Source organism: Pseudomonas nitroreducens, from assembly GCF_014204515.1.
Taxonomy (GTDB): domain Bacteria; phylum Pseudomonadota; class Gammaproteobacteria; order Pseudomonadales; family Pseudomonadaceae; genus Pseudomonas; species Pseudomonas nitritireducens_A.
In genome coordinates this window covers 108,416-223,758 of the sequence record NZ_JACHLI010000001.1, presented here as the reverse complement: position 1 = coordinate 223,758, position 115,343 = coordinate 108,416, and the positions used below count along the sequence as shown (strand labels likewise).

The 115,343-nt window shown below is 56.8% G+C and carries 94 protein-coding genes and 2 pseudogenes (1 of these 96 cut by a window edge); 60 read left to right on the top strand and 36 right to left on the bottom strand.

Annotated elements, in window-relative coordinates:
- The 12 genes from HNP46_RS01175 to HNP46_RS01120 form a co-directional block, all read left to right on the top strand.
- Positions 1-736 carry the 3' portion of a type IV secretory system conjugative DNA transfer family protein gene (locus HNP46_RS01175; RefSeq protein ID WP_184585676.1) on the top strand. Its footprint begins 161 nt before the window's first position, so the window shows 736 of its 897 coding nt (coding positions 162-897); its start codon lies beyond the left edge, outside the window; it ends in the stop codon at positions 734-736.
- Positions 736-1,911 (top strand): type IV pilus twitching motility protein PilT, encoded by a 1,176-nt coding sequence (locus HNP46_RS01170; protein WP_184585675.1) that lies wholly within the window; start codon positions 736-738, stop codon positions 1,909-1,911. Before HNP46_RS01175 ends, HNP46_RS01170 begins: the two co-directional genes overlap by 1 nt.
- Before the next feature lie 242 nt (positions 1,912-2,153).
- A complete protein-coding gene (gene icmT / locus HNP46_RS01165) occupies positions 2,154-2,405 on the top strand; it encodes an IcmT/TraK family protein (protein ID WP_184585674.1) in 252 nt (83 codons plus the stop codon).
- 67 nt (positions 2,406-2,472) lie between these two features.
- A complete protein-coding gene (locus HNP46_RS01160; RefSeq protein WP_184585673.1) occupies positions 2,473-3,438 on the top strand; it encodes a TcpQ domain-containing protein in 966 nt (321 codons plus the stop codon).
- Positions 3,431-5,083: a secretin N-terminal domain-containing protein gene (locus tag HNP46_RS01155; protein WP_184585672.1), complete on the top strand. Its 1,653-nt coding sequence runs from the start codon at positions 3,431-3,433 to the stop codon at positions 5,081-5,083. The genes HNP46_RS01160 and HNP46_RS01155 overlap by 8 nt, the downstream gene beginning before the upstream one ends.
- Before the next feature lie 8 nt (positions 5,084-5,091).
- Complete coding sequence (gene pilO2, locus HNP46_RS01150) at positions 5,092-6,453, top strand: type 4b pilus protein PilO2 (RefSeq protein ID WP_184585671.1); 1,362 nt, start codon at positions 5,092-5,094, stop codon at positions 6,451-6,453.
- 7 nt (positions 6,454-6,460) lie between these two features.
- Complete coding sequence (locus tag HNP46_RS01145) at positions 6,461-7,213, top strand: hypothetical protein (protein ID WP_184585670.1); 753 nt, start codon at positions 6,461-6,463, stop codon at positions 7,211-7,213.
- Positions 7,214-7,385: 172 nt separating this feature from the next.
- Entirely contained in the window at positions 7,386-9,470 is a 2,085-nt protein-coding gene (locus tag HNP46_RS01140) for a GspE/PulE family protein (RefSeq protein WP_184585669.1), read from the top strand.
- Positions 9,470-10,531: a type II secretion system F family protein gene (locus HNP46_RS01135; protein WP_184585668.1), complete on the top strand. Its 1,062-nt coding sequence runs from the start codon at positions 9,470-9,472 to the stop codon at positions 10,529-10,531. The genes HNP46_RS01140 and HNP46_RS01135 overlap by 1 nt, the downstream gene beginning before the upstream one ends.
- Positions 10,531-11,052 (top strand): type 4 pilus major pilin, encoded by a 522-nt coding sequence (locus tag HNP46_RS01130; RefSeq protein WP_184585667.1) that lies wholly within the window; start codon positions 10,531-10,533, stop codon positions 11,050-11,052. The genes HNP46_RS01135 and HNP46_RS01130 overlap by 1 nt, the downstream gene beginning before the upstream one ends.
- A gap of 80 nt (positions 11,053-11,132) precedes the next feature.
- Positions 11,133-11,645 carry a type II secretion system protein gene (locus HNP46_RS01125; RefSeq protein ID WP_184585666.1) on the top strand — a complete coding sequence of 171 codons (513 nt, stop codon included), beginning with the start codon at positions 11,133-11,135 and terminating at the stop codon, positions 11,643-11,645.
- A 289-nt stretch (positions 11,646-11,934) separates the two neighbouring features.
- Positions 11,935-12,714 carry an ATPase, T2SS/T4P/T4SS family gene (locus HNP46_RS01120; protein ID WP_184585665.1) on the top strand — a complete coding sequence of 260 codons (780 nt, stop codon included), beginning with the start codon at positions 11,935-11,937 and terminating at the stop codon, positions 12,712-12,714.
- Here HNP46_RS01120 and HNP46_RS01115 read toward each other — a convergent pair.
- Positions 12,711-13,067 (bottom strand): hypothetical protein, encoded by a 357-nt coding sequence (locus HNP46_RS01115; protein WP_184585664.1) that lies wholly within the window; start codon positions 13,065-13,067, stop codon positions 12,711-12,713. The two genes, HNP46_RS01120 and HNP46_RS01115, sit on opposite strands and share 4 nt — an antisense overlap.
- 104 nt (positions 13,068-13,171) lie before the next feature.
- Between HNP46_RS01115 and sbcB the strand changes: the two genes are divergently transcribed.
- Positions 13,172-14,797 (top strand): exodeoxyribonuclease I, encoded by a 1,626-nt coding sequence (sbcB, locus tag HNP46_RS01110; RefSeq protein ID WP_184585663.1) that lies wholly within the window; start codon positions 13,172-13,174, stop codon positions 14,795-14,797.
- Positions 14,798-14,806: 9 nt separating this feature from the next.
- A complete protein-coding gene (gene thyA, locus HNP46_RS01105) occupies positions 14,807-15,778 on the top strand; it encodes a thymidylate synthase (RefSeq protein ID WP_184585662.1) in 972 nt (323 codons plus the stop codon).
- A gap of 58 nt (positions 15,779-15,836) precedes the next feature.
- Here the strand turns inward: thyA and HNP46_RS01100 are convergent, their stop codons facing one another.
- Positions 15,837-17,072 carry a hypothetical protein gene (locus tag HNP46_RS01100; RefSeq protein ID WP_184585661.1) on the bottom strand — a complete coding sequence of 412 codons (1,236 nt, stop codon included), beginning with the start codon at positions 17,070-17,072 and terminating at the stop codon, positions 15,837-15,839.
- Between the two features lie 171 nt (positions 17,073-17,243).
- Here HNP46_RS01100 and HNP46_RS01095 point away from each other — a divergent pair, with 171 nt between their 5' ends.
- Positions 17,244-17,618 carry a hypothetical protein gene (locus HNP46_RS01095; RefSeq protein ID WP_184585660.1) on the top strand — a complete coding sequence of 125 codons (375 nt, stop codon included), beginning with the start codon at positions 17,244-17,246 and terminating at the stop codon, positions 17,616-17,618.
- Between the two features lie 53 nt (positions 17,619-17,671).
- On the opposite strand, the gene HNP46_RS01090 is transcribed toward HNP46_RS01095, so the two are convergent.
- The 5 genes from HNP46_RS01090 to HNP46_RS01070 are packed head-to-tail and all read right to left on the bottom strand — an operon-like array spanning position 17,672 to position 22,601.
- The gene (locus HNP46_RS01090) at positions 17,672-20,143 is read right to left on the bottom strand and encodes a DotA/TraY family protein (RefSeq protein ID WP_184585659.1); all 2,472 of its coding nucleotides are present in this window, start codon (positions 20,141-20,143) and stop codon (positions 17,672-17,674) included.
- The gene (locus HNP46_RS01085) at positions 20,140-20,604 is read right to left on the bottom strand and encodes a hypothetical protein (protein WP_184585658.1); all 465 of its coding nucleotides are present in this window, start codon (positions 20,602-20,604) and stop codon (positions 20,140-20,142) included. The genes HNP46_RS01090 and HNP46_RS01085 overlap by 4 nt, the downstream gene beginning before the upstream one ends.
- Before the next feature lie 5 nt (positions 20,605-20,609).
- A complete protein-coding gene (locus HNP46_RS36020) occupies positions 20,610-21,260 on the bottom strand; it encodes a DUF308 domain-containing protein (RefSeq protein ID WP_184585657.1) in 651 nt (216 codons plus the stop codon).
- Positions 21,257-22,381 (bottom strand): hypothetical protein, encoded by a 1,125-nt coding sequence (locus HNP46_RS01075; RefSeq protein ID WP_184585656.1) that lies wholly within the window; start codon positions 22,379-22,381, stop codon positions 21,257-21,259. The genes HNP46_RS36020 and HNP46_RS01075 overlap by 4 nt, the downstream gene beginning before the upstream one ends.
- A gap of 10 nt (positions 22,382-22,391) precedes the next feature.
- Positions 22,392-22,601 (bottom strand): hypothetical protein, encoded by a 210-nt coding sequence (locus HNP46_RS01070; protein ID WP_184585655.1) that lies wholly within the window; start codon positions 22,599-22,601, stop codon positions 22,392-22,394.
- Positions 22,602-22,704: 103 nt separating this feature from the next.
- On the opposite strand from HNP46_RS01070, the gene HNP46_RS01065 reads away from it, so the two are divergent.
- From HNP46_RS01065 to HNP46_RS01050, 4 genes are all read left to right on the top strand, one after another.
- On the top strand, positions 22,705-23,181 hold the full coding sequence (locus HNP46_RS01065) for a hypothetical protein (RefSeq protein WP_184585654.1): 477 nt from the start codon (positions 22,705-22,707) through the stop codon (positions 23,179-23,181).
- A gap of 11 nt (positions 23,182-23,192) precedes the next feature.
- A complete protein-coding gene (locus tag HNP46_RS01060) occupies positions 23,193-23,675 on the top strand; it encodes a hypothetical protein (RefSeq protein WP_184585653.1) in 483 nt (160 codons plus the stop codon).
- A gap of 12 nt (positions 23,676-23,687) precedes the next feature.
- Positions 23,688-25,391: a DNA topoisomerase gene (locus HNP46_RS01055; RefSeq protein WP_184585652.1), complete on the top strand. Its 1,704-nt coding sequence runs from the start codon at positions 23,688-23,690 to the stop codon at positions 25,389-25,391.
- 170 nt (positions 25,392-25,561) lie between these two features.
- Positions 25,562-26,653 (top strand): hypothetical protein, encoded by a 1,092-nt coding sequence (locus tag HNP46_RS01050; protein ID WP_184585651.1) that lies wholly within the window; start codon positions 25,562-25,564, stop codon positions 26,651-26,653.
- A 72-nt stretch (positions 26,654-26,725) separates the two neighbouring features.
- Here HNP46_RS01050 and HNP46_RS01045 read toward each other — a convergent pair whose 3' ends face one another.
- Complete coding sequence (locus tag HNP46_RS01045) at positions 26,726-27,262, bottom strand: hypothetical protein (protein ID WP_260403055.1); 537 nt, start codon at positions 27,260-27,262, stop codon at positions 26,726-26,728.
- 27 nt (positions 27,263-27,289) lie between these two features.
- On the opposite strand from HNP46_RS01045, the gene HNP46_RS01040 reads away from it, so the two are divergent.
- From HNP46_RS01040 to HNP46_RS01025, 4 genes are read left to right on the top strand one after another with little or no spacing between them, the layout of a single operon-like run.
- On the top strand, positions 27,290-27,958 hold the full coding sequence (locus HNP46_RS01040) for a hypothetical protein (protein WP_184585650.1): 669 nt from the start codon (positions 27,290-27,292) through the stop codon (positions 27,956-27,958).
- Positions 27,959-27,973: 15 nt separating this feature from the next.
- Complete coding sequence (locus tag HNP46_RS01035) at positions 27,974-29,386, top strand: hypothetical protein (RefSeq protein WP_184585649.1); 1,413 nt, start codon at positions 27,974-27,976, stop codon at positions 29,384-29,386.
- On the top strand, positions 29,383-30,516 hold the full coding sequence (locus HNP46_RS01030) for a hypothetical protein (RefSeq protein WP_184585648.1): 1,134 nt from the start codon (positions 29,383-29,385) through the stop codon (positions 30,514-30,516). Before HNP46_RS01035 ends, HNP46_RS01030 begins: the two co-directional genes overlap by 4 nt.
- Positions 30,517-30,566: 50 nt before the next feature.
- Positions 30,567-33,125 (top strand): hypothetical protein, encoded by a 2,559-nt coding sequence (locus HNP46_RS01025; protein WP_184585647.1) that lies wholly within the window; start codon positions 30,567-30,569, stop codon positions 33,123-33,125.
- A gap of 46 nt (positions 33,126-33,171) precedes the next feature.
- On the opposite strand, the gene HNP46_RS01020 is transcribed toward HNP46_RS01025, so the two are convergent.
- From HNP46_RS01020 to HNP46_RS01005, 4 genes are all read right to left on the bottom strand, one after another.
- Positions 33,172-34,086, bottom strand: coding sequence for a hypothetical protein (locus HNP46_RS01020; protein ID WP_184585646.1), 915 nt, complete (start codon positions 34,084-34,086; stop codon positions 33,172-33,174).
- The gene (locus tag HNP46_RS01015; RefSeq protein WP_184585645.1) at positions 34,079-35,959 is read right to left on the bottom strand and encodes an AAA family ATPase; all 1,881 of its coding nucleotides are present in this window, start codon (positions 35,957-35,959) and stop codon (positions 34,079-34,081) included. The genes HNP46_RS01020 and HNP46_RS01015 overlap by 8 nt, the downstream gene beginning before the upstream one ends.
- A 14-nt stretch (positions 35,960-35,973) precedes the next feature.
- Positions 35,974-36,270, bottom strand: a complete 297-nt coding sequence (locus HNP46_RS01010; protein ID WP_184585644.1) for a hypothetical protein — start codon at positions 36,268-36,270, stop codon at positions 35,974-35,976.
- 100 nt (positions 36,271-36,370) lie between these two features.
- The gene (locus tag HNP46_RS01005; protein WP_184585643.1) at positions 36,371-38,512 is read right to left on the bottom strand and encodes an ATP-dependent helicase; all 2,142 of its coding nucleotides are present in this window, start codon (positions 38,510-38,512) and stop codon (positions 36,371-36,373) included.
- 197 nt (positions 38,513-38,709) lie between these two features.
- On the opposite strand from HNP46_RS01005, the gene HNP46_RS01000 reads away from it, so the two are divergent.
- Genes HNP46_RS01000 through HNP46_RS00980 form a run of 5 tightly spaced genes read left to right on the top strand, consistent with a single transcriptional unit; the run spans position 38,710 to position 43,240 of the window.
- Complete coding sequence (locus HNP46_RS01000; protein ID WP_184585642.1) at positions 38,710-38,949, top strand: hypothetical protein; 240 nt, start codon at positions 38,710-38,712, stop codon at positions 38,947-38,949.
- Positions 38,946-39,452: a DUF1064 domain-containing protein gene (locus HNP46_RS00995; RefSeq protein ID WP_311771786.1), complete on the top strand. Its 507-nt coding sequence runs from the start codon at positions 38,946-38,948 to the stop codon at positions 39,450-39,452. Before HNP46_RS01000 ends, HNP46_RS00995 begins: the two co-directional genes overlap by 4 nt.
- Positions 39,445-40,098, top strand: coding sequence for a lytic transglycosylase domain-containing protein (locus HNP46_RS00990; RefSeq protein WP_184585641.1), 654 nt, complete (start codon positions 39,445-39,447; stop codon positions 40,096-40,098). The genes HNP46_RS00995 and HNP46_RS00990 overlap by 8 nt, the downstream gene beginning before the upstream one ends.
- Entirely contained in the window at positions 40,099-42,777 is a 2,679-nt protein-coding gene (locus tag HNP46_RS00985; RefSeq protein ID WP_184585640.1) for a DNA topoisomerase, read from the top strand.
- 16 nt (positions 42,778-42,793) lie between these two features.
- On the top strand, positions 42,794-43,240 hold the full coding sequence (locus HNP46_RS00980; RefSeq protein WP_184585639.1) for a hypothetical protein: 447 nt from the start codon (positions 42,794-42,796) through the stop codon (positions 43,238-43,240).
- A 78-nt stretch (positions 43,241-43,318) separates the two neighbouring features.
- Here the strand turns inward: HNP46_RS00980 and HNP46_RS00975 are convergent, their stop codons facing one another.
- Positions 43,319-44,047 carry an EAL domain-containing protein gene (locus HNP46_RS00975; RefSeq protein ID WP_184585638.1) on the bottom strand — a complete coding sequence of 243 codons (729 nt, stop codon included), beginning with the start codon at positions 44,045-44,047 and terminating at the stop codon, positions 43,319-43,321.
- Between the two features lie 94 nt (positions 44,048-44,141).
- On the opposite strand from HNP46_RS00975, the gene HNP46_RS00970 reads away from it, so the two are divergent.
- Both HNP46_RS00970 and HNP46_RS00965 read left to right on the top strand, forming a co-directional pair.
- Positions 44,142-44,951, top strand: a complete 810-nt coding sequence (locus tag HNP46_RS00970; RefSeq protein WP_184585637.1) for a hypothetical protein — start codon at positions 44,142-44,144, stop codon at positions 44,949-44,951.
- A complete protein-coding gene (locus HNP46_RS00965) occupies positions 44,897-45,364 on the top strand; it encodes a hypothetical protein (RefSeq protein WP_184585636.1) in 468 nt (155 codons plus the stop codon). The genes HNP46_RS00970 and HNP46_RS00965 overlap by 55 nt, the downstream gene beginning before the upstream one ends.
- Positions 45,365-45,423: 59 nt before the next feature.
- Here HNP46_RS00965 and HNP46_RS00960 read toward each other — a convergent pair whose 3' ends face one another.
- The 3 genes from HNP46_RS00960 to dnaG form a co-directional block, all read right to left on the bottom strand.
- Positions 45,424-46,599: a hypothetical protein gene (locus tag HNP46_RS00960; RefSeq protein ID WP_184585635.1), complete on the bottom strand. Its 1,176-nt coding sequence runs from the start codon at positions 46,597-46,599 to the stop codon at positions 45,424-45,426.
- A 553-nt stretch (positions 46,600-47,152) separates the two neighbouring features.
- Positions 47,153-49,450 carry a DEAD/DEAH box helicase gene (locus HNP46_RS00955; protein ID WP_184585634.1) on the bottom strand — a complete coding sequence of 766 codons (2,298 nt, stop codon included), beginning with the start codon at positions 49,448-49,450 and terminating at the stop codon, positions 47,153-47,155.
- Between the two features lie 35 nt (positions 49,451-49,485).
- Positions 49,486-51,351, bottom strand: a complete 1,866-nt coding sequence (gene dnaG, locus HNP46_RS00950; protein WP_184585633.1) for a DNA primase — start codon at positions 51,349-51,351, stop codon at positions 49,486-49,488.
- A 133-nt stretch (positions 51,352-51,484) separates the two neighbouring features.
- Here dnaG and HNP46_RS00945 point away from each other — a divergent pair, with 133 nt between their 5' ends.
- Positions 51,485-51,970, top strand: a complete 486-nt coding sequence (locus tag HNP46_RS00945; RefSeq protein ID WP_184585632.1) for a hypothetical protein — start codon at positions 51,485-51,487, stop codon at positions 51,968-51,970.
- Positions 51,971-52,033: 63 nt separating this feature from the next.
- Here the strand turns inward: HNP46_RS00945 and HNP46_RS00940 are convergent, their stop codons facing one another.
- The 3 genes from HNP46_RS00940 to dnaE form a co-directional block, all read right to left on the bottom strand.
- On the bottom strand, positions 52,034-53,137 hold the full coding sequence (locus HNP46_RS00940) for a hypothetical protein (protein ID WP_260403054.1): 1,104 nt from the start codon (positions 53,135-53,137) through the stop codon (positions 52,034-52,036).
- A 116-nt stretch (positions 53,138-53,253) separates the two neighbouring features.
- Positions 53,254-53,859 carry a hypothetical protein gene (locus tag HNP46_RS00935; protein WP_184585630.1) on the bottom strand — a complete coding sequence of 202 codons (606 nt, stop codon included), beginning with the start codon at positions 53,857-53,859 and terminating at the stop codon, positions 53,254-53,256.
- Positions 53,860-53,907: 48 nt separating this feature from the next.
- Positions 53,908-57,540 carry a DNA polymerase III subunit alpha gene (dnaE, locus tag HNP46_RS00930; protein ID WP_184585629.1) on the bottom strand — a complete coding sequence of 1,211 codons (3,633 nt, stop codon included), beginning with the start codon at positions 57,538-57,540 and terminating at the stop codon, positions 53,908-53,910.
- A 116-nt stretch (positions 57,541-57,656) separates the two neighbouring features.
- Between dnaE and HNP46_RS00925 the strand changes: the two genes are divergently transcribed.
- Together HNP46_RS00925 and HNP46_RS00920 are read left to right on the top strand one after the other, a co-directional pair.
- Entirely contained in the window at positions 57,657-59,153 is a 1,497-nt protein-coding gene (locus tag HNP46_RS00925; RefSeq protein ID WP_184585628.1) for a replicative DNA helicase, read from the top strand.
- 47 nt (positions 59,154-59,200) lie between these two features.
- Positions 59,201-59,959, top strand: coding sequence for an exonuclease domain-containing protein (locus HNP46_RS00920; RefSeq protein WP_184585627.1), 759 nt, complete (start codon positions 59,201-59,203; stop codon positions 59,957-59,959).
- A 51-nt stretch (positions 59,960-60,010) separates the two neighbouring features.
- Here the strand turns inward: HNP46_RS00920 and HNP46_RS00915 are convergent, their stop codons facing one another.
- Both HNP46_RS00915 and HNP46_RS00910 read right to left on the bottom strand, forming a co-directional pair.
- Positions 60,011-61,129: a DsbC family protein gene (locus HNP46_RS00915; RefSeq protein ID WP_184585626.1), complete on the bottom strand. Its 1,119-nt coding sequence runs from the start codon at positions 61,127-61,129 to the stop codon at positions 60,011-60,013.
- Between the two features lie 126 nt (positions 61,130-61,255).
- A complete protein-coding gene (locus HNP46_RS00910) occupies positions 61,256-61,894 on the bottom strand; it encodes a 5' nucleotidase, NT5C type (RefSeq protein WP_184585625.1) in 639 nt (212 codons plus the stop codon).
- Between the two features lie 143 nt (positions 61,895-62,037).
- Here HNP46_RS00910 and HNP46_RS00905 point away from each other — a divergent pair, with 143 nt between their 5' ends.
- Entirely contained in the window at positions 62,038-63,567 is a 1,530-nt protein-coding gene (locus HNP46_RS00905) for a hypothetical protein (RefSeq protein ID WP_184585624.1), read from the top strand.
- A gap of 28 nt (positions 63,568-63,595) precedes the next feature.
- Here HNP46_RS00905 and HNP46_RS00900 read toward each other — a convergent pair whose 3' ends face one another.
- Positions 63,596-65,377: a hypothetical protein gene (locus HNP46_RS00900; protein WP_184585623.1), complete on the bottom strand. Its 1,782-nt coding sequence runs from the start codon at positions 65,375-65,377 to the stop codon at positions 63,596-63,598.
- Between the two features lie 3,550 nt (positions 65,378-68,927).
- On the opposite strand from HNP46_RS00900, the gene HNP46_RS00895 reads away from it, so the two are divergent.
- Positions 68,928-69,806 (top strand): ParA family protein, encoded by an 879-nt coding sequence (locus tag HNP46_RS00895; RefSeq protein WP_184585622.1) that lies wholly within the window; start codon positions 68,928-68,930, stop codon positions 69,804-69,806.
- On the top strand, positions 69,796-70,749 hold the full coding sequence (locus HNP46_RS00890; RefSeq protein WP_184585621.1) for a ParB/RepB/Spo0J family partition protein: 954 nt from the start codon (positions 69,796-69,798) through the stop codon (positions 70,747-70,749). Before HNP46_RS00895 ends, HNP46_RS00890 begins: the two co-directional genes overlap by 11 nt.
- A gap of 51 nt (positions 70,750-70,800) precedes the next feature.
- Here HNP46_RS00890 and HNP46_RS00885 read toward each other — a convergent pair whose 3' ends face one another.
- Both HNP46_RS00885 and HNP46_RS00880 read right to left on the bottom strand, forming a co-directional pair.
- Positions 70,801-71,475 (bottom strand): hypothetical protein, encoded by a 675-nt coding sequence (locus HNP46_RS00885; protein ID WP_184585620.1) that lies wholly within the window; start codon positions 71,473-71,475, stop codon positions 70,801-70,803.
- Positions 71,476-71,590: 115 nt separating this feature from the next.
- Positions 71,591-71,863, bottom strand: coding sequence for an HU family DNA-binding protein (locus HNP46_RS00880; RefSeq protein ID WP_184585619.1), 273 nt, complete (start codon positions 71,861-71,863; stop codon positions 71,591-71,593).
- Between the two features lie 199 nt (positions 71,864-72,062).
- On the opposite strand from HNP46_RS00880, the gene HNP46_RS00875 reads away from it, so the two are divergent.
- Positions 72,063-73,013: a hypothetical protein gene (locus tag HNP46_RS00875; protein ID WP_184585618.1), complete on the top strand. Its 951-nt coding sequence runs from the start codon at positions 72,063-72,065 to the stop codon at positions 73,011-73,013.
- Between the two features lie 12 nt (positions 73,014-73,025).
- Here HNP46_RS00875 and HNP46_RS00870 read toward each other — a convergent pair whose 3' ends face one another.
- On the bottom strand, positions 73,026-74,906 hold the full coding sequence (locus HNP46_RS00870) for a hypothetical protein (RefSeq protein WP_184585617.1): 1,881 nt from the start codon (positions 74,904-74,906) through the stop codon (positions 73,026-73,028).
- A gap of 103 nt (positions 74,907-75,009) precedes the next feature.
- Between HNP46_RS00870 and HNP46_RS00865 the strand changes: the two genes are divergently transcribed.
- Positions 75,010-75,723, top strand: coding sequence for a hypothetical protein (locus tag HNP46_RS00865; RefSeq protein WP_184585616.1), 714 nt, complete (start codon positions 75,010-75,012; stop codon positions 75,721-75,723).
- Between the two features lie 9 nt (positions 75,724-75,732).
- Complete coding sequence (locus HNP46_RS00860) at positions 75,733-76,569, top strand: hypothetical protein (protein ID WP_184585615.1); 837 nt, start codon at positions 75,733-75,735, stop codon at positions 76,567-76,569.
- A 9-nt stretch (positions 76,570-76,578) separates the two neighbouring features.
- On the opposite strand, the gene HNP46_RS00855 is transcribed toward HNP46_RS00860, so the two are convergent.
- Positions 76,579-77,331 carry a sigma-70 family RNA polymerase sigma factor gene (locus HNP46_RS00855; RefSeq protein ID WP_184585614.1) on the bottom strand — a complete coding sequence of 251 codons (753 nt, stop codon included), beginning with the start codon at positions 77,329-77,331 and terminating at the stop codon, positions 76,579-76,581.
- A gap of 98 nt (positions 77,332-77,429) precedes the next feature.
- Between HNP46_RS00855 and HNP46_RS00850 the strand changes: the two genes are divergently transcribed.
- The 4 genes from HNP46_RS00850 (at position 77,430) to HNP46_RS00835 (ending at position 79,992) form a co-directional block, all read left to right on the top strand.
- Complete coding sequence (locus tag HNP46_RS00850) at positions 77,430-78,314, top strand: recombination-associated protein RdgC (RefSeq protein WP_184585613.1); 885 nt, start codon at positions 77,430-77,432, stop codon at positions 78,312-78,314.
- 109 nt (positions 78,315-78,423) lie between these two features.
- Positions 78,424-78,897 (top strand): hypothetical protein, encoded by a 474-nt coding sequence (locus HNP46_RS00845; RefSeq protein WP_184585612.1) that lies wholly within the window; start codon positions 78,424-78,426, stop codon positions 78,895-78,897.
- Entirely contained in the window at positions 78,894-79,607 is a 714-nt protein-coding gene (locus tag HNP46_RS00840; protein WP_184585611.1) for a hypothetical protein, read from the top strand. Before HNP46_RS00845 ends, HNP46_RS00840 begins: the two co-directional genes overlap by 4 nt.
- A complete protein-coding gene (locus tag HNP46_RS00835) occupies positions 79,600-79,992 on the top strand; it encodes a hypothetical protein (RefSeq protein ID WP_184585610.1) in 393 nt (130 codons plus the stop codon). The genes HNP46_RS00840 and HNP46_RS00835 overlap by 8 nt, the downstream gene beginning before the upstream one ends.
- Here the strand turns inward: HNP46_RS00835 and HNP46_RS00830 are convergent.
- Together HNP46_RS00830 and HNP46_RS00825 are read right to left on the bottom strand one after the other, a co-directional pair.
- The gene (locus tag HNP46_RS00830) at positions 79,989-80,711 is read right to left on the bottom strand and encodes a hypothetical protein (protein WP_184585609.1); all 723 of its coding nucleotides are present in this window, start codon (positions 80,709-80,711) and stop codon (positions 79,989-79,991) included. The genes HNP46_RS00835 and HNP46_RS00830 overlap by 4 nt on opposite strands.
- Positions 80,698-82,803: a RecQ family ATP-dependent DNA helicase gene (locus HNP46_RS00825; protein WP_184585608.1), complete on the bottom strand. Its 2,106-nt coding sequence runs from the start codon at positions 82,801-82,803 to the stop codon at positions 80,698-80,700. The genes HNP46_RS00830 and HNP46_RS00825 overlap by 14 nt, the downstream gene beginning before the upstream one ends.
- 71 nt (positions 82,804-82,874) lie before the next feature.
- Between HNP46_RS00825 and HNP46_RS00820 the strand changes: the two genes are divergently transcribed.
- Positions 82,875-84,281 (top strand): hypothetical protein, encoded by a 1,407-nt coding sequence (locus tag HNP46_RS00820; protein ID WP_184585607.1) that lies wholly within the window; start codon positions 82,875-82,877, stop codon positions 84,279-84,281.
- Here the strand turns inward: HNP46_RS00820 and HNP46_RS00815 are convergent.
- Positions 84,278-84,760 (bottom strand): restriction endonuclease, encoded by a 483-nt coding sequence (locus HNP46_RS00815; RefSeq protein ID WP_184585606.1) that lies wholly within the window; start codon positions 84,758-84,760, stop codon positions 84,278-84,280. The genes HNP46_RS00820 and HNP46_RS00815 overlap by 4 nt on opposite strands.
- 4 nt (positions 84,761-84,764) lie before the next feature.
- A complete protein-coding gene (locus HNP46_RS00810; protein WP_184585605.1) occupies positions 84,765-87,134 on the bottom strand; it encodes an ATP-dependent DNA helicase in 2,370 nt (789 codons plus the stop codon).
- A 64-nt stretch (positions 87,135-87,198) separates the two neighbouring features.
- On the opposite strand from HNP46_RS00810, the gene HNP46_RS00805 reads away from it, so the two are divergent.
- The 12 genes and pseudogenes from HNP46_RS00805 to ftsZ all read left to right on the top strand — a co-directional run.
- On the top strand, positions 87,199-87,825 hold the full coding sequence (locus tag HNP46_RS00805; RefSeq protein ID WP_184585604.1) for a hypothetical protein: 627 nt from the start codon (positions 87,199-87,201) through the stop codon (positions 87,823-87,825).
- A gap of 126 nt (positions 87,826-87,951) precedes the next feature.
- Positions 87,952-90,597, top strand: a pseudogene (locus HNP46_RS00800) (ribonucleoside-diphosphate reductase subunit alpha); the annotation flags it as partial.
- Positions 90,598-90,768: 171 nt separating this feature from the next.
- Entirely contained in the window at positions 90,769-92,895 is a 2,127-nt protein-coding gene (locus tag HNP46_RS00795; protein WP_184585602.1) for a single-stranded-DNA-specific exonuclease RecJ, read from the top strand.
- Between the two features lie 17 nt (positions 92,896-92,912).
- Positions 92,913-93,686 (top strand): guanylate kinase, encoded by a 774-nt coding sequence (locus HNP46_RS00790; protein ID WP_184585601.1) that lies wholly within the window; start codon positions 92,913-92,915, stop codon positions 93,684-93,686.
- Between the two features lie 166 nt (positions 93,687-93,852).
- The gene (gene parM, locus HNP46_RS00785; protein WP_184585600.1) at positions 93,853-94,872 is read left to right on the top strand and encodes a ParM/StbA family protein; all 1,020 of its coding nucleotides are present in this window, start codon (positions 93,853-93,855) and stop codon (positions 94,870-94,872) included.
- Positions 94,869-95,420 (top strand): hypothetical protein, encoded by a 552-nt coding sequence (locus tag HNP46_RS00780; protein WP_184585599.1) that lies wholly within the window; start codon positions 94,869-94,871, stop codon positions 95,418-95,420. The genes parM and HNP46_RS00780 overlap by 4 nt, the downstream gene beginning before the upstream one ends.
- A gap of 4 nt (positions 95,421-95,424) precedes the next feature.
- Positions 95,425-96,768 carry an IcmP (DotM) gene (locus HNP46_RS00775; RefSeq protein ID WP_184585598.1) on the top strand — a complete coding sequence of 448 codons (1,344 nt, stop codon included), beginning with the start codon at positions 95,425-95,427 and terminating at the stop codon, positions 96,766-96,768.
- A gap of 110 nt (positions 96,769-96,878) precedes the next feature.
- On the top strand, positions 96,879-97,166 hold the full coding sequence (locus HNP46_RS00770; protein ID WP_184585597.1) for a hypothetical protein: 288 nt from the start codon (positions 96,879-96,881) through the stop codon (positions 97,164-97,166).
- Between the two features lie 38 nt (positions 97,167-97,204).
- A complete protein-coding gene (locus HNP46_RS00765; protein ID WP_184585596.1) occupies positions 97,205-99,733 on the top strand; it encodes a type IV secretory system conjugative DNA transfer family protein in 2,529 nt (842 codons plus the stop codon).
- Positions 99,734-99,962: 229 nt separating this feature from the next.
- Positions 99,963-101,276: a hypothetical protein gene (locus HNP46_RS00760; RefSeq protein ID WP_184585595.1), complete on the top strand. Its 1,314-nt coding sequence runs from the start codon at positions 99,963-99,965 to the stop codon at positions 101,274-101,276.
- Between the two features lie 37 nt (positions 101,277-101,313).
- Positions 101,314-101,829: a DUF2059 domain-containing protein gene (locus HNP46_RS00755; RefSeq protein ID WP_184585594.1), complete on the top strand. Its 516-nt coding sequence runs from the start codon at positions 101,314-101,316 to the stop codon at positions 101,827-101,829.
- Between the two features lie 154 nt (positions 101,830-101,983).
- Positions 101,984-103,042, top strand: a pseudogene (gene ftsZ / locus HNP46_RS00750) (cell division protein FtsZ); the annotation flags it as partial.
- Positions 103,043-103,561: 519 nt separating this feature from the next.
- Here ftsZ and HNP46_RS00745 read toward each other — a convergent pair.
- A complete protein-coding gene (locus tag HNP46_RS00745) occupies positions 103,562-106,030 on the bottom strand; it encodes a hypothetical protein (protein WP_184585592.1) in 2,469 nt (822 codons plus the stop codon).
- Positions 106,031-106,181: 151 nt separating this feature from the next.
- On the opposite strand from HNP46_RS00745, the gene HNP46_RS00740 reads away from it, so the two are divergent.
- A complete protein-coding gene (locus HNP46_RS00740) occupies positions 106,182-106,568 on the top strand; it encodes a hypothetical protein (RefSeq protein WP_184585591.1) in 387 nt (128 codons plus the stop codon).
- A 9-nt stretch (positions 106,569-106,577) separates the two neighbouring features.
- Positions 106,578-107,246 (top strand): dUTP diphosphatase, encoded by a 669-nt coding sequence (locus HNP46_RS00735; RefSeq protein ID WP_311771785.1) that lies wholly within the window; start codon positions 106,578-106,580, stop codon positions 107,244-107,246.
- A gap of 47 nt (positions 107,247-107,293) precedes the next feature.
- On the opposite strand, the gene HNP46_RS00730 is transcribed toward HNP46_RS00735, so the two are convergent.
- The 4 genes from HNP46_RS00730 to HNP46_RS00715 form a co-directional block, all read right to left on the bottom strand.
- Complete coding sequence (locus tag HNP46_RS00730) at positions 107,294-108,415, bottom strand: hypothetical protein (RefSeq protein WP_184585590.1); 1,122 nt, start codon at positions 108,413-108,415, stop codon at positions 107,294-107,296.
- Positions 108,416-108,548: 133 nt separating this feature from the next.
- A complete protein-coding gene (locus tag HNP46_RS00725) occupies positions 108,549-108,989 on the bottom strand; it encodes a hypothetical protein (RefSeq protein ID WP_184585589.1) in 441 nt (146 codons plus the stop codon).
- 20 nt (positions 108,990-109,009) lie between these two features.
- On the bottom strand, positions 109,010-109,897 hold the full coding sequence (locus HNP46_RS00720; protein ID WP_184585588.1) for a prepilin peptidase: 888 nt from the start codon (positions 109,895-109,897) through the stop codon (positions 109,010-109,012).
- On the bottom strand, positions 109,894-110,457 hold the full coding sequence (locus HNP46_RS00715) for a hypothetical protein (protein ID WP_184585587.1): 564 nt from the start codon (positions 110,455-110,457) through the stop codon (positions 109,894-109,896). The genes HNP46_RS00720 and HNP46_RS00715 overlap by 4 nt, the downstream gene beginning before the upstream one ends.
- A gap of 105 nt (positions 110,458-110,562) precedes the next feature.
- On the opposite strand from HNP46_RS00715, the gene HNP46_RS00710 reads away from it, so the two are divergent.
- A complete protein-coding gene (locus HNP46_RS00710) occupies positions 110,563-111,051 on the top strand; it encodes a hypothetical protein (protein ID WP_184585586.1) in 489 nt (162 codons plus the stop codon).
- 13 nt (positions 111,052-111,064) lie between these two features.
- Here the strand turns inward: HNP46_RS00710 and HNP46_RS00705 are convergent, their stop codons facing one another.
- A complete protein-coding gene (locus HNP46_RS00705) occupies positions 111,065-114,406 on the bottom strand; it encodes a DEAD/DEAH box helicase (protein WP_184585585.1) in 3,342 nt (1,113 codons plus the stop codon).
- Between the two features lie 421 nt (positions 114,407-114,827).
- Between HNP46_RS00705 and HNP46_RS00700 the strand changes: the two genes are divergently transcribed.
- A complete protein-coding gene (locus tag HNP46_RS00700; protein ID WP_184585584.1) occupies positions 114,828-115,343 on the top strand; it encodes a hypothetical protein in 516 nt (171 codons plus the stop codon).

The following is a 115,343-nucleotide window of genomic DNA, read 5'->3' as shown; positions in this document are numbered from 1 at the left end:
CAACAAGCGCTCTCGATCCATGCGTGACGCTGCGCTGTCAGTTGGTGCCCAGCACGGATACGTGGCGACCATGAACGAGCTGCGCAAGCAGCTTGATGCCGAGTCTGATACCTGGGAAGCGCTATTCCCGTTCAAGGATGTCATGCGGATCGCCTCAAAGGGCGACAAGTCGCTCTTCTACCTGCCTCCCGTGATCATCAAGACCGAAGGTCTGACGTCCACTGACGAAAACCACAAGGTCATCAAGATCTCGAACACCTACTACGAGATCTACAAGGAAGAACGCGTCGTCCTGAACGCCCCGGACTGGCGCGAGTATCTGCTCATCGACATCCCGGTCGACCTGTCCAAACCAGTTGGCGCCCTCCTCCCCAAGACACCTGCAGAGCAGCAACTCTGGTCTGATTCAGTAGCTGAAGGATGGCAAGCCGGGGTCAATATGGCCAACGAAGAGATGACGGCCAGAGTCAGGAACCTGGGCACAGACTTCACAGGGATGGTGCGCTACCTGCAGCTGGTCGAAGGCACCGGTCAGATGACCCCAACCTTCCTCGCAGAGCAGACGATCAACAGGGTCAAGTCTAAGAACGGCATGCACATCGGGCAGACCACCATCGCCATTACTGCGCCGGCCACTTTCAACGATAACGTCGGCGGCTGGGTTCCGCTTGATCTTGACCCTCGTGATGGCTATCGCTCCGCAGAAGAGCGTGCCGCAATCAACAGAGGTGAATGATGAAATCCGAGTTTATGATCGAGGTGCCGCCGCGCCTCCAGGGCAAGGAAGGCCTCGATAGTCTGCTCCACCAAATGGTGGTAAACGACGGGTCTGACCTTTTCCTGCCAGGCGGCCATCCTGCGATCATGGATCGGTACGGCCGCAAGGAGGCCCTGATGAACAGGGCCCTGAGCGACTCTGAGGCCAAAGACCTCATTTCTACTATCTACGGCCACAACGCACCTAGCCTGCTTGGTGGTGGTGAGCCGATCAACTGCTCCTACGAGTTCAAGCTGGATGTCCCCGGCACCGATGGTTTGAAGCAGCAGCGCTACCGTTTCCGCGTGAACGCGGTGCACTGCTTCAGATTCGGAAAGCCGAGCCTGACCGTAACGCTGCGTACCATCCCCTCCATCCCGCCGGATTGGCGCGTGCTTGGCGTAGAACCGCTCCTGATCGAGGAGACACTGGGCCTTAAGCAGGGGTTGATCGTCGTTGTGGGCGCTACCGGCGAGGGTAAGTCGACCCTCATGTCCTCGATGTTGCGGGCCCGGCTGGAGCACCCCACTGCCCACACCAACCTGGTCACCATCGAGGCGCCCATCGAGTTCGTGTACGACGAGGTAGTTTCCCCGACATCCTTCTCCACTCAAATCGAGATCGGCCGCTCGCTGCACTCTTTCAATGAGGCTGTAGAGAACGCCCTGCGTATGAAGCCGAACCTCATCCTGGTGGGTGAGAGCCGTGACTTCGCTACCACCAGGGCCTCCCTGCAGGCTGCACTGACCGGCCACGGTGTGTTCACCACCGTTCACTCGAACTCCGCGCCGGAAACCGTACAACGCCTGGTGTACACCTACCCTGAATCGCTGCAGTCCCAGGCGCGAGACGAAATCGTCCAGCCTCTGCGAATCGTGATCTCCCAGCGCCTGGTTCCGCGTGTAGACGGCAAGCGCATCGCGGTGCGCGAATACATGATCGTCGACCAGCAGGACAAGAACGCCTTGGCTTCGGCCAAGAACGTAACCGAGGCCGCATTCAAAGTTCTGGAAAACCATGGTCGTCCGCTGATCGAAGATGCGCACGACAAGTTCAAGGAAGGGTTGATCTCCGATGATACTTTCAAGTATCTCCAGAGGATCTACCAGAACAGTAAAAACGAGGAGATCCAGAAGAATGGAGCCCGTGTATAACACGAGGAAGAACCTCAGGATAAACATCCGAGAATTACTCGGTAGTTCATGGATATTACTGCTCAAGTTTTTCCAGTGAGACGTATTGTGAGGGGCTCCGTATTCTACATTCAGCCGTCGCCGGGTCTTCCTGGTGCGGCTCCGGAGGATGCGACAAGCCTCCATCAAACCCTGCCTGTAGCGCTGGCAATCCAGGATGACAAGCCCCTAGCCCCAGGCATTACAGGCTACGAGGTGCCTCAATGATCCTGCACTACATCACCCGCAATCCCCGCCTTGGCCCCATCGACGCCCAGATCGTCTACCCGATCCTTCTTTTCCTCATCTGGCCGAGGATGTGGACTCTAGTTCTGTTCTTCTTCTCGATCATTTTTCTCTGGTATTTGAACTCAAAAGGCATTCGTATACCGATGCTTGCCAGAATCGTCAGATCTAAGATGATTGGGAGAAAACGTCAAATTCGTCCTCCTTATAGGCAGGAATGGCGGCTCTAAAAAAGAACTTTGAGAATACCGAAAGAGCCTTTATCATTCAGCGAAAATATAAGAGGACATGATACAAATGGCCCGCAAATTGACACTTCTCGCTAGTGTCGTTTCCCTTCTCGCAGTAAGTCAGGCTTCTCAGGCTGAACTCTACATTATCCCGGTAATTCAGGCCCCGATGGCCGGCCAAGCAGGCGCTACGATGGGGATGATGCCCGTTCAACCCTCTGGCCTGGCCGTTACGCAGGCGCAGGGTGCAGTTGCTGGCCAGCCCTACAACGGCCCGATCTACCAGGTCGTCCAGGCGCCGGCACCCGTTGCCCCGCTCCCTGGCACAGTCAACTCGAAGACTTACGCGCCGCCGCCGGCCGCGCCTATTCAGGCCTACACCCAGGCGAATCCGGCCGCTGTGCCCACCTACGTTCAAGCGCCTGCACCGGTAGCCGCTCCTGTGGCCAAACCGATCATGTTCGGCCGCGATGTACCGGTGAAAGCAGCCGTCGAAAACCTGGCGAGCCCGCGCGGCGCCTGGTCGGTTGTTCTTGAGCCTGGCCTGGAATCCAAAAAGGTCTCCTGGAGCGATGCGGCCGATTGGCGCGCCGCCCTGGATCAGATTTCCTGGAGCAGTGGACTGGTCATCAAGATCAGCGACACCAGCAAGCGCATCGCGATCAGCCGCAGCGAGTCAATGGCTCAACAGCTGATCGGCAACCCCAATGCCAGCGTGTGGACGCTGAAATCGGGTGTATCCCTGCGCGAAAACCTGGTCGAGTGGGGCCGCATCGCCAAGTGGGACGTTCACTTCGTAGGCACGGACATCAACTACCCGGTCGACCATGCCGCTACCCTCGTTGGGCAATTTGAGGGTAAAGGAGGCGTTGTCGACCGCCTGATGATGGCCACGCAGGCTCGTGAAGTCCCCCTCAAGGCAGTGTTCTACAAGGGCAACCGCGTGGTTGTGATCAAAGAGGACGGCTTCAAGCCGACTGACGCGACGGTGCCGGCTTCCGTAGGCGAAGACAAGGGTGACCTGGATGAATAAGAAACTGGCCGTCGTTCCCCGTTTCCTGCCGCTTGCGCTCGCGCTGGCGATCTCGGGCTGCAACACGGTAGTCGATCAGGCCTACGACAACGTTCGTGGGAACATGGGCTCGGTGAAGGGCTCTCTCGACCACAACAGCAAGATGATCAAGCCTTCCGCCGTCCAGGAAGTTGACGACATCTGGCTGGGCGGGGACGCCTACAAGGTATCCCAGGCCGAGCTCTCCCCGCCTGTGCTGCAGAAGCAAGTTACCTTCAGCCAGCAGACTCCGATCTCCGTGGGCGAGCTGTTGACGCTGATCAGCTCGCAGCTCCACATGAAGGTAGTGATGTCTCAGGATGCCGTTGAGTATTCCTCTGGCACCACCAAGTCGAGCGCCGCCCCGGTTACACCTGCTGGTGCTCCTGGGCTTGAGCAGAACATTTTCTCGGAAATGGCGTCGACCGGCACAAGCGGGAACGAGATCAAGTTCGTACTGGCCAACTACAAGGGCAGCATTTCCAACCTGCTTGACCTGATCGCAGCGAAAGCCGGCCTGTTCTGGCGCTTCGAGAAAGGCGAGATCGTATTCAAGCGCAACGAGACCAAGACCTACGTCGTAGACCTGCCTTCGGGCTCCACCGACTACACCGCAGAGATGAAGTCTGACCTCTCTTCCATGGGCGGCGACAGCGGCGGTTCCAGCGGCGGCAGCTCAGGCGGCGGCTCCGGCGGTTCGGAAGAAGGCTCGGTGCACACCACCAAGACCAAGATCGAGGGTATTTCGGCCTGGGCGACGATCCAAGCGGACGTCAAGACCATGCTCTCCCCTGGTGGTCGCGTGGCTGTCAACAACCTGGTCGGTTCGATCACTGTCTCTGACACCCCACAGGTGCAGAGCCAGATCTCCGACTACATCAAAAACCAGAACGCGCTGGCCGGCCGCCAAATCGCGATCAAAACTGATGTCTTCGAGATTTCGTCCGACGAGAACGGGAAGTTCGACACGAACATCCTGGCCCTTTACGACTGGAAGGGTGACCTGACCCTGGGCCTCAACGGCAGCACCGTAAGTGTTGGCGTCAGTACGGGCGACCCAACCACGGACAACAAGTTCGGCGCCGGCAACACTGCAGGCTTCACCCTGCTGCGGAATAACAAGAACGCCAGCTTGAAGACCTCGACGACTGTCCTGGCCAACAACGGCGTCCCTACTCCGTTCCAGCAGATGGATGAGGTTGGTTACCTGTACCGCACGACTGTGACCCAGTCCGAAGGCAGTAGCGGTGAGCCGATCAAATCGCTGGAGCCTGGCAAGACGTCTCAGGGCTTCTCGATGATGCTGATGCCTCGCATCACCTCCACTGGCAAGATCCTCATGAACTTCGCCGTGGACAGCTCGCGTATCAACAGCATCGATGAGTACGGTGACGAGAAGTCCGGCAAGATCCAGCTGCCGAATCGCTCCACCAACAAGTACAACCAGGTGGTAACCGTGAAGAACGGCCAGTCGATCATGATCGCTGCCTTCGACCGCACCGAGAACACCGCCAGTATCAACAGCCCGTTCGGGCGCAGATCCTGGCTGTTGGGCGGTAACCAGTCGGGCAACAAGCGCAAGATCATGACCATGATCGTCCTGACGCCGTACCTGATGGAAAAATAAGAGCGCTCATGGAAAAGACCATTGAGATTGGCGGTCACCAGTACGCCCTAGGGCTGGAATGGAACCGGCTCCCGGCCGGCGAGCTTCTGCTCGCCGCCAAGAGCATGGCCAAGAAGATGGGGTTCACCTACGGTGTTCCCCGAATGGTTGTTCAGGACGACAACGTCGTCTTCAACCAGCTCGGTGTCGCTCAGAGCAAGTCCGTTCGTGGCAATGTGTACAGCGCCGCAGGCCAGATCGTGGCCGAATACCCGACCATGCTGGGCATCGCCCATATCGAGAACGACCTCTACTGGGTCGTAGCTGCCGAGAACGGCCGTATCATTCCGGATATGGACGTCGTGGTCACGGACTCCGAGGTCAAAAAGCTCTACAACGACTTCTCGAGCGACAACAGCATCTCCTACATGAGCTTGCTGATGACCCGCGAGGTCTCCGAAAAGCTCGAGATCTACGGCAACGTTCTCAACCGCGACCCGCTCGACGTTATCGCCGAAGGCAAACCCAACGAAGCGCTTAAGCTGCGTAACATCAGGGGTCTGACTTCGACGTTCTTCCTCGGGGCTGCGATTGTGCTTGTGTTGCTGGTTGGCGCCGGCTGGTGGAAGTACGAGTCCTACCTCAAAGAACAGGAGTATCAAGCACAGCTCGCTGCTGAGGCACTAGAGCAGCAGCGCCTTAAGGCCGAAGCCCTGGTCAAAGAGGGCCCGAGTGACGAGGAGCTACTAGCACAGGCGAAGGTGCAGGAGATTCACTGGCTACAGGACGACTTCAACGCAGCTACGGTAGAAGCTTCGCTGAGCGGTGTCTTTGAGCTGGCCCGTACCCTCCCCCAGCAGAAGCTTGGCTGGAACCTCACCAAGGTAGTGTTCGACCGTTCGGCGCCGGACTCTGTCGTCAGCATGTGGAACCGCGATGGCGGAACCATCCAGGCGATCACCGACTACTTTGGGAGTTCTGCCCATGTAGGTATCTCTGCAGGCCTGGATAGCGCCATCGTCACCCATAAAATTTCCAAGTCTGGCCTGGGCACGGATGACATCCTCGCCTACCTGGCCTCCAACACCACGAAGAACCAGGATCTCAGCGACGTGCTCATCGCGCAGAAGCTGCCCTTCAACATCGAGGTGCTTCGGCCATCTGACCGTCGTGAGCCTATTGAGAAGCTCAGGGATAAGAACCGGGTGAACGAGGCTCAGCTGGTGCTCAAGCAGCGTAACTACACCATTACCGGTGAATCGAAACCTGATCTTGCGAAGACCATCGGTGTCCTGCGCAGCATCGGCAACCTGATCCCGGTTACCCTTGAAATTGATCGTTCGGCTGGCGCTTTCAACTGGAAGTTCGTCGGCAGACTTTTTGAGCAGTGAGGAAGGTATGAACCAGCGCTCCCTAGTGAAGGCCGCTACGGCCCTTTTCCTCGCCAGTACAGCGTTTTCTGCTCTGGCCGAGCCAATCCCCGCCCCTGATGCTCAAATCGCAGCAGCGGCTCCTGGTGAAGGCCTTGCGGCCACCCCTGCACCTGCTCACGTGCAAGCGGTGAAGTCCAAGCGAATCGTCCCTGCTGACCTGAGTGCCGACAACCAGGCTGCAATCGACAGAAACCGCAACGTGGCGACTGAAGGTGATGAGCTCGATTCCCTTCGTTTCCTAGAGGAGAAGCGCCTGAACCTCGCCAAGGTCAAACTGGAAGTCGCCAAAACGGACAGTGATCGTGAGAAGGTCGAGAAAGGTGAGGCGCCGACCAACACCCTATCCCAGCAGACCGGTATGCCCGGTCAGATGCCTGGCATGATGGGCGGCTCGATGATGCCGGGTATGCAAACCTCGCTGCCGAAGGAGCCTGAAAAGGCCCCTATCGACCGCCTGTTCGTCACCAGGATCTTCGGGTTCGACAAGGACAAGACCGCCACGGTCTTCCTCGACAATTCCGTGTTCGAAGTTGCTGTCGGGGAGACGGTCGCCGAAGGCGTTCGCGTGAGTGCGATCAACGACAGCACGGTGGTCTTCACCAAAGACGGCAAGTCCCGTACCGTCCCGCTTACGACCGAGAACCAGGCATACCAGCGCTCGAATGCAGCACCGTCGAACCAGGGTACGACTATGTCGGTTCAACGCTACGGCATGTAACTTCTGGTGCGCAAGAAAAGGAGGCCTAGGCCTCCTTTTTTCATATCCTTTTAATAATAATCAACTTTCGCAACTTGACCATATATTAGTTTATCCAATACACATACTTCCAAATTGCCTTGCCTTTTCATCGGGTATAAATTCGCGGCATAACTAAAATAAGAGCCGCTGCATGCATATCCTTGATTTCATTTTCAAGAAGAAGCCCGCCCCACAAGTTGTACAGCGAGCTGCCTCCAAAAAAAATCTGCCTCCTAAGGCGACGCCCCCTGCCAAACATGTGGCTGGCGCCCATATCCAGGGCGCTCCGGCTCAGAGCGTCATCGACCGCCGAGAGGATGTGCCAGCATTCTCGCTGGTGCTCTCGGCGGATGGACAGCCTCTCGAAATCTCGAGTGAGTTGCAGTCAAGCTACGTAATTCTTTTGGTATCGAAAGAGCGCCGAGACGTTTACGTTGTAACTTCCACCGATATCCGTCACTCGGGTATTGATGACAACTTCCAGGAAATCCTGGGCCGTATCAAAAAGAACAACTACAACAGACTAAAGCGCCTCGTAGCCACGCCGGAAATCATTGCCATCCTCAATGATGAGAGCAAGAAACAGCAGAGCTACGAAGACCAGCAGCGTGCTGCCACGAAAATCCAGCTCGACTTCGACTCCTTGCTGAGCGTTGCCACTGGGAAGGGCATCTCGGACATCCACATCGAGGTTCGTAAGGACAAGGCCGAGGTGAAATTCCGCCAACACGGCGAGCTCCACGTCCACAAAGAGTGGCCGGTGGACTACGCAGCCATGATGGCTGCCGTGGTTTACCAGGTAATTGCGGACGTGAAGGACACGATGTTCGACCCTGACCGACCTCAAGATGCCGTGATTGACCGTGAGCTATCCGAAACTGGCCGGGTGCGTGTGCGTCTCTCCACCCTACCCGACCAGGACGGGTTCGACCTGATCCTTCGTGTACTACGCATGGGCGTCGATGACGACCGAAAATCCTTGGAAGAGCTTGGCTATGCGCCGCAGCAGATGAAGATCATTCGCCGGGGTGTGGCCAAGCCGTCTGGTGCGATCATCATGGCCGGCACAACCGGTTCCGGTAAGTCAACCAGCCTCAAATCGATGATCGAGGAAAAGGTGGACGCCAACCACGGCACCATCAAGGTGATCACCGTAGAAGACCCGCCAGAATACAAACTGCGCGCCACTCAGGTCGCGGTGAACCGTGCCAGGGCTGTAGCCAAGCAAGGTGGAGACACCTCGCTGAACCCGTTCGCCCTATACATGCGCGCAATCATGCGTTCCGACCCAGACGTCATCATGCCCGGCGAGGTTCGAGACAAGGACTCTGCCGAGATGCTCGTTGGCATGGTTGAGTCCGGCCACCAAGTCTTCACCACTGTTCACGCGGCCAGCGGCATTGGCATTGTGAACCGTCTGAGGTCTAACGGTGTGCCAAACGACGTACTGGGCAGCCCAGGATTCCTTGCGGTTCTGATCTACCAGGCCCTCATCCCAGTGGTTTGCCAGGCCTGCAGCGTTGACTTCAACCACGTCAAGGCAAGCGCCGAGACCGACACTGACGAAGACTTCATCCATCGTATGGAGAAGTTCGTTCCTCACTCGGTGCTCCATACGCTGAGGTTCAGGAACTACGACGGCTGCTCAGAGTGCAGGAAAGGTGTGATCGGTCGTACCGTCGCGGCAGAGGCAATTCTCCCGGATAACTTCATGCTGAAGTGTTTCCGTGAGCGTCGCGAAGCAGATGCCTTCATGCATTACCGTGCAAAAGGAGGCAGATTTGCAATCGACCACGGCATCGATAAGGCCTACAAAGGCCTAGTCGACATGCGCGACGTGGAGAAGCGTCTCGACGAGATCACCCTCCTCTCCGAACTCAGCGATGGCGTTCGCGTCCATTTCGGCCTGCAGCCGGCCAAAAAGTTCGAGATCGGCCTGGATGTGATGAGCGACGCTCCATTCGATGTGGATGCAGAGACTCGCCAGGAGTCAGACTCCGCTATCGGCTACACGCCCAAAGAACAGGCTCAGAACGCCGAGGCGCTGTCGAAAATGGTTGCCCTGGCCGATGACATGGACACCTTCTTCGATGCTCCAGGCGATTCCGCAGGGGCCTCTACGGGCGCCTTCGAGTTCAAGTCCGATCTGCTGGCTGACGCCAACCCGGCCCCTTCCGCAGAGGTTGTTCACCTGGGCGACTTCCGTGGCACCGATGAAAACGGGAAGGGCGAGTGATGACCTTCGACAAGTACTGGCTCACCCGGCTGCAGTTCAGCACTGCAGTCCGGAAGAACCTCTACCAGAGCTTCATGGACTACCTGAAGCAGGGTGTTCCGCTGGTGAACATCGTTCACCTCCTGGCTGAGTCGATCATCAAGGCCAACGCTAAGGATCAGATGTTCCAGGTCGTCATCCTGCGCGACGTCGAAGCCCAGATGACGCGGGGCGTCGAATTCGCCGAGGCAATGTCTCGCTGGTGCCCGATCAACGAAGTGATGTCCATCCGCGCCGGTATGCGAAGCGGTGATCCGATCAGCGGGATGAGGAACACCATCGAGGCCCTCGAGGCCTCGTCGGAGATGCTTGGCACCATCCTGAGCAAGCTCTCCTACCCTGCCGTCCTGGTCTCGGCGATGGTGGGGCTGATTATCTTCTTCTCGGTCGTAATTATCCCAAAAATCGCTGCGGTGATGGATCCGGCCCTGTGGCCCCCAGTCGCGAAGAATCTCTACAACGTCGCGAACTTCGTAGAGAGTTTCTGGTGGGCAATCCTGATCTCGCTAGTAGCTCTCGGCATGCTCGTCAGCTGGTCGTTGCCCCGCTATGTCGGCCGCTTCAGGCCATTTCTCGACCGATTCCCGCCATACAGCTTCTACAGGGTCTTCCACGGCGCGAACATGCTGATTTCCATCGCATCCTTGATGCGCTCGGGCGTCCCCTTCGTTGACTCTCTGCAAGAGCTGCAGCGCCTCTCCTCGCCCTACTTGAAGAAGCACCTGGGCGAGATGGTGCAAAACATGTCAGAGGGTAAGTCTCTCTCTGAGTCCCTCGATACTGGCCTGCTGTCTGGGGACACCATGGTCAGCGTGTACATGATGAGCGGGAGTTCGAACTTCCAGTCTGCCATCAACGAGATCGGCAAGATCTCTGTCCGGAAGGGTATCGCAACCATCACCAAGATTGCCCTGGTCATCAACGGTGCCGCCCTCCTCGGGGTTGCATCGTACATTGGCTGGGTTTACTACGCGTTCTTCTCGGTTTCCGATGCAATGGCGCGCTCTGTTGGATCGATGTAATGCAACTCCGTTATTCGAAGCAAGCAGGTACCACGCTCGTTGAAATCATCATGGTGGTCGCGCTTATTGCGTTGATCACCATCGGTGTTCTGGTCTATTTCGAGTCCGCCAACAGGTCTGCCAAGGTCTCTGAAATTGTCACTGACCTGGCGGCACTGAGCGCTTCCATCGAGAATAACTACGCCGTACAGGGCGACTATACCGGGATCTCTACCGCCGTTGTCATGGGCTTCGTCAACACCCCTGAGAGGCTCAAGACTGCGGACAAAACGGGGTTGCGGCATCCCTGGGACAACACAGCGTCAGGGATCACTATAGACCCGGCCACCATGTCTCTTGCAAATGATGGATACACCATCAGCTTGAATAACGTCCCTTACGATATCTGCCAAGATATTTCTGGAAAAATATACTCAAAGTTCTACCAAGTAATAATTGACTCGATTCAAGTAACAAGTATAGCGACCTCGATAACAGCCTGTGGAACCACGGGGAAGAAAACAATTAAAGCTACTAAATAATATATATTTGTCAAAGCATTGATATGTATGTTTGATGTAAATAAACTAATTTCGCCATATAACAATAAGAAGAGGCATCCATGAATCTGAAACTCCGGAGTCAGGCCGGTGCAACCCTGGTGGAAATCATCATGGTTGTTGCGTTGATCGCACTGATCACTATCGGCGTTCTTACCTACTTCAACTCGGCCAACCAGTCGAGCAAGGTAGAGCAGACCATCAACAACCTCACATCGCTGACTTCGGCAATCAGGAACCAGTACGCGACGCAGGGTGACTACTCGGGCATCACCGAGGCGGTCGTCTACAACTTCGCCAACGTACCGGTCATGATGAAGAGCGGCACCGCCGGCCAGCTGATCCACCCGTGGTCGAGTGCGACGACTGCCGTAACGATCTCCACGGCATCGCCCTTCGACACCTTCACCATGGGCCTAGGTGGCCTGGATTCGGCTACGTGCACCGACATCGCCTCCAAGATCTACCGTCACTTCGACGCAGTCGCCGTCGGCGCCAGTGCTGTGACCAGCGTTGCCACGGCCCAATCGGCCTGCGCTGTGTCGAGCCCGACCATGAACATCACTGTTCGTTAAGGCGCAGCAATATCAACAAAAAGGCGAGTCTTGCACTCGCCTTTTTGTTTTTCCGTTGATACATTTAATTAGAAATTGCCGCCGCATATAATAATTAAAAGAGGCGCCTGTGACAAATATTAGTGCCGATCCATTCGCCACGATTTCGGATATCTTTGTTCCTCCGCAAAACATCCAGGAAGGTTTCGTATATCCAGGGCCACGTCCACTCGATCCTGGTTTGCATACCAGTGTGATGGACATGATCGAGCAAGCTAAAAGGTCTCGTTCAAGAGCTACCACTGTTCACATGAGCAACTGCAATTGGCGCTTTCAGCTGTTTCCTAGTGGTAGCGGCGACTACTTCATCTTCCGTAAGGCCTCCAGGGACATCCCTCCCCTTCGCTCGCTCGGCATCCCAAAGCCGATCCTCGACCTTCTGACCGGCGACCGTCTGCTCAAGGGAGGCCTCATCATCATCTCGGGGAACCCTGGGAACGGTAAGTCCACCACGATGGGTTCGCTGGTGGTCGAGCGTTTGATCAAGTGGGGCGGTATCTGCATCACGGTCGAAGACCCTATCGAACTACCTCTCCAGGGGGCCCACGGCAGCGGTTTTTGCCTGCAGAGGGCAGTAACCACCGACGAGGACTTCAACCAGGCGATCAAAGACGCTTTGAGGGCCTACCCCTCCAAGACCCCAGCCATGATGATGATCGGCGAGATACGCGACGCTGAGGCGGCATCGCTGGCGCTTCGCTCTTCTGTCGACGGACGTCTGGTGGTGATCTCTATGCACGCCGGCAACGCGGTCATGGCGATCCAGCGCTTGATCTCAATGGCGTCAGCCACACTGGGCACTAGAGAAGCTCGAGAGCTGCTGGCTTCCAGTTTCAGGATGTCGATCAACCAGGAGCTACGTGGCCATCCTGCTGAGTTGAAGATCCCGACACTGCTCCTGGATACCCAGTCGGTGGTCGGCACGATCCGCGTCGAAGAGAACTCGCTGGAGCAGCTGCAGAACGACTTGCAGATGCAAAGATTGGCTTTCCGCAATGGTCAGCCGCTGGAGCTTCGCCCGATCACCTAAGCCGTGGCGCGGCGGCGCTGCGCCTCGAACTCGAAGAGCGAGATGTCTTCCAGGTTGCCCTTGATGATGCTCAGCACCTTCTGGTTCTCGCGGCGGCGCTGCCAGGCTTCGTGATGCTCCTGGCTGAGGGCCCTGCGCTCAGCTACCAGCTCCGGGCAGAGCTCGTTGAGCGACATGTTGAACATCTCCCTGGCGATGACCGTTGCGACAGCGAACAATTGCTCAACGGTCATTTTCTCGTGAAAATAGAAGCAGATTTCCTCGAGGGAGTGACCCATGGTCATCCAGGAGCCGAGCTTGTTGATGTCATCCTCTGATAGAGAATACTGTTTCTTCAGGGGGATAAGCTTCATCTCGGGCTCCAGTTAGGTCACGCTCATCAATTATTCTATATATGTGCCTCGGAAAATAAATAAACCGGGGGCCGTTTATTAGTTATACTTCTGGAGATTCACTGGTGAATACCAAATCCTTCGCGAGATTCTGTGCCTACGACTATGAATCTGGCGACCTGTCCGTCGAGTTCAACCAGCCTGTTCAGTTTGCTGGCCTCGCCTTCGACCAGAACCTTGAGCCGATCCCAGGCGACGAACTGGTCATGGACATCAAGCTCCGTGCCGACGTAGTGCCCTCCCCCTTCGCCTTCAGCATCACGGGGATTGGCCTGGATCGCTTGAGCCGCTCGCAGAACACCGAATGGGATGCAGCCGGCCACATCCAGAAATGGTTTATGGCCAAGCGTGACACCTGCATCGCAGGCTTCAACACCCAGTCCTTCGACGACGAGATGTCCAGGTACAGTTTCTACCGGAATCACCTCGATCCCTACGAGCACGAGTGGAAGAACGGCAACTTCAAGACCGACATCTATCGGCTGGCCATGATGGTCAACGCTTTGCGTCCAGAAGCTCTCAATTTCCTCGATAAAGACGGTGTTCGCTCGCTAAAGCTGGGTGATCTCTGCGAGGCCAACGGCATCAGCCTCACCAACGCCCACGACGCCCTGGCTGATGTCACGGCTACGGTCGAGCTTGCCCGTCTGATCAAGCGTAACAACGAGCGCCTCTGGAACTACTTCCTTGGGCTCAGCGACAAGAAGTCCGTTGCGGCAATGGTGACGAAGTACGAGCCCATCGCCCTGGTGGACAGGTTCATTTCCCGTGAACGCCAGCGCCTGGCGGTGGTTATCCCCATTGGCATGGAGTCCAAGGGGATCAAAATGGTGAGCTATGACCTCAGTGTCGATCCGCGCCCCCTGGTTGACCTGGATCTCGAGGAGCTGCGCCGCCGCATGTTTACCTCTTCCTCCGCGCTGAACGAGGGTGAGAAGCTCAATGTCACCCGGATGATCGAGTACAACAAGGCTCCGATGATCTCCGCGTTGAATATCTTCACCGGCCGTGAAGACGTCACTACCCGCGCCGGCATCGACCTGGACATGTGCAAGGAGCACGCCCGCATTCTGTCCGAGAACCCTGAGCTTAAAGAGCGTCTCATTCAGGCCTACGACACTAACTACGGGCCTCCTGCCGATACGTATACCGGCCTGTATTCGATGGGCTTCATCAATGGTAAGGAGCCTTACATTAGGAGCGATATGCGTCGCCTGGAGGCCGCACCTGGTGGTGAAACTAGCCAGCCGGCGATCATCAAGGCCGATCCGCTCAGCCTGTCCCGCAGAGATGGCGTGAACGCGACACGTGTCTACGATCTGGCTTTGCGGGCAAAGTGGAGCAACTTCGAGGACATCGTTCGTAGCACCGGTTGCTTCACGGAAGAAGAAGAGCGCGCCTGGGCGGCGCACATGAAGAAAACCTGGATTGATGGTCATGAGCCTTCAGACCTCACCGTCCTTGAGCGATTCAAGGCCGATCTCGAAGTTGTTCGCGCGCGTGAACTGCCCGACCACATTCGTGCTGTCCTCGACGAACTCGAGGCCTACGTTGAGGCCAAGGTGGCCTCTACCATCGCGCTGGTTGCACGTTTCCCCGATTTGGATGCCCAGGTAGCCCCAGCTGAAGAAACAGCCGTAGTCGCGCCAGCGGCGCCGAAGAATCCTGCCTCCTCCGACCTCTCGATGTAAGGATCACCAATGAAGCAGTTCCAAGCTCTCCTCCGCCAGGTTCTTGAGCAAGGCACTTTTGTGCCGAACCGCACCGACCAGTCCGCAATTTTCTACCCCGGTGCCCGGATGGTGTTCAACCTTGAGGAGGAATTCCCGGCAGTAACCACGAAGTACCTGTTCGCGAACCCCGGTCTTGGGGAACTCTGCGGTTTCCTGCGAGGGTACACCTCCGCAGCAGACTTCCGAGCTTTGGGCTGCAATTTCTGGAACCAGAACGCCAACGAGGAAGCTCCCTGGCTGGCCAACCCCTTCCGTGGAGGCGAAGACGACCTTGGCCCAATTTATGGTGCCCAGTGGCGCCGTTGGCCGGCTTACCTTGAGACCTTGGCGACTGCGAAGAAACAGATCCAGCGCCTACAGCAGCTCGGTTACGCTGAGCGCGCCCGCTATAAGGCTGAAGCCGGTGAGACGATCATCTTCTTCAAGGAGGTCGACCAGGTCAGAAACTGCCTCGATATCCTGCACAAAGACCCGACAAGTCGCCGTGCCCTCTTCCACGGCTGGAACGTGGCAGCACTCGATGTCATCGCCATTCCGCCCTGCCACTTCTCCTACTACTGGATACCAAATCCGGTTACGCGCCAGCTCTCGCTGAAGCTCTTTATACGGAGTAATGATCTGTTCCTTGGGGCGCCCATGAACGTCCTCTCTGGCGCAGTCCTGCTCTCGCTGTTCGCCAGGCTTACTGGCTACACCCCGCATCTGCTGGACTACAGCATCGGCAACGCGCACATCTACGAAAACCACGTCGAGCAGGTAAAGATCATGCTCGAACGCGAGCCGCTGCCGGCACCGCGCCTGGTCATCTCGGATCGAATTCCGGAGTTCGCCAAGACCGGCGTGTACGAACCTGAGTGGCTCGACAAGGTGCTGCCTTCTGACTTCGTCCTGGAGGGTTACCAGCACCACGGCATTCTCAAGGGCGCGATGGCTGTCTGATCGCTAAATAGGCGCCAAAAAGAAGCCCCGCTGTGCGGGGCTCTTTCGTTTCATCGCCTTATGGCGAGATCTCGTACTCGACTACCTTCGCGCGCTTCGGTTCCTCGACCGTGAGCGCTACCTGGCGGCTGGCTTCCAGTACTGCGTCGATCTCCTTGAAGCAGTGCTTGGTGGCGTTGAATACCTCGAGCAGCCCTGCTTTCAGCTCTTCTGCGGCTCCAGCCACGTCCATCCTGCCTTCGGCAAAGATGTTGTTGATGCGGCCAACCAGAGCCCCTCGCTGTTCTGCTGCACCCTTTGCAAGATGCATGTAGGTCACCAGGCTCTGATCTTCGGTAACAGCCAGGTAGCCGACGTGTAGCTTGCCTTCGCAGTAGACGGGCTCATTCAGTCGCTGACCCACGCTGTTCTGCCCGGCGCCTTTGGCTACTTGCACGCCAAGGTACGTTTTCAGGTGCTTATCCGGCTGACCTTGCAACATCACTGCTGCCGGCGTCATCTCCAAGCGGGCACTGAAGTCAGCCTTCTGCACATCGAGGCCTGGCTTGGTGTAGCGCTTCGACGGCGTACCTTGAATCACGGGGCGAGAACTATCGAGGCAGAGCAGTCCTACGTTGCCGTCTGGCGTCGTGACAACCTTCAGCACCTTGTCGGCCACAACCCCTTCGCGTTTGCCCAGGCTGTCCATGGTTCCTTTGTAGATGGCCAGGCGATCTGTGGCGGTAGCGAGGGTGCCCGGCGCTGCAGTGAGCAGATACCCATGCTGCACCTTGTTGCCATCCCGAACCAGGATGTCGGTTCGAACCATACCCTGGTGGGTGGAGCTGCCGGTGACATGCAGTGCATCAACATCGATGCTCGCCGCGCTAGCGGCATCTACGAGCTTGTCCATCTCGAGGTGTTTGACACCAACACCAAGCCCTGGCACATCAGCAGCGAAGGTGCCCGTTTGCCCCGGAACGCCTTTAAGCGCCAGCTGGAGTACTTCAGAGCCAGTGAGCGGGCGCCCCTGGTCGCTGGAGTTGAGCAGTAGGCGAATAGCCGGGTCGTCGGCGTGCAAGCCGAAGGCTTTGGCTACGAGCGTCTGGGGGTCGTAGTTGTAGTTGAGCTTGAAGCGCCCTCCACTCTTCTTGATGCCAAGCATCTCAAAGTGCGACTCGCGCTCAGGCGACGGCTCGATGTAGACAAAGCCGTCTCCATCCACCGTGTACTTGGCCAGCGTCTTGTGCGCGCCAAGGCGCTCAGACCAGGCGGTGAGCTTGAACTTCTCTACGAATCCATCGAAGTCGGTCATGGTGTCTCTCCTCATGACCTAGTATTGCTATACGCGCGATGGTGGGGGCAAGGGGTTTCTTCGGCCCGAAGGGCGGCTAAGAGATTCCTTTTGTTGGATATTGACATCATGTCAAAGAGACATATAGAATTCATGTCAACAAGCCATGAAGGCAGAGAGAAGGAGATCCACATGTCTGTGAAATACAAACCGAGCGTGATGGTTGCCTGGTTGCTGTTCATGCTGGTGTGTGTGATCCCGGCCTTCCTGCTCAGCATGGGTTTCAACGGCTTGTCCTTCACTGAAGACGGCTTCTGGCATACCCAGATGTTCTACTACAATTTCGTCCCCGACTGGCTGATCTTCCAGGACGTAAGCTGGATCATCAACGTCGTGGCCGCCCCGACCTTCCTGATCGCCAGCATACTGCCGGAAGGGAGCATGTACCCGAGCATGGTCTTCGGCCTCCTTGGAGGCGACTTCTACCTCTGGTTCATGGCGCTGTTCTTCCTGACCATCCTCCCGCCGTCCTTCCTGGGGAAGAAAAATACGGTGTCAGCCCTGTAAAGGTCGACAGACAAGAAAAAGCCCCGCGTTGCGGGGCTTTTCTTTTGGGCCCGTTATCCGATCTCCGGGACGTCGCGTGGTTTCTTGGGTTCGGAGGTTCGGACAGCGCGATCCTTCGCTGCTTGGCCAAGGGACATGCCTGCTGCCCCGAGTGCCAAACCGCCTGCTGCTGCGTTCCTGCTGAGAGCTTCGGACATACCCTGTGCCGACTCTTTCTCGCCGAACGACCTGCCCCTGCCGCCACCCATCCACTCGAGAATGTGGTTCGGGATGTCGTGAATGATCTGCACCATATAGGTGCACATCTTGTAGGCAGTTGTTGCGTAGATGAAGATCAGCGCCATGATCTCGAAGATGCTCATCGCGGTGGTCATCGAGGCTACAGACCAGAACAAACTGTTCATCACCATGAAGCCGATGTAAGAAAGGGTCATGGCAGCGAAAAGCCCAATGATTGACAGCGAGGGCTTCAGGACAATTGCGTTGATCATCTGTAGCGCCACGTTGAAATTGCGCCCCGTCATGCCGTCCCCTTCCGGGGTCGCCAGCATGACTACAGCCAAGGGCGCCGAAGCTACAGCCTCAATCACTGTCACGAAGTAGCCGCAGACCTGCATGATCCAGATAGTCACGGGCATGAACGGAATCGCGAAGGCGAGCATGAACGAAAGTCCGGACACGCCCATCAACACCGGGGACATAGTCGCCATGATGTACTTGATGACACCAGCAATGGGCCCTGCAGCTCCGGCAGAAACCACGCCGGCAACTGCGTTGGAGACGATGTTGTCATTCAGGCCAAGGATCGCTGCTGCAGCGAGGCCAATCGACCAGGTGGTCACCGAAATCTGTTGAAGGCCCCTTCCCAGAGACGAAACTGCCGTGAACGGAGAAATCATCCCAGACACGTCCATCGTCATCTTCTGGGTGTTTCCTGATTGGCCAGCAAGCCCTTTAGCATCGTCGGAGCCCCAGCTCATCAACGTGTTCAACACCATCTGAGCCACTGCAACCGAGAAATGCTCAGTGAACTTGGCGTCGATCTTTCCATCAGGGTCGAGACCATTGAGCTTGATCGCTTCAGAGCTGTTCGAGCCGCTGTTGCCTGCGTAGATCGAACTCTTCTCCTGGATCATCGTAAGCATGCCGAGCCAGGAGGCCAGGTCTTCGTTGATCTGCTTGCAGGAGGAGCCGAAGTACTGAAGGAAGCTGCATGACGAATCGACGCTTGTGGGTGCCTTATACGTCGCGACAGTGCTCAGGTTCGTCATCAGGTTTTGTGCGTAACCCTGAAGCCTCGACGCCTCGAAGAACCAGGCGCCAGCCCTCGCCCAACCACCAGTGGTCATGCTTGCCGCCCAATCGCTCTGGACATCGGCATTGATGGTGGCGCCTTGTACGTTAGCGATGTAGGTATCGTAGGCAGCTCCTACCGCCAGGTATGCGGCAGAGATCTGGATCAGTTTCGTTTCAATGCCGGTTGCTTCTGTCTTACCTTCAGCCATCAGCGCGCTGTACGACTTTAGGTTCAGCTTGGAATCTTTCACGACCTTTGCGAAGTTGATCGAGGCATCGATCACAGGCTTGAGGTTCGGGGCAACCGAGGTGTTGAAGTTCTTCTGGATTTTCTCTTCCCAGCTCTGCTTTTTGCCATAGAACGCATCCTGGCCCCATTGCACCAAGCCGCTGGCATTCTCATTGGCCTGGTTCTCGAGAGTGGTGTTGTCCAGCGCAGTTGTGGCTGTTGGGATCGAGATCGATCCACATTTCCCGAAGTCGATGCTGCTCACGTTGGTCAGGCTAAGGCCAGACAGAGCAGCGTAAGTCATGTGCTTGTCGTCTGTGCCGGGCCTGTACTTCACAGTGATCTCTTCCGGTTCCTCTTCGTCTTTCTCCGTTTTCAGCTTGTCGACGATGGAGGCGCAGTAGATCAAGTTGGCAAACTGCTGGTAGTCGGTTGACGAATAGACCGCAGAGGATGCCATTACGGGCGAACCTGTTTTGAGTGCATCAGCACCCTTCTGCCACAACCAGGTAGCAGAGTTGCTCCCGATGATGATTAGCGACATCACGAGATACTGGGCTACTGAGAAGAGCTTACCCTCCCCGCCGGCCGGCATGATCATCCCGAACGCAACTGTCACGCGTAGAGGGAGCCAGACGCTTGACCATTGCTTGCCGAGCACCTCGCCAGAGGCTGCTGTGTTGAGTGCCCCTGCGAACATCACGTAGGAAACAATCACCACGCCCAGGATCATCGCGAGGATGTTCGAGTAGCCAAGAACGATAGCAAGTGCTGTGGGAGGGTTCGATGGGCCCCCGCCGAATGGCTCGAAGACGAACCCGCCGAAGAGATTGGCAAGTGCCACGTCGGCCAGATCCGTCGAGTCGTACTTCATTGACGTGATGGTCGAGATGTACTCACTGGCCTCGGCCTCAGTCATAGCGCCATCAGCATTCGCGTTCTGGAGGAAAACCGCCAGAAGTACGAAGGCTGCAGACTTAAGCAGCGCCTTAATTTTCACTTGGAGGGCCCCCCATTGGCCGACAGCTTCAAGGGCAGGAGCTCACGAGGTTGCACCCCCGCCCTATTCAGGAAATCGCTGACGGTCGATTTGACTTCCGTGTTCATGGCCGCCTGGCTGTCCCAAGCTTCTCGACACAGCCACATCTGCATGGCGTAGCGGAAGTAGATCAGCCCGAAGTACACACAAGAGATCAGCTTGAACACCAGTTCGAGCACACTCGTGCAGAACATCAGCATTACCAGGATGCTCACAAACGCCACGAGTGCAGCAATCGAAACCGCGCGCATACGGTTGTATCGGCGAAGAAACTCATCACGAGCCAAGGGTTCATTGCTGACCCTGGCCTTGGTCTCCTTCGATTCCTTCAGTCCACGAACCGTCTCGAACATCCCACGCCAGTTGAGGCGCGCTCTGAACACATCAGAAAAGCCATCGCTCAGGATTTTGATAAAGCCCATTTTCTTTACTCTATGCAGAGCATGGAGACGCCGATAAGCGACGAAACAATGCAGCCAAACCAGGTGATGTTCATGCAGATGACTCCGCCAGTGATCTTCACAATCGGGCTCAACAGCGGATGCTGAGATCGGTTGTGGGCATTCCCCATTTCCTTTAATCCGAAAATGCCGCTAATCAGCGCTACGAAGCCGAAGAAGAAGACGAAAGCCAGAATTGTTTTGAAGGTGCTTGCCGGCATGAATCTCCCGAAGCCGGTGCCGCTGATCTGACTTGCGGCGTTGATTGCCGCCTGATCGAGGGCCAGGTTGTACTGGCCACCCTCGATGGTGACGCCATTGTTGTTGTCACCAATGAAGCTGCCTTTGAGCAAGCCATAGGCCCAGCCGATGCTGATCAGAAGCGTCCCGGAAATGAGCTGGAAGATCAGTTGCCCTATGCTTTTGTCTCGTCCGTCACCCTTGGCCCAGGTGTAGAACCCGTAGATCCCGCTCCCAATCAGGAAGACGCCAATCACCGCAGCGACCAAGGCCGAAAAGTCGAATAGGGTCGAGAAGTTCGCAGCGACGTCCACCCCGCTACCATCAGCAGCGAGGGCTGTGCCGGCAAAGCCGGACAGCGAGAGGGCGACAGTTACCAACCAATTGCGATTGATCACTTCGTGCGGCCCTCGGCATTGTCGAGCTCAAGACCAGTCAGATCGGTCATCAGGCGTTCGATACGAAGAGAGGACTTGTACTGCTCCATCGCGATGTGCAGCTGCACGGCTTGCATCTGGATCTTCCGTTTCTCCAGTTCGGCCGGGGGTACGTACTTAGCGCCGTTGGTGCAGCTATTGGTAACCTCGCATAGCCAGTTTTCCGACCCCATTCGCTCCGCCATGTATTGGTCGAGCTGGTTTACCTGGCCGGGCATGCGCTTCCCGGACTCGTCGAGAGTTCCTTGCTGCAGAACCAGCAGGTTGTCGCGTGAAACACGGAGTGCCTCGCGCAGGTTGGTGTACCTCATGTCATCCAGGCGCGCCTTTTTGAAGGCGGCCGAGGTGCGCGAGGTTTCAGGGGGAAGGCTGCTGTTCTTGGCGAACACACCGCCAGCGATCTCGTTCTGAATCACTGCGGCCTTGTACTGCTTGTCATCAAGCGGGCCTGGAGGTGCTACGAGTAGCGAGGGATTCTCGCAATCTCCTCCCAGGTCTTCGCATGAAGATAGCGTTGTCGAGGCCTGCGACTTGTTGTATTCGATAATTTCGGTGGTGGTTGCAGTCCTGCTCGGATCGAGCGTGTAACCACCCTTTCCATCTGGTACGGGAGCGCCAGCACCACTGCTGATGCCATTGGCCACCGCACGTGCATTCGAGCTGCTGAAGATCGAGTCGATGGCTTCGCAGATGCTGTTGTTCATGCCCTGGGCCAACATGACGGTGTCGCAGGCGTCCTGGGCTGGCTGCGAGCGCTCCATCTGCTCGATGTTCTGCACTTCCTGGTCGCCACGACTCATCCTCGCGATCATATTCGCGAAGCCGTTGTTGATCGTGTCGACGTTCATTTGCGCGTAGAGACCTTCCAGGTCGATGCCGGTCTGCATCAACACCTCTTGCTGGGCCCACTCCATGCCGCGCTTGATATCCGCGACAATGGCTTGATAGAGGTTGCTGGGGTCGGTGGTCGGCAAGCCGGCCTGGACGCTCGTCGTCATCGGCATCGTGATGGCGTACAGACAGCCCGTCAGGCCGACGCCTGAGATGAATTTGCTGATGCGGGTTCTTGTTGTTGTTTTCATATCCCGTCTCTTAGCCGTTGAGCTCGCGGATGAGCGCCTGGCGCGACATCGAGTTTTCCCTGGTTTGGCCACGGCAGTGCGTTGTGAAGTACGCATTTAGGCCGTTAATGCAGCGCCAGAGCTCCTTTTTCTTTGCAGAAGCAGACTTGTAACTGGCATCTTTGTTGGCAACTTTGATTGCCATAAAGATATCGATTGGCTTGGCAGGATTGGCAAACATCGGTATAGAACTCATATATCACCAACCTATAATGTTTATTCTGATAATACGTTGTGGTAATTTCTCAGTCAATTAACTGAAAACCAAGTTCAAGGGGCTCTAGTTGAGTACTTCTAACGATGAGATGATCTTCTCACCGGAGGCGCAGGACGCCTTCTGGGGCGCTATGTCGCCGGATACCAGGAGAGTCTTCGAGCAACTTCAGGCCCGTGAGCGCTGGACGCACCACTACGAGGAGAACCCTGCTCTCTTCACCCGTCTAGCCCGCGCTCTACCTGAGGTTGTGAGCATACCGCTCACGCAGAACATCCAGGAGGTGCTGGTTAGCTTGATACCACTTCTGACCAGCATGCCCTTGATGCAAGGTGTATTTGCCATATATTGGCTTAATCATCTAACAGAGAATCAAAGTATTGGCTGGGGAACTCTTTGCTATCTTGAGGCGCTGGACATTGCAAATAACCAGCCTGAACATGAACACTATGAGATGTCAGTAGCCATGGTTCGGCGAATTTCTGCTGCTATGCAGGTTCGCTCAGCGATGGGCCTTGCTTCGAATTGGCCGCTGAAAACACGTTAAGAGGAAATGCCATGAAATTTGCTAAAAGCTCGTTCCTTGTTATGGCGGCCATGTCAGCAGCTCTATTCATTGCTACGCCCGCCAGCGCCGGTAGCTGTCAGAGCCTCAAAGACAGGTTCGCTAAGGTGTTCGGCACGCTTCCGGGCATCAACGGTTGCGTGAACATCTCCAAGACCGCGAACCTGGACGACAACCCCTACGTCTACACCAGCAAGGACGGAGGAGATTGCGGCCTGGGTCTACAAATGCCGGGGCTACCTGACTTTGGCGGTGGCGCCGACGGCTTCAACCTCTGCGGCATGGCCAAGATGGTCACTGGCGATACGGTCAACAAGATCAACAGCGCTATGCAGGAGAAAGCCAACGCAGCTACCGGTGCGATCAGTGAGAAGTACGATGCGGTCTCTCAGAACACTGGCATGACTCCGGAAGAAATCGGCGCCATCAGCAAGTCGGTTATGGGCGCATCCGGTGGCGGCGTGATCGTGAACTGATCGGATGGTGTAATGGAACAGTCGCGGACACGAGCTTGGGTCATCGAGGCGCCTGGCAAGAAAGACGCCTTTCGTAAGGCCCTCGATGAAGCTGGTTTCTACCGCGACAAGATCGTGGCCACCTACGGCCGCCTGTTCGACCTCCCCTCCGACAAGCTCGGTTTCGACCTCAGGGTCATCTCAGACCCAGGTGACCATGGCGAGATCACCTGGGAACCCAAGCGCAAACAGCAAATCGCCAAACTGGCCACCCTGCTCCGCCCGGTGGACGAACTGGTAATCGCCACGGACTCCGACCTCGAGGGCGAACTCATCGCCTCTCAAGTGCATGCAATCTACTCGGCGGTCAGAGGTGACAGCGCCAGCCAGCCTTCTGCTGCGCTACGTGTGCACGTAAGGGCATTCACTGGGGAAGACATCCGGCTGTCCTACGACAAGGCGTCGAATATCAATGAAAATGCGGTGAGGGCCGCCAAAGCGAAGCGGATTCTCGACCGCATTCTCGGTTATTGCCTTCACGACGACACTGACCCGTGGCGGATGAGTGTTGGTCGGGTGGTGTCTCCGCTGGTTGCGAGCCTCAAGCATCAGCCGGCTGAAGTCGCTGTGGTGCGCAAGCGGCTTCCTGGAGGCTGGAACGCTGTTGTCCGGCTTAACTCTACCCGGTCGAAGGACGTCAACCTCGTTACGACGGCTCTGCATGCTCTGCAGCCTCCTACGCTCCAGGTCGACTCCGTCGAAGAGGTCGAACATGTGCACAAGCCTCTCACCGGGCCAGAGGCGCTTCTGCTGTGCGTGCGCTCCCTTGATCGTGCGCCAGGCGAAGTTCAGGCCAGCATCCAGCGAAACTACGAGCGCGGGCGCCTGAGCTATCCCCGTACTGACAGTCGCACCATGGGTGTTGTTGCCCGCAAATGGATCGAGAGGGCCTCTGGAAGCGCCGGCACGGCCTTTGACCCTGTTTTGCTAGAGCAACGCCAGGCAGAGCGCCTGGAGCGCTCCTACGACGCACACGAGGCCTTGCTGCCCGTTGGGCATGAATGGGCTGCCGACTCCATACCCGACAGTCACCTCTCGGTTGATGAGGCAGTGCTGCGCACCATCGCACGCCATAGCCTGCAGATCGGCGCTCCGGCCGAGGTGTACACGCGTGAGTTCGGGAAGCTTGCTGCAGATCCAGTTAGCCAAAAATGGCGCACTACACTCGGCTCCTGGTACTCAGGTCTCACCTTCGTCCGCGACAAGGACGAGCACGGCTTTGTTCAAGACCCTCTTCGACACGAATTCACACGCACCCCGACCATCCAGGGGGATGTTTCCTCGTGGGTTAAGTCTCCGGAGCACGTCGTTATCGAGCGAATGGTCGCTATGGGACTTGGGCGACCTTCGACTCTGCTTTCGCTGTCTCAAAAAACCGTCGGCCACTACCTAAAAGCTGACGGCACAGTGAACGGCCGTGGCAGTTTGATGATGAAAAAGGTGGGCTCACTTCTCCCGCAGTTGCTCCAGACAGATATTGCCGCAGCCCTTGAAAAGACTGTGGTTGAGCTAGGCGACGACCTATCAATTGGTCAGCGCTTGGTACAAGCATGGGGCCTTCTTGGAAACAACGAAAGGCTTAACGGCGGAGCAGAAACTGCCGGCTCCAAAACGGTCGTTATCGGCGAAAATACACATGAGAAACGTCAGGACACTTTCGACTTCAGCTCGATCTGACGCGTGAAAATATTGGCAAATTGTCAAGCCGGTGTTGCTTACGGTAGAACCCTAGATATAATCCGCATCAATACAGCGTCTTAAATTGGCGCCTACAGTATTCATGTAGAACTGGCTTCAAGGATGTGTGTCCATACCATGCATCCAACAGATACCTCGGAGGGTAGCGAATGAAAGCCTCGGTGAAGGACAGTGAGATCCTCGATCTCTTCACTAAAAGTAAGACACGTCTATCTCTCGGTGACGTAGTCAGCAAGCTCAAGGTCGCACGACCAGCTGCGATTAAGTCCCTGAATTCTCTCGTTTCCTCTGGCAAACTGGCTGTAGACGAGTCCGTTGTACCTCCTGTCTTCACCTCCACCTCCGGCGCCTCTTCCGCTGCTGCTGATAAGCCTCAGAAGGCCTCCGGCAAGAACCAGCAAGACATGTTCACAGCGCCAGCTGCTGAAAAACCTGCCGCCAAGGCTAAGCCCGCTGCCAAGCCCAAACCTGCCGCTAAGCCAAAGGCTCAGCCTGCTCCCAAAGCCCGCGCTGGCAAGGCCGCTGCGGCCGGCGCGACAGTAGATCAGACCCCGGTTGTGCAGATACCGGATCAGATCGATGTGTTGAAGGCTCTGACGTCGAAGCCGCAGAAAGTGGCAGACCTGATCGCTGTGTTTGGCGACGCCGTCCAGGGAACTCTGGATGTTCTGACTGACGCTGGCCTGGTTGAGAGGGAAAAGATCTTCAAGGACACCATTTTCGTCCTCGCTGAAGACGCCTACACCCAGTTCCCGGAGCTTCGCGACTCGCTCGCCAAGCCAGCTCGCAAGCCCCGCGCGGCCAAGCCGGCGGCTACCAAGCCTGCTGCTACAGCTGCGGCTAAGCCGGAAACTCCGGCGCCAGCTACTCCGGCTGCACCGCAGGCACCTGCTGAGCCTGTTGTTGCCGCGCCTGTAGCCCCGCAACCGACAGCTGAGACCCCTGCCGCTCCGCAAGTCCAGGTTGCTGCCGTACAGGCCCCGGCAGTTGCACCAGAACCGGTTGCCCCGGCCGCGCCCGCCCAGTCCACCTCGGAACTGCCGAGCTACATCATTGACCTGCAGAAGCTGGTCGAGAAGGCCGTTACTGAGCGTGTTTCTGAGCTGGTCGCAGAGAACAAAGCCCAGGCCGCAGCCCTCCAGGACATCGTCAAATACACTACCGAAGCCCACGCGGGTCTGCAGGCTGCTCTCTTGGCGATGGGCAACCTTCTGAGCCTGCTGCAACCGCACCAGAAGTAAGCAGCCTTAATAAATATATTGTGAAAGCCCCGCAGTGCGGGGCTTTCTCGTTTCCGGGCGCCAGCAATCGGGCTAGAAGCCCTTGTCAGCGAACTCCCACTCGTACCGGGTCAGGTGCTTGATATCGAGAGGGAAGCCCTCCAGCATGTCCCTGGCGCGAGTGATTCCGCTCTCGTCCATCGGCACAGCCCTGATCTCGGTCACCTTCTCGTCGATGGCGTTGACGCGCTTGGAGCGGAAGAAGATGCGCAGGCCGGCGTCGTGGCCGCCGTTTTCGTGCACGAAGCGGATCACCAGGAACAGGCCGGGCTCATTTGCGACCCTGGCTGCATACCTCCACTTTGCCTTCTGGAACCGCTCGTAGAAGAGCTCCGGGATGCCCAGATACAGCTGGCCGTCCTTCGACATCAGGCCAAACATCCCGCTGCCGTACTGGCTCAGCACGAATGTGTGCTTGAGCGATTGCTTTGCGAAGCCTTCGCGGAAGTTGATGATTTCGTGCCCCAGACTTAGAAGAACAGACTCTTCGTTAGACTGAGTGTCCAGTGCGTCTTTTGGTGGTCTCATTTCGAGCTTATTGTCATGATTATGGTGCGATACTAGAATCATGAAAATAACAATACAAGACACAGTGAAATGTATAACGAAGATTCGTTTAAGCTGAAAGACGTTTATGACATCCAGAATTCTTTTGAAGAAACTCTAGGAAGTCTTGGACTTGGCGAGTTCGAGGTCTCCCTCAAGGGAGATACCTGGCCACTATCAGCTGCATTGCACCCTTACGTGTCCCTTCCGCGCCTGGCGCACCGCGCGGAGGAGCTGGCTCTCAGCCTATTCGGCTTCCGCCTGTTCTCTGACGTGGTTTACGTTGCGAATAACTCCAGGGTTTCAGGCATCGAGATCGTCCTTGCCCGCCACCTCTCCGATGAGCAGCGCCGAGATCCAGTAATTGCATCGATGCTGGAAGCTAAAGTGGGTGATCTTGAAGTTCTGACAAAAGGCCTCAGAGGCCTCGTTATGGAAGTTGCCGTTACTGATGTTTTCGAGATCGATCACGAAAACTCCCTGCTGAAAGAAAAAGCTCCAAATTGGAAAGTTCATACACTCTTCAAAACCACCCCAGAATGGGAAAACGAAAGTGGGTTCCCTTTGCTCACAGGAGGTCATCTGGGGCTGAGCGAGCTTCTTGGCTGGGCCACTGAAGAAGACATCATCAATGCGCTTAACAAAGCCCGCCGAGCTGCCGAGGAGCTGCTTCAGCAGCCTCGCACGGCGCGCGACGACGAATACTCTCAAGGCTTCTAACGGAGATCCCGATTCATGTCTGAAGTAAAAGGCCACGCCGGCACCGGCCGGTCGTTGAAGGATCTCCTGGAAGAGGACGATGAAGACTTCGAGCTTGGCAATGACATCCAGGAGATGTCCGCGCGCCATCGCGCCTGGCTTGATGACGCTACGCCGCCGGCCATGCGTAAGAACCCGAATCCACCGGGCACTCCGCCGAACCACTACGCACCTCGCTCCACCTCTGCGCCGCCCAAGGCCCCTTCTCCGCCTGTGGCGCCAGCAAAGAAACCACCGACAACGTCGAGCCAGCCAAAGTCCTTCGTCTTCTACAAGGCCCTGCAGGCCTATGTACAGGCCCTGCGCGAGGCCGTCGGTATCTACCTCAACGTCATTTCGAACAACCCTGGCCTGTCCAAGGAAGAGCTGAAGGCGAAAGTCTCGGTCATGTGCAAAGACCACCTTACGCTGATCGACCTCGTCCTGGACGTCAACGGCGCCCCGAATGCTGACGTTATGGCGCGCCTGTGGCGGCGTCTGGTGGGTGGCAACCTCTCCAAGATGTACGACCGCGCCAGCTTCGCTCAGCTCGAGGGTGTGGTCGAGGTTTCCAAGCAATGGTTGCTCGAGACCGAAGAGTTCAACGAGTACCGCCTGGAGGAAGCCACCAGCGACTCGATGCTCACGGTCAAACTGGAGCTCTACAACGGCGCCCTGACGGCCTTCCAGGATCTCGATGGCCTCTGGGGTGTGTGGATGCCTCATGAGGTCGTCCAGGCCCTTCAGAAGGCCGCCCTGGCCCTTTCCAAAGAGGTAGCGTTCACCTGGTCGCGCCAGGTCGACATCACTGACAAGGAACTGCTGTTCAAGAGCCTGCTCAATCCGACCCTACAGCTGGCCTCCAGGGCCTACGTTGAAGCCCTCTGTGAGCAGCTCCCAGAGCTGGATTACCTCGAGCATGATCCCCAGATGCCCCTCCCCCTGCTGGAGAGCGTCATTGCTGAGCTCGACATGGGGTACTCGGGGAAAGCCCTTGAAGACTTGCTGGTACGTATGCGCACCATGGCTAAGGCCTACGCCGATAACGCGAAGGTGCCCAAGTTGGGCCAGGTGGAGACACTTCGTTGGAGGTCGGCGTACCTCAAGGGCCTGGACAAGCTGATGGGAGAGAGTTGGTCTGAGGCCGGTGAGCGGTTGATCGACGATCTTTCGGCGATGAGCGTCGCACAGCGCGAGGAGTACACGATCAAGCACCCGACGATGGAGTTTTCGCTCTTCGAGCGCTCTTTCAAGGACAGGCTGGATACCCTCGAAGACCCGCTGATCGACATTGAGCCGGACTTGAAAGAGATCCTGCCGCGTGCACGCCGGCACATGTCATGGGTCTGGGGCATCTCTGACGCGATGATCGCGGCGAAGAATGATGGGAAACCGGAGGATTATCGATGAAAAGGAAGCATGCGCTATCTGCATTGGCCCTGGTGGTTGCGCTGGGTGCTGTGCCTATGGCCAACGCTTACATCCTCCTGGTCTCGGACTTCGAAAAGCTGAAGCAGGCAGTCACAAGCGACATCAAGCGCAGCATGGAGTGGATGAAAGAGAACCTCTACATTCAGGAGATGTTGGACGCCAAGAAGCAATACTTCGACTCCAGCATCGACACCATCAATAACGGTGCCGCTAACACCGTCGCGCGACTGAACGGCGTTCTCCAGGAGGTTACAGGCCTGGAGCAGCAGAGCCGGCAGCGCCCGGTGCAGGATGCATGCGAGAAGGTGTACGTGCAGCAGGCGCTTTCAGATCAGCTCTGTAACGACGATGTTATCGGCACCGCAGTGAACGACGCTATCCAGGTCGCTCCTACGGGCATCTCCGACATGTACTTGAAGATCAAGAGCCGGCTCGACGGCCAGCTCTCGTCTGTAGGGCTGCAGGCAGCTGATGACGGTTCGTCTGCTCCTGCCGGCGGAAAAAGGGAGAAAACTGAGGCTGAGAAGCTGATCGACACATACAACGAAAGGATGTTGGCCGCATACGACCAGCACAAGGCCTGGGAAGATGCTGGAAAGCAACCTCTGGCCGATGATGCATCCTTGCTGTTCCTCTCGCAGAATGCCTCCCCCATCTACAGCACCGAAGAGTTGCAGATGGCGGTAAACCAGGCGCTGATAACCTATCGCCCGTACATCAACTTGAGCAAGAACGATCCCACGACGGAGGCTGAAATTGTCTCTGAGCTCAGGAAGAAGAATGCCAGGGGTTTGGTCACAGCGATGGTGGGGCGTCAGATTGCGCTAAGAACCGCCGTTGCGGATGGGCAACCCTCCAAACTGATGCTTCAGACCCTACCAGCGGAGATGTACTTGGATGAGGACGGCAGTCCTTCTACCGATGGTGAGTCGTTCATCCACAAAGTGGCTTTGAACTCTGCGACCTCCCCCGCTGAGAACGCCAGGGATGACCTGCTCATGGCCGGTGTGGACATGCAGCTTGCGATTGAGAGGCTTAAGTCGACCCTTCTCATTGAGCAAATGCTTGTTCAGAAGGCCACAGTCCGTCTCGACCAGCTGCAACATTGATTGCCCCGGCCGGCTCTCCGGCCGAACAATAGGTTATGAAAGGAGAGCCCATGAGCCAGCAATCCCCAGAAAAATCCTGGACGCTGCCGAAGTCCTACGACCTCGGCGTGCCCTACTACTTCCACGACTTGCTAAAGGGCAGCCCCTACGTCGACGCCTTCATGCGCGAGTTCATCGCGCAGCAAGACACCAGGGTTGTTAAATTCTTCGACTACGAGTCCGGCGAGTACCACACCGAGGTAGAGGACACTGGAGGTCGCGACCCGCTGGAAATCAGCGTTTCGGCCGTGCGCGATGCGCTTCGCTGCTCCGGAGTCCCCGACCACCTCGTCTCTCAGATGGGGCAATACCTGCACCACATGCAGAGCAGCGACGAGGGTATCGACCTGCTCAAGCTCAAGGAATTCCTGGCCTTTACCGGGGTTACAGGGGTTTATGACCTTGAGCAAGGCACCCACTTCCAGGTGGTGCAGAAGGTCAAAGAGCTCCCGATGTTCATCAACCCCAAGCACTGGGTTGGCTTCAAACACGAGGAAAAGACTCGTGATCTGATCGGGCAGCTTATGGCGCAGCCCGAGGACATCCCTGCTCACCAGGAGCAGATTGCTAAGCTTGTCGCTGAACGCCAAGCCAAGACGGTTGAGGTTCTTGAGGCTTTTGACTCCCAGGGGAAGGACAGAAACGACGTTACCCAGGCTGATGTGGAGGCTCATTTCCCTGAGTTCCAGGCCAACAAGGCCGAAGAGGCGCGCCTGCGAGATGAGCTGAAGGCCGCCTACGCTGCGGCCGCAGAGAAGTACGCCCCGAAAGATCCGGCCGCCTATCCCGTCCTGAACCCCCAGTTCGACATGAAGTGGGATGAGAGTTTCATGGATCTGTTGGGCAACCGCGTGATGTTCGAGGAGAAATACGACAAGGCTTTGGCTGACCAGGGCCGGCCGAAGGGTTCGGATCAGTACGTCCCTTACAATCACACGACGATGCGGAACCGGGCTTACTTCATTGCCGACTGGATCATGCGTGACTACACGCTGAGCCAGCAGAACCGTGGCGAGATGGCCAAGTTCTCTCGTGAAGACATCCCAGCGCGCTTCGTTTTGGCGGTGAAGGCCGAACTGGATGACGGCTTGCTGCAGCTGCTGGACGCTCCTCACCGAATCCAGCCTTCGAGCACGGCCCAGGGTAAGTACGACCTGGTGCTCAACGGCTATGTTGTGGAGCAGTTCGATCTAAAGGATCTGGATGCTATCCAAGCTCTTGCTGACAAGAACGGCAAGTTCAACCGTGACATGGAGGAACGAGCCAAAAGGCGCCGTGAAAGGAACCAGCGTGGCAATAAGCCGGCGACAGCTCCCGAGCAACCTCCACAAACGCCCCAGGAGGCACCTTCCAGCGTCGAATCACCCGAACTGGGCCCGCAGGGCGAGGCGATGGACAATATCGCCTCAGGCGCACCTGAGGGCGCTCTGCCCCCTATGGACGAGATTCCCCTCGATGCCTACGAGGATTATGGCTATCCGCCAGATGTCGCCAGCGCAATCGAAGATGGCTATTCAGCGCCGCACGATAACCGCAGTCCTGGATCTGATGCTCAGGGCTCTACGGACGACGCCCCTCCTCCGCACATCGAGGGTGACCCTCAGGACTACTCCAGCTATGAGTCCGCCGAACTGAGCAGCGAGCCTCCTCAGCGTAAACGCTGGCGAGAGGACATGTCTCAGTCGGAGAGAGATGCTGAAGATCAGGAGCAGAAAAACGAGCGAGATGACCGTCGGCCAAAGCACAACGGCAGCGCCGGCAAACACTCGAGCTACAAGAACAGGCCTGGAGCCAAATCCCATGGCAAGTCGCCGGGTGCCAGCCAAAAATTCGCTCCAGGGCAAGGTTCGTCAACTTCCGCGAAGGGGGATGAGCCAGGGATCAACTTTGGTCAGCCGAACAAGCCACGTGGCCCGAGCACGCCCAAAGAGGCGAAGATCGACCCTAACTCTGAGCTCAATGATCGCGCTAAGAAAGCGATGAATGACCTACGTGAGCATGAGCGTGGGGGACACAGACATTCTCGTCACCATGGATCGCCTGGAGGAGGCGGAGGTGGTGGCATGGCTATCGACCTAGGGTTCGGTGCCATCGTGGGAGCCGTTGCCAGCATTGCAGGCTCTGCGCTGGGTTCTCTCAGCACCAAGCGTGTGAAGCCGGGCGACTTCACTGCTGGGATCGAAGCTGCCACAGACAATCTGGCCACCTGCAGATCATTCCTTGGTGCCCCTGCCCGCCCAGGCCACGTTGTCACTGACGATATGGAGAAGGAGCGCTGGGAAACCTTCGGTAATGCATTGAAGTCGCTCAATGCCTCGATCAAGGGCGTCTCCAAGTTCTCTGCTACCAAGTATCCACGTGAGCTTGGCGATGCCCTTCAGAGAGCTAGAGCTGAGATCCTGCAATCTAAGGGGGTGATCGACAGCGCAGCTGCTCACGAGAACGACATTGGTGAGATGGCTCGCGATCTTAAGGAAACTGCCCAAGAGTTGGCGGAGATGGTCGCAAAGATCGTGAAAACGATCCTTCAGTTGCTTGGTCTGGAAAGGGACGCGGCGCCTCGCCCGTGAAGACCTGGTGTTACTGAGAAGGGCGCCTTCCGGCGCCCTTTTCTTTTCAGCTGTTCAGACTGGTTTCCTGCTCAAGCGTGTCTTTGGCAAGCTGCAGGAGCAGCTGTCGGATGTAGTCGTCGTGCTTGTTTGAGTCGCAGACCTCGTCGATCAGCTCCAGCAGGCTTTCGCGACCACTCTCCTCAGCAATGTCCTCGGTGGACTTGCGCAGCATCTCCACGAACAGAGAGGCGTTGCGCAACTGGTTCACCGCAGCTTCAGCAGAGTTCGATACGCCCGAGAACACAATTGGGGTAAGTTCGAGCGGAATTGCCTCTATTCCGTCGGCCGTTACCTCATGGACGTAGACCTTCTGGCTCTCCTCGCTTGGGCCCAGGCGCAGCAGTCGGCCGGCTACCAGAAGGGTCTGGCCGTCACTGGAGTCCACCAGCGGTAGAGAGTTGCTGTGCACGATGGTGAGGTTCATTGCCGGGATGCGCAGGAACGCACGGGAGCCAAACTCTAGGCGCTCTGCCCCACCCCAGCAGGTGTGGCAGGTCACCTCCATTTTCTTCGCCTTGCCGCCGGAGCTATGGTTTAGCTGGAACCTGTCTGCATCGCGGCCGGCGATGTAGGTCAGGTTGGCCTTCTCCAGGATGGCGGCGACATGGCCCTGGTTCTGCTCTTCCCAGCGGCAATTCCTGGGAACCAGGATGGGCTTCTTGTCCTTGAAGATCTCGATGATGGGCACTAGCTGCCCGATGTCACGGGTCTCATGGAGCAGGTCAGCAACGATCACGGGCTGCAGGTTGCGCTCGATGGCGATGGAAATCGCCTGCCGGAGCTTATCCAGGGCCGAGCCCCAAACATCATCAACCCGGCCGATCCGCCGCCCGCCGCCGAGCAGGGGGTCGCCGATCACCAGCAGTCCACGGGTCTTGGCCAGCACCACCGTTGGGCCAACTTCGACTTCTTCAGTCATGACTATGCTCCTTCAACGGGCCATTGCAGGTTGGGCAGACGCCGCCCAGGGCTTCATGCAACTCAGCCCGTTGGGTCTCGATCCTTTTCATCTCTTCCTGGCAGGCAGTGAGCTCCGTCCGGGACTTCTCAAGGCTGGTATGGCTGGCCGCCAAGCGCTGAATGCTGTCCTGGAGCTCTGAGGTGTCCGTGATCTTGGGTACGTCTGCGGGCTTCAGATCCCTCAGCTGGCCCAGCGCGGACACCATCTCGCGTAGCTTCTTCAGCTTGGCGCCTGCCTGTCCGATCTCGTTCCGGTATTCCACCTGAAGTACCGGGGCATCACGCATTGCTGGGAGTTCCGCCAGTTGTTTGAGGCCACCAATACACCGGGTCAGCACCTCGATCTGATTGATCCCGGTGGCCAGCTCGTCACTGGCCATCAATTTGACCGTGTTTGCAGGTACACGGGACAGCTTCCCGTCAGCCTCGTCGAGGATAGTGACCTTTGACTGAAGGGTTTCGAGGCGTTTGAGGTCTGCCTCCATGCTCTCCAGGGTGCCCAGGGCCTCGAGAATCTCAGCGCACTGCCTTTGCATCAGCAGTGGGTCATAGGGGTTCTGAACCACCAGAGACATGATCGCCAGCTGGTTTTGGTAGACGTTGAGCTCCTTTTCCAGGGAAACACGCTTGGAGCGGGCCTCGGTCACCTTCTCGTTGAACATCTGGTTGATGCGCATCACGTCCCGCGATTCACGCCCCAAAGGGAGGAGCATGGCGCGCTGGCCGCTGGTGAACATCTCGTTGTTCAGGATGAAGTTCTGCTGCTTCTGGGTCTGGAAGTTGATGTTCTGCCCTTCCACCGGAGCCATGCTCAGGTAGGTGTGCAGCCACTCAGGCACGCCAGTGCCCGAGTCAGACTCTTCAACCACTGTCAGATTGGCGTCGCGAAGCACCATGGAGGTCTTCTTGTTGCCCTTGCGCTCGTACTTCCAGAGGATGCTCATGCCCTCCTCGATGCCGACCTCAACCTCGAAGTACGGCATGTCGTCGCGGATACGCCCTTCCTCCCCGCTGTTGGTGCACAGCTCGAGCATGGCCTGGATGAACTTGCTCTTACCCTTGTTGTTGTCCCCGGTGATGATGGTCAGGCGCGGGGACAGCTCCACCATGATGTTCTCGTGAGGGCCGTAGTTCTGCAGGCGGATGTAGCGCAGCGCGCTCTCCGGTGCTTCGTACTCCTCATCCGGCTCGGGCTCTTCCGCGATGGTCTTGAATGCGGACTTACCGTTGACCACGTTGAGCTGTAGGACGCGGCCATGGCCCGCGAAGTGGCGAGGGTCTGAGTGGCTAACGTAGACCACCTGGATGCCGATCTTCTGCGACAGGTACTGCATGAACGCGGCGAAAGCCGAGGTGTAGGCCTCGTTGATGTGGCAGTCGGACTCGTCCAGGAACAGCACGCGTCGGTTCGGGTGGCGCGCCAGCACGATGAAGCGCAGGCCCATGGCCGTCAGGTTGGCGATGGAGCCGCCCAGGTCTTTGTCGATGTTGCGCAGCCGGCCGCCGACGATGGCGTCGAAGTCCAGGTTGGCCTTGTTGTTGCGCATGCGCGAAGTGAGGACGATCTTGTCGACGTTGCCTGGCATCACGGTGTTGACCAGGTCGGTCAGCATGTCCTCGAAAAGCCCCTTGTTACGGGCCTGGGCGGACAGGGTCACCTGGTGGATCGCTCGCAGGACATCGTCCTTTCGCGACAGCATGGCGTCTACGTCTTCGATCTCTTGGCACAGCTGCAGTTGCCGGGCCTCGGCAATGCGATAGCGCTCACCGATCTGCGTCTCTTTCATCGCAGTCTGGCGAACGCTTTGCTCCAGTTCCCTGGTGTTGATCATGGGGTGTCCCCTGCTTACTTGCGTTGGCCTTCGAGATCCTGAGCGACCTTGTTCAACAGGTTTTCGCGCATCTCGATGGTGTTCGCGAAGTCCTGGATGGCGCGGGAGTCTTCGTCTCGGGCCTTCTCGAACATCTGGCGCAGCGTGGCCAGGTCGGAAGTCCCGTACTTCTTCATCATCTCGTCTTCGAGCGCTGCTAGCTGTGCCTGGGTGCTTTCCAGAGTGGCGTTGAGCCTGATCTCCTTATCGCGGGTGGCCTGAGCGCGTTCGTTGAGAGCTACCAGGGTCGCAGCCAAGTCGTTCTTTTGCATTTCAAGCGTCCTTTACAGGGAAAGTGCTGGTTGGGATCAAAACGAAAGAGCCGTCTCCGGCTCTTTGCGATGGGGTGTGGTTACCGTGATCTGAGGTACGTCAGTAGACCGATGGCCCGGAGGACTCCCTCTTCGGCGCCGGCCGGCGCCAGTTCTGAATAGGCTTGCCGGTGCCCTCCGCAATCTCAATAGCCCAGGGGGAAGCTGTAGTTTTCACCTCACCACCGTGCTTGTACTTGAGCTTGGGGTAGGTCATCACTAGCTTTTCCATGGCGCGGGTGATCCCTACGAATGCGATCCGGCGCTCTTCCTCCATATCCTCTTCAGAGGGCTCTTCTCCGGGGGTCGAGTCACGGTCGAAGCCCACCACGTACACATGCGGGAACTCCTTACCCTTGGAGGCGTGCATGGTCATCAGTTGGATGGACTCATCTGGGTTCGCCGAGTTGTCGCGGGTGGCCTCACCCAACAAGGACAGCTCGTCCAGGATATCTTCTGGCTTGCGGCCCTTTTCTACTTCGCCATAGAAGCGGTCGAGCAGGTGCTGCACGTTCAGCATGCGCGATTCGACTGCGCTGTCGATGGCGTCATCGTCTTTGGAAGCCGCGCGCTTCAGGTTCGGGAGCATGTAGTACTGCCACAGGCGCTCAAAGGCACCCCGGAGGTACTCAACGTCCTCGCCCAGGGCGGCAAGTTGGCGAATGGAACGCATGGACTTGATGAACGGGCCGACCTTCTCGGCGACGGCCGTTGGTGTTTTGTCCGCGCGGACTTTGGTGGCGCACTCTTCTAGGTAGGCCATGGCAGTCCTGCCCTTCTCGCCGGCTTTGGGCTTCATGGCCTTCTTGGCGGCCATGCCCGATACTCCGAAGCTGGTGTTATCCAGCACGCGCAGAACTGCCATTGAATCCCACGGGCGGTAAGTGGTGCGCAGCAGCGCAACGACGTTCTTGACCTCGGCACGCTGGAAGAAGCTGATGTCACCGGAGATACGGTACTCGACGCCTTGCTTGACCAGTTCTTTCTCGATGTCGTCCTTGCAAGTCCTCGAGCGGTATAGGATGGCAATGTCCTTGGGTTTCTGGCCACGAGCGATGTCGCGCTTGATCGCAGCAACGACGACCTCCGCTTCATCCTGCTGACGCTCGAAGCTGACCATGGCAACTTCCTGGCCCTGGGTGTCCCTCCAGCGCTTTTCATCGCCGGGTACCATGAAGCCCTCTCCGAGCTTCCGGGTCATGCAGGCCGCCAGGGCGTTTGCCGCCGCCAGGATGTTCGGCGTCGACCGGTAGTTCCGGTTCATCTCGATGAGCTTGGCGTGTGGGTAGCGACGGATGAAGCCCATGATCACTTCGATGTCCGAACCACGGAAACCATAGATCGACTGCTTGTCGTCACCCACTGCGTAGAGGTTGCCGTGGTGCTGAGCGATCTCGTCGACGATCTTCATCTGGACAGGGTTAGTGTCCTGATACTCGTCGAGCATGATGTACTTCCACTTCTGCGCCAGCTCGAACGATACGTTCGGGTCTTTCTGTAGCAGGTTCTTCGCTACGACCAGGATGTCGTCGAAGTCGATGCCGCCGGCATCCCTGCACAGCTTGGTGTAGGCACGCCAGACGTCGACCGTGATGCGGTACAGCATCTCGTTTTCGTCGCCATTGCCCAGCATATCCTGCTTGAAGCGTTCTACGTCTTTGCCGTGTGCGCGGGCGGCAGCCATTTCCTTGGGTATACGCTTTGCCCAGTCGGACTCCTTCAGAAGCTCCTGAGAAGTCTCGTCCAGGGACTTGATGGCTTCATCGAAGAGCGTCTTGCTCTCCTTGTCATCCAGGATGACGCACTCGGCCATGTTGAGGTCGATGCTCTTCAGGTACTCGTGGTCGGCGTAGTTCTGAAGGATGTGTCGGAAGATGATGCTGTGGAAGGTGCCGGCGGTGATGTGCTGGGCATTGGGCCCCACCATGTTTTCCAGGCGGGTCTTCAGCTCGGCGGCCCCTTCGTTGGTGAAGGTCATCATTAGCAGGTTGCTCGGCAGAATGCCGGACAAGAGCATGTTCGCCGCGCGGCTGGTCATGGTCTTGGTCTTGCCGCCGCCGGGCGGGGCAAGGTTGAGCACCGCGCCCTCAATGGTGGTCGCGGCCTCGTACTGCTCGGGGTTAAGGTCGGACAGCAAGTAAGCCCGGCGTTCCTCTTCCGGGAGCTGCAAAAGCTTCTCGTGCGTGGTCTGCGGCTTGCTCACGTGCGCACCTTAAATGTGATTCCTTGGCTCCCTCCATCATGGCATCGACGGTCGTGGAGCTGCAATTGTTCGTATATTGACGCGCCAAAATTTAGATGAAAAACTGAGTGGACACACTCTCTTTTTTGCATAAATTGCACGACTGAGCTGTTCAACCCCTCTGTTTCAAGGCTGTAGTGATGGCAAACGAATCGGATATGGCTTCCGACGTCGAGCAACTTTTTCTCGACGTAAGCCTGGCGAATGCTCGCGGAAAGAGCGAGAAAGGCCCCGCCTACACGGGCGAGTGCCTCAACTGCGAACACCCCCTGCCCGCTCCCAAGCGCTGGTGCGACAAAGACTGCGCCAAGGACTGGGAAGACCGTGAGAACGCCAGGCTACGCAACGCCGGCCGCCCGCTGGTGAGCTCTGCGATGTTCGGGGAACTCGACGAGTGACAGCGGTCTCCTTCCGGAATGTGAAGCTCGATGCGAGCGTCACCCGGATCAGTGCGGCCGATTTTCGGCAGGTGCTGGCGGCCGCAGGGCCGGAGGAGAAGAAAGGCAAGGGTGGAAAGGGCAAGAGCAAGTTCAAGGCCGAGCCGGTGAATGCGCCTGAGGGGTATTTCGACTCCAAGGGCGAGTACAAGCGCTTCCTCGACCTGCAGTTGCTCGAGCGCGCCGGGGTGATCAGTGATCTACGCCGCCAGGTGCGCTATCCCCTTCAGATCGGCGACTGCCTGGTCTCCACCTACATCGCGGACTTCGTGTACACCGAGAAGGGCCGGGAAGTTGTTGAGGACTTCAAAGGCTTCCGCACCCGCGAGTACCTGCAGAAAAAGCGCTTGATGAAGGACATCCATGGGATCGAGATCTACGAGACCGGTACGAAGTCCTCCAGCAAGGTGAAAACCAGATCGCCGAGCGCCCGGAAGGCAGCCAAAGGTAACTCCAGTGGCTGATCTACCTCCCGAAGTCCCGCTCGACCTGATGCAGATCAACCAGTGCATCGCGGTGGCCCAGGCCCAGTTCCCGAATGTCGCCCCGATTATGACCAAGACTGTCCTGGCCGTAGAGGGCGGGCAGATCGGCACGATCCGCAAGAACACCGACAATTCGTTCGACATGGGCCCGATGCAGATCAACACGACCCACCTGGTCGATATTTTCCGTCGTTTCGGGTACACCGCGCGGGATCTGGTCTACAACCCCTGCAAGAACATCATGGCCGGCACCTGGCTGCTCTCCCGTCACATGACGGACAACGAGGGCAAGGCTTGGGTGGCCATCGGCAATTACCACTCGAAAACCCCGAGTGTCCGACGCACTTACCTCGAAAAGGCCGTTACTGCGTATTCGCGCCTTGTCGAGGGCATCCGCGTCGGTAGAGAGAGCGAGTCGCTGGGGCGCACCACGAACTGGGGTCGCTCCCTTCGTGTGGCCACGTCGATTCCTTCGCTTGCTGCTCTCGAAGCGGCGATTGAGGCAGACCCAGGCGCGGTAGCCCGCCCCTACTCCGCCCAGGCGCCGGTTTCCTTGAGGGCACAACCAGAGTCGAGGGTCATCACGATAGACACTCGACAGAAGAAGCTGAGGTTTATAGAGTAAATGTCGTCTTACACAGCAGTAGTTTGCGAGAAGGGCCCCCAGGCAAAAGACCTGGCAGCAGCCCTTGGCTGGCAAAGAACGAATCGAGGCTACGAGGGTACGCACAAAGGTCGCCTGTACGTCATGCAATGGGCGCGAGGCCATCTTACCCGGCACCTGGATCCGGATGAGATCACGCCAGGCCTCGGGTGGGAAAATCCGTTCGCCCTCGCACCTATTCCAAGAGCGGTGAAGACCGTTCCGGTGATTGAAGAACCGGATGGCTCCAACAAGGAGCTTTCTCAGGATCGCCTCAAGCGAATCGGCAGCGTCCTGAAGGATGCTGATAGCGTCGTTATCGCAACTGACCCTGATAGAGAGGGTGAGTGGATCGGCTGGGCGATCATCGAGCATTTCAATTTCAAGGGGAAGGTCGAACGCCTGTGGCTCTCTGAAGGCTACGACAAGGTATCGGTCGACAAGGCCTTCACGAATCTGCTTCCTGGTCATGTAAAGAAATCAGGGTATCGCTCTGCGGAGGCACGCGGCCTCTGCGACCGGGCTTACATGCACCTGGTTCGGGATATGACGTACTGGGCCCGCCGTGGCGCAATGGGTCGTTACCTTGGGCGTGGGAATAAGCGTGAGTCGGTTGTCTCCAGCGGCCGGGTTCAGGGCGCCGCCCTCTATCTGATCTGGCTGCAAGAGCAGAAGATCAAGAACTTCGTCGCACAGCCGTTCTTCAACATCTTCGGTGACTTCGACGTCAAGGGTACCCCCCTCACCCACATCGAGTACGCCCCTAAAGTCACCCAGGAAATCATCGACTCCCAGCCCAAGGGTGTCCTTTGGGTTCCTCGCGGTAACGCTGAGAAAAAGCAGCTGGATGAACCGCTGTGGGCGGATAAAGCCATGGTCGACGACTTTAAACGTCGCCTCATGGAAAACGCCCATCGTGCCATCGTTATCGACTACAAAGAGGCCATCAAGTCCGACAATCCGGATGGCACCTTCCACCTGGTTGAAGCCAAGTCGCTTCTGATCAAGGCCACGAAGATCAATGGCGAGCAGGCCCAGGCGGTCTTCGAAGACCTCTATCTGCAGGGCTACACCTCTTACGCGCGTACCGACAAGAAAGAAATTCCGCAGAGCTTCTACGCGCCCGAAGAGCGTAACTCGCGCTTCAACAACGTGATGGATGTACCCGGAATCACGGAAGCGGCGAACAAGGCCATGGCCATCCACGATGGCAAGGATCAGCAGTACAAACCCTTCTTGCCTGATTCTTATGCGCCGCCCAACAAGAAGCTTGAGCACTGGGGGATCATTCCTTCGAACCGCAAGGTCGATGCAGCGGCCCTTGCAGCGATGCGACCGAATATGAAGGTAAAGGATCGCATCGTGCACACAGCCGAGCACATGCGTATTGCTTACCAGCTGATCGCGAAACGCTACGTCCAGGCACACCTGCCTCCGGCAACCGTAGCGACCCAGACGATCACCATCGCGGTTCCCACGAAGGATCTGCTCGGTCATGACTATGCCGTGTTTAAAGCTCAGGGCCGCCGTCTCATCGATCCTGGCTACATGGCCTTCTTCCCTCCGGAGAAGAAGAAAGACGATGTCATTCTCCAGAAACTGGAGAAGAACGATCCTGTCCCGCTCACCGCAGTCGAGCTGGTCGAGAGTAAGACGAAGTGTCCGAACCGCTTTAACGAAGGCTCCTTCGAAGAAGTGCTGCTTAAAGCGGCCAAGTATGTCGACGACCCGGTGATGCGTGCCTATTTGGCTGACGGCGTTAACAAGCCCGAGGGGATCGGTACGCCTTCGACCAGGGAGACGGTTCTGCCGAACCTTCGTGCCCGTGGCTACATCGACGTGCGCGACAAGGGGAACATCTTCTGTGAACCGAAAGGCGATGAGTACATCCGCTACCAGTGCGACAACGGGCACGAGTGGATGTACAGGATCGAAACCACAGCAGAGTGGGAGGGCCAGTTGGCCCAGCTGGTGGAAATCGAGGACGATACTGAGGCCCTCCAGTTCCAGGCCAAATTCGTCGATGCGACCATCACGAAGATCGAGAACTACATCCACTGGATGAACAACAAGTACAAGGACGCGGGCCTCGCCCCTCTTCCGCGTGAGCTTGATGTCGTAACTCCAAAGCTGAAAGAACTCATCCAGTCGGTCTGCAAGCGCAAGAACATCAAGGTTCCGTCTGGTGCTCTATCTGATCCGAAGAAGGCCCAGGCCTTCCTGGATGAGCACGGCATCAAGCGTAAGGCACCTGGGGAGGCCGGCGGTGCGCCGGGTGCTCCGAGTGACGCGCAGATCGACTACGTGTCCAAGATCGAGGCAGCCCTGGGGATCAAGATAGGCGAGGAGGACAAGAAAGACCGCTCCAAGGTATCCGCCTTCATCGAGGCCCACAAAACCGCCTACGACAAGGCCAAGGGTCAGAATCCGCCGACGCAGGCGATGATCAACTTCGCGAAGAAGATCATAGAGAGGCTGGCTGACGATCAGAAGCCTGGGCCTGAAGTGCTTGAAAGCTACGCCGCTTGTAAGCAATTCTTGGATAAGCATGCCAAGGATTCCAAGAGCGGTTCCTCGTCTGGCGGCTCAGCCGGCAGTAAGTCCTCCGGGGGCTCTGCCAGGGGGTCAGCTAGGCCAGGGTCAGGCTCAGGACGCCGATAATCCAGAAGTGAACAAAATGGGCTTCAAAATCCGTTACGTGAAAACCTACACCGCCGATGAGTGCCGAAAGGCCCCCAATGACATTTTCGTCTTTGGGGACAACACGGTAGGTAAGGGCAAAGCTCCCGGCGCCGGCCAGGCCGTGATCCGGGACGAACCCAATGCCTTCGGTGTGCCAACCAAGGTGGCGCCCTCCAACGCGGCCAGCTCGTTCTTCTCCGACAAGGAGGAGGAGATTGAGCTGGTAAAAAGTAGGTTGCGTGAGCTCTTCAAGCTGGGTCGCCAGGGTAAAACCCTGGTCTTCCCTGAGGAGGGCATAGGCACCGGCCGGGCTAAGATGGCAGAGAAAAGCCCCAAGGCCTTCGCACTCATGATGGACATCCTGGAGAACCACTTCGGGGTGGAGTTCAAGAAGAAGCCCAAGCGATCTACCTCCAGCCCCTCTGACTCGATGGAGCCCTGAAGGCTGAAATGACAAGGCCGGCGTTAGCCGGCCTTTTCTTTTGTGTCTGGAAGCCCCTGCAGGGCCCCTTCCTGGGCTTTACGGCAGGAATTGCTTCCGTAGGTAGGATTCGAAGCCATCGACGTCGGTGAGCTTTGGAGCGGCCTTGGCAAACAACCAGCCTTGTCCCTGGTGTATACCCATTTCTCGAAGCAAGGTGTACTGGCTGACCTTGTCGATGTGCTCGGCGACGACGTCGATGCACTTCTCGTCTGCGGCAATGATCGCGTGCCGGCACAGGTTCCTGGCCGCACTGCTGGTTTCAAGGTTGATCGTGAGCGACGAAGCTAGCTTGATGTAGTCCAGGCCCAGGTCGTCGATTAGCTCCAGGTTGGCGTGACCTTCGCCGTAGTCATCCATGCCGACAGTGCAGCCGGCACGGTGCAATTTATGGATGAAAAGCATGGCGAGGTTCAGGTTCTTAATTGGCGCCGTTTCTGTAATTTCCAGGGAAAGAACAACTCTGCTCTTTCGATTCATCAGTACATCAATCGCCTTTCTCTGAAAAAGGGAGTCAGAAAGACTGATCGCTGATATATTTACCGCGACAGGAGTCGGTTTAGGGTGAGCAATAGCCTCAGCCTCGCTGATGACCGTTCGTAGGGTCATCAGATCTAGATCGATAATTGCGCCAGTGTGCTCGAGGCCTTTGATGTACTCCTCGATATTGCACACTCCCGCAACTCTCAGCAGCGCCTCATAACGCACCAGCGCTAGGCTCTGCATGTCCACGATGGGCTGATACACGTAGTGGTTTTCGCGCTGCATGGCTTCTCCTCGCCGCCATCATAGGAGCTTGCTCCAATGAGTGGTATGCGATGCCGCGCGGATCTCCGTTATAGATCAGATAACAGGTGGATACGTGCGAGTCCTGTCAATTTCCAGCGCCCAATATTCAAGGGTTCTAGTTGTCAGCGATCTTTTTGGCAATTTTGCTGCCCTAAGCAAATTGGTTGAAAAAGTCGACTTCGATGCGAAGAAAGATCTTCTGATCCTGAACGGTAATTTCCTCGGATTCACATACACGTCGAAGGAAGCCTCCAATTGGCTTTCAAAGCCCTGGGTTAAAGCGGTCGCCGGCTTGAATGAACTGGCAATGCTGACTCGCCTTTCCGGGCAAAAGGTTGCTTCTTTGGTCGGTCAGTGGATGAACCTGCTCGATGAAGGCGCCCGAGAGGCGCTGCGTGGTGCGCTGGAAGCACTGCCCCTGGCCATCGAGGTGGAAACGGCCGAAGGCATTGCTGTATGCGCTTCCAGGCCCCTTCCTGAGGGTTGCCAATGGAAACGCCTCAAGGCTGACCTCCTGGTGCGCGATGGTGAGCCCATGACGCTGCTTCGTGGCTTCGAGGGCCGCCTGCCCGGACTCAAGGCTTCTCGTGTAATTGTTACAGAAAGGAGCTTTCCCAATCCGGATATTCTGCTGTCGATCTCGGGTTTTCAGACCGAGATTGCCGGCGAGACCCCGGATAGCCTGCCAGAGCCCGTCCTAGAGCTCGGCAACCGCTTGATCATGCTCAGCTCCGGCCAGACCAACCAAGGCCCGCGCTATCGGAACGACAGCCTGGTAGCCTATCTGGAGCTTAACTCGTTCGTTGCATCACTACCTGGAGGTGGATCTTGTCTGATGGGGTTCATAAACACAGCCGAAGCTTCGTTGATGAAGATCAGCTGAGCTATGCGCGCGCGGTAGATCAGCGCGCGAAGTGGCGAATCGGTTATGCCGTGGCCTTGGGTATCCTTGGCGCTGCAGCCATGGTTTTCGCGTTCTTCCCGTTGATCGCGAAGTCGGCTATGCCGCTGATCTGGGTCGACATTGCCAACAACGAGGGCTGGAACGCCAACCTGCAGGAGATCGGCATGCGGTTGCTGGCCAACGGCCGGATCGAGCTGATGCCCATGTGGGGCTCTTACACACTCATCGTCCTGGGCGCCCTCCTCGTCTGGCTAGGCGTGCATATCTACCGTAGCCGTAGGGATGCACGACTTTTCGGCGATCTGCTCACCTTGAGCTACTGGATGAGCTTCTACTGGCTGAAAAAGCCGGTGGCTGAGGTAAGGGTAAAAACCCAGCGCCAGGACAAGTAAGTCGTCGCAAATGAAAAAGGGCACCCATCGGGTGCCCTTTTTTGTTTAAGCGGTCTGGCTTAGCTGCCGAACTGCTCGATTTGCTTTTCGTAGTCGGCCAGGCGCTGGAGATCGGCCTCTTTGAGCTTACCGGTCATACGCAGGCGCTCGATCTGAGAGCGAGTGTGGCCAGGATTGACCTTGTGAGGGACGCTCACGCGGATGTCCGGCTTGTACGCGCGCAGCTCTTCTGCGGCGATCAGCTGTTGGCGCTCGTTTTCCAGGATGAGCATCAGGATCTTCAACTGCTCATCGCCAGTAGCTGCATATTCAGCAGTACGCAGCTGGTCGTGCTCGAAGCGCAGCTTCTCCAGCGTGCGCATGACCTTGTCTTCGCCAACCAGCTCGCTTTCGAGCTCCTGCACTTCCTGGCGCAGACGAGCAATCTTCTTGCGGCGGCGCTCCAGTTTCTGCAGGTGCTCGCGGCTGTCGTTCTCTTCGGCGCTCAGGCGTTCCAGGTCTTGCACTTCGCGCAGAATTTCGCGCTCCAGTCGACCCATCGGGCTGGTAGCGGGGCGACCACGACGGCTGGGGGTAACACCTTTCAGTGCTTGCTCCAGGGTCTTGATCTGACCACCGGACACGGCAATGATGTACTTCAGCATGTCGTCGACAGCAGCTTGGGCGCGGGAGATCTGAGCTTCCAGCGGAGCACTCGGACGACCGGCCTTGCCCAGTTTGCGGCGTGCAGTCTTGGACATCGGCTTGAAGTCGCTGAAGCTCATGCCCAGTTCAGGCAGAGCGCGCATCACGGCGCGGCACTGTTTCAGGCCACCGTTCAGCTCTTCCAGGGTGTCGTCGACGCGATCCAGGATCGGGCTGTCTTTCGGCAGCTGAGCGGCACACATCTTCACCTGGTCTGCCAGCTGTTCGATGAAGAAGTAGATGTCGCCGACCTTGGTACGGGCAATGGCGACTTCTTCCAGGCCTTCGTGCTCGGACGGCTCGGCGAATTTCAGGGCCAGCAAGCCCTCGTGATCAGCGCGCAGCGAATTCAGCTCGCTGTTCAGCTTGAGGAGTTCGGTGCGAGCCTTGTCCAGGGGCAGGTCGGTGGCCGGGCGCGGGGTATTTCCCAGCAGGCTCTCGACTACGACTTGCAGTCCGCTTGCGGTGTTTTCGAGCTCGGCGAGCGGCTCGCGCAGCAGTTGGGCAGAAGTGATTGCTGCGATTGCGATTTCGTCCCTGGTCTCAGTCATGCGTCACCTCCTTGGTGTCGTGAATTGAGAATGCGCTCATCAGGTAAGCAGGGTGTGTTGGATATCGGTAGGGTGAACATTATTGATAAATTGACAAGCTGTCAATCTCATTGACGCAATTTTCGCATATTCCGCCGCCTTCCTTTGTTCATCAATTGACACACACCGGGTAACAAACGGACATACGTCACAGTTCGGCCTTAGTGCCATCTTTCCGACGCCAGCTTTCGTCGGTTTACAGGCGCTTTTGCGAACCTTTTCCCAGAAATGAGATCACGCCTGTGGGCAAGGATTCCATAAGAATTGTCTGAAATGCCTGCGTGCCCGCCGGGACTGGTCAGACCATCTGCAGACCCCGCAGCCATTGGCCTGCGGAAGAATGGCTTCCGCTTTTGAGGCCGCCAATAACCCGCTAAAAAGAGGGGGTTCCACGTGGGAGCCCCCTCTGTTGAACATTCTGAGCAATTGACATGACAACCTAACCGGCAATTTGTTCAAAAATATTTTGAACTTCCTACTTGGGATTGAGTCGCCGGCTTACATTTTGGTCATATTAGAGGCTCAGCGACGTATTGTTGTTACGGGCCTTAATCTCGGCGCTGACTTCCTGCAGGAAATTCTCCAACTCACTGGCGGACAGCTTGAGGCCTGGGAACAGGCCGTCGGTGAAGCCGTTCTGCTTGCCGCCCTCCTTGAAGCTGCCGAACCCACGCTGATCCATGTCGTGCATAGCGATGTCGGAGCCCTTGGTGTACTTGATCAGCAAGCGTAGACGGTCACGGGCGGTGTCAGACAGGTCTTCCAGCTTCGACCCTGCGAGCATGTAGAAGTCGCCCTTCCCGCCTTTGCGGACTAGCCGTCCCCTCAACTGGTGCAAGGTGTATGCACCCAAGTTCTCTGCGTCCACAACGACCAGGCACACTAGCTTGTCGATGGTCACGCCGATCTCAACCAGGGTTGTAGCTACCAGGATGTCCCCGTTGCCGGCGTTCATCTCTTTGATAACGCGTGTCTTTTCATCTTCGTCAGCACGGCCGTGCAGGACTTTCACCCTACCGGGGTGCTTGGCTTCCCACATCCTGGCGCCGGCCTCAATGGTTGCCCGGTTCTTCTGGACGAGGGCCTCATCCACCAGGGAGCCCAAGTACGTCACCAGGGAGGCATTCTCTTTGAGGTACTCATCAAATCGCTGCTGGATTCGCTCTTGGGCGATATCCTCTGCATGCACCTCCACAACGAACCCTGTATCGCGGTCGGCATCCAGGCGCTTCAGGAGATCAGGGGCATCCGCGACTCCAGTCACATCCTTGATGCTCGTACCGGTCTTCTTGAGCATCGCAGCGATCTTCTCGGCCTCTTTTAGACTCTGCGCGGCGATGTGGTAGTAATGGGCCTGCTTCTCCGCCACCAAGGGGTAGATGACGGCGATCTTGTTACCGTCCGCCAGGGCCTTCTCCAGGAGATCCATGACCTTGCGGCGCTCGGGGAAGGTATTACCCATCAGGTGGGTTGCAATTTCCTTCTTAACCGGGCTGTCTTCGATGAAGCAGACGGATTTGTTGCCAAAAAGAGTCTGTGCCATCGTCCGAGGAATCGGTGTGGCCGTTGCCTCAAGGATGTGGGTGTACTCCTTGCTGATTTCCTGACGCTGCAGCACGCCCATCTTCTGCTGTTCGTCGGTGATTGCCATGTGCACGCGCCACTCCGGGTTCTTCTTCAACCAGGAGTTGACTGCACTGGTGCCGACTAGGATGGAGCCCTCTTCAACCGTCCCTTTGAAGCCCTTCTGCACCAGGTGCATTTTGAGCTCCGGATACCAGCTGCTGATCTCGTCATACACCTGGTTGGCCAGGGCGGCGTTTGGGAGGAGAATAACCACGTTCTTGCCTTGCGAAGCCATATAAGCCGCGCCAATACCGAATGCCATGGTCTTGCCGTTACCCACGTCAGCGCTCAGCAGCATGTCCATGGGCACGTTCTGCGACATCCCTTTGATCATCTCCCAGATCGCCCGGCGCTGATCGCCGGTTGGGGTGAACGGGTGGCGGTCGACCAGGCTCTTGATCAGTTCCTTGTCGATTGGGACGGCTGCAGAGGGCACAGGCTTGCGAATAGTCGACTCCATGGCCTGCCGGATGCCCAGGTAGGCATTGAGCCTCCTGGCGCCATTGAGGGCCTTGCTGAGGTCTTCCGAAGTCCTGGGCATGTGAAGCGTGGTGATCAGGTGCTTCAGGCTGTTGAACTTTATGCCGCAGCTCCTGAGGACTTTGGCCTCGTCCTCGCCGAGTGTCTCGCAGATCTTCTTAGCTGCATCATCGACGCTGTGCAGAAGTGCAATCTTGGTCAGCTCTGCGATGGTGCCTTCAGCGATCAGCCCCTTTTTTCCCCTATAGCGGGGGTTGATCTTGCCCTGCTCCTCGTAAGGGACGAGGTTCAGGTTCTCAAGGGTGTTTTCTCCTTTGTAGGAGCCGATCCTTCCGCTGAGCTGGATGATCTTGCCGAGTTGGTGTTTTTTGACGTTGAGCCACGGCTCTTGGAATCCAAAGTGCAGGGGGGACTTCGTGGTCACACCATCAGTGACATCAATCTTCAAATACGGGCGTGCAGCGACTTTGACGTCTTGGCCCTTGCTCCGCTTGTCTTGCTCGACCTCAGTGTTTGTTCTAACCCCGGAGACCATGGCCTGGATGTAGAACCCGTCTCCCACATCCAGTTTCAAGCAATCCGACAATAGTGCCGGCTTGGTGAAATCGTCGTAGTTCTTGGGGAGGCTGAACAGGAGCTGCCATGGCTCATCAATCCCGAATTTACGCAGGTTGTCCTGCATTTTCTTGGACAGCTCGTTGAACATGCTCATCTCCCCTTATTCCTCCATTCTATGCACAATTACAAAGTAATTGTCTTACTTCGCGCAATTGCTGAACGCCGAATTTCCATCATTTTGCGGAAATACTCCCTATCGCCATCCGAGAGCATGTTCATGCCGGCCTGGCGCTGGATGCGCTCCATTGCTTTTCCTGCACACAGGGAGGTGATCGTCATGGCCAGTGCAAAGGCGGTGTTATTCCCCGTCTCTGGCTCTTCAGCCATGATCGTTTGGGTAATGTCCTTGGGAAGAAGACCCAGAATGTTGCCAAACGCCTGCATGGCGCCCTGTTCCCGGTTGTCCTGCCGGAACCTCTCTTCCTGGTACGGCTTGTTCGCAATGGTTTGGATCTGCTCGTCGCTGAGCTCCAGGTCGTAGACACCCTGGCGCATGTCTTCGATCCAGTTCGCCATGGTAACGGTCAGCTCGTCCCCCTCTTCCTTCCAGACATCCAGGTACTCGATGTCGGCAGCATACTTCGGATCATCCCACAGCATCCGCGCCAGCCGGATAGGCATGGTGACTACCAGCTTATCGATCTGCTTGGCTGCAATCCCGGACATGCTGAGCGGGATCTTCAGCAGCTGATCATTGAGCACTTCCACTGGGATGTCGGCAATCCGGGACACCGTCTCGACAGCTTGGAACTTCAGGAGCGGATCGCGCGCTCCGTGGATGATGCTCAGCGCGGCAGACGCGTAATCCATCCGTGCCCGGCCAACCTCTGCAGGCCCTGCTGCTTGTAGGCTCTCGTACTCCTCAAGTTTGGTGAACAGAGCCTCGAGCCAGGGGATACGCTGCTCGGTGGCTTCCTTGTAGGCCTCGGGATCAGCTTTGATCATGCTGTCTGGGTCTTGCCCCTCCGGGAGCGTCGCGACCTCGAAGACAACCGAGTGATCCGCCAGGTTCTCCAGGAGGATGGTGCATGCGTTTACCAGTGCCTTACGGCCGGCCTTGTCGCCGTCGTAGACGAACAGCACCTTCTTGGCGTGTCGCACCAGCAGGCGCATCTGTGGGACAGACAGTGAGGAACCCATTGCTGCTACCGCGTCCAAACCGATCATGCGGTGAGCAACAACATCGAGCTGGCCTTCAACGACGCGGAGCTCTTCGAGCTTGTCCAACGCCGCCACGGCTAGTGCTTCGTGTAGCCCGTACAGCACGTTGTTCTTCGAGAACAGTGCCGTTTCCTTCGAGTTGAGGTACTTGGGCTTCACGTCGCCTTTCAGCGTGCGGCCGCTCAGCGCGATGATCTTGCCTCGCGCATCTCGGATGGGAAGCACAATTCGGTCACGGAAGGCCGAGTAGACCTCATCACGGTCGTTTTTCGCGAAAACGCCCGAGCTGATCAGGGCCGGTTCGTGCTCGCTCAACGCGCTCATGATGTCTTTGCTGAAGCCGGCGTAGCCCATCTTGTAGAGCTTGATGACAGGCTCACTGAATCCACGGTCGAACAGGTAATCCAGGCCAACCTGGTTCTCTGTTTCCCAAAGCTCGTTTTCGAAGTAATTGCCAGCCTCCTGCATGGCCTGGTTGATCGCCAGGGCCAGCTGGCCTTCCTGGGATGACTTCAGGAACGGCGTGATGTCTTCGTTGCACTCCTCCGCCATCTCCATGAGGATCGGGAGGAATCCTTTACCGGTGTAGTCCTGGAGGAAGACCATGGCGTTGCCCCCGGCGCCGCAACCAAAGCAGTAGTAGCACTGCTTCTTCGGAATCACCGTGAACGAAGGTGATCGTTCCTTGTGAAATGGGCACAGGGCTACGAAGTCGACACCAACCTTCTTCAGGGGAAGGTACTTGCCAATGAGGGAGACGATGTCTTGCTGCGCAATCAGTCGGTTGATGACTTCCTGCGGAATTTTCATCAATTTGGGGCTAGCCACGGGTGCTCCTAGCATCTGGTCTAAGCGCGCAATTTTCAGCTAATTGACACTCCAGTGTCTACCTCCTACCATCCGGCCCTTCCTGGCCTGTGACCAGTTGGTCTGGGCTCTCCCTGCTGTGGTGTGCAACCGAATGGATATGATCGCCCCTCCTCTGCGCCAGCGTGCGCAGGCCTGGCTCCAAGCCTACGAACGACTGATGTCTGGCGATGCCGGCGGCTGGGCAGAACTGCCGCGCCCGGCGCATACCGAGGCAATTGCGAAGGAGTGGCTGCATGTCACCCCGGCAGACCTCCCATCTGACGAAGCCTCCAAGGCGCGTCACGCCCGGCGCGCCTTGATGGTCTACTTCCACCTGAAGGACGGACGCCTGTGCTCTGCGATGGAGTACCTGGAGCCGGCGATCAACCGCCATCCGAACCCGTACATGCTGCGCGCACTATTCGCCGACCAGGAGCGCGTGGCGCGTTGCGGCACCCAGTGCGTTGAAGACTCTCGGGAAGAAGCAGTTCTGCGGGAGCAAGCTTTTGGGCTCAGAAAGCCCCTCCCTGCCCCACCACCGCGCGAACGCCCTGGAATGGGTGTCGAGATGCAGGGTGGCTGTCTCGCTGCAAGGTAGGCCCTCCCAGGGGCTGTAAACAAAAAGGCCTGGATCACTCCAGGCCTTTTGCGTTCTGGGGGATCAGATCACCCCAGTTGCCACGTACTCGCCCCGCTTGGCGCCTTTGCACACCAGCGGTGAGTAGTTCAGCTGGATGCTGAAGCGGTGCTTGTGCGGGTGCGGCTTGCCATCGACCAGCGGCACCAGAGCGTTCTCCAGCTCTTTCTCCCTGGCGATCTTCTCAGGCTTGGCCATGATCTCCTTCACGAGCAGCACTTCGTACTCGGTCGGTTGCTTCACTGCGTGGAAGGTAGCTGTCTTGCGGACGATGCCGGCTTCGGAGACGGTTGCCTCACCCCAGGCGTTGATCATCTTGCCCAGGATCTCCAGCGGCGCTTCAAGCTTGGTCGCAGGGGCGTCTTTCTCGGCATCTTTGCGGAAGTAGCGGTTCACCCCGGCCACGATGTTTTCCAGGGTAGTGCTGGAGTACACGTGGAGCATCTTGTGGAGGCAGGTGATCAGCCTGTTTCTGGGCGCATCGCTCAGCCACACCCAGTTGCACTCCTCATCCAGCCAGTGGGCATCGGAACGAGAGCCCAGCACATCGCGGATGAACGCCAGGGCGCTCTCTTCCGACAGGGCCGGCGTCAGGGGGAGTAGTTCGTTGACATGTACCATGCCCACGTGAGTGACGATCTTCTGCGCTTTGGCCGAGATCCTGGTGGCAGTGCCTTCCATGTCAGGCGGTGTCACGTAGCGCACGCCATTCTCGACGCCCACACGGATGTGGTCGCCCAGCTTGAGGTTGTCGCCGACCTTGAAGAACAGCGTGGCGCTCTTGATCACGCCTTCCACGCGATCTTCGCCCAGGCCATGGCCGGAGAGCTCGGATTCTACGCGGGATGCGCTGGCGGGGATCAGTTGGTGGATGTACTGCAGTAGGCCCGGAACCGTCTTCAAGACTTCCGGCGCCTTCGCCTTCATCTTCTCGGCGACTTCGCCTGCGATTTGGCGGACACGTTCGCGGGTCAGGTTGAATTCCTGACCGGCGATTTGAAGGCTGCAACCGCCCTTTCCATCCCAGCCATACAGGCGGCTGGCGATGTTGATGTCGCGTTGCTCTTTCGTGGAGATGGTCGGAAAGGTAGCTGCAATGAGCTCCCTGACCTCAGCTCTGAAGGTCATCAATGTTCGCCTCTATTATTATTTTTATGGCGCTGACTTAATGTCAGATGACCCAATATACAATCGGTAAAAAAAGAGGTCAACAATCGTTATAGTTGACCTCTTTCAAGAGTCTATTAGACCCAGGGATCGTCTTTACTGAAAAGAATTGGAGTTATCCACTCCACACTCAGCACGTAACTACCTTTGGCATTCCCGTCATCGTTCATGCCTCGCTTGTTGCGCGTGGCGTGCTCCGCGCTGTCCTGGCGGTGCTGGTACGAATGCAGCTTGGCCAAGCCGGTATCGATGATCCCGAGGATCTCCCGGATCGTGGCGTAGTAGACACCCCACTTGTACTCCACCGGCTTGTAGTTGCGCCCCTTGGACTCACGATTCTGCCAGTCGACCCAGAAGAAAATGCCGATACCGGGGTACATCTGCCGGTAACGTATAACGTCCTTCTCGTTAAGTGTAAAAGCGTTACGAGGATGTATACCGAACTTTGCGGCAGTAAAAAATGGTGTTCTCTGTGCTTTAAGGTCGCACTCACCATAACCAGGAACCAGCAAATCAGGGGCGTACTTGTCGCGCTGCTTCTTGGGGTTAATCTGAACTTGGATATCGGAGTACTTGTTCATGCATTCGACGAACTTCCTCTCGTATTCTTCACCTTCCTTGCACCATTTCTCCTTGTCTTCGGTGGGAATGTGAACAGCCGCATTGCGCCAGGTATCAACCATCAAGAAATCGGCGCGATCTCTCGCGCCGCCTCGGTGTTGGAGGATGGATCAGGGGGCGGGAGCAGTCTCCTGCCGTTCTTTTGAGGCGGCCATGACTTCCTTGGCGGCCAAAAGCTCCTTCTCGAGCTCCATACGGATGCGCGCCCGCTCTGCAACGGGGTCAGCGACGTCAGCTGCGGTCTGTACGTCAGCCGAGCGATTGTACGACCGGGTCTTGGTCTGCTTGATGAATTCGACGTGTACGTCGGCACCCCAGAACTTCTTGAGCTCCTTCATCGCCGGCCCATTGGCGCTGATCGGAGGGATAGGCAGCTCCTGCAGCTCGCCACCCTGCCCAACCTGCATGTAGACCCGGATCGCGCCCTCGTCGTTGAGCTTGTCCAGCCCGTGGATCTTGGCCATCTCGCGGAAGAAGTTCGCTCCTTCCGGCAGCTTGATGACGACCTGGCCCTTCTGGTTTTCGAGGTAGTTGTCGAGCAACTGAACCTCATTTACCAGGAAATTGACGTAACCTTCTTTGGGGTCAACCTTTGCGTAAGCCTTGATGAACACCAGGTTGTCGTCTGCGATGAAAGACTGCAGCTCATGGTAATTCTTCGCGAAGATCTTGCACGTGATGCGGTCGGTACCGTCATCGAGCTTGAAAATGGCCCAGTTGCCACGCGAGTCGAGCTTCACCTCGACTTCGGTCATCAGGCCAGCCAGGCTAACGCTGCGCAGCCTGTCCTTATCCTCAATGGACTTGTCCGTGAGGTTGTCCATGACTTGTGCCAAGGTGCCGCTGAGTGCGCCAAGGGTTTTGTCGCGGTAGCGGTCGTAAGGATGCCCTGTCAGGCACATACCGAGTACGCGGCGCTCACCCTGGAGCCTTGTCCACTCCTCTACCTCGGGATCAACCTCGATCCTGGCCATGGGGATTTCCATGTCGAACAGGCTGCCCTGGTGCTGACTCTTTCGAACTTGCTTGCCAGCGGCTACAGCAGCGTCGGAGACTTCTCGCAGCTCGACCCTAGAGATACCGGTGAAATCGAGCATGCCGGCGTCAATGCAGTTCTTGGCGGTCGACTTCATCAGGTTATTCCTGAACATGAAATCTTCCAGGTCTTTGTAGGTGCCTCTAGCGTCTCGCTCAGCCAGGTAGGCACGGGCCGCGTTTTCACCGAAACCCTTGATGGCGCCAAGGCCGTAATAGACCTTGCCTTGCTGTGAGGTGAACTCCCAGTTGGAGTGGTTTGCTGACGGTGGAAGTACCTCCAGCCCCATCATCCTTGTCTCGTGCACGAAACGAACGACCTTCTCGGTCTTGTCCATGTCCGATGAGAGCACGGCCGCCATGAACGCCGCTGGGTAGTGGGCCTTGAGGTAGGCAGTCTGATACGCCACGAGGGCGTATGCGGCTGAGTGCGACTTGTTGAAGCCGTAGCCGGCGAACTTCTCAACCAGGTCAAAGATCTGCCCGGCAAGATGCTCTGTGTGACCGTTCTTCACTGCGCCTTCTACGAAACTACCCCGCTGAAGGGCCATTTCTTCCGGCTTTTTCTTACCCATCGCGCGCCGAAGCATGTCGGCGCCTCCGAGGGTGTAACCGGACATGACCTGGGCGATCTGCATCACCTGCTCCTGGTACAGGATGATGCCGTAGGTAGGCTTCAACGCAGGCTCAAGGCCTTCGTACTGGTAGCTGGGGTGCGGATAGGATATCTCCTGGCGCCCGTGCTTACGGTCGATGAAGTCCTCCACCATCCCTGACTGCAGAGGGCCTGGGCGGAACAGTGCTACCAGTGCGATGAGATCTTCGATGCAGTCTGGCCGCATTGCCTTGATGAGCTTCTTCATGCCGGCGGATTCCAGCTGGAAGACGGCCGTCGTCTCGCACCGCTGGATCAGATCGTAGGTAGGCTTGTCGTCCAGGGGAATGTCGTCAATGTTGAGCTCTGGAAGCCCTTTGGCCTTCAGGTCTCGATTGATCGTCTTCACTGCTTGGTGAATGATCGTAAGGTTTCGCAACCCGAGGAAGTCGAACTTAACCAGGCCGGCGGCCTCAACATCGTCCTTGTCGAACTGAGAGACCAACCCAGTTCCATCCACATCCCGCATGGTTGCTGTGTAATCGGTAAGCTTGGTGTCGGCGATCACGACGCCGCCCGCGTGTTTACCGGTTTGCCTTGCCCTACCCTCCAGCGCCAGCGCATGAGCAAGAATTTCCCAGCCTTCCAGCTTCTGAGCCAGCATCAGCTGGAGCGTTGCGCTGCCAGCAATGGAATCTGCAAGGGAGACATCCGGGCCTTCGGGGATTTCACGGGCGATGGCGTCACCCACCGGATACGGGAAGCTCAGCGCGCGACAGGCATCGCGGACAACGCTGCGAGCAGCCATCGTGCCGAAGGTGACGATCTGAGAAACCGACTCCCTGCCGTAGGTTTGTGCAACGTATTCGATGACCTCATCGCGTCTGTCCATGCAGAAGTCGATGTCGAAGTCGGGCATGGAAACTCGCTCCGGGTTCAAGAACCTCTCGAACAGGAGCGAGTATGGAATTGGGTTGAGGTCAGTGATGCCGCAGGAGTACGCAACCAGTGAGCCTGCACCCGAGCCCCTGCCCGGCCCCACCGGGATGTCATTGCGCTTCGCCCACTGGATGAAGTCGGCAACGATTAGGAAGTATCCTGGGAACCCCATCTTGTTGATGACGCCAAGTTCGAACGCTAGGCGGTCTTCATACTCGGTACGGACTTCAGCAATGGCCTCAGGCGTCTTGAAGTAGCTCTTGAGTCGAGCCTCCAGCCCTTCGCGGGAGATCTTCTCCAGGTACTCGGCTTCGGACATACCGTCCGGCGCCGGGAAGCGAGGGAGGACGCTCTTACCCAGCGTGATTTCAACGTTGCACTGTGCTGCAATCCGAAGCGTGTTCTCCAGGGCTTCTGGGATATCGCTGAAGAGTTCGGCCATCTCCTCAGCCGACTTCAGGTACTGATGCACGGTACATGGCGCGATGCGGTCGTCACGGACGTCACGGACAGTCCGTTTCTGGGCAATCGCTACCCTCACCTCGTGGGAGCTGAAGTCCTTCGATTCAAGGAATCGTGCCGGGTTCGTGGCTACAACGAGAGTATCGGTGTCGATGGCCAGGTCAACGGCTGCAGTGACATAGCGGTCATCCATCGGTTGACCGATGCGCTGCAGCTCCAGGTAGTAATTGTCGCCAAAGATCGCTTTGCAGGAGTCGAGTAGCTGCCTCGCTTCATTGACGCGGCCACCTAGCAGATACCGTCCAATGTCCCCTTCGCGGCCGCCTGACAGTGCAATCAGGTGCTGCCCGTAGCCCTCGAACCACTCTAGGGGGATGCGCGGACTACCTTCAACGCCTCGAACACCTTCACGGTATCCTCTCGAGATGATCTCAGTTAGCGCTCTGTAGCCCTCATTGTCCTTGCAAAGGACGGTCATGAGGGAGCCTTGAAGACTCGTCGACGGGAGGCGTACTTGAGCTCCAAGGATCGGCTTTACACCAGCTCCTGTGCCACCCTTGAAGTGCTTGATTGCCGCAAACAGATTGGTGTCGTCGGTGACTGCCACCGCCGGCATGCCGTGTTCCTTGACCTTCTCCATGAGGTCGCCGACCCCGATCAGGGAGTCATGAAGGCTGTACTCGGAATGCACTGAGAGGTGGACGAAGGACACGGCAGACTCCGGCTTTAGGGGCTTTCTATACCCTGGCAGATGAGTGAATATTGCATCAATTGACAGAAAAACGCGACGGCATATACTCGCCGTCCCCTTCTATCGGAGCCCTTGGCATGTCCGCAGAACCGTTGAGTGCCGTAGGTGAGGACTTTCACCTTCGTGCAATTCCCCTAGAAAAGAGCGTTCTCGTCACGGTTCTTGAGACCCCGTCTCTCCTCAGGCAGCTGGATGGGCTCGCCCCTTCTGACTTCCTATCGCCCAATGCCAAGGCATTCTTCGACTGGATCAACACCGAATTCCAGGCTGAGCGGGGTGTAACCCCCGAGATTGCCATGTCGAAATTCGCCGGCAGCGACCTGGAGCCCTATGTCATGGGGATTCTCACAGAGATCCCCCGGCACGACGCAGTGGTTCAGAACGTACATGCCATGAAGGAGCTCGCAGTCCGTGCCAGTTCGCTGCAGGCCCTGCTGCGTTCGGCAAAGGACATCAGGGACTCCTCGATCCCTGTAGAAGCCACCATTCATACGATCAGTGCCAAGCTGTCTCGCGCCGGCACAGCCCTGCGCAGCAAGAAGAAAAGGTTCTTCTCCTACTCGCAGATTGGCGAGCAATGGGCCCAGGCGTTCAAGAAGAAGATCGAAGACGGTGAGATACCCGGAATCCAGTCAGGGTTTGCTGCGCTTGATGACATCATTGTCAGCATGCAGCCGACTGACCTGGTGATCATTGCTGGTCGCCCGGCCATGGGTAAAACCACCTTTGCCATGAACATTGCTGAACATGCGGCTAAGTTCCAAGGAAAGGTTGGTCTGGTCTTCTCGATGGAGATGCCTGCTGACCAGCTCTTCCAGCGAACAGTCTCCGGCTATGGCGAAATTGACGCCCATAACCTCCGAACCGGCAAGCTTAAGCACGGGGAAGTCGAGAAACTTGGCGCAAGCCTTAGCCAAGTCCAGGGGCTCAAGCTCTTCGTCTGCGATGAGCCGGCGCTGTCCCCAATGCAGATGACCTCGATCATCTACGACTTCATTGAAGAGCATGGTCAACTCGATTTCATCCTGGTCGACTACCTTCAACTGATGGCACTCGATGAGAAATGGGGCGGGAACATGGCTGCCGCTGTTGGCGCGAACTCCATGGCCCTAAAGACAATCGCCAAGACCTTCAATATCGCAGTGATTGCCCTGTCGCAGCTCAGCCGTGCGCTTGAGGCGCGCCCCAACAAGCGTCCTATGAACTCCGACCTGCGAGAGTCGGGTGCTATCGAACAAGACGCCAACCTGATCATGTTCGTTTACCGAGACGAGGTGTACCACCCCGAGACTGAAGACAAGGGGATCGCCGAGATCATCGTCGGTAAGCAGCGTGCTGGTGCACTTGGCACGGCCAAGCTTGGATGGATGGGCCGCTTCACGAAGTTCGTCAACCTGGTGGCTGGTTCAATTTCAGGGTTATTCACGCTTCCAGACGTCGTCGCCGACGATGCTCGGCAGCGGAGTATTGCTCTCGCGAACAGCCTTTCTGGGGACGGGCCTGGGGTTGAGATCAACGCGGCCAGCCATGTAGAGGGGATCACGTTTGTTGATGCCCCCGAGCGACCTTTTTAGTGTTCCGTCTCCCATGCCACACTACGGCATAGCTTGAGGGCATACGCATGATTGAGATGACGTCCGGAAGACTTTGCATCCTCGACTCTGAGTCGACTGGGTTCGAGTGGAAGGAAGGCCATCGATTGCTGGAAATCGGCATTGTTGAGTACTTCAACCGCAAACCGACCGGGAAGATCTATCACCGGTATTTTGACCCCCAACGGGATGTTCCGGAGGAGGCATACGCGGTACACGGGATCTCACGTGATGACGCCATTCGCCTCGGCGGTGGAAAGACCTTCCAGGACATCCTCCCCAGTCTGCGCTCCTTCTTGAAGGGAGATGGCAGCCTTCCTGGGCCCACGACTGTAGTCGCTCACAACGCGTCTTTCGACATTGGGTTCCTAAACTGGGAGATGAACACCTTCGGTGCCAGCTCGATTGAGCAGATGGGTATTGGGGTCATCGACTCGCTGAGTCTCGCTAGGGCAAAACACCCAGGCAAGAGGAACAACCTGGACGCCCTGGTCTCCCGATACCTACCAAACTGCGATATCGACCGGGAACTTCACGGAGCCCTCAAGGACGCCATGCTGCTGAGCATGGTCTTTATGGAGATGACCGTTCAGCAGAACACCCTGCAGGTCGAAGAGAGCTACGCCGCTATCGGCCCTATCCTCACGCCTGAGAGGGTTTCGCTACAAAGGGGCGCCCTACGGGTAGCCAGCGTCTCAAAAGCTGACAGAGAGCGCCACGAGGCCTCCTGTGCTCGTATCGCCAAGAAGGCAGGCAACGAGGCAGTCGCCCTCACTCTGGAATTCTGAATTGCCTCCATGAAAAAGCCCCGCATCGCGGGGCTTTTTCGTTGCTGGCGCTTACAGCCCAAGCTCTGCCAGAAGCTTGGCGGCGTCGGAGAACCCGACCGTGTGCGTGCCAATGGAGGCGTAGATCGTCGGGGTGCCGTTCACGTTGAACACGTCGCCGATGCGGTAGTGATCCATTACCGGCGGTTTGATCCGGACGATGTCTTTCGGCAGTGCGTCGCAACGGGCTTCGCGCGGCTTGTACTTGTGGAAGGCATCGTTGATAGCCTCTTGCTGGTTTGGTGCGCACCAGATGTTGATCATGTCTGCGGCGGTGGGGCTGATCTTGGACTCGTCGCGGGCCATATCGCGCGGATACATCAGGTAGTGCACGCTGACGCCGGCAGCCAGGATCTCGTTCAGAGAGTTGTGGAGCTTGGCGCAGAACGGACACGTGATGTCCGTGAAGACGTAGATCCTGGCGCGCTCGTTCGCTGCCTTGTAGCTGATCGTCCACTCATCAGGGATCTTGGCCAGGGTTTGTCTTATCTGCTCTGCAGTCTCGGCCGGGGTCATGGCCGCGCCGTCGACGTGGGTGCCGATCTTGAAGATGCCTTGAAGGCCCGGCTCAGTCTTGCGCTTTTCCAGGTAGGCGGTGCGGTGGGCGGTGATGCTGGCTGCTGCATCCTGGTCAACCAACGGGGCCGGATGAAGGGTACTGGTGACATCAGAACCGTTCGCGGAAGCCGAAGCCCCACCCTGCTCGCTACTTACCGGCTTTGCCGGGGCTAGTGCTTCAGCAGGAGTGGCTTGAATGGCTGGGAGGGTCTGGATTCGCGGCTTGTCTGTCGCACCATGGACGGGCAAGTTGAACTGCACCGGGCCGGCAGCGTCCACTTCGGCGGCGCGCTTCTCCAGGATGCCCTTGATTCGAGCATTGCGCTCATCCTGAGTAACCTCGGGCTCTTGAGCTGCAATAGCGTCGTCTCGCTGGATTTCCCCGCCCTGGGCTGCCTGCCCTGCCGTGTCGGCGTTCGTTGGGCTCTGCGCGACCTGTTCGGCTTTGGGCGCGTCAGCGCTTTGCTTGTGAGCTTGGGTAATGAAGAAATAACCGGCGCAGAGAGCGGCGCCGATGATCGCAATCTCCTTCAACAACTTCATGAGATCGCGCTTTGGGGCGGGGGTATTCATCATTGAATGCCTCGGGATTCAATGATTCCTGCTTGGCCTTCTATCAGACCATGTCCATAACATTGACAGCAGTGACCGTAGGAATCGGGTTAGACCACTGCCGCCAATATATCACTAATTGCAGGGTCAGATTGCCAGTGCGGCTTCTTCTTCCTGCCGGCGCTGGCTTGGTGGGCAGACCTCTACCTTCAGCGACTCGACGAATGTGGCCAGCGATTCAAACCGGTTCACGCCCATCCGGTATTCGGTGAGGGCTTTGTTCCAAGGCTTATCGACCAGGACGGTACGCTGAACCATCCCTGCAGCCTTCATGTCGGCCAGGTTCTTCTGGTAATCGTCGATCATGTAGGAGAACCCATTGGGGTACTTCAGCGCTACGGCTTCCGGCTTTGTCATGCCCTCGGGAACAACGATCAGTTCGTCACAAGGAATCCCATGCAGCTTCAGCCAGCCCATGGTGATGGCGTAGGCGTCCGGGTGATAACCCCGCGAGGTGATCATTACCAGCTGGTGCCCGCTTGCCTTGAGCTGCTCCAGGGCCGCCTTGGCACCTTTCACCACTGGAGCGATCTTCAGTACTTCGCTCCTGATGATCAGGCTGTAGAACTGCTCGAGGTTGATGTTCAGCAGCGTGCAGAGGTTGTAGGTGTACCAGTCCTCGAACTTCGGTGGGTTCAGGCCGGCCTTTTCAGCGGCTGCATGCAGGGTGTGGCCGAACACGACGACAACATCGTCCAGGTCGACTGCGATGGGCAGGTGCTTCATGGAGGCAACATTTCCTGAGGTGGGGTGCAATTTCTATCAAAAGGAGATGTACATGGTCAATTTTTATCCGCCCGCCCCTCATGCACGTGTTGCGCGCCCAACAAATCACCTTTTAAGATGAATTGTCATAGAGAGATCTCGTCATGTCTGAAGTCCAAGCCGCTGACTACCTGTTCGTTGTGAACCTCGATAATGTCTTCGACCTTGATGTCGACGAGGGCATCGTGGAGCCGTCTTGGGACGACTTCAAGGAAGACCTGCTAAGACACCGCCTCCGCCGCTCCAAGGACGGCGAATGCTTCATGCCGGTTGCCATGAAGCCAGACAACGAATGCGTGACGGTTTACACCAAGGATGGGACTCCACACTTCAAGGCTGACATCAACATCGAGTCCGTGACCGCCTTGGTCATCGACCTCGACAAGATCGGTGCGCTCCAGTACGCCGAAGACCTATTCAAGGGCTATGAGTACGTCTGCTACTCGACCCACAACTTCTCTGTGGAAACACCCTGGAAATACAGGATGGTGGTTCGCCTCGCGGAACCTATCCCTGTAGAGCAGTGGCCTACTTGCTTCGAAGTTCTGCTAGCGCAGAACATCGACATGGATCAGTCCTGCCGTAACCCCTCCAGGATGTATTACTACCCGAGCCACAACCCTGATGGGGGCGTGGCGCCTCGTGCCTGGCATAAGCCTGGCAAAGCCATGTCTATCGACAACATCCTGGGCCTGGCATCCGATGACGTGAAGAACGCCATCAAAGAAGGCCGGTTTGCCAGCAAACTCAAGATCAACCCGAACGGCGTTGGTCAGAGCACTCGTCGTAGGCACTTCTCTGGCGACGTGATCGGCGCCCATGACGTGCTGCCTGATGTGATCGATTGCAGCTTCCAGCGCTTTGAAGATACCCATGGGCAAAGCATCTATGCCTTCGGCACTGACGGCTCTTACCACAACTTGGCGCGCGACTGCGCCGGGCGTGAAATGAGGCTATACGGCCATAAGGCTGACATTCGCAAGCTGGTTATCTTCCTGGCACAAATTGGCCTGCGAGACTGCAACCGCCCGATTGAAGCCGGCAACACTCCGGAGGAGCTTCCAGGTCTGATCATCACGGCCCTGATGAAGTACGCTCCTGAGTCGTTCCACATGCTCAACGAGATCCATGGCCAGAACCTCGAGGCCTGGGTAACGGGCGAGGTTCGCTGGGGAATGACGACTTACCGTGAGGCATCTCTCGAGGTCAAACAGGCTCCGCAGGAGCTTGATGTCACCGTCGAGCAGAACTACTACGCAAGCCTCAGGACGCGGCACATCAAAGCACTGAAGTCCTTCTCGACCACTGGTAATTTCAGTGACCTGGTGCGTGAGATCGTCAACCAGGAACTCAAAATTGAGATCCCGGCCTATTCAGACGTTGCCCACGCGCTGTTTACCTTCCACACCGGTTACAACCGGAAAGTGAAGGGGATCGACGAGAAGACTGCGTTGGCGTATTTCGCAGAGGACATTCCCAAGCTTTGCGATCAGTTGCCAAAAATGGGACTTTCGGTCGACGAGAAGAAGCTCCGCTTCATGGCCGGCGCCCTGCGGGTTCAGCTTGCTCAGAAGGTTCCAGCTCAGCTGCGTCAGCCCAAGCAAGCAGACCAGTCGGTAGCTATGTCGCGCTGACCGATAGAGCCCTGTCGAGGCGTCCTGCTCAACCCAGGACGCCTTCTTTTTTGAGCCTGCCGGGCATGATTTCGCACTGCAGCTTGTTGTACGGGCAGCGCTTGCACCCCCCGCAGAACGTGTCGATCTTCGCTTCACTGAGCTCCATAGCCCCGTTCTCAAGCCTCTTCTCCGGGCTGATTTTGAGTTGCTTGGTCTGGTAGCCGTAGATGCGTGTTCTTCCCAGGTCTTCGTCGATATAGCCCAGGCTGCGGGCTTTCTTCGACACCCAATCAGACTTCGTCCAGACCGGAGGATTCCTCCTAGTGATTGGCACTCGCATTACAGCTCGAAGCCTCAGCGCGATCTCGATAACAGATACGGCTGCCCTACCCTCGCCGGCCAGGCCGTTCAACACTGCTTTGAGACCGTCCTCGGCGCTGGAGAATGTCCTCTGAGCAAGGGCTTTACGCCCGACCGCCTCTTCCACGGCCTGTAGGACGCCTTCCAGGCGAATTAAGCGAGCTATGGTGCGTAGAGGTGCCGCAATCTCTTTCTCGCGCTCTGAGGCCCCTGCAAGCTCTTCCTGGTAGATTTCATTGATCTCGGCTACGTGGTCAAACGCCCAGGTATGAAGATCGTCCCTTAGAACGCGTAGTTCAGACTCGCTTACCCCGCTTCGCTGCAGGAAGTCATCGACCTCATGCTTGGGAATCTGGCTTGTGCTCACATGGAGCATCCGGCTCCCGAGGATCTCGTCCACCCCTTCTGTGTTGGAGATGACCTTGACCCCGAAGAAGTTCATTGTCTCGGAAGTCCGATGTTGATTGGTTATGACCTTCTTGGCTGTTTCCTTCTTGTAGGACAATTTCAGCGTTTGCATCATGTCGCTGAACTTCTCCTTGCCTTTGCTCTTGTCGGCTCCGCCAATCGACTCCAGGTCATCAATGACCACCAGGCCCCGAGCTTCATCCATAAGCCGCATCATGGAGCTCGGTGACACCATGCCGATCATCACTGCGTTGCACGAGACCGCCTTCATGGCGACGCCCAGCTGGCTCTTGCCGCTGTTGTGCGATCCATTGAGAAGGATCAGAGGCACTGCGTCGAAGATCGCCTGCACGTAGGAGCAGATCACAGTACACGTCAGTACCCAGTAATCATTTTCGTCCGGCAGCCAAGCGGCTTTGCGAAGGTGTCTTACAATCCGCATGGCGAGGTTTGCAATGGGTTTTCTGGGGTAGTCCTCGCGTAGGTAGCTCTGGATGCTCTCCCAGCTCCAAGTCGCGTGATCGCTGCCAGCCGGGTATTTTTGCAGAAGAGTGCCATCGTCCAGGCGCGTAATCCCAGTACGCCGGCCGTGTTCGTCCTTCGATTCGCGGATCTCCAAGAGTGTACGGTCGGAGCGAATTACTACTACGTCAATGCGCTCGCTTGAATTGACCGGCCCACCTTGTCCGAAGGAAGACTTTCGAATCAGTGTCTGCACCGGGTAGTACAGGTGCCCGTCCAGGAAGGCAGAGCCAAGGTCGACAGGTTCATAGCCGATCCGTTGAATAACCTCCTTCCCCTCCCCTGTCAGCTCCATCACGTGCTTTCGCCAGACGTCCAGGTGCTCTTGGTATCGAGCGCCGTTCAGGAGGCCCTTCTCCGTCATCACTTCAAGCACTATCTCTGCTATGCCCTCGAAAGAAGGACTGAACCAAGATGGGATGGAGTCCTGGATGGTCTGAGCTTCAACCTCCCCTAGAAAGAATCCAAGCGTTATCAGCCCTTCGCCAGCCTCACCGGGCCCGAACAAGTTCATTGCCAGTTCAAAGGGAGTATCCATAGCTCAAATCCTACTTTGGTAACACAGAATGACTGGCAATCCCCGTAATAGAGCTGCTGGTGATTGTGTATCCAGGCAACGCATTACGGTTTAGCTACACAGAACAGGCAGTTGATTCTGTGTAGCCATTTGATATCCAACACAGTAGGTGAAGTAATCAAACTTGACAACATGTCAATTAATACAGTGGTTTCGACGATTAACAAATCTGGATTAATGTACCTGCACACTGGTTACACACCACAATATGCTCACAGCGCCTGGCCTCGAGCCGAGTTCGATCACCTACCCCCCAAAAAAAAGCCCCCTCCATCAGAAGATCGAACACTCCCCACCACCCTACCCACCACATAACCCATGATCACCCTGGTTAGCTGATCCGCGCCTCTTCCTCCAACTCAGCCAGAAGCTCAGTCAGACCGGAACGGAGCTTCGGGTTTTCACATGATCAAGATCTTCAAGCTCCACCCTGAATCGCGCCACCCCTTAGAGGCTTTCTGATTTTAAAATCTGACAGAACCGCAAGGTGTTTCTCCGCGACATTTCAAGATGCGAACAAGCATAACCGTGCCTTCAAAATTGACGTTCTGCAAAATGCAGAAGCCTAGGCTGTATACATGTACAGCCATGCAAACAATGTCTTGAGTCAAGCCTCCCCTCCTCCTCCCTGCCATCACCCAGGATTGCGCTCTCCTCTCAGCGAGTGATCCCGAGATGCATTCTTCGCAAGCGATCAGTCAAAGACTTCTATGCATGACTCATTGGCCATCAAGTAGCGAAGCCTTATCAAACACGTCTGTTCCAGGCGAATAACAGAAAGGGGCTAACCACCCCGGCACTTAACCTCCTGGGCCTCCTCAGTTTTCCTATCAACATCTAACACCCCATAGACCAGAAATAAGCACCTCACCCAACGCAAAGCCCTGCACTACAACCGCTCACGACATCGGCCCTATCCAAAGCCAAAACCGCTAACAACTAACGACAAACCCAGGGACTAACCATAGCGATGGACGGAGATCGGATTTCAGAACCCTTAAGCTCACGACCATGGCACGACCTTCAAAGCGAACCGATAGATAATGGACAACAACATAAGAATTTGACCACGCATCTAACCCACCCCAGGAGCACTCTTCTCATATGGAATTTCGCTTAGCTGATGGCGGCGCAATTCAAATACAACAGGCTTTAGCCAAGGACACACGCGCTACGGAGCGACCACTATCAATAAGCGGACGGGTCAATTTTTCTTCTGCACTTTGCAGAAAGATCCTTCACACCTATACACGATTAGAAGACAGGAACATTAAGGCGTACCACAAGCCAAAGCGGACACCTTTAGAAGGCAACCTAGTCACCACTAAAGCCAGTAACAAAAAAGATTACCAACCGCTAAACGAACGACACCCAACCCATCCCTCCAACAGTACGCCGCAAGAAGACTCCAAGACGCGAGACTCTTTCTGCATTTTGCAGAAACAACACCCCACCCTCAGTAGATCATCACCTCATTTGGAAGACTCCCGACAAGCATGCGGAACCTTCTAAAGATGCAAAGCAGGCGAAGCCGAACTGCTGGCGAGAACCGCTCAAGGGAGGTCGCATTGCGAATATTCTGCACAATGCAGAAACTATCCAGCCCCAAAGGAGCCAGCCCCATCGACCTGCTTCTGCAAAATGCAGAAGTCACACGAGGCAGTTTCTGCAAAATGCAGAACCCGCCAAACGCGAGGATTTCTGCATTTTGCAGAACCCAGATCATGGGTCTCAGGGAGATGGATGCGCCGTCTGAGAAGGCTTTTTCTGCAAAATGCAGAAGAAGAAATGACGATAAATATCGGGATTCATATGTAGAATTTGATACTAAAATGACAGAAATCCGTTTATTTGCGGATATATAACCAGTTTGCTCCTTCTGCAAAATGCAGAAGTCGGTGCTCCGTCGACTGCAGGTATTGGTTAAACGCGAAGCTGACTGCTGCGCCTCGCCCACCTTGAGAAGGCGTCCAGACATGCAATAAGAGCACGAAGAGACGCTTGCCCTTGCTCAGGAGAGTCGAACAAGGCCCCTCCATTTCTCGGAGCGTGGCGTTCTTTGAGCAGGCCGCGAGGACATTACTGTCTGCCCTGACCCGACCTCTCATCAGGCGATGCATTAGCCTGCCACGCCTACTCTGTCTATGGTTAGTCATTCCGCCACGCAGCTCCCTGGACAACCTAGCACTCAAAACAAGCCCTGGTCGCACCATCACCTGCTCCTTCTCCTGCTCCAGTTCCTGCACCTGCTCCAGTTCCTGCACCTGCTCCAGTTCCTGCTCCAGTTCCTGCTCCAGTTCCTGCTCCAGCTCCAGCTCCAGCTTCTCCTGGAGTCTTGCAACGACAGAAGGATTTCATGTCGGCCGGCTGTTTCGCTTCTAGGTGTCCCGTAATGACCAGCATGGGGTTCGGGGAAATGGCGGGGTCAACCGTGATATCAAAATGAAACCCTGGGACTTCCGTAGAGGTTCTCTAGACCCGATGCCTCCAACACTCAGCCCTGGGGGTTCATAGATGGCTCGAATCGGACTTTCTGCAAAATGCAGAGCCTCTCGCGCTCGCCACTTTCTGCATTTTGCAGAACCCTCACTTCAAGAGCTCAGCGCCGGCCTTACCCACGAAGATTTGTTGAGTAGCATCATCCCTTCCAAAGCCTCTCAGTGATCTTCTGCAAAATGCAGAAAGCATTACATCGGGCGATAAGAAACCCTTCAATGCCGATGCCATACCGGGCGAGAAGGTAGACGATTACTGCATTCTCCAGAGGTCGATAATCCAGGCTCTGGATATCGCTCGGCGAAGACATAGAAACCTCATCTCGAAAACTCACTTTCCAAGGTGAGTTATGTTTCGAGTTCCACATCCAAGGAACGGTATAACTGCAAGGCCGGGTGACCAATCCCAACCTGATGGCATCCGGGCCTTGCTGACTACTTTTCGTTTACGTCTATCGAGCCCCAGGGCTTCTGCATTTTGCAGTTCGCAACCGGGAGATTCACTCAAGTCTTGTCGAGTTGAGTGAAGCGATATCAATCGGCTCTCACGACCGAAGCTAATAACCAGGTCAAGACAGGACTTCCTACGCGTCACCGACCGATGATCTCAGATCGGTTGCTAGAGCAAGACGGTAGCTGCGATTTCGATCCGACACTCGATCATCTGCCTTGCCTCATGTACTGCAAAATGCAGAAGCAACAGGAGCAGCTGGCCAGCCCATACGTTTCGCTAATCCGTGAACTCTAGAACCACGGGCTAGTCAAACCAGGCACGGATAACGCTTAGCTTTAACTGCATTTTGCAGAAAGCCGAGGCAAGGTGAGACGCGAGCTCCTCGGTTGGTATTCGACGGAGTAGGGGAGGGCACTGCATTTTGCAGATGACAAGCCTTGTAAGATCGTGCGTCACCTTTCTTAGAGAAAAATGTCTACCTTACGATTTGACGCATCCTTAGAGAAAAGGTATATTCTTACGCACAGACCGATAACTAGACGTCAGATCAAGGAAGCAGGACATGAATCAAGCGCTGAACGCTGTCACGAACGTTCTCCGTAACCGCACAGCAAAAATTCTCGCGTTTGCAAACAACAAAGGCGGGGTGGGGAAGACGAGCACCGCGATCAACGAAGCGGCTGTGCTTGCAAGCAAAGGCCGTCGCGTTCTGTTCATCGACTTCGACGAATCGATGAACAGCACAAATCATCTTCGTGATCCGGAATCGGGGGAGAGTTGTTTCCCGCTCTCTGATCTGATCTCCCAGAAAGACATGAAAATTGAGGATTGCATCCTCAATCACACTCGACTCCAAAACCTTCATGTCATTCCGGCAGAGCCGGGCCTGCGCAACACCATCAACCGGATCGCACAAGATCCTCGCGCTCTGGTGGAACTGGTTTCCAGGCTGACCCAAAAGCTCGAAGTACTCTTTGATGAAGAGCAGACCGAACTACCATTCGACGTGATCATCATCGACGCTACTCCGGCAATGGATCACGCCGCGAAAGTAATCATGTCTCTGGCCACCCATATCCTTTATGTGGTTGACCAAAGCGGCTATGCGATTGATGGCCTGAAAAACTTCGTTAGCTCTGAAGAGTTCAACGAAGCTGTTGCGCTTAACGAGAACCTCAAGATCTGCGGTGTGCTTCTTAATAAAGTTGATACCCGCACAGCTCTTTCCAGGGAGCTTTTGAAAGAAAAGATGCTCGCTGGGATACCGCGCCTTGAGCATTACATCCCTCACCGTGTGGAAGTGGAAGAGGGAACTCACTTCAAACAATTCGCGATTCAGCAGAATCCGGGTAGTTTGCTGTCGAAAAAATACAATGAGCTGGGTGATTACCTCATTAACGACATGCAGCTCACCCAAAGGGGGGTAGTAAATGGCCAGTAAAAAACTTGGGCTTCAAGCCCATCTTCAGGGCGGAGCGACACCTCCTGTAGAAGGAAAGCCTTCCGTTTCAACCTATGCCTCGCAATATACTAAAACTGACGAGGCCATGGAGAACGAAACGGTACAAGAGCTGGACAACAAACTCTGTATCCCTAACCCATTCCAAAACAGGCAGAAGTTCGATCAGGACGAAATCGACGCTCTTGCTTCACAGATCAAAGAAAACGGACAGCAACAAGCTATCGGCGTCCGCAAGAAAAACGGGCGTTACGAGATCATCTTCGGTGAGCGTCGCTGGCGTGCCTGTAAGGCCCTGGGAATCCCGGTCAAGGCTGTGATCAGGATCGTTTCGGATCGGGACATGGCTTACTTGTGCATGACCGAGAACGCCGGCCGTGTACGAACCTACGACTTTGAGATCTGGGTTGGTATTGATAACCTCCAGAAGCTGCACGAAGACGAAGACACTATTCGTCAGCGTTTGTGTATTGTTTATGAGGATTGGACTAAGTATGTCCGATTCGGAAATTTGCCAGATGTCGTTAAAGATGCCCTAGCAGATTACCCATCTGCACTTGGCCGTAACGAGGCCATGTACATCACCAATCTGTACAGCGCTAACGAAGAGGATGCAGAAAAAAAGAAGAGCATCACCTCTGAGCTTTTGGAGTGCATAAAACTGTACAGCAGGAAGGAAATCTCTAGCCGAGCTGAAATTATCAGGCGTCTTTCGGCTATTGCTGGGCCGCCTAAGTCCAGAAGAAAAAGACAGAAAGTAAACGTTGACCATGTAATCAAGCATGAAGGCGTTCAAGTCGGCGATATGACTGTTACTCCTACCGAGCTCAAACTCGTCGTGAGTAAAGAAAATTTGCCAAAAGATCGTTACGACGCTTTGATGGAAGTGCTAGCAAAGTTCTTCAGCGTCGAAGCTGTCTCGTAGGCAAGACAAATAAAAAGCCCCGCATTGCGGGGCTTTTTATTTGGTAGATGTTCATGCACGCGAATCAAACATCAGGCGCCTCAAATAAGCTGTTCTCCTGGGTGTGTGGAACTCTACCTCTTTAATGACATGCGAGGGGAGGGCGATTCGGTTCATTCCCTCAAGTATGATGTCAGGGTGCGCGCTGAAGAGAGCTTCCATCTGACCTAAGTTCTTGCGAATTTCCATGGTGGAAGTCGACACCAGGGTTTTGATCCCCTGCAGTTCAGCTTGCGCTTCATCAGGTAACGCAAAACGGGCACGCGCAACATGAGGCTCGATAGACTTAAAGCGATCAATGATCACGTTGCTCAGAATTAGGATCTTGTTCTTCGCCTTGACCGTGACATTCTTGAGTTCGAGCTCGGCTATATTACGGTCACAGACCGTTTCCGGCAGCTGATCAACGTAGTGCCGAGGAAACATGGAGGAAAGTTGATCAAGGAACGCACGAGCTGCAGAGAGAGCCATGTGGCCATCCTTCTTAGCCTGAAGAAGAGCCAGGTTTAGGGTGACGGCTTCAATCTCACACGCAATGCGAAGTGTTGCGACGACGTTGGCTGGCGTCCGATCCCTCGCTTTGGCCTCAACCAGGCCAGCGCGAAGGTTCTCGAGGCGCAAGCGCTCAAACTCAAGCTCGTCTTTTTCTTGGAAATTGTTCTGCCGGCGAATGGTGGGATGTCGCATGCGTACCTCTTTGCAATTTCGCGATAATAGAGCATAGAAATGCAGTGGACAAGGCGACACCCCTGAAACGAAAACGGCCTGCTCAAGGCAGGCCGTTTCGAACCGAGAAAGCTTCTTAGCCGAAGGCTTTCTTGACCTTGCCCTGGGGCTTGATGGACACGACGTCTTTCGCGGCGATGGCAACCGGCTGCTTGGTCTGCGGGTTGGTGCCGGTACGGGCCTTACGGTGGGACTTGGTCAGGATGGCCATGTCCGGCAGCGAGAACTTGCCGTTGATTTGCACTTCGGAAACGGCGATTTCAACCAGCTTGTCCAGCACGGCGCGCACTTCGGTCTTGGCCTGGCCAGTGCCCTGGGCGATAGCGTCGATCAGATCTTGTTTGTTCATGGTTCACTCCAGCTTGAGGGTTGGGACAGCGCATCCCTGCTACAGGGCCACAACTGCTGGCACGAATTATATGGCGGGGCAGGGGGGTGTCAAGCTTGCAGCCCAGTAAGATCGTGCAATTTATGGCTAAAGGCTTGCTTGCCTGCGTCATCCGGCTTCATAGTAGGTAAAGAGAAATGCGTCCCCACGGTGACACCACATGAGCACAAACAGGAAAAGCCCACAACCGAACAAAGAGCGACTGGTGAAAGCCTTTAGCTTGGAGTACTGCTTTCCTGGCGAACTGATGGTTGGCTGGGAGGCTCACCACATCTCAGGTGATGAGTACAACATGATCCGCGAGGACGGCCTCAAGCGCCACATCAGCCTTCACCGCGAGATCATGACCCTTGAAGGCAAGGTCGTACCGTACAAGGACGACTCTGGTGTCCTGCGCTTTGGTGACAAGAGCGTAGTCATCGGGAAAGACATCAACCATGAGTTCCACGCTAGGAAGAAGCAGGAACGCGGGCAGGGTGCGGGCAAGAAGCAGGTTTACCTCATCATGCAGAACAACCCGCTGCGCAACATTGGCGAGCTGGAGCTCGGCCAGGAGGTTGATGGTAAGCCCCTAGCACTGGTGGATAGTCACATCCTTCAGTATGGGGAGCGCAAGATCGTCGTTTACCCGAAGATGAAGGAAACTGTGCTTCTGGTGATGAATAAACCACTGCACGGCGGCTTCCTCGCCTACATCAACGTGAAGGATGAACAAGAGGGATACAGCTGGCGCGATGGCGGCGGGGCCCCAGCAGGCGCACTTATCCGGCCGGCCAACCCCGGTGAGCCTGCGCGCTATGTGGAAGAGATTGCCGGGGAGATCCTCGACACGGCTCGATTCTGGCCTGAAGGCTCCAGGTCGATGGTGCGTTACGAATTCAGATCTCCCAAGGACGCTATGACCGAGCAGAAGCTCACTCAGCAGCTGGAGAAGACTGCTGAAATTGCTCTGCGCGCAGGTATTGAGCCCGAGGACTACTTCGAGCACGAAGAGATCGTCACTCGACTCAAAGAGCTGGAGAAGCGATGGGTCAAGGGGCAGATGGGTTGCACTGTGGGTCGAGAGTTCTTCTTCCCCGAAACGAGCCCATCCCCGTCCTTGGGGCGTTAAGCCTAGGCTTGCTCAGAGCAAGCCGCGCTTCTTGAGAATCGCAGCAAGCCCGCCACTGGCGGGCTTGTCTGTTTCTGGCTCGCCATCTGGCGCTGGTAGCGATGGAGGGGTTACCCCGTCTGGTTGGGCAAAGCGGGCACCTTCATCAGTAGCCTCTCCAGCGGCCGCAGAATCAACGATCACCATTTCCCCTACCACAGACGAGTCGGAAGGGTATTCCAGTTCATCCTGGGCCTCCTGGGGCTCCTCCTGGGCGGTATCGAGCGCATCCTGGGCAATGGAAGCTACAACTTGCTCTCGCTCTTCCTCGGCAATCCTGAGCTGTTCGTCTGTGACATCAAGCTCTAGGAGATCGGCCAAGGAGTCATCTTCTTCCTCGACAAGTTCTGACGACGCTTCGTGAACAACCGGCTCCGCCACAGGCTCAGGCTCAGGCTCAGGCTCAGGCGAAATGGTGAGATCCGGCACGAGCTCTGCGGAAACCTTTACTTCGAATACTCCGGGAGACTCGGGATCTTCATCCGGTGAATGCTCAGCAATTACTTGCTGAGGATCAGATACCTCTTCAGCTTCAGCTCCCTGAGGTACGTCATCCTGGCCGACCTCTGGCACTGGGAGATCCTCGCTGAATTCGAGCGTCTCTGGTACGCCCTCGGTTTCTTCTGGGAGGGGGAGAGTCAGATCATCGTGATCATGGGCCAGCGCTTCTACATCGTTAATCGGCGGAGCCCCTACACACCATTCGGGGAGACTGATTGGCGACGGCCAGCATATGCCGAGTGGCAACCGAGCAAACGGATCAATAGCACCTGCTACCAGGGCCATGGCCCTGTCATCCGACTTAAGCCCGAGGCGAGCTACCGAGCTCTCAGGTGCATCCAGGACGTAATACTTGCCCAGGAAGTGATCGCCACCTTCCTCACGCTTGGTCAGCGTGAAAGCTACCTGGCAGATCGTAGGCTCGTTGTTGATGAGGAACTTCTGCTTCAGCTTTGCCATGGACGCGCCAGGATCACGGCTGAGGTAGTAGTTTTTGAACTGGGTGCCGGCGGCGTATCGGCGGATCGGCATCAGCCTGATCCTGAACAGGGTCTTGTCGACTTTGATCCGTTCCAGGTTCGCGAAGTAGAACGAGAGAACGTCCTCTGCCGGCTGGTACTTGCCGGTCTGCTTGCTCCAACGTGGGAACAGCTCTTGGCAGCCGTATCCCTCAGGAGCTTCGGCCTCGCCCTCCAGGCGCGCCAGAAGGCCCATGACGGCGCCATGCTTTGAACGCTCATCGAAGACAAGCTTTGCGTACTCAATCACTGCAGCCTTGTCGGTCAGAGGAAGGGTGACCTCACGGGCCTCGTCGTAAATGTGCCCGTGGAAAAGGTGGAGAGAAGGATCATCAAGCTCACGGCGCTTCTGCTCTACCAACGCCTCCCAGCCGATGGGCTTGGTGTCCTGGAGGTTTTTGATGGCCTCCTGGTTGCGACGCAGTGCCTCGGAGTTGATGATCAGCGCAATACGTCCCTTTCCGAAGATTGGAGCGTTCGTCTCCGAATGGTCAGCCAGGACGAAGGCCCACTTGGCCACGTAGGTGGGGATCGTGTTCTTCCTGGATTCCTCGAGCTCACAGTTTGTGAAGAGCAGGATTCCTTCGCGGTTTTCGCGGCTGTTCTCCGGCGACGCAAGGCATAGATTCTTGGCCTTGATGTCAGTCCTGGAGAACTCGGCGATGCTTGGAGGTGTTTCGCGGGTTTTTCGAGAGGTGTCGATGCGCAGCTTGATGTTCACCTCGGTGCCATCCAGAGTGACACCTTGAACCGAGTGAAGCTTCTCATCCCCGCGCTTGTTGTAGCTTCGGGGGAACAGGACGATAGCTTCTTCGTGAGCGCGCAACATTGTCATTTGACCTCAAAATGAATAGACTCCGCGCTCCTCGCAAGCCTCAATTTTATACAAATTGCAGGCCTGACTGCCACCTTCCATCACAGAAGCAGGAGATTCAACGATGGACGATTTGAGCCATGAGCTCAGGGCTGCCGGGATGCCTTTCATCGAGCGGGCCATCTGTCGAGAGCTGAATGCAATGCTGATGGCGGCAAGGCCGGCCGGCAAGCTGCAGATGGCGGTTGATGCCTGGGCTCGTGAATGGGAACTCCCACCAGAGCAGCTTTGGAGCGCGATAGGCGCCCTTGAAAAGTGTGGTTACTGGCTGGTCGACTACAGCAACATCGAGCCGCTGCTGATCTGTGAGTCCATTAGCCAGGCTGCCAAAGGGATCGCCCGGAAGCAGACCACCAGGATGCACTCCCGCCTGAAGGAGAAGACAGTCCAGGATCACGTCGAGACGCTCGACTTGGTCAAGGTTGGTAAGTCCGTCGTGCAGGAGGTTACCCTGATAATCCCGCGCGCTGAGCGAAAGCCGTTCATGGAAGGCGGGTATCCGGGCTGGCTCCCGTGCGAGAATTTCAGCATCGACGGTATCGCGTTCAAGCCAGATGATGGACTTCTCCAAGCCTTGCGCACGGAGTTTCCGAGTGTAGACATCGAGGCAGCACTTGCACTCATGTTCTCAGAGCTGCGACACAACGCCAGGCCTAAGATCCGGATGATGCACTTGTGGATCAGGAACTGGCTCAAAGAGAGCGGCTCCAAAGCCCAGGTGCAGGCCTCTGAAGAGGATCACATGGCAGCCCTGTTGGATCTGATTGAAAACCGCTAGGTGGCGAACATGCAGGACGAACAGCAAAAGAAAGAACTCTACCCCAAGCTGTTGGCTGAAGCCGCCAAGCTCTACAAGCACTTCACCACCAGGTACAACATCAAGTTGGTGGAGGATCAGCTCGGGGTGAGCAACACCTACCTGCCGAATCTCGTTGCTGAGCTGGTTTTCGCAGGGATTACGCTTGAGACCCTGATACAGCTGAGAGAGTGGATGGGAACCGGGTTGGCCCCGTTCGTAAAATTTCCTCCCAGTATGGAAACGGTGGTTCAGCTTGCGGGTACGGTGCAGTGTTATCCGTACAACGAATACGCCAAGAGCGTCCGCCAGGCCTGGGCCCACGTGGATGTCAAATTCGGGGTTTGCTACGCCCGCTGGAAAACAGAAATGTCCATCGAGTCCCTGGTAAGGGAACGCGTGTGGATCGCCGACCTGGAAAGCATGTCTGCTACTCCAGAGGAAATCCGGCAGGCAGAACACGCGATCACCAACTGCCCAACCTTCCGCGTGTTTGCGCCAAACTCCACCCAGTTCCTGGATGCCGTTCAGGCCAGCCGCAGGGGCGTGCCAATCATCGAAGAGGCATGGTTCTCGGCAATCAGCGCCCATTCGGGGACAGACCTCCACCCGCTGGTGCGCAAGGCCATTGGTCGGGCAGGGGGCTTTGAGAAACGCGAGAACGGTAAAAGTACTCGTGAACTGGAAGAGCGGTTCAAGGCCATGTACCGCACATGGCTCTATGACGGGTCTTCACTGGAAGAACCGCGATCCGAGGTACAGGAGGAGGATACTGATCGTCAGGCCTCGAAAGAAGAGATCCTGAGCATTTTCGGGAAAGGGCGATAGGCCGCCGTCTCAGCCGGCGGGAAGCAGCGATCTTAGCTTCCCAATGGCTGCCACCTCGATCTGCCGAACGCGCTGGGGGGTAATGCTGAAGCGCGCCGCCAGTTCAGCCAGTGTCGAATTGGGGTCTTGCAGGTAACGGCCCTGGATAATCTCAAGCTCACGTTCGTTGAGCTTCGCTAAGGCCAGCTCCAACTCAAGGAGTTGGTGCTCATCATCCACATCGAAATCCGGCTCTTCCGATGAAAGCCTATCGAGAGTCGCGTGCGCATCAGCCGTGTACGCCGACATGTTGTGCACCCAGGTATTGAGCAAGACAACGATCCTGAACATGCCCACACCATGCTCTTGGCTGAGTTCGTTGATGATCAGGGTGTTGAGTGCGGTGCCGGCGCGCACGCGTGTTCGAATGGCTTTGATCAGCTCACGCTCGCGGCTTGAGAGCTTGGGCTTATCCTCGACGAGGTATCTGAGGAAGTGGATGAGCCGCCGGCTCATTCGCTTGTGGGCAAAGGCCGCGAAGGCGTCGCCCAGCTCTACATCCCGCTCGAGGGTAGCCTCCCAGAGGGCAAGCTGCACCTCCTGGAGCGCATCCTTGGCGATACTGGGGTTGAAGGCACACTTCTCCCGGACGAGAGCCTTCGCCAACGGCTGGTGGGCCGTCCAGATGGCTAGCTGTTCGCGCCTGGCTACGGGATCGGAAGGTGACACAACGAGACCGACAATATAATGGAAAAGGAGCAGGCAGGGAGTCTGCGGATTCACTTCCACTCTGTCAATTAATCTGTAATTATCACGTCCCCTTCGGTCGCCTCGACGGGCTGCCGTACCCAAGATCACGGAGATGGAGCGATTCCTTTACAATGAAATTCTCAAACATCAACGCCTACCGCATCGATCCCATCGACGTTGAGGCATTCCAGGAGCACCTGGAGTCGAAGGCATTCCAGCCGATCAGGGACAAGCAGCATGAGACTCAGGGCTTTGCCCAGATCTTCGGCCTTGAGCAGCGCGTCTTCGAGCAGAATAAGTGCTTCCTATTCTGCCTACGCACCGAAACCCGTCGAGCTGACCCTGGTGCCGTAAAGACTGAGCTGGATAAGCGTATCCAGATCCTCAAGCTCGAGCGCGGTGGTGAGAAGATCAAGAGCAGCGAGCGCCGGGACATCAAAGAGGAAATCACCAAACGCCTCACTGACCAGGCGGCGCCAAGGGCAAAAGACCTCTGGGCCTACATCGACAACATCAACAAGCTGCTGATCATCGACACGGGCAGCGCTAAGAACGCTGATGTGATGGTTTCGGCCATCCGCGACGGCATGTCCTCAAACGTCATCTATCCGATGCGTCCGCAGCACAACGTGAAGACCTGCATCACTACCTGGATGCAGCACGCGCAGATGCCCAAAGACCTGCTGTTCGGCGACTCCTGTATCCTGGAGCGCGATGGCAGCCAGATCAAATACAACAAGAACGACCTGGATGACGAGCGCCTCCGCGAATACCTCACGGAAGGCTATGTCATCAGTCAGATCAAGCTGCAACACGACAAGAAGGTCGATTTCAGCCTGACCGAAGACTTTGTCTTCAAGGGCTTCAAACTCACCGATGCCGCATTCGAAGACCATGATGCCGGCACCGGGGAGCCGCTGGAGCTGCTTGCGGCAGACATGATCCTGATCTCCAAGTACGTCTCAGAGCTGCTGACCACCATGGTTGAAAACCTGGGCGGTGAATTGGAGCATTAATCTCCAATTTCGTACAAAAGGCCAAGTGTAGAACTTTTGCGGTTTGTTGTTTAAGATCGCATTAGTTCACGCTTGGCTTTTTAGTTGCCGGGCCGTTCGGAGAATTCCAATGACACTTCCGATGGAAGTTGAAGGCCTGGTCTATGAGGACATTGAGACAAGCCTAAACAAGATCAAGATGGCATTCATCGAGGTTGATGAATCGCGCGGTGACGTGCACTACCTGGGGGTAGGGCCGGCTGGCGGCCATCTGTTCCAAGCCTACCTGTCTTGGCTACCGGGCAAGACCAAGGCTCGCCTCGGCAAGAGCTCGGCGCTAGCGCGCTTGCCGGCCGCAACACATCTCTCCAGCAGCTTCCCTGACCTTCCTGTGCGTAGCTTCAACGAAGCCATCAAGCTCAAGGACATTCAGGAAGTCATCATCATCGGAAAGCACAGCGTTGCGGTTGATGACGGGAAGAAGATCTACGTGATCCAGGAGAAGATCATATTCGACAATATGATGCGCCTGTATCGCAGTCTTCACCGGGTTACGAGCCAGGTGGACATTGACGAGCAGCAGCAGGAGGCGAAGAAGAAGTGAGAAAGCCTCTGAGCGTGCTGGCGCTCATCTTGGTTTCGATCTCGACATCGGCGGTTGCCAACCCCGTATTCAAGTCTGCCCTGGAGGAGTTCGTCGCCAGGCCAACCGACAGGAGCTCTCTTGCAATTTTGCAGAAAAGGCTCGACCCCAACGTGGGGGCTTCCCCTTCGGTGTTCTCCGAGTGGAGTAACAAAGAATCAGCCGGTAATGATCTCCAGGCCTGGGCAAGGGCAGGGACGAATCTTATCGAAATGGCTGATCACTACATCGTTTTCCAGCCTCAGTTCGCCCGGAGCGCCATCAATGGTGCGGTAGTTCCCCAGGATGGTCTGTTCAACCTCGACCGACCTGTTGCTGCCAGTTACAGCCTCCCCAAGGCGATCATGAACAACGGGTATGTGGTCGTTGCCGGCCTGCCGGCGAATTCTGACGTCCACACCTCATCCGCACGGATGCTGAAGGGTCTGCCCCCGGCCGGCCCGGATGGAAAGCCCATCCTGGTATGCAAGATGGGCAAGGGGCCTTCCTCGTACTACTACGAGCTCAGCAGCACTCAGCGTGTCCGGCTACGTGAAACCACCGGCCTACCGTTCAGCCAGTGTCTGCCCCCGTATGCGCAAAGTGCCTACTGGAAGGCCAGGCTCGTTGATTTCGTCGGCCCAGACGGGGCCTATACGGATCGCGTCGAGACAGGGCGAGTTCATGATTGAGTTGGAAGAGGGCGCACAGAAGGCTCTCCAGGACGCTGCAAGGCGAATTCCTGCAGAGATCGAGCGATTGGTCAGTGAGCTAGGGCTGAAGCACGGCGACGTCACAGGCGCGATTGCAGGGGGCGCGTTGCACCTGCGCATCTCCCTCTACGCATCTGATCAGGAAAGCATCTGGGCTCAGCAGTGGTTTGCCAATCGAGATGCGCTGAACCTTCCGCATGAAGTAATCCCTGGTGAGAGGGTCGTGGATCAGGCCGGAGACGTGTGGAAGCTGCAGGGCCTGGACGCGATCTCCGTGGAGTTTCCAGTGCGCCTGGTGAGCGAAGAGGGCGGGGTGCGTATGGCCTCTGTGGAAGCCGGCAGAGGCCTGTCCCCGGCAGCCTAGAATCCGAGTCCGATCTGAGTGTCCCCAGGCTCTGGGGCAGCTTTCGGCCGCTCGAAGTAATCCATCCCGACGAAGTCGCAGATACGCCTACGGTGGTCATCGCGTTCCAAGTTGAATACGGGGCGGTTGTAGCTGGCCGCGAGCAGGATGGCGATACCGGTGCCGCCAGTTACCCCTTGCTTGTACCCGGAGAAGTCGATACAGCCGTCAGGTGTCCAGCAGATAACGAAGTCAGTCATCCCTTCCAGATCGCGTCGGAGAACCTGGCACACGTTGCGGATGAATGCCTCTCGTGTGAAAGATTCCTTGCCGGTTAGCTTCACCTGACCGGGGCCGTCGCCAATCTGCGAATCGCTCAGCGAGATGAACCGAGGGACTGACCCGAGCCTTGAGTAAACCTGCTCGATGAGGATCTGGCGACAACGGTTTCGGATGAGCGGATCGGTAACTAGCAGGCCATGCTTGTTCCCGTTGAACCCTTTGTACGGGAGTATCAGATCGAATCGATGATCCTCAATGAGTTGACGGATAGCATCGTCATCCCCAAGGGCCTTTTGAGCCTCCATGTCAGCCCCAGGGGCGCCCCCACTACCTAGGTCATAGCCACGCTCGTACAAAAGCTTATGGGCCGCGCGCCCTAGAAGAGTGCCGATGGGATAGTCCGGCGTATTAGGGGTCTCGCGGGAGCCAACCATGGTTGCGAACTTACGCTGATACATCTTCGGCCTTCGGAATTTTGCTGATGGCTAAGGTCACCCCTCCAGCATACTTTCGGAGCCAAGAAGGGTTAAACCCGGCGCCGGTCAGGCTGGACTCCGTAACATCGTCCAGAACGACGATCTTCTTGAGCTGGGCTTCGGAGCAAATCTGGATCTCGGCGCAGTCTTCGCGGTAAGCGGTTGCTTTACGCCAGGCCTTGAGCACCTTCATGCGTTGCTCAACCTCCTGGATTGAAACGATGCGGCCTGTTTCAACCGTGATCTGAGGTACAGAACGTGGCTCGATCACCAGTTTGCCGTCAATCCAGAGGTGCCCTTGCTCGGTGAGGGCGTTGTCCTGGGTGAGGATCTCCCGCTCGACCAGCATGTCCCGCCAACGGCGAATGTCTGAGACAGCGTTCCAGGCGAATCGTCCGAACACTTCCTGCTCTCCTGGCGTGAGCTCGTCGGGAGAGAGTGTCCCCAGCAATACGTGCAGCCAGCGGCTGCCCTCAGCGCCCACCAGAGGCTGCAGGTTCTTTGCGAGGTTGATCAGGGTGCTGGTGCGTACCGTCTTCTCTAGCGGCCCTATTGCGAGCTGAGAGAGTGATTCCCGCTGGCAGTTGTCACACATGCCACAGCGGTAGATGGGTTTACGCTCGTCGAAGTAGCGGAGCATCGTCCAGCGCCGGCAGAGGTTAGTCTCGCACCAGTTGCACATGGCACTGAGCTTGCTCCAGTCGTTCTTGCGTACTTCCTCGATCCAGTAGTAGTCGGAGTCATCCTGCCAATTGGCGAGGGTGTACACCCCCTCGAAGACCTCCAGTTCACCCTGGTTCACAAGCATGCCAACGGTGGCCTGGACGTCGACCATCTTGATGTCGCTCTGGGAGCTGTTGAGGCCCTCCAGGACGGAGTTGATGATCGACTGCTGCCGGCTGGCCTGCAGGCTGATGTGCTTGAAGCTCAGTGGCGCGGGCCCATTCACCAGGATCTTTCCAATAACCCGCTTGATGGGCTCGATCTTGGCGCCATTGGGGTTGGTCACCCCGATGAAGTAAGCGTGGATGGATCGGTCATTCGGGTGATAGAGCAGGATGGCTTTCGCCGGCAGTCCATCACGTCCAGCGCGGCCCGACTCCTGGGAGTACGCCTCGACTGAGCCCGGCATCTGGGGGTGAATTACCAAGCGCACGTTGGGTTTGTCGACACCCATTCCAAAGGCGCTGGTGGCCACCAGGACGCGAATCTTGTCGTTGAGGAAGTCTTCCTGGATCTGGTTCTTTTCGTCGGTGGGGAGCTTTCCGTGGTAACGGTTCGCTTGAACCCCGAAATCCTGCAGGTAGTGGCAGACCTTCTCCACCTCTTTGACCGTCACGCAGTAGACGATGATGCAGTCTTCGGGGTGTTCCATTACCAATCGCAAGACATCGTCCGAGCGGTTGGTGTTGGCGCAAGGGATGACCGAATAGGTGATGTTGTCCCGGTCGAAGTCCTGGATGTGCACCTCAGGGGCCTTGAGGCGCAGCATTCGCACGATGTCTTCCTGCACCTTGCTGTTGGCGGTCGCCGTGAACGCCAGGCGCTGGATCGGACGCTGCAGGTAGTCCTCGATCTCGTCCAGGTACTCACCGACCTTGGCATAGGCAGGGCGGAAGTTGTGACCCCATTGGGAGGCGCAGTGAGCTTCGTCCACTGCGAAGACGCGAACAGGTGACCGGATCAGAGCCCCGAGGAACTCTGGGTCTTTCATCCGCTCTGGGGAAATGTAAAAGAGGGTGTACTTCCCTTTGGAAAGTCCCTCATACCGAAGTCTCATTTCTCCGGCAGGAATTGACGAGTTGGCAAATGTTGCTGAAATCCCCTTTTTATCGAGGGCTTCAACTTGGTCTTTCATCAAAGAAATGAGCGGACTGATAACAATCGTGGTTCCGCCAAGATGAATCGCCGGCAACTGGTAGCAGAGGCTTTTGCCCCCAGATGTCTTCAAGATCGCCAGGATATCGCGACCGTTGAGCACCGAGTCGACGATGGGCACTTGGCCTGGCCGCAATTCGTCAAAGCCAAAGTATTTCTTGAGAGTTATCCGAAGTCCGTCTTTGGGATCTATCACTTTATTGCCTTTATTGACTAGAATGGCAAATCCAAATAGAGAATCCCGGAACTTCCGAGAGAGTCCACGACATGCCAGAAGCTGCTGAAAACACGGTTATCCAAATTGCCGACCACCGTCAGAGCGCCTCGGTGCGCAGCGAGATCGTCGCCGCGCAGAACATGCTCAAGATGATGTCGTGGGACATGCAGGTCACGCAAGTGCTCAAGCTTTGCGACCTCGCTCCCACTCAGTCGATCCTCGCCGAAGGCGCTACCACCAAGGAAGGCAGCATCGCCGCCTCCGCCGGCCACAAGACCATCCAGGCCCTGGTGACTATGCCTGAAGCCGACGGTGGCCTGGGCATGGACTGGAACAATTTCCTCGAAAAGGCGTCTGCACAGGTCGCCTTTACGCGCTACCAGCTCCCGTCCAACCTGACCTATCAGGAGATCAACAACCAGGTTGCCGATTGTGCATCCGTGTTGGGCCGCCTGCCGGAGACGGCCGCTGAATTCAACATGACCGTGCAAAAGATCCTAAAAGGACGCATCAGCGAGCAGGATCGTGAGCATGCCGCCAGCCGCGCCGAAAGTGATGCGCGTGTTCGCGGCCTGATGCGTGAGCTGGCCGACGAGACCCAGAAGGTGGTCACGTTGGGCACTGAGCTCAAGCAGGTGCGAGATGAGTGCACCAACCGCATCCAGACCATGACGCACGAGATGGCGCTGCGCATGGAGAGCCAAGAGAGCGAAACCAGCCGCAAGATCCAGGCTGTACGGGCCGAGCAGGACGCCAGCATCGCCAATGCTGTAGCGGCGGTGCGCGTAGAATTGCTGCGCCAGGTCGAGAGCGCCAAGGGTGAAACAGCCTTGGCCAGAGCTGAGGTGGAAGCCCTCAAGGGCAGGATCGCCAGTGGCGAGCTGGTCGACGCCACCAAGCTCAAGGACGCCGAAGCCCGTGTTGTCAGTCTTCAAACGGTAGAGCAGAGCCTGCGCGACCAGATCGGCGTGCTGAACCTGCAGCTGGATCGATCTAAGATGACCGAGCAGGAGCTGCGCGAGGCCAATACGCACCTGGAGTCGCAACTCGACAACAGCCGCCGAGAAATGGCCTCGATGGAAGCCAAGGTCGCCGAACTGATGGAGAAGCGCCTCAACGCCAGCGACTTCGTTGTGCTGCAGGAGCGACTGAACATCGCGAAGGCAGCGTCCGAGGCCTACCATGCTGAAGCTCTGGAGCTGCGTGGCCAGGTTGCTGAGCATGCTCACCTGACCAAAGAGATGCAGATGAAGATCAGCATGTCTGCCGGCCGCTACAAAGAGCTGAAGGGCCAGATGGAGACCGCCATCAAGAACCTGAAGCAGGATGTGGAGCGTCTACAGGGTGATCTGGTGAGCGAGACCCGTTACCAGGCGCAGATGAAGGTAGCGCTGGCCGTCATGTCCGGCCTGTCAGTGATCGCCGCAGCCATCGGCGCCTGGGCAACCTTCGGCTAACGCTTATCAACGATATCCTGGCCGGCAATGAGCTTGATGGGCTTGTTGCCGACCCAGGATCGAGCGTCTTTGGTGAAGCCCGTCAGTGCCACGATAGCCACTGCATCAAACTGATGGGCGTACATCACCCCGTACATCTCGCGAACGGTCATCACCCCGACCTTCGACTTCCAGTGCTTGCACTGCACTAGCGTAGTCTTGCCGCCTTTCTTGAGCAGCAGATCCATCCCGCCATCGGCGCCGCCCAGACCCATCATTTTGACCTTGTAGCCCTGCTCCAGGAAGTACTCAGCGCAGTAGTGCTCGAAGTCCTGCCAGCTCATCGATTTGAGAGCGGAGATGCCTTTCCTGCGGACACGACGGTACTTCCTCCGCCTTCTGGTGCCGAACAGGCATTTGAAGACAAAGTCCAGGACGTAGATGAGGGGGAGGCCGGCTAGGAATAGCCAGACCAGGTAGAGTTCTTCCCTGTGCGCCATGTCGTCAGCCGGGTGCGACTGTCGATTCCTTATCGGCGCCCCTGAGGAGATTCAATCCCAGATTATTACCACTATTGCCGAGGGCCTGGAAGAGTTTGTTGTTGATTTTACTAGCAATTCCCTCGGCAATGAGGAATGCCAGGTGGTTCTTCCTGTCGTGCTCTTTGACGTTCTGGATCGCCTTGTAGAGGGTCTGCCTCGACCCCACGACATAGCCGTCACGCTTGGCGCGAGAAAGCGCGGTGAACAGCCAACGGCGGGTCAGCTGGTGTTCATGCTCCTTAGGGAGCACGATGATCACCACCTGCGCCTCTGACCCCTGCATCTTGTGGCATGTAGCTACCCAGGAGTGCAGCAGGTCGCGGTAAAGGTCGAAGGAGAGGTTAAGCAGCCGGTCGCCGAAGTCGATTTCTACGGTGCGGTTGGCCTCATCAAAGTTAACGATGACACCTACGTCCCCGTTTTGCAGATCGAGGTCGTACCGGTTGGTCTGGAAAGTGATTCGGTCGCCAATGTCGTACTGGATGCGCCCGAGCTTAACGCCGTTTTCCCCTGCAGTGGGGTTGAAGAACGACTTGATGTACTGGTTGAGCGAGGTCACCCCTGCATCGGAATACCGGTTCGCGGAGATGATCTGAATGTCTCGCGGGTCGGTGCCTCGCACCTCGATCTCATGCTTAACGATCTGGCCAACCTGGTATTGGATATCCTGGGTGGACTTGGTTTCGACCAAGTGCAGGTCGCTGTTCGGCCTGTCGAACTTGGGCATGTAGCCGTTCAGGATGCTGTAGACACCCTGGATGATTGCGCTTTCCTGGGCAAAGCGGTGGGGCGTGGTAAGCCTGACCGCAGGAATGTACCGGGAATCCAGCAAGTCCTTGAGCACTGAGCCGGCTTCGATGGACTCCAGCTGATCGAAGTCGCCGACGAGCAGAACACGCCCGCGATCTCGGCAGTGGTGCAGGCAGCGTGCGGCCAGGGGCAAGTCCATCATCCCCAGTTCATCCATGATCAGGATGTCGTCGGGGCCGAAGGTGTTCATCATCGAGGACGAGTTTGGGGATAGCCCCATCAGGCGGTGCAGCGTATAGCACTTGATCCCGGTGGAGTCCTGCATGCGCTTGGCGGCTTTGCCGGTGGGTGCAGCCATGAGGATGCGGCCCTTTGGGGCAATCCGCCTGATCATCTGGGTGATCGCAGCAACAGTCGTGGTTTTTCCGGTGCCGGGGCCCCCAGTCAGGATCGAGGTCTTCTGGGTGAGTGCCAGGTAGACCGCAGCCATCTGCTCGTCACCGAGCTCGCGAGTCTCCCCTTCGACCACAACCTTGTTGTCGATCATCTCGAAGGGGATGTCATAGGTGATGTCATCGAAGCGCCTGACGATGGTCTCTGCCATCAGTCGATCAACATCGTACAGTTTGCCCAGGGATACGGTGTCTTCGCCGTAAAGCCGGCGCTGATCGGCGCGGCCTTCGGCAATGTGCTCAAGAATGCACTCTTCAACCCACTCAGGCTGGAGGTCTAGAGCAGTCGACGCCATCTCGATGCAGTAAGCAAAGGACTCTGCAGCGTGCCCTCGTTTGCCGAGGAGCGCATCCAGATAGTCCGAGACAGTTCCGGCGGGATCTGCATAGGCACGATCAAAAACCCCAGCCGCATGAAACACCTGCCGCTCCACACCAGCCTTGAGCTTCGCACGCCGGGTGTAGTCGAAGGGGGCACTGTTGCTGAATCCGCCGTTTTGGCCCCGGCAAAAATCGACGTAGCGCTCGGCTTCGTTAAAGTCCAGACCGTTCAGCATCATCACGCGAATATACTGCCACCCCTCGCGCAAGATAGTTGCTTCTTTAATCAGACGCCGCATCTTCCAGTCGGGCAGCTTGAGAATTCTCTGCACAACTTCAGGAGCATCAACAATTGCGGAAAACGTCAACTCGCCGTAGATATCATAAACATCATGGATTCGATTCAATCCGTCTATTCTACGGTTTTCAAGGAATGCGAATCTTGGAGAGTTACATGCCTGATAGGCAAACGCCTTGATCCCAAAGGTCACCAGTGGGAGGACGCCTTTCACCTGGATGCTTGCAGGGGAGCCAGCTGGCGCAGGCTCAACCAGGGCCAGGTAGTTTCCGGGCTCCGGGGGCTGCAGGCCATCGTCCAGGCACGCGGAAAACCATTCGTCCCGGCCCAGGGAAGGGTGGAACAGAGAGACAGATGGAAGATCATCCGTATATATCTCTCGGAGAGGTTTGATCCTATAAGAGCCTTCGACAATCCCCACATCAATAGCAAAAGCCCACTCAACTCGCCCGGCTGTCAGCTCGGGGAAGTCGGTAACTTCACTAAGGGTTGGTGGAGTAATATCATTCATTGTTAAGATCATCTGTCAGACAACTTTGAGCATATCACTAGAGATTTTGCAGGGTGTACTTATTGTGAAGTTGAGAACCCTCCTGAAATGCCTTGGGATTGCAGTAGCCGCCGGCACCCAACCTGCTTGGGCTGGGGTGGAGCCTTTGGGTGACCCTGAACCCTTCAAAGACCCCCTGGTCTTCATAGGCGACGTACTGGCGCCGGCCGGGAACCTGGTGTACTGGGTGCTCCCATACCCAGAAGATACGCAAGGCAGGGCTGCCGTAAAGCAGTACCTGGACGTCTCGCACAGCAACAATTACCGCGAAAATCCCTTGGCCATCCAGATCCGGATTGCCGGCCTGGAGATTCCGCAGCTCGGCGAAGACACCTCCAAAGACCTGATGAATGATGACTATGCAGGTAAGTCTGAAGCCAAGATCGATGCCATGGCGGCCGGGCACACGTATCAGTTCACCTGCTATGGGGCGTACAGCAACAGAGTGGTGCCGTACTGCAGCTTCGTAGACCACAACGGTGTGAGCCTTGGGGTCACTGTGCTGGAGCAGGGCCTCGCCGTTCCCGGCGCTCCCGCCGGCCTCGGTGACCATGCAAGCGCTGCAGAGCTGCAAGCCGCGCAGAAGCGGGCACAGGATGCTCAAGTGGGCGTCTGGAAGCCATTTCACTTCCTAATGCGTGGGCTTAAGTGAGGGTTTGAGCGGTTGCTGAGCGAGACTCCTTTAGTGATATATTGCGGAGATGATTCGCCTGGATTTCCGGGCAGGGCTTAGGGCGCCTGCGATGGTCGCAGCGCTTACACAAAAGGGTTGAGCATGCTCACAGTAGTTAAGCGGGACGGTGCGACCACCGAATTCAACGACGACAACATCGCCCGTGCGGTGACCAAGGCCTTCGTCGAAGTGGAAGGCGAGAGCGCCCGCACTTCCAGCCGGGTCAAGAGCATCATCGCCGAGGTGATCAATGAGGTGCGCCGCGTAGGCAGCAACCTCGAATCCCTGGGCGTCGAGCAGATCCAGGATCTGGTGGAAGTGACCCTGATGAAGCTAGAGCCCAAAGTGGGCCGTGCCTACATCATCTACCGCCAGCGCCGCAGCGAACTGCGCGGTACCGAGCCCGAGGCGAAGAAGATCACCTACGTGAACGCCCTAGGCGAACACCACCCGGTCACCCTGCAACTGATCAAGGGTTATCTGTCCGACTGCACGAAAGGCCTGAAAAATGTCGACGCCGGCCTGATCGCACGTTCGACCATGCAGAACGTCTACGATGAGGTGAAATGGGACGATCTGGTCTCGGCGATCAGCATCACCATTCGTCCGCTCATCGAGCGCGAGCCGGAGTACAGCTACCTGGCAGCGCGTCTGATTGCCAAGGGCCTCAAGCTCAGCTCCAGGGCGTTCCTGAAACTGCAGGACGACGCCACCTATGCCGATGACCTCAAGGCTGCCCTGCACCACGGGGTGAGTATCGAGCAGATCGACCCGAAACTGGTCGACGGCCGCTTCGACTTGAACAAGCTCGGCGCCGGGATCAAGAAAGATCGCGACGGCCTGTTCGACCTTCTGGGCATCCAAACCCTGTTCGACCGCTACTTCCTCCACGACGATGACAATCGCTACGAGCGTCCGCAAGTCTTCTTCATGCGTGTCGCCATGGGCCTGGCGATTAATGAGGATCACCCGACCGAACGCGCCCTGAGCTTCTACGAGCTGCTGTCGTCTCGCGACTACATGACCTCGACCCCGACGCTGTTCAACGCCGGCACCATGCGTCCGCAGCTGTCCTCCTGCTACCTGACCACCGTGCCGGACGATCTGTCAGGCATCTACCACGCCATCCACGACAACGCCATGCTGTCCAAATTCGCAGGCGGCCTGGGCAACGACTGGACTCCTGTGCGCGGCCTGGGCTCCTACATCAAGGGCACCAACGGCAAGTCGCAGGGCGTGGTTCCCTTCCTGAAGGTAGTGAACGACACCGCCGTCGCCGTGAACCAGGGTGGTAAGCGCAAGGGCGCTGTCTGTGCCTACCTGGAAACCTGGCACGTAGATATCGAGGAATTCCTCGAGCTGCGCAAAAACACTGGCGATGACCGCCGTCGTACCCACGACATGAACACCGCCAACTGGATTCCCGACCTGTTCATGAAGCGTGTCTTCGAAGACGGCAAGTGGACTCTGTTCACCCCGTCGGAAGTCCCGGATCTGCACGACCTGTACGGCAGTGCCTTCGAAAAACGCTACGAGCACTACGAGCAACTGGCCGCCGCCGGCAAGATCAAGCTGTCCAAGGTCATCCAGGCCAAAGACTTGTGGCGCAAGATGCTGTCGATGATCTTCGAAACCGGTCACCCGTGGTTCACCTTCAAAGATCCGTGCAACATCCGCAGCCCGCAGCAGCACGTTGGCGTGGTTCACAGCTCGAACCTGTGCACCGAGATCACCCTGAACACCAACAAGGACGAGATCGCGGTCTGCAACCTGGGTTCGATCAACCTGGTCAACCACATCGTTGACGGCAAGCTCGACGAGAAGAAGCTGCAGAAGACCGTACACATCGCTGTGCGCATGCTCGATAACGTCATCGACATCAACTACTACGCCGTTGATGCTGCCAGGAACTCGAACTTCAAGCATCGTCCGGTCGGCCTGGGCATCATGGGCTTCCAGGACGCGCTGTACCTGCAGGGCATCCCGTATCGCTCTGACCGTGCCGTCGAGTTCGCTGACTCCTCGATGGAAGCGATCAGCTACTTCGCCATCCAGGCCTCCTGTGATCTGGCTGAAGAGCGCGGCTCCTACGAGACCTTCGATGGCTCCCTGTGGTCGCAAGGCGTTCTGCCGATTGACTCCCTGAAGAAGATGGTCGACGACCGTGGCAAGAAGTGGGTCGAAGTGGACACCCATTCCACCAAGGACTGGATGACCATTCGCGGCCGGGTGAAGAAGGGGATTCGTAACTCCAACATCATGGCCATCGCCCCGACGGCGACTATCGCGAACATCTGCGGCGTGTCTCAGTCCATCGAGCCGACCTACCAGAACCTGTTCGTGAAATCGAACCTGTCCGGTGAGTTCACGGTGATCAACGAGTACCTGGTCAATGACCTGAAGTCCCGTGGTCTGTGGGACACCGCCATGGTCAACGACCTGAAGTACTACGACGGCTCCGTGCAGCAGATCGAGCGTATCCCGCAAGACCTGAAAGACCTGTATGCCACTGCCTTCGAAGTTGACGTGCGGTACCTGATCGATGCCGCCTCGCGCCGTCAGAAGTGGATCGACCAGGCTCAGTCGCTGAACCTGTACATCGCAGGGGCGAACGGCAAGAAGCTGGACACGACATACCGTATGGCTTGGTTCCGTGGCCTGAAGACCACCTACTACCTCCGTGCATTGGCCGCGACCAGCACTGAGAAGTCGACCATCCACACCGGTAAGCTCAACGCCGTGTCGGCTGGCTAAGGCCTCAGCAAGGAAACCGCCAGGCTTGCCTGGCGGTTTTCGTTTTGAGGGGGGAGTCTGTACCTCAAATCACGGTGATCTAGCCGTGATTTGAGGTACAGCCTCAGGGGTGCCCGGCGGGTGCTCCCGTGCAATAATCAGTTAAATGTGACATCTGAAGAGTAGTTCATGAGTCAGAAGCCCATCATCGAACGTACCCCTGTCGCAGGAGCGCAGCTACACGAGCATCCGTTGATCAACCGGATTCTGCTCAACCGTGGCGTCACGTCGCTCACCGACATCGAGTATGACTTGAGGCGCCTGCACGACCCTTTCCTGCTCATGAATATGCGCCTGGCTACAGAGCTGCTCGAGGTGCACATCAGGCGCCGCAGCAAGATCGTGATCATCGGCGACTTTGACTGTGACGGTGCTACCTCCACAAGCATCATGGTTGAAGGGCTGCGGATGATGTACCCGAAGTCCTACGCCGGCACCAGGACAGATATCCAGTTCCTGATCCCTGACCGTAAGGCCCATGGCTACGGCCTGACGCCGGGCATCGTGGCCATGGCCGCTGAGCTGGAGCCCGATCTGATCATTACGGTAGACAGCGGTATCGCCAGCTTTGATGGCGCCACTGCGGTTGCTGAGATGTACAAGGACGATCCAGATGGCCGAAAGTGCGACCTGCTGATCACCGACCATCACCTGCCGGCGGACAATGGGCTGTTGCCTGAGTGCAAGACCATCGTGAACCCGAACCAGGACGGCTGCCCCTTCCCAAGCAAGTCGATGGCAGGCTGCGGCGTGGCATTTAGCACCATCATGGCGCTTCGCACCTTCCTTCGTGAGAAGGGCTACTTCACTGAGTTCGAGATGGAGCAGCCCAGTATCGGCCGACTTCTCGACCTCGTCGCCCTGGGCACGGTCGCTGACGTAGTGGCCCTGGATTACAACAACCGCGTCCTCGTCGACGCCGGCCTCAAGCGAGTTAGGGCAGGGCATGCACGCCCAGGGCTTAAAGCCCTGTACGAGATTGCCGGTAAGAATCCTGAAAAGGCTGTTGCAAGCGACTTCGGCTTTGCTATTGGCCCCCGTATCAACGCCGCCGGCCGGCTGGACGATATGACCCTTGGGGTCAACTGCCTGCTGACTGAAGATCCAGACGAAGCAGCAAACTACGCCGCTCGGCTGCAGGAGCTCAACGAAGAGCGGAAGGACGCAGAGGCTGACCACGTTCGTGAAGCGATGCTGATCATTGACCGTCACGAGCTGGTGAACCTCAACGGTATCATCGTGTTCGACGAGACGTTCCACCCTGGTGTCGTGGGCATCGTTTCTTCCCGTGTGAAGGACATGACGAACCGCCCGAACATCATCATGACCGACACTGAGGTGGCCACGAAAGCACGCGAAGTGCGCGACAAGCTCGTCCTCAGGGGTGCCCCGAAAGAAGAGATCGAAGCTGCCACCCAGGCCCTGCTCGAATGCGACATCAAGGGCAGCGCGCGCTCGATTGAAGGCGTTCATCTCAAGCATGTGCTCGACCACATCTACAAGAAGTTCCCAGGGCTGCTGGGTAAGTTTGGCGGGCACGCCATGGCGGCCGGTGTTGGCCTCAAGTACAAGCACCTGGACGAGTTCAAGAGGGTCTTCGACAGCGAGATCGGCGCCGTTGTGACGCCTGAGATGCTTGCCGGCAGTGTGCATGTCGATACCTGTGACTTCGACCCGGATTGGCTGACCCTTGAGGTCGCTGAGATCATCCGCGACTTGGGCCCGTGGGGTCAGTACTTCCAGGAGCCGACCTTCTACGGGAAGTTCATCGTCCACCAGAAGCGTCCGGTTGGCGAGATGAAGAACCATCTGAGCATGAAGGTCTCCCTGGCCAATGACCCTCATGCCCGCCAGTTTGGGGCAATTTGCTTCAAGGCCATCAAAGACGACGGTCAGATGCCCGTGGGAGACAGCTTCGAGGCAGTTTTCCAGCTCAGCATCAACGAGTTCAAAGGGATGATTTCCGTGCAATTGATGCTGTCGAACTTGCACGATCCCAATCTCGCCCTGCATAACCAAAGACAGGAAGAGCACGCCAAGAAGGTGCGCGCTGCCGAAGCCCAGCGTCAGCAGGAAGAGCAAAGCCATCGCCAGGCGATGGAAGAGACGATCCTTGAGACAGGGGAGGCGGCGAACACCAAGTTCCGTGGCGTAGCTGCTCAGACCAAGAGAAGGCCGATCTCACAAACTCGCCTGGAGATGCAGAACCTCCTGGCGACGGTTACCGGCACAAACAAAGATTCTGCTCAGTTCTGAGCACAGAGGGTAACGACATGATTCTCACGCTGTCCGGGATGAGCACCAGTGGTAAGACCCACCTGGCAGATCAGCTGCTCAAAGAGAAGATCTTCCACAAGGCAGTGACGATGACCACCCGCAAACCGAGGGAAGGCGAGATCGACGGTGTGCACTACCACTTCGTCAATGCGCCGGCCTTCAAGCAGTTCGTGGACAAGGGTCATCTGATCGAATACGTGGAGTCGCACGGCGCCTTCTACGGCACTCCTAAGTTTGAGATCGAGCGCATCCTGGGCGAGGGCAAGTCCCCGGTGATCGTCCTGGAGCCCATTGGCGTGCAGAGCCTGCGCCAGTTTGCCGCTCAGAAGGGGCTGCCGATGATGTCGGTGTTCTTGCAGGCGGACAAGGAAATCCTCATGGCGCGCTTCTTCAAGCGCATCGAGGACGAGATGCTCAAGGGCAAGTTCGACCGCAGCATCGAAGCTGAGCGACTGCACGTCATGCTGAGCCAGGAAATGCTCTGGGGCCAGCGCTGGAATTGGGATCTCACCCTGAAGAACCTGCACGAGCCCGGCCGCTACGACATGGCCAAGAGCATGTTGGTGGCAGCCAAGGCCACCCGCCAGCCTCCGAAGGTGCAGCCTATCGCGTCGCCGTCCAACTTGAACTACACCGGGCCCGACGTGGATACGCTCAAGGGCCTGATCCTGAGTCGAATCCAGGGCACTTTGAGCGACAAGGGGTTCCTGCAGGCCGTCTTCCCGGCAAAGGTCAGGGACAGAGAGATGGACTCGGTCTACGAGATCTAAAGGAAGGGGCGAAAGCCCCTTTTTTAATGCCTAGATAAATATAAGTGCGAACCACAATAACGCCAAATATATAACTAAGCACAAGATCGACAAGCAGTTATTCTATTGTAAGCAAACTCTTGCTGATTTATATTTTCCGTTGACTTATTTATTCGAGAGTTTGTCAATGGAACAAAAACAAGTATTGTTCGCTGGTATTGATGACGGCCACCGCGACACAAAGATCGTACTCTCGAATGGTTCCAGGCTCGTCATCCCGTCGCGCGCGGCCAGCGGTGTCTTCAACAAGATTTCCATCAGCGGCTCCACCAGCGGCAACTGGGTGTACAACACAGAGGACGGGCCCTTCACGGTCGGTGACATCGGCACCTCCGAGTTCACGGCTTACGACGAGTATCCGTTCAGCGCTCAGAACAGGGTCATCGTGGCCCACGCACTGCGCCAGTTCGACCTGCCCAGCAATGTTGAAATTCATGGTGTATCCGGACTTCCGCTGAAGCGTTATTACATAGGGAATACGCCAAATAAGGCGGTAATTTCCAGGAAGCGCAAAAACCTCATGAAAGGGGATGTTGCCGGCGCTGATGGATATATCCCGCCAATTATTTCCCGGCACGATGTTATGTCCGAAGGCATCGCTGCCTGGGTAAACCAGATTCTGGTTCGCCAGCCATCAGGAAAGCTGGACTTCGACAAGGAGCGCGTGAAGCGCCGCATGGCCCTGATCGATATCGGCGGCCGCACGCTGGACATCGCCGTGATCCGTGACTGGGAGCTCGACGGTGACCGCTCCACGACCGAAGACATCGGGATGATCAACATCGTAAAGGACATTCGAGAGCGTCTATTCCACCGCTTCGAAGGCATCGAGGTAACTGACGAGCAGGTCGATGAGGCCCTGCGTACTGGTCTGATTCGCCTGTGGGGTGAGACCCATGACGTCCGCGCCTTGGTCGAAGAGGCAAACAAGGCTGTGGTGAACAAGATCCGCTCGACGATCAAGTCGTGTCTGCAGAAGTCGCATGACATCGAGCAAGTGACATTCCTGGGCGGCACCAGCCAGTACCTGGAGCGTTACCTGCAGGGGTGGTTCAGAAACCAGGTGATGGCCGAAGACCCTGTCTTCGAGAACGCCCTGGGGATGCTGAAGTTCGCGGAATACAAGATGGGTGGCGTAGCGGCATGAGACACCGGAGGGTTGTAAACCTCTACGACGAAGACCCGCTGCACCTGGAATTGATCCTCCATCTTGAAGGCATCGAAGGGCGCACCCGGCAATCGATGGAGCTGGCGCAGATGGCCCTGATCGGTTTCAGGGTTATGGCAAGGCAGGAGGGCGGTGAGGAAGCGTTCATCCGGGCACGAAACCCGGATCTCAGGCGCCTGGAAGACCTTAGGGGCAAGGTGAAGCCGAAGTCAGCACGTGAAGTAGGGCCAGGAAGGCCTCCAGAAGCGCCACCGAGGCCATCGACAGCAAAAGCAGTGGCGCAGCCGCAGAAAGTTGAGACAGGCCCAGGAAAGGGCTGGGAGAGGCCTTCACAAGCTTCGATTACTCCGATGGAACAAGCAAGTGTGATTGAAGGCCGCATTTTCGAGGTAAATGAGCCGGTCGTACCCGAAAACACGGTGACCTTGAGCGAGGGATCGCTGTTCGGGCCAGAAGAAGAACAACACGTCGATGACTACGACGAATCGAACACGCTGGCGTGGTTGCGTCAGCAGTCAGGGGACTAGGTGAATGGCTAAAGGTGGTGGTGGGCAGGACTCAAACCTGGAGAACGTCGGGATCATCCTGATCATCGTCGTTCTGCTGGCTATCTGGGGCCTGAGCCAGATCTTCTGGGTTTACGCGACCTTCTGGAAGTGGCTCCGCGTCTTGGAGGTGGGTTTCTTCGCCTTCCTGATCCCGGACTCGGTGGAGCATCTGATCGGCTTCGACTTCGAGGCCGGCCTGCGCTTCCTACTCACCTCAGACCCGGACATCCTCACGGCTGAGATTATCAGCAAGTTCGACAACCTCTACCTCTGCTTCTTCAACTGGCTGCCGGGGCTCATCATCTGCTTCTATGGCTTCAAGCTTCACATCCAGGGTGGTGATATCGCGTTCTCGGGCTGGAACATGGAGAACATCCTGCCGAAGATGGCGCCCGGCTTTAAGCACGTAAAAGACTTCATCGGCAAGCACCCCGAGAAGACGCCCCTCGACTTCTACCCGGACGACCCGGACACCTACGAGTACTCGATGGCTATGGGTGAGCGCCAGTTCGCCACCTGTGTTCCTCCGGTTGGCCTGGCCAATGCCGCACTCAAGGATAAGCGCCTCAATCGCCCAATCTGGGTGCAGGAGACCGGTGCGTTCGATGAAGAACTGGCGCGCAAGGCTTTCGACAGTCAACTCGGCCCCATGTACGCCGGCTACAACAACCTCGACGAAGACGCCAAGCGCATCACCGACCTGCTGATCGACAAGATCCTGGTGAAGCGTGATGAAGTGCTTCCATACGTCCAGGATTACCTGAAACAGGCTTACATGATCGAGAAGGCTCGCCGCGCAGGTAAGAAACAACCCAGCCGATTCCGCTACAAGACTCAGGATATTTCTCACAAGGCCCTGGCCGACAAGCTCATGGCTTTCGTGAAGGAGCAGATGGATGCCAAGTCTGATTGGCGCCCAACGGACTCGGTTGCCCGCTCTCTTTGTGCCAGTCCTTCGCTCAAAGGGGTGCTGCAGCAGGTGGTTGCCGACGAGAAGCTCTCCAAGCATGCCTTCGTGTCGACCGGCCTTATGACGCTCCTGGAGGCCGCACGGGAGGGTGCCACTCTGCCACCTCTCATCCTGCGCTGGCTCAAAGGTCGTAACAGGCCTCTCTGGTACGCCATCAGCAACGTGGGCAAGAAAACGGCGTATACGGAGTCCTCGGGCACTTGGGCCCATTGGCTGCTTGAAACCGAGTGCGGCTTTGCAGTGCCCTACCCAGAGACCACCGAAGCGATTGAAGGGCTGCGCGTTGCGCTGGGTCTGACGGCGAGGGAAGGGCAAACCCAGGATCACTCGGACGACATGTGGGAGATGGGCATATGAGAGCGCCACCGTTCACCCAGGACATTTTCGTCCGGAGGCACTTCGGCGAGGTGATCGCGGCCTTCAGCGACTGGCTACCGCCTTTGGATGAGTTCAGGTGGAGGCTGGCCATGATTCGCCTGGTGGAAGCTTCCCTGGCCATGGCTTACCAGCAGGCTGCCGAGCAGGGCGTGATGCTGACCGTAGAAATGGTCAGGGACTGGCTTGTCTTGGACAGGATGATCAAGCACTTGGCTGAAGGTCGTTGCGACGAACGAACCGAGCCGCGCGTGCGCCGTTACCTGAAGGCCCTGTACCCGGAGATCAACCTGGAAGACCTCTCCGCCGAGATTCCGATCAAGTACTACGAGAAGCATGCCTTCTTGTGCAACGAATTTGGCTGGGTCACGAAAAACTGATTAGCGCCACCAATAAGAACAATAAGAAACGGTGACACATGGTACATGGCGTAACGAAAAACGCTGACCTCGACCCCACACTTTTGCAGCGTGAGATCAGGCCGCTGAAGTACAGAATCAGGAGCCTCTTTGCTGAGATCGGCGGCTTCGTTGTCTGCTTCCTTGGATTTATGGCTTTCGTACTTCCGTTCAGTCCTTACGCCACCTCTAGCGACATATTCATTCTCGTCGCGCTCATGGCCTACCTGTACGCCAAGCGGCACGTCAGGAAGTACCCGCATCGCCATCCTTTCAACCCACTAGAGACCAAACAAGTCCGCGTGAAAGGTAAGAAAGGAAAGGACAAATACAAGAGCGTTCCGATTGGTGACGGCATCATTCTGATCGGCAATGATCTGGTAACTAACGAATCGTTCTGGGTGAGCAACGACGATGCTCGTACCCATATGCTGGTATTTGGCTCGACAGGCTCGGGGAAAACCCGCTTCCTGCTATCTCTTTTCTACCAGGCACTGGTTCTCGGGTCTGGCGTAATGTATGTAGACGGGAAGGGGGATACTACCGTCTTCGGCCTCGTTTTCTCGATGGTCAGAAGGCTTGGTCGAGAGGACGATCTACTTGTAATCAACTATCTAACAGGCTCCAAAACAGACAAGAGCATTAATGATGGTTCGCGGCTTTCCAACACAACTAACCCGTTTGCCCTAGGCCCTGCGAAACAAATTCAGTCCCTTGTTGCATCGCTGATGCGCGACGGGGGCGGCGACGACATGTGGAAAGGCCGCGCGAACGCGCTGCTGCTGGCTTTGCTCGATTGCCTGGTGTATCTGAGAGACACTGGCGAGATCAACTTGGACGTTGGTGTACTGCGTGACAACATGCCTTTGGATAGGATTCTAGACCTAACTCAGCGCGCAGATATTCCAGAGAAAAATATCTCTCTTCTTAATAAGTATCTCCTCGAACTTCCTGGTTACCAGGAGAAAGAAGCACGCCAAGGCGAACTTAACGCCAAGTGTTACGAACAACACAACTATTTGACAATGCAGCTAACCGAGGTGCTGCAAGAATTGTCTGCAACTTACTCTCACATCTTCAATGCACCGAGAGGGGAGGTGGACTACAAAGACCTTGTTTACAATCGCCGAATCCTATTTGTTATGTTGCCGGCCCTCGAGAAAGAGCCGGACGCACTAGCAGGTCTCGGAAAGTTGGTTGTGGCCGGTGTTCGAAGTGCACTTGCACCTGCACTTGGTGAAAAAGTAGAAGGTTCTCACGCAGAAGTAATCGACGCTAAGCCGACAAACTCTGACGTACCCTTCATGCTAATACTTGATGAATACGGCTACTACAGCGTCAAGGGCTTCTCGGTTGTTGCGGCCCAGGCCCGAAGCCTTGGTATTTCTGTTGTTTTCGCTGGCCAGGACTTCCCATCCTTCCAGCGCTCAGATGAAAAAGAAGCCAAATCCATTGTTGCAAACACCAACATTAAAATCTTCATGAAACTTGAAGATGCCAAAGAAACTTTGGACTTGGCAATCGAGCGTGCTGGTGAAGCCGAAACAGCAAGTTCGGCTGGTTACGAGGTTTCGAAAGGGATGTTCCCTGGATATGCGGATAATAACCAGTCGAAGTCCGAGCGTAAAAAACGGATCAACGTCCGCGACCTGGTTGACCAGAAGCCAGGCCAGGCCCACGTCATCTTCGGCGACAAGCTGGCCAGGGTGAGCCTGTACTTCACTGACCCGGAGAAATCGCCTGAGTACCGTATCAATCGGATGCTGATGGTCAACGGCCCAAGCCGAGACATGGTCAAAACGCTCCGTGATTCGAGGAACAACATCACCAAGCTGTTCGATGACAGCCAGGCTGATAGCCGCCGATCCAAGCCCGTCGACCTGGACAGGAACCTGCAGGCCTTGTTCAACGCCTACGACGTGGCTGTGTCCAGGGCTCAGGAGCCAGACATGGCGGCCAAGATCGCGTTTGGCATGATGGAGCACAAGGAAAAGCTGCTGGACGATGAGTTCGTCGCCTCTCTGAAGGGCAGAGCGAACGGGGTCTCAGCAGCGCCGGCAGTACGCCCGGCGCCGCGTCAGGCACCCATCATGGAAGACGACTCGGATGACGATTTGCCGCCGGCAAGGCCGTCCGCCAAGCGCTATGACCAGGAGATGGACACAGTGCTCGGGAACCTCCCATTCCTCCACGAGGAGGATGATGAGGAGTACGACACATCGATCCTCGACGAGGCGGACGATGTCTTCAAGTCACTCAGCGACTTGATGAGCGACTCGGTGAAAGAGAGCTTCAAGGTCTATCCCGAGGTGTTGTCGGCAGACCAGAAAGACCGTGCCATGCCGATCAAGCAACTGCTTGAGATTGAGAAGGCAGCCGGCCGTAGTGAGCTGGAAGCCATGGAGGAGGCTCGCAGGGGGCTTGAGATCATCGATGAGACGATCAACTACCCGGTAGACCCTCAGCCGAACAAACTCACTGCAGAGGGCGTTTCCGATGCCCTAGAGCAGATGCTGGCGCGTATGGCGCGCATTCGTACCGAGGACTGACAGCTGAGCCGCCCCAGGGAAGGGGCAGACCGGGATTAGAGGTACATTCCGAGACGCTCTAACCGTGATCCTGGGAACGCCCGGTGCGGTCGGGCCGTCCGTTTACCGTGATCCCAGGTACAGCCTGGCAATTTATCGGTAAATCCGCATGGAAACAGGGTTTAGCGTTTGTTCAGTCCGAAGATCGCGTGCAATACTTAGATAATTGTGATTCTACGGAGTGCTCGACATGAAACCGCCACTTGGCAGTATCGAAGCCTTGAAGCAGGGCCTGACGACTGGTTTCGTGGGTTACCCCCGCAGCTACCAGATCGGGAAGACCCCTCAGGATTGCGTCATGCTGGGCGTTGATCAGGCTGGCGCTCCGTTCAAGCTGACTCTTGAGGTTCCGCAACGCTTCATCGATGAAGCCAAGAACCGTGCTGACAAGACCGTCCCCAGCCTTGAAGACCTGGCTGATGATGACGACCGCGCGAAGAATCCGTGCTTCGCCACGGACGACAACGCCCCCGGCACCGTGTCTGGCGGGGCCTTTGTCGCCGAGCAGGTCGAGTTCATCGACAAGGACAACAATGTCCTCAAAGCCACCTGGATGTCGGTGCTTAAGTCGAAAACCAACCCCAAGCTGAAGAAGCCCAAGATCTGCACGGGCTACCTAGAGATCAACACGATCTTCCCGACGGCAGATTCAGCCTACGCCACGAAAAAGCTTCGCCTGCAGAAGCTCAACGCCATTGTCACCAAGGCCGTCGCAGACAAGCAGGTTTCGGTGAATGGGGTGCCGTTGATCCAGATCCAGGTGGAGGTCAGTGACCTCACCAGGGAGCTGCTGGCCATGGGCAAGAAACACTGGTTCATCGGTGTGGATGTCCAGTACCGGCGCATTGAGGAACTGGACTTGGTCAACCAGGCGAACGCCAGGCGCCAGATCATCGAGTTGCTCGACTCCAACATGTTCGACGGGATGTATGGCGGCGTAATCATTCGCCCTTACCGAGAGGAGAGGGGCACTCGTATTGTCGAGCTTTCCTGCGTCAAGAACCTGAACACCAGGTACAACTACACCAACGGTGGTGGGGTGATCAACGGGGAGGCGACTTGGAATGAGTTCCTCTCCAAGAACGCTTCCTGGTTCACCTACATGGTCAGGAACGGCATGAAAGCCGAGATCATCCCCACGCAGCGCACCAACTGCGGCCCGGTTGGAAATGCCAACTTCCAGAAGGACTACCTGGCAGGCAAGCTCAAACAGCTTAAGTCCGGAGTGGATCGACTGTTCCACACCTATCCGTACATGAACTTCGAGCAGCAGAGCGCCTACCTGGTGTCCCCAGTCGCTATGCGTAACGCTGACGTGCGTAAGGGCGAGAGCAAGAATGACACGCTGCTCAGCACCTTCCACACCTTCGGTAAACCTCTCGGCAACGTGCTGGAGATCGACCGCGATCTGAACCGCACCTATGTGCTCGATGAGGCGGTGAAGCCCAGCGGTAAGGCCCTGGTGGCCGCGACCGCATACGAGCCGGCCACTCCCGCCTTTTGAAGCTTCTCCAAAGCTTCTCCACTGAAAGGACACTGAAATGAGAAAGATGATACGCATGGCCGTCGCAATGACGGCCATCTGTTACATGGCTTTGGCGACCAAGGCCAAAGCGGAGCAGATCACTGTCGAGAAGATCGACGCGATCAATGAGCTGCTGCAGGCGTCAGGCCTGGCGCAGTCTCCCGAGCAACTGGCGCGGCAAGCAGCAAAAGCAAATGGCCAGGAGGTTCGTAGGCGCTTCGCCGGCAAGCCCGAGCAGGTGTACGTCAGGGCCGAACAGATTGTTTACGAGGCCTACATGTCCAAAGCCGACGCCATCAAGCAGGCTAACCAGAAGGTTGTGATGGCCTACGCTAGCGGCCTGACCGCTGATGAGATCAACCAGCTCAACTCCTTCTATCACTCCAAGCTAGGCCGAAAGTCCGTGTTCATGGGATCAGAAACCTTGCGCTTCCGAATGGAGCAGAGCGAATCCCTGTCGCAGCAGCTGGGCCAGGACATCGCCGCGCGCCTTAAATCGGAGCTCGGAGAGGAGCTGGGGTTGTCGAACTGACAATTTATTAGAAAAGGCGCATTTTTAGCGGCCAAGCGTATTGCTAGAGCAGCTGAATATTGGCAGTATTGCGACACCTTGCCATACCACCTCGGCAACCTTACCCAAGCGCCGCCCGGCGCTTACTGCGAAATTGTAAATTACGGAGATGCACATGTTCGAAACGAGTAATCGCGGCGATGGCGGCGCAATCATCAAGGTGATTGGCGTGGGTGGGGGCGGCGGTAACGCCGTGGATCACATGTGCGAGAACAACATCGAGGGTGTCGAGTTCATCGTCGCCAACACCGATTCTCAGGCACTGAAGAACACCAAGGCCAAGAGCGTCCTCCAGCTCGGCGCTAACACCACCTCAGGTCTGGGCGCTGGCGCCGATCCGGCCAGGGGCCAGGAAGCGGCCCTGGAAGACCGCAGCCAGCTTGCAGATGCCATGCATGGCGCTGACATGCTCTTCATCGCAACTGGCCTGGGTGGCGGCACCGGTACTGGCGCGTCCCCGGTAATCGCGCAAATCGCTAAAGAGAAGGGCATCCTCACCGTAGGCGTGGTGACCCTGCCGTTCATGTTCGAAGGTCGTAAGCGCATGGCCTACGCACTGGAAGGCCTGAAAGAGCTCGAAAAATACGTCGACACCTTGATCGTGGTGAAGAATGAGAAGCTGATCCAAGAGATGGCCGGGAAGTGCTCGTTGCTGGAGGCGTTCGCTCACTCCAATGACGTTCTGTGCAGCTCGGTTCGCGGCATCTCCGACATCATCAAGCGCCCTGGCATGATCAACGTCGACTTCGCCGACGTGAAGGCTGTGATGGAAAAGGCCGGCCAAGCTGTTATGGGTGAAGGCCGTGCTAGCGGTGCTGATCGTGCACAAAAAGCCACTGAAGCCGCCCTGTTCCACCCGCTGCTGCGTGACACCAATCTCCAGGGTGCCAAAGGCATCCTCGTCAATATCTCCTCCAACCAGGATCTGACGCTGGACGAGTACGCGGCCGTCGGTGCAATCATCGAAGAATTCGCATCGCCTGACGCTCGTATGAAGTTCGGTACTGTCATCGATCCTGACCTGGGTGAAGAGATGACTGTGACTGTAGTCATCACCGGTCTGGGCGATTCCCAGTACCAGGCGGAAATGAAGCAGGCCGCTCAGCCTCTTCGCGCCGCAGAGCCGAAGCAGGAGCCGGTAGTTAGCCGTAATCCGGTTCAGCGTCCTCAAGTTGCTGAACTGCGCCCTGCTATGACTCAAGAGCGTCAGTTCGACAATCGTCGTGAACATGACGACCTGGGTGTATCTGCAGCTCGTCCGGCGGCTCAAGATCATCGCATCCTGCGCCACGGCTTCCAGTCTGAGCAAGGCGTGCAGCGTCCGGTAGGTGGTACCCGCGACCTGCATCAGCGCGAGTTCCAGGAGCGCCAGTACGAGCCGCGCAACACTCGTCAGTCCCGCGAAGAGTTCGAGTACGCTGAGCAAGAAGGTACTCGCATGGCTGCCAGCCGCCCGGTTGAACTCGACAATCGGAGGTTGCTTCCCGCTGAGAGAACCCAGCAGCCGCAGCAGCAAAACCAGCATGACGACCTCGACTACCTGGATATCCCGGCTTTCCTTCGCCGCCAACAGGGTGAAGGAATTCGTGACTAGGAACTTCTGAGTCGCGAAAAGGCCCGCCAATGGCGGGCCTTTTTTCATTTCTGGGGGCGAGGGGTCAGAAGATCCTGATCCAGAGCCATAAGCCTGTAATCAAGCTGCCTCCAGGGACAACGCGTGTTGCTCGATAGCTTCGAAGAAGTAGTCAAGCTGGGCGACCGGTACATCCGCCAGGGCCTCGTGGAAGATCTGGTAGATAGACTGCTTCAGAGCCAGGTGAGGTTTCACGCCGACGTAGGCCTGCAGCGAAACGCCCTGCCTTACTCTGTCAGACTCTTCGACGATGCTTTGCCACATGGTATCGATGCCAAGGAGCATGGACTGCTTCAGTGCCTTCGGCTCCTGCTCCAGAAGGCTCCGGGAGCGCGCCGTGAGCTCAAAAGAAAGCCACTGCTCGAACTCCCTGATCAGGACAGCATAGTCATCCACGCTTAGAGTTTTCTCGTAATCATGGATGGCACGCTCAGCCCAGGATGGCGAAAGGTGCCACTGCTTGATCTTTTCAAGGACAGCCGAGCGCCCCTCTGAGCCCGTGGCATCGCTGTACACAGACATCAGGCGATGAGCAGCCAGCCTGGCGACCTGGTCGAGGTCATCCAGCAAGTCCCCGGCGTCCGTGCGCAGAACCACATCACGCTGGGTGAGGAAGATGCCGCGCGGCTCGTCTAGCAGGCGATCCTGAGCCAGTCCTGCGCGTCTCGCGTCAGCAGTCATGGACTGCTTCTGCTTCTGAATCCGCTTGAGAGCCCGACTGATTGTCGTACCCTGGAGGCCGGCGTCCGGGTTAGCTGCAAAGCGGAAGAGGGGAGCCATGTGCTTGGCGCCGGCCTGGCGCAGCAGGGCATCCTCGAGAGATGCGTAGAATCGCACGTGACCAGGATCACCCTGTCGGCCGGCACGACCAGCAAGTTGCTGATCCAGCCTGGCCGAATCCATACGCTCAGCGCCGATGACAAACAGACCGCCTTGTTCAAGCACGAGCTGCTCCGACACAGCATCGCTATGTTCGGCAGAGCCGCCTAGCAGGATGTCCGTCCCGCGTCCGGCCATGTTGGTGGCAATCGTGATCGCTTTGGGTTTTCCAGCCTCAGCGATGATTAGCGCCTCCTGTAGATTCTGCTTCGCGTTCAGCACGCGATGGTGCAGGCCGCGCTGATGGAACAGTTTGGATAGGGCCTCAGAATCTTCAATAGACCCGGTGCCAACTAGGATAGGCTGAGTGGTCTTGTGGATGGCCTCGACGTCGTCGGCGATCTCGTTGAACTTGGCCTCTTTGGTTGCAAATAGCTTGTCCGGGTGCTGTACCAACTTGGAGGGGAGGTGCCTCGGGATTGGGATCACTTTGAGACCGTAGAGGGTATGGAGCTCATCGGCCACGGCGACGGCCGTACCTGACATCCCGGCAACGTCATCGTAGACGTCCAGGTAGCTGGCCAGTGCGATACGCCCAATCTCTCGGGCTTCGCCTTTGACCTCGAGGCCTTCCTTGCACTCCACGGCCTGGTGAATGCCTTGGTTCCAGCGGCGACCAGGACTGAGACGACCAGTTTCAGGGTCAACTGTGATGACTTCTCCGAGCTCAGAGACCACGTAGTCTCTGTCTTTCTGGAAGACGTAGTGAGCTTTGAGTGCGGCGAAAAGGGCGGCCCAGACCGGAGCTTCCTCCGGCATCCACTGTCGGCCGGCGGCGACGATCCCACGTTCAATCAGGAACGCTTCCGCCTTGGCGAAGCCTCGTTCAGTGAGACTAACCGCCTGACCTCGGATGTCCACCAGACAATCACCGTGATCTGAGGTACGCCGGGTGACGAGGGTGTCGAGCTTGGTCTTCACGTCAATTGGCGCGTCAACGGCCTCCAGGCTGCGTGCAAGCTCGTCCAGAAGCTGATACTGGTCATCCTCAGCCCCAACCTCTCCGGAGAGCAGGAACGGCGTCCTGGCTTCGTCTATAAGGATGCTGTCGGCCTCATCGATCAGGGCGAAGTTGTTTCCTTGCTGGATGAGATCCTGGACGTCGAGGGCCGTGTTGTCCCGCAGGTAGTCGAAGACGAACTGGCTTGCAGTGCCGTATACGATTTGCCGGCGGTACGACAGTTGGCGCGTCTCGCGGCCAAAGTTCTCCTGCAGGTAGTCGCAGTTGAGGTGCAGCGTCTGATAGACCGGGTGCAGAAACTCGGAATCGCGCCGGGCCAAGTAATCGTTCGCGGTAATGCAGTGACTGCGTCCGAAGAGTGCGTGCCAGGCCAGGGGATACGCCGCTGCAAGGGTCTTACCTTCTCCGGTTGCCATCTCGACGATATGACCATCGCCCATCGCCAGGGCACCCATGATCTGCTCTACGTAAGGAGAGAGTTTGAGCTTGCGCTGGATCACCTCGGTGATGATGGCGTAGGCCAGCAGCATATTCGGCCGGTTACGGGCGGTCTTGATCTGTGTGAAGTTGACGACGAGCGTCCAGTCTTCCATCCCCTTTAGGGTTTCAGCGTACTCGAGGATGGCTTCAGCCTCGTCGCGATACTGCTGAATCTTCTTATTTGTCAGATAGTTATCGACAATTCTCACGCTGTTCTCCGCGCTTCAGAATAGGGATCATTGCTTCATTTTCACACAAATTGTCTGGAAGGCGACCCTCCTGCGTGACAATATATCGTTAATTCACACGCCGGTTTGGGGTACTGAATCGCCAAACTGGTGCGCAGGAGAGCCCAAACTCATGTTCAAAACGCTTATCCCCGCAGCGTTTGCGCTGTTCAGCGCCTTCGCTTTTGCCGACGAAGCCAACGAATCGCATCTGGAAGCTTCGGGCCAGGCTGTACCTGAGATCACGGTGGCAAACCCAGCAGCTACGTCGGCCGATGCTGGCCAGGCTCAGTTGCAGGCTGCAAGCCCTCACGCAGGGGCGCCAGTTCCTCCGCTCCCAGGCGCCGAAGAACTTTACGAGGCCTACGTGCGTAACGGCTACATGCCGCAGCATGCGTTGCTTCTGACCAACTGGGATGCCGTCCAGGCGCTCTCTGCTGTCTACCCCCACCTGTCGCCGCCGGCTGAGCTGGCGCAGAAGATGGAACAGCTCCGCAACTCCTACCATTCCGTGAAGTAAGGAACGACTGTGCAAGTCACTGATAACATGCTCCTGGACATGTTGAGCTACCAGAGTCAGCTCAACGACGTGATGAAGCCCGACTGGCGGGTGACGCGCATGCATTACCTGCGCGCGTCATCGGTGGAGGTGGGCGAGTGCCATGACCACAATGCCTACAAGTGGTGGAAGAAGCAGGAAGTAAACCTGCCTCAGATCCAGCTCGAGCTGATCGACATGACTCACTTCATCATCAGCGAGATCGCTCGTGCGGTGAACGAGCCGTCGAAGGAAGGGCAGGCCCTGTTGGACGCCTGGCACAAACCTGAGCCTGTGATCCGCTTTGACGAGAAGGACTATGTTGTCGCTGAGCTGGAGACCGAGGTCTGCCTCGATCTGATGGGCGCCATGGGCTACGTCGGCCGCTTCAGCTTCAGCCTGCTGCGCCGGCTGATGGATGACTTCAAGTTGACGGGCGAGACTTGGTACAACACCTACATCTCCAAGAGCGTGCTGAACCTCTTCCGTCAGCACAACGGTTACAAGACCGGCGAGTACATCAAGGTCTGGTCTGGCCGCGAGGACAACGAGTTCCTGGCTGAGGAGATGGAAACCTGGACTCCTGATCAGGGTGCAGATGAGCTCTATCGCAGAATGGACGTTTTGTACAAGGAGTTTGCCCTGGGCGTCCAGGCGTAAGCTCCGCAATGCAAAAGCCCCGGTACGCCGGGGCTTTTCTCTTTGGATTAGAAGGGTTGTGTGCCCATCTCTTCTTCGGAGCGTTTCTTAGCAACGAGGGCCCCGGCGCTATCGATAACGTTGTGATAAGTCAGGGGGAATCGTGAGAAATGAGTTCCATTCTGATTGGTCACAAAGACCAGTTGGTTATGAACATCGAACCTGGAGCCGTCCTCAAAAGTGACGCGGAGCTTCCCTTCAAGGCGATCCATTCTGAGGTTGTTGCCAAGCAGCTCAACCGACTTCAGATTGCCCTTCACGTCGATAGGCACCCGCAGCTTGTTCAGGTTCTTTGCAACGAAGACTTCCTGTACCCGCTGTGAAACTTGCTGGGCATGCTTCGTGATCATGGCCTCAGCGTCTGGGTGCGCAACGTAGTAGTAGCGGCCACGACGTTCTGGGTACTCAACACTCTTCCCGAACATGCTGATCATGTGGGCGTAGTAGGGGTGGTTCGCCCTGAAGTACGGCTCGTATTGTTTCTCCAGGGCATTCTGAAGACTTTTCCTGAAGCCTGAAGCGTAAGCCTCTTCCATCTCCTCGCGCTTCGATTCCGTCAGAGCCACCAAGACGTCATGAACCTTTTTCTGGGAGGCAGGGCTTACGTAGGGCTGCACGTAGACCTCCTCAGCCTCGCGCTCGGCCTCGGTCTTCTGCACCTTCTTGACCGCAGTCTCTTTGAGCCTCGTGCCGATCAAGAACATCAGGTCAGTGAATGCCAGCATGTCGTAGTAAGGGGCGGTATGGGGTTGCTTGGCTTCTTCCGGGTAGAGCTTTGCAAATTTCTCAAGCTTCTTCCGAAGAGAAGGCCCGCTAGAGTAGCCGTTCGTGCTCCAGCCAGCCCTGGCCATGTAGAGCGCCTCAGGCCTGTTGTTGTAGTTGGGGTCTGATGGGCCGGAAGCCCAATATTGCCTCAGCACCTCAGCCATCGTGTACTTGAAGTCTGCAAATTTGGCGTTCGGGAACTCGCCTGCATCAAGTGCATCTGCAATGTCTTGGAGCACCTCCTTGCGGCGGGCAATCGTTACCTCGCTCATAGCAGTGAACATGGCTGGAAACTCCTCGTGGAGATTCCGGACGCGCTCGGCTAGAGCTTTGTAGTCGACAGTCTCGTTTTCTTTGGCAGCCATGGAGTCGGTTCCCTGCTATTCATCCGGGCCAGTAGCCCCTTTTAAACGAGTATGCGGATGGATACCAGGTGCTTGGTAGCTGCGGCAACAAAAAAGCCGGCAAAGCCGGCCTTCTTTCGAAGCGTAGGAGCAGCTACAGGGCCCAGGGTGCGAAGACCGCGCACCAGGCCTTGTCGGCACCGCCGGAAGCCTTCACCTTTTGTTTTTTGGTGTTGTACTTACAGAGCTTCTGCACTGCTTGCTTACAGCCGCAGGTGCCTTTGACCTCCGATGCGCCCATGCCACCCTGAGTTACCTCAGCGGCGCAGCCCATGAGATCAGAGACAGGATCTTGCTTTTCCTTGTAGGTCTGCTCGATCTGCTTGGCGCCACCGCCGTTCGGATCAATGCCCGTGCCATCCAGTTTAAGACAAGATTGGTCTGCCAATGCGAACGCCGGCAGACAGGCGAGAATGACGGTCAGTAGAAGTTTCTTCATGGCATTCGCGGCTGATCCGGCCGCCTCCTGTGCAATGGTGCAGGCAAAGCTGCACGCGCCTTTTACCAGTATTGCAATGAGCACCAGGTCAAACAATAACCTGGTGCGGTGAACCGTTAGGCCAAGGCCAGCTGGGTGAAAACGATTCCGATCATCCCGGAGCAGAGGATCGGCCCGAGCGGTACACCGCGCTCACCGATAACTTGAGCATAGGCCCCGACGGGGAAGAGTCGATTGCGAAGGCTCAGGCAGGGTTTGGCCAGTAGGCCGCAGATCACCAGGGCGTATAGCATTGGCATTCCGCCCAGGAGAGCTCCGCAAAGGCCGATCAGATGGACGTCGGCCCCACCGATGCCATCTACGTTGAAAAACGCACGGAGCAGGCCTCCAAGGGCCAGCAAGACCAGGGTTGCGCCGACATGCCACAGGAAGGTTTGCTCCAGGGTCATCCAATGCGTCGATGAGAAGGTAAGCCCATAGCTGATCAACAGGGCTACGAAGAGTAGTTGGTCAGGGATGAACGAGTCAGTCAGGTCGATCACAGCGATAAGGGCGAGCACCATCAGCAGAGTGCCTATCACCAAGCCATAGGCAGTCGGCCCGCAAGTCAGCGAGATGCCCAGGAAGATGCCGAAACCGAGCAGCTCAAATCCGAGGTAGCGGATATGGATCGGTGTCTTGCAGCAGGCAGAGCGGCCGCGAAGCATTAACCAACTCAGGATCGGGATGTTCAGAAAGAGAGGAATAGGCTTGGAGCAAGTGGGGCAATGCGAGCGACCACCCATGAGCTTGCGCGTGTCGGAAGGCTGTTCAATCTCAGGAGCGCGGAGGCCTCGCAATTTCAGCCAAAATGACGCTTCCGTGTCATTGCAGTGTACCTGCCAACGCGGCCATCTGAGGGCCAGGACGTTGAAGAAGCTGCCGAGCGCGGCGCCGATCATCAAGAAGAGGCCGGTGTATGGCCAAGGGAGGTCTGCGTAGAGTCGAGCGTCAAGCAGGGTCATGAAATCGCCCGGTGGTATTCGGATACCTGATCCTTGAGGCGGTAGTAGATGTTTGGCCAAGCTTGATCAATGAAGTGAATTGCGCGGGGGTGGAGTAGGGTGGAGTGACGCAAGGGGTGAGCTTCTCGGATCGCTTCTTCGACCGCTAGGGTCTGTTTCCTTGAGGAGGTATAACCAGCCGCTCCAGCCCGCTGGTGAAGCCTTGGTTCGATCACTTTACGCCACAGGGTCGAGAGGGTATCCACCGTTGGCTTGTGCTCCGCAATTAGCGGCTTAATCAGCTGACCGAGCGCTGGAAAACCTGCCCCAGCCAGCGAAATCGTCATTTTCTCGGAAATTGTTTCAAGCCCTTGGGGGAGACGCCACGTGCACTCATTGGCAAAATCCAGGAGTGTGGCCATGGTCAGGTGGCACTTGCAGCGATCAATCCGGGCGCGAGCATCATTCAGAAGGAATGTGGCTTCAGACAGGCCGTCGACGTTGACGATGATCGAGGCCCTACCAAGGCTAACTAGGGTTTTGACGCCGAACACCGGATCTACGTATGAATTGAGCAACATCAGCTACACCTGAATGGGAGGGGGCGTATAGCGAAGTTTGGCATTTTGTCAAAAAAGGAATGGCTGCGCTACCTCTGTGATGCAAATCTCATCTATGATAATTGTATGACTATTGCGTATACGATTGAAGAAACTAATCGTCTAGGGGCTTGTCGCTCACGGCTGCTCACCTTCTGCCCGTGGCATAGCCTTGCCGAATTCATGGTGAAAGCCCACTTCCCGATGGGTATCCCGCCAGGGGTGCGTATTGGTGATGAGGATCTGAAGGTCGAGGCGTCGGCCGCTTCGTTGTTCGACGGGGAGCCCTGGTTGCAGGTGTATGGCTCGTTCAAATTGCGAGGCGAGGTGATGCGTCAGCTTCGGATTCGTTCGTTCCAGGTGGACGAGACCAGCAACCCTATCTACGCCTCTTTCACGGCCGCCGCCTACCGTGATCCGGATTACGCCAAGTCGGTTTCCAAGATGGCTGCGCGCATCTTCAAGTTCTGCATAGGCGACATCCAGTTTGCCCATGTGCTGGCGCTGTACGCATCGAGAGACGCCTACCACCCGTTCTGGACAGCTAGGGTGGCCGGGCGCTCGTTCTCGATTTAGGTGATGGGCGCCCCTAGCGGAGCGCCTCAACCAATCCTCTGATTACCTCATCCAACGGCCGGGAGACCAAGAAGGTCTTGGCGCGGTCGGTCTCAGACACCTTATTCCCGAAGGTCTGACGCAGAATCATCTCCAGGCGGGTTGCGCTGGCGCTCACAGCTCCAACGACTCGAGTTCCTTCATCGTGAACCTGAACTGCCTCCAACCCCAGGGATTTCAGCACGATGTGGTCAGAAACGTACCCATAGAACTCAACCACTTCAGTCGGGATGAACCCGTACTGATCCTTCAGGCTGCCCATGTTGTGGTCGAGTTCCTCTACCGAGTCGCTTCCCATCAGGCGCTGATACCAGGCCAGTCGGTCGCCTTTGTCCGCCATGAAAGTGTGGGGGATGCGGCCGCGCAGAGGGATGTTCACGTTGCCAACCATGAGTTCCGAGGCATCGGCCTGGGGGTTCTCATCAAGGACGGTGATCGCTTGCTGCAGCAGGCGCATGTACAGGCTGAAGCCGATGGCGTGGACATGACCGCTTTGTTCGCGACCCAGAACTTCACCAATCCCTCGGATTTCGAGGTCGTGGCGGGCCAGCAGGATGCCCTGGCCAAGGTTAGACGACTCTTCCATCGCCACCATGCGCTGGTGTTCCTTGGTGCCAGGACTGGATTCACTGAGCAGGTAGGCATAGGCCTGGCGGGAGGAGCGACCCACACGTCCGCGAAGCTGGTGGAGTTGGCTCAGGCCGAAATGATCGGCGTTTTCGACGATCAGCGTGTTCGCGTTCGGGATGTCGATACCAACCTCGACCACGGTGGTGCACACCAGGATGTCGTATTCATGCTTCTGGAAGGCCACCAGGGTTTCGGTCATCGCCTTGCCCATCTGCCCATGAAGCTGGCCGATACGGGCTGTGGGGTACAGTTCTGCAAGGCGTGCAGCGCAATCCGGCATCGTCTTGACGCTGTTGTGGACGTAGAAGACCTGACCTTCGCGGGAAAGCTCACGGCCGATGGCCTCACGCAATACACTGTTTCCCGGCTGCCGCAGGATGGTACGAACCGAAAGGCGCCGTGCCGGCGGAGTAGCGATGACCGAGATGTCCCGGATGCCTACCATCGAGAGGGTCAGGGTGCGGGGGATGGGGGTCGCAGTCATGGCTAGGACGTGTTTGTCGCCGCGCAGATCCTGCAACTGCTCCTTTTGGTCAACCCCGAAGCGCTGCTCTTCGTCGATGATGATGAGTGCCAGTCGCCCGAACAAGACGTCATTCTGCAGCAGGCGGTTGGTGCCAATGACATAGCACGGCTCGCCATTCCGGATGACCTTCAGCACATCCTTCGGAACCTTGTTGCCGGTTACCTGGAGAACCTTGATGTCAGTACCTTCGAAGCGTGTGCGTGTCGAAAGGTAGTGCTGCTCGGCCAGCAGGGCGGTAGGGGCCAGAAGTGCTACCTGGTAACCCTGGTTGGCAACCATGAATGCAGCGCGGTGAGCGACCTCGGTCTTGCCGAAACCTACGTCACCACAGATCAGGCGATCCATTGGCTGGCCAGAGGTCAGATCGCGGATGATCTCCGAGATAGAGCGCTTCTGGTCGGGAGTCTCTTCGTACTCGAAGGTCTCGACGAAGTGATCGTAGTCTTCATCAGGCTCGTTCATGCGCAGGCCGGCCATGCGTCGACGAGCATTGCGAACGAGGATCAGCTGGCGGGCGCCGGAAAGGGCGTCTTCCTGAGCCTTCTGTAGGCCTTTGGCCCAGGCTTCATGGTTCAGCTTTGAAAGCTTAACCTTCGTCTCATCGCCACCCGAGTAACGCGACACCATGTCGAGTTCGCTGACTTTAACGAAGATGCTGGCATCGTTGGCGAAGCCGATCCGCACTGTGTCTTCTTCGGTGCCGGTGAAGTTGATGGTTTCGAAGCCCTGGAACTGGCCGATCCCTTTAGTGGCATGCACCAGGAAGTCGCCTTCCTTGATGTCGACCAGGCCCTGCAGGGCAGCTTTGCGCTGGAACTCGCCAATGTCCTCGTCGAAAGAAGATTCGATGCTGGTGCCGAAGAGTTCGTACTCGGTGATCAGGCGGTAGCCGGCAACGGTGTCGAGGTAGCCGTTGGTCAGCGTACCTTGCAACACGGCCTGACCGACCGGCTTGGCAATGAACTGCTCAAAGGAGACGTCAGTGGCGACGCGGAGACCGAGCATACTGCCGATCACTTTTACGTGGCGTGCGCGCACAGCACTCTTCATGACGAAGAGGATCGGGGTTTTCTCGTCGATTAAGCTCTTGAGGAGCGCAAGGGCATCGTCCAGGGTGCCCACACGTTTCATGCCACTGGGTACAACCGGCGTGGTGTAAGTACAGCAGTTGGCTGCATCCAGGGCGCGCTGAGTCGCTTCCGGGGAACGCCAAGACATGTCGATGGGAGGGCAGGTACGCGAGAGATCGTCACGGATATCGATGTGACGGGTTTCAACCAGGCGCCATTGCTCTTCCATGGCCTGAGCTACGCCGAAATCTGCGAGAACCTCGTCGTACTCGAGCATATCGACCAACGTGGTTACGTTGCTGGGATTGAGGCCAATCCAGGACATGAACTCAGGGTGGTCGCGCAGTGAGAGGGCGACCTTGTAGCTTTCGAATACGCGGGGGTTGTCGTGGTAGGTAAACGACTTGCTTCTGAAGGACTCAACGAATTCACGATCCAGGCGGTATTCGCGGTTCGGGAAGACATCTAGGCTCAGCAGCGGCTTTCCAACGGATTCCTGGGTGAGAACATCGATCTTGATAATCGACTGTATATGGCCCAGTTCATCGAGGGTCATGCGTACCGGGGTGTTCTCGTGGAAATCCTCACCGTGGCTGATGCCGACCGGGAAAAAGTCGACTACACGACCACGCGTCGCGTATTGACCAGGAATTTTCACGGCCTTGGCCTCGGCGTACCCTAGCTCGAGGAGGCTGGAGAGGTTCTCGCCGAACTTACTGGCCAGTGAGTCGCCAAGGCTCAAGCTGATCTTGGCCGATTTCCAGAAGTCCTTGCCGGAGATCAGTCGCATGCAGTTGACTGCCGATGCGATGACGATGGGCATATCGACGTCGTTGTTTGCCAAGCGATTCAGCATCCAGGCGCGTTCACTCATGATCGACGACGGCGCACGTTCAAGGTCGAACGGCAAGGTTTCGCTGTCGCGGATCAGCAGGAGGCGAGATTTGAGCGCAGGTGCGTAGAAGCCGATCTCCTGAAGGAGGGTGCTGGCTTCGTGTTCATTTCGGGCAATTACAAGGCCACTCTTTTCTTCCAGGAGTTTGGCGCAAGCGGAAGCAAACGAGGGGCCGGACAAACGGTGTGCGAGCATCATGCTCTCCATCTGTGCGGTATGGTGGCCATTCTATACCAGAGTGGCCCGCACCATCAAGTTGAAACTCCTTTTGAAACCAGTACCCTAGTGGGATAACAAGAACAAATTCGGGTGCCGCTCTGTGTCTATTACAGATTTCTCCTTTGAACAACTTCGTGAGGAGATTTTCAACAACGTTCTGGAGTCGTTGAAGCCCCAGTCCTATAGCGATATTCACTCAGCGTTACATAGCGGCTTTGACCCTAGGCAACTTGTAATGCCAAGGCCGGTAGACGCCTACCTGGCACACCAGTACGGACTTCTGAGTCTGCAGTTCCGTATACCACATGAGTTTCCGCTATCTCTCACAATCATGCTAACAATGGGACGTCTTGGATACTCCATTCAAGTTCATGATCAGATTTCGAAAAGAGCCTCGTTGAAGACAAAATTCCAAGAACTCGCGCTGGAGCTGGGTTTGCGATGTGATACCCGTGATGTGGCACGGATGACCAGGTTCGAATATTGCAATGAGCCATCCTTGGTGTGGTCTAATACCACTATCGATATCCTGACCTCACGGCAGCTGGAGTACGCATTCAAGGAGTTCGTGGGGCTCCAGGTGGATCGGATGATCATCGGCATCGCCAATATCCTTGCGGCCGCCGGCATGCTCTACAAGGTGCCAGACAACCAGTTTGCGCTATGCATGATCAGGCGAAGTGTGAACGAAAGTGCCATGGAGACTGCACTAGAGGAGCACTTCAGGATTGTGGCCAGGGATGTGCGAGATCCGAAGAACAAAATATATGGTCTAACTACGCTAGCTGCCCCAAGTGTTCACCCTGTTCAGTTTTATCGAGAGGTTGAGGCGAGCCTGAAGGCCAAAGGCCACGAAGTATCCATCAGGCACATCATTCAACACATGCAGGCGAGTGAACTTCCGACCAGCTAA

Excerpts from the sequence above, each read along its gene's own strand:
- HNP46_RS00945 (WP_184585632.1), top strand. The coding sequence starts at position 51,485 with ATGGATATGATCGCCCCTCCTCTGCGCCAGCGTGCGCAGGCCTGGCTC.
- HNP46_RS00865 (WP_184585616.1), top strand. The coding sequence starts at position 75,010 with ATGGACGATTTGAGCCATGAGCTCAGGGCTGCCGGGATGCCTTTCATC.
- HNP46_RS01115 (WP_184585664.1), bottom strand. The coding sequence starts at position 13,067 with ATGAAGCTTATCCCCCTGAAGAAACAGTATTCTCTATCAGAGGATGAC.
- HNP46_RS01135 (WP_184585668.1), top strand. The coding sequence starts at position 9,470 with ATGACCTTCGACAAGTACTGGCTCACCCGGCTGCAGTTCAGCACTGCA.
- HNP46_RS01075 (WP_184585656.1), bottom strand. The coding sequence starts at position 22,381 with ATGAAAACAACAACAAGAACCCGCATCAGCAAATTCATCTCAGGCGTC.
- HNP46_RS00860 (WP_184585615.1), top strand. The coding sequence starts at position 75,733 with ATGCAGGACGAACAGCAAAAGAAAGAACTCTACCCCAAGCTGTTGGCT.
- HNP46_RS00895 (WP_184585622.1), top strand. The coding sequence starts at position 68,928 with ATGAATCAAGCGCTGAACGCTGTCACGAACGTTCTCCGTAACCGCACA.
- HNP46_RS01010 (WP_184585644.1), bottom strand. The coding sequence starts at position 36,270 with ATGCAAAAGAACGACTTGGCTGCGACCCTGGTAGCTCTCAACGAACGC.
- HNP46_RS00900 (WP_184585623.1), bottom strand. The coding sequence starts at position 65,377 with ATGGATACTCCCTTTGAACTGGCAATGAACTTGTTCGGGCCCGGTGAG.
- HNP46_RS00755 (WP_184585594.1), top strand. The coding sequence starts at position 101,314 with ATGAGAAAGATGATACGCATGGCCGTCGCAATGACGGCCATCTGTTAC.
- HNP46_RS00980 (WP_184585639.1), top strand. The coding sequence starts at position 42,794 with ATGGGCTTCAAAATCCGTTACGTGAAAACCTACACCGCCGATGAGTGC.
- HNP46_RS00760 (WP_184585595.1), top strand. The coding sequence starts at position 99,963 with ATGAAACCGCCACTTGGCAGTATCGAAGCCTTGAAGCAGGGCCTGACG.
- HNP46_RS00845 (WP_184585612.1), top strand. The coding sequence starts at position 78,424 with ATGACACTTCCGATGGAAGTTGAAGGCCTGGTCTATGAGGACATTGAG.
- HNP46_RS00775 (WP_184585598.1), top strand. The coding sequence starts at position 95,425 with ATGGCTAAAGGTGGTGGTGGGCAGGACTCAAACCTGGAGAACGTCGGG.
- HNP46_RS00885 (WP_184585620.1), bottom strand. The coding sequence starts at position 71,475 with ATGCGACATCCCACCATTCGCCGGCAGAACAATTTCCAAGAAAAAGAC.
- HNP46_RS00985 (WP_184585640.1), top strand. The coding sequence starts at position 40,099 with ATGTCGTCTTACACAGCAGTAGTTTGCGAGAAGGGCCCCCAGGCAAAA.
- HNP46_RS00875 (WP_184585618.1), top strand. The coding sequence starts at position 72,063 with ATGAGCACAAACAGGAAAAGCCCACAACCGAACAAAGAGCGACTGGTG.
- HNP46_RS00770 (WP_184585597.1), top strand. The coding sequence starts at position 96,879 with ATGATTCGCCTGGTGGAAGCTTCCCTGGCCATGGCTTACCAGCAGGCT.
- HNP46_RS00835 (WP_184585610.1), top strand. The coding sequence starts at position 79,600 with ATGATTGAGTTGGAAGAGGGCGCACAGAAGGCTCTCCAGGACGCTGCA.
- icmT (WP_184585674.1), top strand. The coding sequence starts at position 2,154 with ATGATCCTGCACTACATCACCCGCAATCCCCGCCTTGGCCCCATCGAC.
- HNP46_RS00820 (WP_184585607.1), top strand. The coding sequence starts at position 82,875 with ATGCCAGAAGCTGCTGAAAACACGGTTATCCAAATTGCCGACCACCGT.
- HNP46_RS00815 (WP_184585606.1), bottom strand. The coding sequence starts at position 84,760 with ATGGCGCACAGGGAAGAACTCTACCTGGTCTGGCTATTCCTAGCCGGC.
- HNP46_RS01040 (WP_184585650.1), top strand. The coding sequence starts at position 27,290 with ATGTATAACGAAGATTCGTTTAAGCTGAAAGACGTTTATGACATCCAG.
- HNP46_RS01060 (WP_184585653.1), top strand. The coding sequence starts at position 23,193 with ATGAAATTTGCTAAAAGCTCGTTCCTTGTTATGGCGGCCATGTCAGCA.
- HNP46_RS01035 (WP_184585649.1), top strand. The coding sequence starts at position 27,974 with ATGTCTGAAGTAAAAGGCCACGCCGGCACCGGCCGGTCGTTGAAGGAT.
- HNP46_RS01140 (WP_184585669.1), top strand. The coding sequence starts at position 7,386 with ATGCATATCCTTGATTTCATTTTCAAGAAGAAGCCCGCCCCACAAGTT.
- HNP46_RS01025 (WP_184585647.1), top strand. The coding sequence starts at position 30,567 with ATGAGCCAGCAATCCCCAGAAAAATCCTGGACGCTGCCGAAGTCCTAC.
- HNP46_RS01000 (WP_184585642.1), top strand. The coding sequence starts at position 38,710 with ATGGCTTCCGACGTCGAGCAACTTTTTCTCGACGTAAGCCTGGCGAAT.
- HNP46_RS01095 (WP_184585660.1), top strand. The coding sequence starts at position 17,244 with ATGTCTGTGAAATACAAACCGAGCGTGATGGTTGCCTGGTTGCTGTTC.
- HNP46_RS01160 (WP_184585673.1), top strand. The coding sequence starts at position 2,473 with ATGGCCCGCAAATTGACACTTCTCGCTAGTGTCGTTTCCCTTCTCGCA.
- HNP46_RS01170 (WP_184585675.1), top strand. The coding sequence starts at position 736 with ATGAAATCCGAGTTTATGATCGAGGTGCCGCCGCGCCTCCAGGGCAAG.
- HNP46_RS00880 (WP_184585619.1), bottom strand. The coding sequence starts at position 71,863 with ATGAACAAACAAGATCTGATCGACGCTATCGCCCAGGGCACTGGCCAG.
- HNP46_RS01155 (WP_184585672.1), top strand. The coding sequence starts at position 3,431 with ATGAATAAGAAACTGGCCGTCGTTCCCCGTTTCCTGCCGCTTGCGCTC.
- HNP46_RS00925 (WP_184585628.1), top strand. The coding sequence starts at position 57,657 with ATGTCCGCAGAACCGTTGAGTGCCGTAGGTGAGGACTTTCACCTTCGT.
- HNP46_RS01030 (WP_184585648.1), top strand. The coding sequence starts at position 29,383 with ATGAAAAGGAAGCATGCGCTATCTGCATTGGCCCTGGTGGTTGCGCTG.
- HNP46_RS00720 (WP_184585588.1), bottom strand. The coding sequence starts at position 109,897 with ATGACCCTGCTTGACGCTCGACTCTACGCAGACCTCCCTTGGCCATAC.
- HNP46_RS01055 (WP_184585652.1), top strand. The coding sequence starts at position 23,688 with ATGGAACAGTCGCGGACACGAGCTTGGGTCATCGAGGCGCCTGGCAAG.
- HNP46_RS01045 (WP_260403055.1), bottom strand. The coding sequence starts at position 27,262 with ATGATTCTAGTATCGCACCATAATCATGACAATAAGCTCGAAATGAGA.
- HNP46_RS01120 (WP_184585665.1), top strand. The coding sequence starts at position 11,935 with ATGAGCAACTGCAATTGGCGCTTTCAGCTGTTTCCTAGTGGTAGCGGC.
- pilO2 (WP_184585671.1), top strand. The coding sequence starts at position 5,092 with ATGGAAAAGACCATTGAGATTGGCGGTCACCAGTACGCCCTAGGGCTG.
- HNP46_RS00730 (WP_184585590.1), bottom strand. The coding sequence starts at position 108,415 with ATGGCTGCCAAAGAAAACGAGACTGTCGACTACAAAGCTCTAGCCGAG.
- HNP46_RS00915 (WP_184585626.1), bottom strand. The coding sequence starts at position 61,129 with ATGAATACCCCCGCCCCAAAGCGCGATCTCATGAAGTTGTTGAAGGAG.
- HNP46_RS00830 (WP_184585609.1), bottom strand. The coding sequence starts at position 80,711 with ATGTATCAGCGTAAGTTCGCAACCATGGTTGGCTCCCGCGAGACCCCT.
- HNP46_RS01020 (WP_184585646.1), bottom strand. The coding sequence starts at position 34,086 with ATGACTGAAGAAGTCGAAGTTGGCCCAACGGTGGTGCTGGCCAAGACC.
- HNP46_RS01130 (WP_184585667.1), top strand. The coding sequence starts at position 10,531 with ATGCAACTCCGTTATTCGAAGCAAGCAGGTACCACGCTCGTTGAAATC.
- HNP46_RS01070 (WP_184585655.1), bottom strand. The coding sequence starts at position 22,601 with ATGTTTGCCAATCCTGCCAAGCCAATCGATATCTTTATGGCAATCAAA.
- HNP46_RS01125 (WP_184585666.1), top strand. The coding sequence starts at position 11,133 with ATGAATCTGAAACTCCGGAGTCAGGCCGGTGCAACCCTGGTGGAAATC.
- HNP46_RS00705 (WP_184585585.1), bottom strand. The coding sequence starts at position 114,406 with ATGCTCGCACACCGTTTGTCCGGCCCCTCGTTTGCTTCCGCTTGCGCC.
- HNP46_RS01145 (WP_184585670.1), top strand. The coding sequence starts at position 6,461 with ATGAACCAGCGCTCCCTAGTGAAGGCCGCTACGGCCCTTTTCCTCGCC.
- HNP46_RS00715 (WP_184585587.1), bottom strand. The coding sequence starts at position 110,457 with ATGTTGCTCAATTCATACGTAGATCCGGTGTTCGGCGTCAAAACCCTA.
- HNP46_RS01050 (WP_184585651.1), top strand. The coding sequence starts at position 25,562 with ATGAAAGCCTCGGTGAAGGACAGTGAGATCCTCGATCTCTTCACTAAA.
- HNP46_RS01015 (WP_184585645.1), bottom strand. The coding sequence starts at position 35,959 with ATGATCAACACCAGGGAACTGGAGCAAAGCGTTCGCCAGACTGCGATG.
- HNP46_RS01085 (WP_184585658.1), bottom strand. The coding sequence starts at position 20,604 with ATGGGCTTTATCAAAATCCTGAGCGATGGCTTTTCTGATGTGTTCAGA.
- parM (WP_184585600.1), top strand. The coding sequence starts at position 93,853 with ATGGAACAAAAACAAGTATTGTTCGCTGGTATTGATGACGGCCACCGC.
- HNP46_RS00765 (WP_184585596.1), top strand. The coding sequence starts at position 97,205 with ATGGTACATGGCGTAACGAAAAACGCTGACCTCGACCCCACACTTTTG.
- HNP46_RS00910 (WP_184585625.1), bottom strand. The coding sequence starts at position 61,894 with ATGAAGCACCTGCCCATCGCAGTCGACCTGGACGATGTTGTCGTCGTG.
- HNP46_RS00780 (WP_184585599.1), top strand. The coding sequence starts at position 94,869 with ATGAGACACCGGAGGGTTGTAAACCTCTACGACGAAGACCCGCTGCAC.
- HNP46_RS00960 (WP_184585635.1), bottom strand. The coding sequence starts at position 46,599 with ATGACTGAGACCAGGGACGAAATCGCAATCGCAGCAATCACTTCTGCC.
- HNP46_RS00940 (WP_260403054.1), bottom strand. The coding sequence starts at position 53,137 with ATGACCTTCAGAGCTGAGGTCAGGGAGCTCATTGCAGCTACCTTTCCG.
- HNP46_RS00905 (WP_184585624.1), top strand. The coding sequence starts at position 62,038 with ATGTCTGAAGTCCAAGCCGCTGACTACCTGTTCGTTGTGAACCTCGAT.
- HNP46_RS00890 (WP_184585621.1), top strand. The coding sequence starts at position 69,796 with ATGGCCAGTAAAAAACTTGGGCTTCAAGCCCATCTTCAGGGCGGAGCG.
- HNP46_RS00955 (WP_184585634.1), bottom strand. The coding sequence starts at position 49,450 with ATGTTCAACGAGCTGTCCAAGAAAATGCAGGACAACCTGCGTAAATTC.
- HNP46_RS01100 (WP_184585661.1), bottom strand. The coding sequence starts at position 17,072 with ATGACCGACTTCGATGGATTCGTAGAGAAGTTCAAGCTCACCGCCTGG.
- HNP46_RS00920 (WP_184585627.1), top strand. The coding sequence starts at position 59,201 with ATGATTGAGATGACGTCCGGAAGACTTTGCATCCTCGACTCTGAGTCG.
- HNP46_RS00795 (WP_184585602.1), top strand. The coding sequence starts at position 90,769 with ATGAGTCAGAAGCCCATCATCGAACGTACCCCTGTCGCAGGAGCGCAG.
- HNP46_RS00790 (WP_184585601.1), top strand. The coding sequence starts at position 92,913 with ATGATTCTCACGCTGTCCGGGATGAGCACCAGTGGTAAGACCCACCTG.
- HNP46_RS00850 (WP_184585613.1), top strand. The coding sequence starts at position 77,430 with ATGAAATTCTCAAACATCAACGCCTACCGCATCGATCCCATCGACGTT.
- thyA (WP_184585662.1), top strand. The coding sequence starts at position 14,807 with ATGAAGCAGTTCCAAGCTCTCCTCCGCCAGGTTCTTGAGCAAGGCACT.
- HNP46_RS00935 (WP_184585630.1), bottom strand. The coding sequence starts at position 53,859 with ATGGTTGATACCTGGCGCAATGCGGCTGTTCACATTCCCACCGAAGAC.
- HNP46_RS00710 (WP_184585586.1), top strand. The coding sequence starts at position 110,563 with ATGACTATTGCGTATACGATTGAAGAAACTAATCGTCTAGGGGCTTGT.
- HNP46_RS00740 (WP_184585591.1), top strand. The coding sequence starts at position 106,182 with ATGTTCAAAACGCTTATCCCCGCAGCGTTTGCGCTGTTCAGCGCCTTC.
- HNP46_RS00810 (WP_184585605.1), bottom strand. The coding sequence starts at position 87,134 with ATGAATGATATTACTCCACCAACCCTTAGTGAAGTTACCGACTTCCCC.
- HNP46_RS00870 (WP_184585617.1), bottom strand. The coding sequence starts at position 74,906 with ATGACAATGTTGCGCGCTCACGAAGAAGCTATCGTCCTGTTCCCCCGA.
- HNP46_RS00975 (WP_184585638.1), bottom strand. The coding sequence starts at position 44,047 with ATGCAGCGCGAAAACCACTACGTGTATCAGCCCATCGTGGACATGCAG.